Raw genomic sequence first — 115343 nt, forward strand, 5'->3', positions numbered from 1 at the left:
TGACCGAAGACCGCTTCCTGTTCCTCTCCGAAACGGGCGCGAAGAGCGTGCCGGCCTGGGCGCTGCCGGACAACTTCAAGAATCATGGCAACTACGTGATCAGCCTCGCGAACGTGACGCGCTGGCTGGGTCAGCAGGCCGAAGCGCTCGGCGTGGAGATTTTCCCGGGTTTCCCGGCCGCCGAAGTGCTGTACAACGACGACGGCTCGGTCAAGGGCGTCGCGACCGGCAACCTCGGCATCGGCAAGGACGGCGAGCCGACCGAAAACTTCCAGCTCGGCATGGAGTTGCACGCGAAGTACACGCTGTTCTGCGAAGGCGCGCGCGGCCACCTCGGCCGTCAACTGAACGACAAATTCAAACTGCGCGACGGCGTCGATCCGCAGGTCTACGGCATCGGCATCAAGGAGCTGTGGGAAATCGATCCCGCGAAGCACAAGCCCGGTCTGGTGATGCACACGGCCGGCTGGCCGCTCGAGAACGACACCTACGGCGGTTCGTTCCTCTATCACATGGACAACAACCAGGTCGTGGTGGGCTTCGTGGTCGGCCTCGGCTATTCGAATCCGTACCTGTCGCCGTTCGAGGAATTCCAGCGCTACAAGACGCATCCGGCGATCCGCGCGATTCTCGAAGGCGGCAAGCGCGTGTCGTATGGCGCGCGCGCGATCACCGCGGGCGGGCTGATGTCGCTGCCGAAGCTGGTGTTCCCGGGCGGCGCGCTGGTGGGCGACGACGCGGGCTTCCTCAACGCGTCGCGCATCAAGGGTTCGCATGCCGCGATCAAGACCGGCATGCTCGCCGCCGACGCGGCGTTCGACGCGGTGCAGGGCGGCCGCCAGGCGGACGAGCTGACCGCCTACCCGGAAGCGTTCAAAACCTCGTGGCTTTACACCGAGCTGTATCGCGCGCGCAATTTCAAGCAGTGGATGAGCAAGGGGCTGTACCTCGGCACGCTGATGGTCGGCATCGAGCAGAAGCTGCTGGGCGGTAACGTGCCGTGGACGCTGCATCACCAGCATTGGGATCACGAGATGCTGAAGCCTGCGTCGCAGTGCAAACCGATCACGTATCCGAAGCCGGATGGCAAGCTGACGTTCGATCGTCTCTCATCGGTGTTCATCTCCAACACGAATCACGAGGAGAATCAGCCGGCGCACCTGACGCTGAAAGACCCGTCGGTGCCGGTCAACGTGAACTGGCAGACCTATGCGGGTCCGGAGTCGCGCTACTGTCCCGCTGCCGTCTACGAGTTCGTGAAGAACGACGACGGCAGTGAGCGGCTCGTGATCAACGCGCAGAACTGCGTGCATTGCAAGACCTGCGACATCAAGGATCCGACGCAGAACATCGTGTGGGTCACGCCGGAAGGCGGTGGTGGGCCGAACTATCCGAATATGTAAGCGGTGTTCTGTTTGCCTTTGCGGCACCTGACGAAAGCCGGGTGTCGCGAAGGCAAATTTCGATGGCGCGTTCGTGCCGTCGTCTGTGTTTTCCTCTATTTCTCGGCGCTGAAATGCGCCACCAATCGCACCCGCCGTGTCAGCGTTACGGTGCGCTTGCCGCGATTTTCGGCGTGCTGACTTCGACATCGCCGCATTGCGCGCGATGGCGCAGCGCATGATCGATCAGCACCAGCGCGAGCATTGCCTCGGCGATCGGCGTCGCGCGAATGCCGACGCACGGGTCATGCCGACCGAAAGTTTCGACGACCGCCGGCTGCCCTGCCTTGTCGATCGAACGGCGCGGCGTGCGGATACTCGAGGTCGGCTTGATCGCGATCGACACCGTGATGTCCTGCCCGGTCGAAATACCGCCGAGCACGCCGCCCGCGTGATTGCCGACGAAGCCTTCCGGCGTCAGCTCGTCGCCATGCACCGAGCCGCGTTGCGCGACGCTCGCGAAGCCCGCGCCGATTTCGACGCCCTTCACCGCGTTGATGCCCATCATCGCGTGCGCGATGTCCGCGTCGAGGCGGTCGAACAGCGGCTCGCCGAGGCCGACCGGTACACCGGAGGCGACGACGTTGATGCGCGCGCCGATCGAATCGCCGTCCTTGCGCAGCGCGTCCATGTACGCTTCGAGTTGCGGCACGATCTCCGCATTCGGCACGAAGAACGGGTTCTCGCGCACCTGCGCCCAGTCGACGAACGGCACGTCGATCTCGCCGAGCGCCGCCATATAGCCGCGAATTTCGGTGCCGAACTTCTCGCGCAGCCACTTCTTCGCGACCGCGCCCGCCGCGACCGTCGGCGCTGTCAGCCGCGCCGACGAACGGCCACCGCCACGGTAGTCGCGAATGCCGTATTTCTGCCAGTAGGTATAGTCGGCGTGGCCGGGACGGAACGTCTCGGCGATGTTGCCGTAATCCTTGCTGCGCTGGTCCGTGTTGCGGATCAGCAGCGCGATCGGTGCGCCGGTGGTCTGGCCTTCGAACACGCCCGACAGGATCTCGACCTTGTCTTCTTCCTGGCGCTGCGTGACGTGGCGCGACGTGCCGGGCTTGCGGCGATCGAGTTCGAGCTGGATATCGGCTTCGTTGAGCGCCATGCCCGGCGGGCAGCCGTCGATCACGCAGCCGATAGCGGGACCGTGCGATTCGCCGAAGGTCGTGACAGTGAAAAGCGTACCGAGCGTGTTGCCGGACATGGGCGTCGTCCAAAGAAATGCGGGGAGGACGTTATTATGCCAGCCCGCCAGCATTGGAGCCGGTCCGCGCACCCCTCACCGCCCCGCTATTTCCGCGCGCCGCGCAGTTCGCTCACGATCTCCTGCAACTTCTCCGGCGTCGCCTGCGCCGGCTCGAGCGGCTCGCCGACCACGAGGCTCAGCCGGCTCATCACGCCTTTGCGGATCGGCCGCGGCCAATGCGCGTCGACGTCGCGTGAAAACACGCTGCCCCACAGGCCGCGCAGCGCCATCGGAATAACCGGCGCCGGCGTGCGCCTGACGATCTCGGCCACGCCATGGCGAAACGGACTCATCTCGCCGGTGCGCGTGAGCTTGCCTTCGGGGAAGATGCACACGAGCTCGCCGTCGGCGAGCGCCTGCGCGCACTGATCGTACGCGCGCGTGAGCAGCGCCGCGTCCTGATGCGCCGGAGCGATCGGAATCGCCTTCGCATGGCGGAACAGCCAGCCGACGAACGGCGTGCTGAAAATCTGATGATCCATCACGAAGCGGATCGGCCGCGGGCTCTCGGCCATGATGACGATCGCATCGACGAAACTCACGTGGTTGCACACGAGCACCGCCGCGCCCTCCTCCGGAATCCGCCCGGCATGCACGAGCCGGATCCGGTAGAACGTATGCACGAGCAGCCACGCGATAAAGCGCAGCAGAAACTCGGGCACGAGCGAATAGATGTAGCCCGCGACGGCCACGTTCAGCAGCGCGGTCACGAGGAAAATCGCCGGAATGCTGAAGCCCGCGGCGGTCAGGCCCATCGCCATCAGCGCCGACACGATCATGAACAGCGAGTTCAGGATATTGTTCGCGGCGATGATGCGCGCGCGATGGCTCGGCCGGCTGCGGCTCTGGATCAGCGCATACAGCGGCACGCTGTAGAAGCCGCCGAACATCGCGAGCAGAAACAGATCGGCGAGCACGCGCCAATGCGCGAGCCGGCCGAGAAACTCGCCGACGCTCAGCAGATGCCCGGCCGACGGCAGCGCGTGACTGGCGAAAAAGAGATCGATCGCGAATACGCTCATGCCGATCGAGCCGAGCGGCACGAGGCCGATTTCGATACGCCGCTTCGACAGTTTTTCGCACAGCAGCGAGCCGATCCCGATGCCGATCGAGAACGTCGCGAGCAGTACGGTCACGACATCGGGATCGGCGGACAGCACGTCTTTCGCGAAATTGAAGAACGAGGCGAGGAAGGTCGCGCCGACGAACCACAGCCAGGAAATGCCGAGCAGGCTCAGGAACACGGTGCGGTTTTCGTGCGCGAGCCTGAGATTGCGCCAAGTCTCGCTGACCGGATTCCAGTTGATGCGCAGATCGGGCTGCGGCGCGGGCGTGGCCGGCACGAAGCCCGACACGGCGCGCCCGATCAGCGCGATCGCAATGCACGCGCAAGCCAGCACCGCCGCGCCATGTATGGCGAACCCCGCGCCCGCGCCCGCGCCGCCGACGATCGTGCCAATCAGAATCGCGACGAAGGTGCCCATCTCGACCATGCCGTTGCCGCCGACCAGCTCCGCCTTCGACAGATGCTGCGGCAGATACGAATACTTGACGGGGCCGAATACGGTCGAATGGACGCCCATCAGGAACGTGCACAGATACAGCAGTGGCGCGCTATGCAGCCAGAAACCGGCGCCCCCGACCAGCATCACGCCGATCTCGAAAGTCTTGACGAGGCGCGTGAGTGTCGCCTTGTCGTACTTGTCGGCGATCTGACCCGAGGTGGCCGACAGCAGCACGAACGGCAGAATGAAAATCGCCGAGATCAAAAACGCGGCGGTCTTCGGATCGACACCGGAAAAACGCGCCGCCTGATACGTGACGAGCGACGTGAAGCCGATCTTGAACACGTTGTCGTTCATCGCGCCGAGGAACTGCGTCCAGAAAAACGGCGCGAAACGGCGCTGGCCGAGCAGGCGAAACTGGGATTCGTGTGCTTCGTGCGCGCGAGCGGCGCGGCGGGCGGCAGGCAAGGGACGATCGCTCATGAAGTTCGGGGGACGGCGCACGGGAATGGCGACGCGGCAGGCGGCGCGGCGGCCGGGAAGACAGGCGCGGCGAGCGCGCGGGCGGCTGCGGGGAACAAGCTGCCGTGCAGGTTGCCCCCACGCGTGTACCCGTGCGCTCGCGTTCGGGCCGCCCCGCGGCCGGACATACAGCCGGACACAAAAAAAGCGCACGCTTTCGCGCACGCCCTTTCAGCGGATTCGCGCTCCGGACAACCGCCCGAGCGCGACGTCCGGGCCACGCGCATTAGCGCGTCGGCTGCTGTTCCTGTCCTTCCTGCTCTTCCGGCCAATCGCGGATATAGGCCTTCAGCATGCGGTTTTCGAAACCCTGCTCCTCGACCACCGCCTTCGCCACGTCGTAAAACGAGATGACGCCCATCAGCGTGCGGCTCTCCATGACCGGCAGATAACGCACGTGATGCTCGAGCATCATGCGGCGCACTTCGTTGACGTCGGTTTCCGGCGTGCAGGTGAGCGGATGGTCGTCCATCACCTTGCGGATCGTCGAAGTGCCGACGCTGCCGCCGTTCTTGCTCAGCGTCAGAATGATTTCGCGAAACGTCAGCATGCCGACGAGGTCGCCGTACTCCATCACGACGAGCGAGCCGATATCGTGTTCGGCCATGGTATTGACGGCGTCATGCAGCGTGGTATCCGGCGTGACCGTAAAAAGGGTGTTGCCCTTGACTTTAAGAATGTCGCTGACTCGCATGATCTATCTCCTGATACCGCCAATTCTGCAATGCATGAAATGTTTTTTCGATCCTAGCGGAAAGGCCCATAAAAGGAAAGCGGGCCGCCCGGCAAGGCGCGGCGGGCGTTCGTCATCTTGAATTCACACGGTTTTGCTCACCTGCCCCGGCGCGTTTCCCGAAAAAGCGGGGAAAACCGCGCTTGAAGCGGCGCGCACCGGTGATAGGATGGCCGCGACTCTCACCTTCGCGAGGCCGTTCGCGGCCCGCCGCCCACGATGTCCGCCAACCGCTTCGATACGCTTGCGCTGCACGCCGGCGCCGCCCCCGACCCCACCACCGGCGCGCGCGCCACGCCGATCTATCAGACTACGTCGTTCTCGTTCCGCGATTCGGACCACGCGGCGGCGCTCTTCAACATGGAGCGCGCCGGCCACGTTTATTCGCGCATCTCGAATCCGACCGTCGCCGTGTTCGAGGAACGCGTCGCCGCGCTCGAGAACGGCGCGGGCGCGATCGGCACCGCGAGCGGCCAGGCGGCGCTGCATCTGGCGATCGCGACGCTGATGGGCGCGGGCTCGCATATCGTCGCCTCGAGCGCGCTGTACGGCGGCTCGCATAACCTGCTGCACTACACGCTGCGGCGCTTCGGCATCGAGACGAGCTTCGTCAAGCCCGGCGACCTCGACGCATGGCGCGCCGCGCTGCGCCCCAATACGCGTCTGCTGTTCGGCGAAACGCTCGGCAACCCGGGGCTCGACGTGCTCGACATCGCCGCGGTTGCGCAGATCGCGCACGAACATCGCGTGCCGCTGCTGGTTGACTCCACCTTCACGACGCCCTGGCTGCTCAAACCCTTCGAGCATGGCGCCGACTTCGTCTACCACTCGGCGACCAAGTTTCTCGGCGGCCACGGCACGACGATCGGCGGCGTGCTGGTGGACGGCGGCACGTTCGATTTCGACGCGTCCGGCCTCTTTCCCGAATTCACCGAGCCTTACGACGGCTTTCACGGCATGGTGTTCGCCGAGGAAAGCACGGTCGCGCCGTTCCTGCTGCGCGCCCGCCGCGAGGGGTTGCGCGACTTCGGCGCGTGCCTGCATCCGCAGGCCGCGTGGCAACTGCTGCAAGGCATCGAGACGCTACCGCTGCGCATGGAGCGGCACGTCGCCAATACGCGGCGCGTGGTCGACTTCCTCGCCGGCGAGGCGGCGGTCGAAACGGTCGCTTATCCCGAGTTGCCGACGCATCCGGACCACGCGCTCGCGCAGCGGCTGCTGCCGCGCGGCGCCGGCGCGGTGTTCAGCTTCAATCTGCGCGGCGACCGCGCGGCCGGGCGCCGCTTCATCGAGGCGCTCACGCTGTTCTCGCACCTCGCGAACGTCGGCGACGCGCGCTCGCTCGTGATCCATCCGGCCTCGACGACGCACTTCCGCATGGACGCCGCCGCGCTCGCCGCGGCCGGCATCACGGAAGGCACGATCCGTCTGTCGATCGGCCTGGAAGACCCCGACGACCTGATCGACGATCTCAAGCGCGCGCTGAAGGCCGCGCAGAAAACCACGCAAACGGCGGGCGGCGGTACCGCGACGCCGCGCGGCAATGCCTCGCCGGAACGCGCCGGCACCGCGAACGCCGCGCCCTCCCGCCCGGAGTCCGCATGATCCTCACCGTTCAAGGCAAACCCGCCTACGCCTACACCGGCGGCAAATCCTTCGACGCGAGCCTGCCGACGGCGGTGTTCATCCACGGCGCCGAGCACGATCACAGCGTGTGGGGGCTGCAAAGCCGCTACTTCGCGCATCATGGCTTCGGCGTGCTCGCGGTCGATCTGCCCGGCCACCGCCGCAGTGCCGGCCCCGCGCTCACCACGGTCGCCGCGCTGGCCGACTGGCTCGCCGCGCTGCTCGACGCGGCGGGCGTCGCGCGCGCGTTCGTGGCGGGCCACAGCATGGGTTCGCTGATCGCGCTCGACTTCGCCGGCCGCTACCCGGAGCGCGCGACGCATCTCGCGCTGCTCGCAACCGCGATGCCGATGACCGTGTCCCCGTCGTTGCTCGACGCCGCGCTCAACCGCGAGCCGGAAGCGATCGGCATGGTCAACCAGTGGTCGCACTCGACGCTCGCGGCCAAGCCGTCCTGCCCTGGCCCCGGCTTCTGGTTGCGCGGCATGAACCAGCGGCTCATGGAACGCGTCTGCGCGAGCGGCGAACCGCATCTGTTCCACACCGACTTCACCGCGTGCCACGCCTACGCGGACGGCCTTGCCCGCGCGGCCCAGGTGCGCTGCGCGACGCGCCTGATCGTCGGCCGGCGCGATGCGATGACGCCGCCGCGCGCGGCGCGAGCGATTGCCGATGCGCTCGCGCAGGCCGGCACCCCAGTCGACACCGTCACGCTCGAAGCAGGCCACGCGCTGATGACCGAGCAGCCCGACGCGACGCTCGATGCGCTATTCAGTCTCGCGTCGAAGACACCCCGCGAAGCGCGATAAAAGCGCGTGGAAAGTCGCCGGAAAGCGTTGCAGATGAGCGTCGCGAATGGTCAAGATACCCGCGCAAAAACCGCCGCGCCATCTGCCGAATGGCCAGGTTGCACTCGGCTGGCGATCGCCGGACAATGATTGAAGCCGGTCTTTTTCGGCCCGCGTCCACATCCGGAGGCCATCATGGCTCATACAGCGCATACCGATCACTTCGCGAGCTTCGCGGAGTTTTATCCGTACTACCTGAGCGAGCATCGGAACCTCGTCTCGCGGCGCCTGCATTTCGTCGGATCGCTCGGCGTGATCGGCTGTCTCGCGATGGCGCTCGCCACCGGCAACTGGCTCTGGCTGCCGGCGGCCGTGATCTGCGGCTACGGCTTCGCGTGGGTCGGCCATTTTTTCTTCGAGAAGAACAAGCCGGCCACCTTCCGCCATCCGTTTTACAGCCTGATGGGTGACTGGGTGATGTTCAAGGACATCTGCGTAGGGAAAATTTCGCTGTAGGTTCGCCGGGGTTGGCGCCACGCGTAGACAAGCTGCAAACAGGACGCGGGCCGAGCCGCCATCGATGCATCGTTACCAGCCGCGGCGGCCGGCCTATTACGTGAACGCGAGCCGCCGCATCAAATCACCGCATCCCATGCAACGTCACGCCGCCTGGTGCGGCATCGAAGCCGCCGCGCGCTCGCTCTCGCCGGCCCGCGCGGCGCGAGCAGCCGCCCGCGCCGCCAGTAGCGCGGCAAGCGTCACCTTCAGCTTGTCGTTATCGAGCGCGGCCAGCAGCATGTCGCCATCCACGCGCGTCGAATCGAGTTCAAGCTGATACGTCAGCTCCGCGCGGTCGATCACGAACAGGTCGTAAAGCCGCTGCACCATGACCTGCGCCGGGTTCGCGAGCAGCACGAAATGCGGACCGGTACGGTCCTCCTCCAGACGCGCGATCCACTCGATCTCCTCGAGCCGCTGCAACAGCATCAACGTCGTGTCCATGTCGCGGCGAAGCATCCGCGCGAGCTCCGGCATCGTATAACCGCGCTTGCCGGCCTCGCGTGCTTCCGAGAGCCGCGCGAGCAGTTCGAGCGAATCGAACAGATTGCTGCCGTTGAACACGGGCCGGTGAAACTGGCCGATGCGAATGGCCGGCAACGCCGACGCGATCATCGCCCCAGTGAGCGTGATGAACCAGCACAGATACATCCACAGCAGGAACAGCGGCACTGCGGCGAACGCGCCATACACCGCGGTGTACGTCGGAATGCGGCGCACGTAATAGCCGAAACCGCGCTTGGAGAGCTCGAAAGCGACCGCCGCGATCACGCCGCCGACCACCGCGTCGCGCCATTCGACGCGGCAGTTCGGCAAATAAACGTAAAGAATCGTGAACGCGAGCGCCGTCAGCGGCAGCGTGGCGCCCGCGAGCGCCCATTCGATCAGCGGGGTGATGCGCTGCGCGGCCGAGAACGACATCGATTGCGTGAACAGATACGACGAGATCGACAGGCTCACGCCGATCAGGATCGGACCGAGCGTGATGATCGCCCAGTAGACCAGAACGCGCTGCGCGACGGGCCGCGCCTTACGCACGCGCCAGATCACGTTGAACGCGGATTCGACGGTCATCATCGTCATCACCGCGGTGACGAACAGGATGATCATGCCGATCGTGGTCAGCCCCTTGGCCTTCGACGCGAACTGGTTCAGATACTTGAAAATCTGGTCGTTCAATTGCGCGGGCATCAGGTGGTCGGCGAGAAAAAACTGCAGCGACGCCTGGAACGAACTGAAGATCGGAAACGCGGTGAACAGCGCGAACGCGACCGTGGCGAGCGGCACGAGCGAGAGCATCGTCGTGAACGTCAGACTGCCCGCCACCTGTGGAATCCGGTCCTCACCGATGCGTTGCGCGGCGAACTGCGCGAGCCGTTTGAGCGTGTCGAGATCGAAACGCATCCTGGACAACAAACCTGCCTCCTTGCTTCCTGAACCGCTAAAACCGGGGCTGCGGGAACCGCGCGCGGCGGCCGGCCGAAGCACCCTGGCCGAACGGCCATGAGTGGCCTGTGCGACGGACCGAGCCCCTATAATACCCGTTCACCGATGAGGCCTATGAAAGACATTCTCGTGCTTTATTACAGCCGTCACGGCGCCACCCGCGAGCTCGCGCTGGCGATCGCGCACGGCGTCGACAGCGTCCCCGGCATGCAGGCGCGGGTGCGCACCGTGCCGGCGGTTTCCACGGTCTGCGAGGCGGCCGAGCTGGACATTCCCGCCGAAGGACCGCCGTACGTCGAACTGCGCGATCTCGAGGAATGCGCGGGCCTCGCGCTCGGCTCGCCGACCCGCTTCGGCAACATGGCCGCCGCGCTCAAATACTTTCTCGACGGCACCACGCCGCAGTGGCTAGCCGGCGCGCTGTCCGGCAAACCGGCCTGCGTGTTCACGTCGACCGGCAGCCTGCACGGCGGCCAGGAATCCACGCTGCTGTCGATGATGCTGCCGCTGCTCCATCACGGCATGCTGATCGTCGGCATTCCGTACACCGAGAGCGCGCTCTCCACCACGCAAACCGGCGGCACACCCTACGGCGCGTCGCATTTCGCGCGCGCCGGCACGGCCGGGCAACGCATCTCCGCCGACGAGCGCACGCTCGCCGTCGCGCTTGGCGCACGCGTCGCGCGCACGGCGGCGTCGATGAGCGAAAGACCGTGAGCGCACCGGATCCGCGGCCGGCTGAAAACGGCGCCGCCCGTCGGGACGCGCATCGCGCCGAAGCCACGGTCGCTGACGACCTTACGGACACCGCGCCGGCGGCAACTGCAAAAGACGCCGCGCACGCGAACCTCACTGCAAACGCATCGTTGCGCGCCACCGCCGTGCCCGTGCACCCCCGAGCCGCCGCGGCGTTGATCGCCGCTTTTACGCTGGTCGCGATGATCGCGCTCGCCGTCGCATGGGAATGGTGGCTCGCGCCGCTGCGGCCCGGCGGCTCGCTGCTCGTGCTCAAGGCATTGCCGCTGCTCTGCGCGCTGCCGGGCGTGTGGCGACGCCGGCTCTACACGCTGCAATGGGCGTCGATGCTGATCCTGCTGTATTTCGCCGAGGGCGTCGTGCGCGGCTGGAGCGATCATGGACTGAGCGCGCGGCTCGGCTGGCTGCAAGCGGCGCTGGCGGTAATCTTTTTCGCCGGTGCGCTCGCTTATGTCGGACCGTTCAAGCGCGCGGCAAAGCGGGCGGCAACGCAGTCCGCCGCGGATGCCGCCCGCGACGAGGCCCGGCATGAGTGATTCGACCCACGCAGCCGCCTGACATCCGCGCCCGAAGCACACCCAGGCCCGCGCCCCAAGCCCGCTCCCACCCGACTCCAACACCGCCGACCGACCCACATGACCCACACCGCCTTCCTCGCCGCCTGCCGCGACGCCATCGGCGCGGCCCACGTGCTCACCGACCCGCACGACACCGCCCCCTATCTCACCGACTGGCGCCGCCGTTACACCGGCGCGGCCTGCGCGGTGCTGTGTCCGGCCACGTCCGCCGAGGCCGCGGCGCTCGTGAAACTCGCCGTCGAGCATCGCGTCGCGCTGGTGCCGCAGGGCGGCAACACCGGTCTCGCGGGCGGCGCGACGCCCGACGCGAGCGGCGCGCAGGCGGTCATCAGTCTGCGGCGGGTGAATCGCGTGCGCGATATCGATCCGCACAACAACACGATCACGGTCGAAGCCGGCGTGATCCTCGCCGACGTGCAGAAGCACGCCGAAGCGGCCGGCCGTCTGTTTCCGCTGAGCCTCGCCGCCGAAGGCAGTTGCACGATCGGCGGCAATCTTTCGACCAACGCGGGCGGCACCGGCGTGCTGCGCTACGGCAACACGCGCGAGCTGTGCCTCGGCCTCGAAGTCGTGACGCCGCAAGGCGAGCTGTGGGACGGCCTGCGCGGGCTGCGCAAGGACAACACCGGCTACGATCTGCGCGACCTGTTCATCGGCGCGGAAGGCACGCTCGGCATCATCACCGCGGCGGTGCTCAAGCTGCATCCGCAGCCGGCCGCGCGCGTCACCGCGCTCGCCGCGCTCGCGTCGCCGCACGCGGCGCTCGATTTTCTCGCGCTCACGCAAAGCGTCGCCGGACCGCTTCTGACCGGCTTCGAACTGATGTCGGATTTCTGCCTGCGCCTCGTCGGCCGGCATTTCGCGCAGATGCGCTATCCGTTCGCCGAGCCGCATGCGCAGGTCGTGCTGCTCGAACTGTCGGACAGCGAGAGCGAGGAACACGCGCGCACGCTGTTCGAGAGCCTGATGGAAACGGCGCTGGAACAAGGTCTCGTCGAAGATGCCGTGGTCGCGGAAAACCTCGCGCAGTCGCGCGCGTTCTGGAATCTGCGTGAGCACATTCCGCTCGCGCAGGCGGAAGAAGGACTGAATATCAAGCACGATATCGCGGTGCCGATCTCGCGCATCGGCCACTTCATCGAGGCGACCGACGCCGCCATCGGCGAGGCCGCGCCGGGCGCGCGCATGGTGACGTTCGGCCATCTCGGCGACGGCAATCTGCACTACAACGTGCAGGCGCCCGAGGGCGTCGACGCGAAGACGTTTCTGAAGCAGTACCAGAGCCCGATCAACCGGATCGTCTACGACAGCGTGCACGCGCATCGCGGCAGCATCAGCGCCGAGCACGGGCTCGGTCAGTTGAAGATCGACGAGGCCGCGCGCTACAAGCAGGACGTCGAAGTGCAAATGATGCGCGCGATCAAGCAGGCGCTCGATCCGCTGAATCTGATGAATCCGGGCAAGGTGCTACGCTAGTATCTGAAGCCTTCGCGGTCCGGCGCGGAGGCGTTTTCTCGGGAGTCGCGTCCGTGAAGATTCGCGTGCTGTCCGATCTGCATCTGGAAAACGACGAACCTGAACTGATTGCCCATGCGTCAGCGGATCTGGTCGTGCTGGCCGGCGACATCCACAATCATGCGGCGGGTCCGCGCTGGGCCGCGCAGGCATTCGACGGCTCGGTGCCGGTCGTCTACGTGCCGGGCAATCACGAGTACTACGACGGCGAATTCGGCGCGCTCGAGAGCGCGATGCTCGACGCGGCCGCGCAGCTCGACAACGTGCACGTGCTGAACAACGCCGCGCTCGTCGACAGCCAGGGCCGCTGGCGCGTGCTCGGCACGACGTTGTGGACCGACTTCGCGCTATACGGCGCGTCGCCGGCGGAAATCGACGAAGCGATCGACGCCGCGCGCCGGGTCATGCTCGATTATCGCGGGCGGATCCAGATGAACTGGCCGCACGACACCCATGACGCCGCGCGCGATTTCACGCCCGCCGATTCGCTCGCGCTGCACCGGCACGCGCGCGCATGGCTCGAAGCCGAGCTCGCGAAGCCGTTTGCCGGCAAGACGATCGTGGTCACGCATCACGCGCCGCATCGGCTCAGTCTCGCCGAACGCTACGCGCAGGACCGCGTGTCGGCGGGCTTCGTCAGTCATCTGCCGGAACTCGTGCGCGCGCCCGTTGCACTATGGATTCACGGCCACACGCATACGTCGTTCGACTATGCGGTGAACGGCACGCGCGTCGTGTGCAATCCGCGCGGCTATTTCGACCGGCGTACGGCTCTGTGGGAAAACGCGCTGTTTGCGTGGGATAAGGTTGTCGAGATCTAGCGGGCGGCTCGATATCGACGTGGGGCAAGCGCGAACATGACGCTCGAAGGCGAACCGCGCCGGATGATCGAAGCGCCCCGCCCACAACCGCGAATGGCAGCGGCAACGCGGCGCTCGGGAAGAAGAAAAAGCCTGTTAGAACCGTGGGCTCCGCAAGCCCTTCAAGAATGTCCGCAAAGACTCCGAGCGGACCGCCGCGGCCACCCATGCACCAACCTCAGTGCTCGCGCCGCTGCGTATCCGGCTGCTCGACCTTGACCGGCACGAGTTGCGGCTGCTGTTCGCGCATGCGGCGCAGCAGATCGCGCGACGCCGCGACGCCGATCAGTCCAAACATGACGGCCACGCCGATCACCAGGTGCGTATCCATGAATTTGTCGTCCTTCAGTGGTTGCGATGCGCCGAATGGCGGCGAATTCAGCGCGTCCGCAAAGAACGGCAGCGCGTGAACGACACGTTAGCAAATCGGCCGCGCGCTAAAAGTAAAGAAATGTTGCGGTGCGGCGCTTATGTAACAGGTTGTCGTCGGCGGCCCCGTCACACCGCGCGCCGCTCGAACGTCGAGCATTACAAGGACATGGACATGCGCGCGGCACGCCACTGGGAGGCGCGCCAAGGGTATGCACGTAGAAATGCGTTCTAAAACACGCTGAAGCGCACGGTCACGATCGGGCGAACTGCCGCAGCTCCGCCTGATCCACGGCAAGCGTCGACGGCAGCTCGTCGCGCAGAAACTCGACCCACGTGCGGATCTTCGCATCCAGATACTGCCGCGACGGATACAGCGCATACAGGTTCATTTCCTGCGACGTGTACTCGGGCAGCAGCCACACGAGCTCGCCGCTGCGCAAACCGCTGATCGCCGAATAGATCGGAATCAGCGCGATGCCCATGCCCTCGCTCACGGCCACCGCCATCGCCTCGGCCACGTTCACCTGGAACGTGCTCGCGCCGAGCGAAACGGTTTCCTCGCCGTTCGGGCCGTCGAAGGTCCATTTGTCCGGCGGATACACCGGCGAGACCATCTGCAGGCAGGTGTGCTGCGCGAGGTCCGACGGCGTCTGCGGCACACCGCGCCGCTCGATATAGTCCGGCGACGCGCACGCAATGCTGAACGCGCTGCCGAGACGCTGCGACACGAGCCCCGAATCCGGCAAGCCGGTCGCGAGAGTCAGCGAAACGTCGAAGCCTTCGTCGAGCAGATCGGGCATGCGCTGCGCGAGCGTGAGCTCGATATGCACGTCCGGATAACGCGCCTGATAGCGGCCCACCGCCGGCACGACATAGTGCTGGCCGAAGCTCGTCATCGCGTGAACCTTGAGCTTGCCGGACGGGCGGGCGTGCGCGTCGCTCGCCTCGGCTTCCGCCTGATCCACATACGCAAGAATCTGTTCGCAGCGTTGCAGATAGCGCTCGCCGGCCTCGGTCAGCGCGATGCGGCGCGTGGTGCGGTTCAGCAGCCGCGTGCGCAGATGTGCTTCCAGATCGGAGACCGCGCGCGACGCATACGCGGTCGTCGTATTGAGATGCTGCGCGGCGCCCGTGAAGCTGCCTGCTTCGACGACGCGAACGAAAACGCGCATGTTTTGAAGCGTGTCCATACCCTTACTCCGGCCCCATGCAACCGTGACGATTGAATGGCGGCGATTGTTACACGATTCGCAAAGGCAATTATCTCATGTTTCGTAAGAATGCCTTGCATCTTTACCGGTTATTCCCCAATCGATCGAAAAATATAATTACGCCCAAGCATCTATAGTCATTTCTGGAGGAAATCGTGCAGTCTCCGGTACCGAAAGGGATCGCCGCGGCAGTGGTTCTTACGATCCTATTAACAATCGCCGGATGCGCAAGTACCGGAGGCGTCGCACCGCAAACGCGCGCGATCGCGCCTGCGTCGCTCGACGCGGGCAACGCGATCCGCGCCGCCAACGCCGATGCGCAGTGGCCCGCCGCCGACTGGTGGCGCGCCTATGACGATCCGCAACTGAACCAGTGGATCGAGACCGCGCTCGCCGGCAATCCGAGTCTCGCGCTCGCGCAGGCGCGCGTGCGCGAGGCGGCATCGATGGCCGGCGTCGCGCGTTCGGCGCTCGCGCCGCAAATCAACGGCGAGCTGTCGATCCAGCGTCAGAAATGGGCCGACAACCTGTACTACGGTCCGGGGTCGCTCGCGGGCGAGCAGTCGTGGAACAACACCGGCACGCTCGGCCTGTCGTATCACCTCGATCTGTGGGGCAAGGACAGGAACGCCGCCAAGCGCGCGCTCGACCTCGCGCACGCGAGCGCCGCCGACGCGCGCGCCGCGCAGCTCGAACTGCAAAGCAACGTGGTGCGCACCTATATCGAGATCTCGTTGAACTACGCGCTGCTCGACATCGCGAAGGCCACGCTGCGGCAACAGCAGCAGATCGTCGAGCTGGCAAGCCGGCGTCTGAAGGGCGGCATCGGCACGCAGCTCGAAGTAAGCCAGGCCGAAACACCACTGCCCGAGTACGAGCGCCAGATCGACGCGATCGACGAAAAGATCGCGCTCGGCCGCAACCAGCTCGCCGCGCTCGCGGGCAAAGGCCCCGGCGCCGGCGATACGATCCAGCGCCCGGCGCTGTCGCTCGACACATCCGCCGCGCTCGCCGACCTGCCGGCCGCGCTGCCCGCCGATCTGATCGGCCACCGGCCGGACGTGGTCGCGGCGCGCTGGACCGTCGCCGCGCAGGCACGCGGCATCGACGTCGCGAAGGCCGACTTCTATCCGGACATCAACCTGCTCGCGTCGATCGGCGGCTATGCGGCGATGGGGCCGCTGCTCCAGTTTCTGAAGAATCCGTCGCATAGCTGGAGCGCGGGTCCCGCGCTGTCGCTGCCGATCTTCGACGGCGGCCGGCTGCGCTCGCAGCTCGGCGCGGCGTCGGCGGGCTACGACGAGGCGGTCGAGCACTACAACCAGTCGATCATCGGCGCACTGAAGGACATCTCCGACCAGGTGATCCGCATCCGCTCGCTCGCGACGCAGGCCGACGACGCGGACCGCTCGGTCGCCGCGGCCCGCAAGAACTACGATCTGGCGCGCGAGGGCTACCGGCGCGGCTTGACCGACTATCTGAACGTGCTGGTCGCGCAAAGCCAGTTGCTGCGCGCGCAGGAAGGCGTCGCGCAGGTCCGGGCCGAACGGCTCGGCGTACATGCATCGTTGATGACGGCGCTCGGCGGCGGGCTCGACGAGCCGGCCAACGGTCCGCGGGACAACGAAACGCTGCCGGCGCACGGCAACGGCAGGAGCGGCGCGACGAACGCCGAAGCGAATGCAGCGGTCGCGCCGGAAAACGCGAGCGAGAGTGCGGGCGCAGCAGGCGCGAACGCAAAGGCAAACACGACCCCACCCGCCGCCTCCATCGCCGCGCGCGCCCCCCACGCGTCCGCGTCCGAGTAAGGAAGCCGGTCATGTCCACCCCTTCCACCACCCCGCACCCGGCCTCGCTTGCCACGCTCCACGAAGCCGCCGCCGAATGGGCGCGCACCGACGGCCTCACGTGGCTCTACCTGTTCAAGGCGCTCGCCGCATGCTTTCTCGCGCTCGGCATCGCGATGAAGCTCGACCTGCCGCAGCCGCGCACGGCGATGACGACCGTATTCATCGTGATGCAGCCGCAAAGCGGCGCGGTATTCGCGAAGAGCTTCTACCGGATCTGCGGCACGCTGGTCGGGCTCGTCGTGATGCTCGCGCTGCTCGGTCTGTTCGCGCAGCAGCCGGAGCTGTTCATCATCTCGACCGCGATCTGGGTCGGCATCTGCACCGCGGGCGCCGCGCGCAACCGCAACTTCCGCTCGTACGGCTTCGTGCTGGCCGGCTACACGGCCGCGCTGATCGGCATCCCCGCCTCGCAGCATCCGGACGGCGCGTTTCTGAGCGCGCTCACGCGGGTCGCGGAAGTCGTGATCGGCATCGTCTGCGCGGGCGCGGTGAGCGGGCTCGTGTTTCCGCAATTCGCCGGCATGCAGATGCGCGGCACCGTGCGCGCGCGCTTCTCGGCGTTCGTCGAATACGTGTCGGCGTCGCTCGCCGGGCGCAACGACCGCGCGCGGATCGAGGCGACCAACGCGCGCTTCGTCGCCGATATCGTCGGCTTCGAGGCGGCGCGCAGCGTCGCCGTGTTCGAGGGCCCCGCTTCACGCATGCGCGGCGGCCGCCTCGCGCGGCTGAACAGCGAGTTCATGACCGCGTCGACGCGCTTTCACGCGCTGCATCAGTTGATGAACCGTCTGCGCGCGAATAGCGCGAACGGCACCCAAGGCGCGGCCATCGCGATCGCCGCGCTCGAACCGTACTTCCGCGAGATCGCGCCGCTGCTCGCGAAGTCGGGCGAACCGGTACTCTCCGCGGCCGACGCCGCGCACGCCGCCGCCCAGCTCGACGCGTACAAGGCCGAACTGCCCAGGCGCGTGCGCGCGACCCGCGGCGAGCTCGAAACCCATCCCGACGCGCCGCTGCTCGATTTCGACACGGCCGCCGAGCTGCTATACCGCTTCATCGACGATCTGCACGCGTACGCGGCGACCTATGCTTCGCTCGCGGTCGACACGCACGCGCGCGAGCGCTGGATCGAGCGCTACGAGCCGAAAACCAACGCGATCGCGGCGGGCGTCGCGGGCGTGCGCGCGGCCATCGTGATGATGGTGCTCGGCGCATTCTGGATCGCGACCGCGTGGCCGAGCGGCTCGACGCTGACGCTGAACGCGGCGGCCGTGTGCGCGCTCGCGTCGTCGGCGCCGGATCCGAAGCGCACCGCGTTCCAGATGGCCGGCGGCACCGTGCTGGCGACGCTGATGGGCATGATCGCGGTATTCGGCGTGTTTCCGCACATCGACGGCTTCGCGATGCTGTGCGTCGCGCTCACGCCGTTCCTGCTGCTCGGCGTGTTCATGACCACGCGCCCGAAGCTCGCCGGCTACGGCGTCGGCTACTGCATCTTCTTCTGCTTTCTCGCCGGCCCGGACAACGTGATGCACTACGACCCGAGCGCGTTCATGAACGACGCGCTCGCGCTCGTGCTGTCGATGCTGGTGTCGTCGATCGCGTTCGCGGTGCTGCTGCCGCCGTCGACGCCGTGGCTGCGCAACCGCCTGCTCGTCGATCTGCGCCGCCAGGTCGTGCTCGCCGGCCGCGCGGGCCTCGCCCGCGTGCGCTCGCGCTTCGAAAGCGGCGCGCGCGATCTGATGTTCCAGATCAACGCGCTGTCGCCGAACGAACCCGGCATGAAGCGCGACACGCTGCGCTGGCTGTTCTCGGTGCTCGAAGTCGGCAATGCGGTGATCGACCTGCGCCGCGAAGTGGCCGCGCTGCCGTCGCACGCGCGCTACGAGAAAACGACGCCGTGGCGCGTCGCGCTGCGCGCCCTGCTCGAGGCGCTCGCCGCGCTGTTCGAGCGGCCCCGCGCAGACCGCTTCGCGCACGCGCTCACCGCGACCGCCGACGCGATCGCCGAAGTGCAGCAGATGATGGCCCGCTTCACGCCGTCGCGCGAAGAACGGCATCAACTGCTGCGCATCCTTAGTCAACTGCATTTCATCCGTACCGCGCTGCTCGATCCGCAGTCGCCGCTCGCCTCGGCGATGGGCGAACCCGGCGGACGCGGCGCATCAGAAGAAGAAGGAGTTCCCCATGCCACGTGATGTCGCCGTGCTCGACGCCTACGTGCCCGCCATCGTGCTGCTGTTTATCGCGGGCGCCGCGCTCACCTGGCTGCTCGATCGCGTGATCGCCTATACGGGCCTGTATCGCGTGGTGTGGCATCCCTCCCTGTTCCGGGCCAGCTTGCTCGTGTCCGTGTGCGGCCTTCTCGGCCTCGCCGTTTATCGTTGATCAGAGTCGAAACATGACCATCCGAAATCTCGTGGGCTTCATCGCGACAGCCATCATTTTTATCGTCGCGATACTGATCGGCCGCGTGCTGTGGGTTCATTACATGGATGAACCGTGGACCCGCGACGGGCGCGTGCGCGCCGAGATCGTCAACGTCGCGCCGGACGTATCGGGCGCGATCGTCGATCTGCCGGTCAAGGACAACCAGTTCGTGAAGCAGGGCGACCTGCTGATGCAGATCGATCCGTCGCACTATCAGATCGCGGTCGAGCAGGCGCAGGCGGCGGTGGCCGCGCGCCGTGCCGAGCTGCAGATGAAGCGCGACGACGCGCAGCGCCGCGCCGACATGGATTCGCTGGTGGTGTCGAAGGAAAGCCGCGAAAACGCGACGCATGCCGCGTCCGCCGCCGAGGCCTCGTACCAGCAGGCGCTCGCCGCGCTCGACGCCGCGAAGCTGAACCTCGAACGCACGCGCGTCGTGTCGCCGGTCGACGGCTACGTGACGAATCTCTCCGTGTTCCGCGGCGACTACGCGAGCGCGGGCGCGGCGAAGCTCGCGATCGTCGACAGCCACTCGTTCTGGGTCTACGGCTACTTCGAGGAAACCAAGCTGCCGCGCGTGCGCATCGGCGACAAGGCCGAGGTGAAGCTGATGAGCGGCGGCACGCTGCAAGGCCACGTGGAAAGCATCTCGCGCGGCATCTACGACCGCGACAATCCGCAAAGCCACGAACTGCTCGCCGACGTGAACCCGACCTTCAACTGGGTGCGCCTCGCGCAACGCGTGCCGGTGCGCGTGAAGATCGATTCGGTGCCGGACGACGTGGTGCTCGCGGCGGGCACGACCTGCACGGTGGTCGTGCGGCCGGGGTCGGCCAAGGCGGGCTGAGGTTCGCGAAATGCGGCGCGCGTGGAATCGCGAATGGCCGCGAAATCATCAAAGCCTGAACTTCCCGACCATCGCCTTCAACCCGCGCGCCTGATCGTCGAGCGAGCGGGCCGCGGCGGTGGCTTCCTCCACCAGCGCGGCGTTCTGCTGCGTGCCCGCATCCATCTGCGTGACCGCGAGGTTGATCGCCTCGATGCCGGCGCTCTGTTCCGATGACGCCGCCGAGATCTCGCCGATGATGTCGGTCACGCGCTTCACGGCCTTCACGACTTCGTCCATCGTCTGACCGGCGTCCGCGGCCAGCGCCGAGCCGTTGCCGACACGCTCGACCGAGGTCTGGATCAACGCCTTGATCTCCTTCGCGGCCGCCGCGCTGCGCTGCGCGAGATTGCGCACTTCCGCCGCGACCACCGAAAAGCCGCGCCCTTCCTCGCCCGCGCGCGCCGCCTCGACCGCCGCGTTCAGCGCAAGGATGTTGGTCTGGAACGCGATCCCTTCGATCACGCCGATGATGTCGCCGATGCTGCGCGCGCTGTCGTTGATGTCGTTCATCGTCGCGACCACGCGGCCGACCACCGCGCCGCCCTGCTCGGCGATCTCCGACGCGTTGTTCGCGAGCGTGCTCGCCTGCTTCGCGTTGTCGGCGTTCTGACGGACCGTCGACGTCAGTTGCTCCATGCTGGTCGCGGTGCGCTCGAGCGCCAGCGCCTGCTGCTCCGTGCGTTGCGACAGGTCCAGATTGCCCATCGAGATCTGCCCCGACGCGGTCGCGATCGCATCGGCGCTCGACGCGATGTCCGCGACCGTCGTCGCGAGTCCGCCTTGCATGTCGGCGAGCGCGAAGAGCATGCTCGAACGGTCCTTGCCGGTAAGCGTAATACGGCTGGACAGATCGCCCGACGCGATGCGGCTCGCGATTTCCTTCGCGTACGCGGGCTCGCCGCCCAACTGCGTGGTGAGCCGCCGCACCACCCATGCGGCGATACCGAACGCGAGCGCGATCAGCGCAAGCGTCATCACCGCGATCATCACGAACGACGAGTGGTAGATAAAGCCGGACGCGGCGATCGTCGCCTTTGCGGCGGTGCCGCGCTGCGCGACCAGTTCGTCGACGAGCTTTTCGAGCTTGCCGGTTTCCACCAGCAGCGACACGTCCTGCGTGCCGACCTGCCAGTTCATCTGCGACAGATCGAGCGGCTGGGCTTTCACGAGCGTCACGAAGTCGCGCAGATGCGCGCTCCATGTCGCGACGGCGGCGGCAAACGCCTTCTGTGCGCCGAACGCCTTCGGGTCCGATGGATCGACGTACTGCTGCAGCGTGCGCAGTTGTTCACCGAGACCGGCGATGCCGCGCTCGATGTCGACGCCGAGTTCGTCGCGCTCCTTCGCGGTGGTCGCGGTGAGCAGCGTTTTTTGCGCGCGGCTCGCGCGCAGCAGGTAGCCGCGCGCTTCCTCGGCGGCGCGGCTCGCAACGTGGCCCTGGTCGTAGATCGATTGCGCGGATGCGTTCAGGCGGCTGATCTGCGCGAGCGAAAACACGCCGATCAGCAGCGTGCCGAACAGCAGCACCGCGAACGCAATACGCAGCGTCGCCTTGACCGACAGACCGTCGAGCTTCGCCGCTGTGCCGCTTGCCCGTGAATTGCCCCGTGAATTGCCTCGCGGATTACCCCGTGAATTTGCGCGCGGATTCGTCGGACCGCCAGGCGGCCCATTGCCCAGCAAACCCGCGCCGTCCCGGCCGCCTCGCGCCACTGCTTTCATATACCCCGTCCCTACCTGTATAGACGCGCCGGAAAGGTCGGTTCCGGCATGACCGCTTATCTCTCCAGGTCTACGGCAGCAATGGCGTGTTCTTGAGTGTCGTTTGCGGAGTGACGCAAAAGCCGCGCCCGAATTGATCGGAAGATTCGCCGGCACGGGAGGGCACACGCATATCAGCCGCCGCTGTCCGATTCGCGACAAAACTTGTCCTTACAGTTTGCTCAAGCCACATTAAACTTCGATTAATTGCTTACAGGCGCCGCGACGAAATGCCGCGGCAGCTTGCCTGCGACGCCCGCCAGACGCCCAGCGCGCGGGCCCGCCGCCGGTTTTTCATTGTCACTTCTGCCCTGATCTTTCTAGCGTATGGAAACGAGCCTCGATAAAAGCGCCCTCGCCGGCGCATCCGCCCCGGGCGCCGGCGCGCCCACCCCGTCCGCGGCCGCGCCGGCGGCCGCCAAGGTCCAGCGCACGGTCTACTCGGTGCTCGGTGCGATCAGCTTCTCGCACCTGCTCAACGACATGATCCAGTCGCTGATTCTGGCGATCTACCCGATGTTCAAGGACAACTTCTCGCTGTCGTTTGGGCAGATCGGCCTCATCACGCTGACCTACCAGATCACCGCGTCGCTGCTGCAGCCGCTCGTCGGCAGCTATACCGACAAGCATCCGAAGCCGTACTCGCTGCCGGTCGGCATGGGCTTCACGCTCACCGGCCTGCTGCTGATGTCGGTCGCGCCGAATTTCGGCGTGCTGCTGATTGCCGCCGCGCTGGTGGGTTGCGGTTCGTCGGTGTTCCATCCGGAGTCGTCGCGGGTCGCGCGGATGGCCTCGGGCGGCCGTCACGGGCTTGCGCAGTCGCTGTTCCAGGTCGGCGGCAACGCCGGTTCATCGCTCGGACCGCTGCTCGCCGCGCTGATCGTGATTCCGCATGGCCAGCGCAGCATCGCGTGGTTTTCGGCGGCGGCGCTCGTCGCGATCGTCGTGCTCACGCAGATCGGCCGCTGGTACAAGCGCCATCCGTCGGTGAAGAAGGCGCGCGGCCAGGCCACGCATGCGACGCTGCCGCGCAACAGGATCATCATGGCGATGGGCGTGCTCGTGCTGCTGGTGTTCTCGAAGTACTTCTATCTCGCGAGCATCAACAGCTACTTCACGTTCTATCTGATCGACAAGTTCCATCTGTCGGTGCAGGCCGCGCAGATCCATCTGTTCGTGTTTCTCGCGGCGGTCGCGGCGGGCACGGTGATCGGCGGCCCGATCGGCGACAAGATCGGCCGCAAGTACGTGATCTGGGTATCGATCCTCGGCGTCGCGCCGTTCACGCTGCTGCTGCCGTACGCGAACCTGTTCTGGACCGGCGTGCTGACGGTCGTGATCGGCGTCGTGCTGGCCTCGGCGTTCTCGGCGATCCTCGTCTATGCGCAGGAGCTGATTCCGGGCAAGGTCGGCATGGTCGCGGGGTTGTTCTTCGGTTTTGCGTTCGGCCTTGGCGGCGTCGGCGCGGCGGTGCTCGGGCAACTCGCTGACGCGACCAGCATTACGTTTGTGTACAAGGTTTGCTCGTTCCTGCCGTTGATCGGTGTGCTGACGGTGTTGTTGCCGGATGTGGAGGGTAAGCGCGTGAAGGCTTGATAGGGTGTTGGGCGCTGCGCGCGGTTAGGAGGGGGAGGCGCCATATGGCGCCTTTCTTTTTTGCGGGTGCTGTGTGGATAGGTGGTTTTTTCGGGTGTGTTCTTGTGTCTGCGAATTTTTACGATGGCCTGAGCTTCGGTGTGCGCCGCCATACAAGAAAACCGGTAGCGGTGAGGAGTACCGCGATGCCATCGGCGGTAGCCAGGACGGGGAATGGATCGGTCCATTTGTCCATGTTCGTCGTGCGCGGGTAGTGAGGTTTCCCGCCGCCATATGCTTTGTTCACGTTGATGATGTTGAATGCTATTGGCGATGTCGTTGTTCCTGGGGTGTTGGCCTTTCCTTGCATTCATGTCGGTGTATTGGCGTTGCCCCTGTGCGGGGCGGCACCTACTTTCTTTGCTGCTGCAAAGAAAGTAGGCAAAGAAAACAGCTTTACACCGCCAGTTCTTAAGTGGGTCCCCTGGCCTGGAAAGGGTAGTGGTGCATCTGGAATCCGTGCCCTCGCACACTCCGCTTTCGTGACAAGGCCATCATTCTTCCGGCGACGCTGCGCGCACCGAAGCCCCGCTCAAAAACCATCGGTCGTTTTCCGGCGCCTCGCCGAGGCGCAGCCGACGGCTCCCGCTGCGCGGGCCATCTCGCAGGTTTCCCTAGCAGACCCGTCCGCGACGCACGCAGTGCGAAGTGGGAGCGGATGAGCGCTTTGTCACTGAAGCGGAATGTGCGAGGGCACGGATTCCAGATGCACCACGACCGGCAGAGGACCGGGGTGCCCACTTATGAGCTGGCGGTGTAAAGCTGCTTTCTTTGCCTACTTTCTTTGCAGCAGCAAAGAAAGTAGGTGCCGCCCCGCACAGGGGCAACGCCAATGCACCGACATGAACTCAAGGAAAGGCCAACACCCCAAAAACACAGACAAAATTTCCGGCGCAAAATCACACCAAGCCACCCTCATGGTGAACCCGCGTTGCCCGCACCACCACCCATGTCTATGCTTGTGCGGACACCCACACCACCCCGCGCACAAAATTTGCACGACTGTTCGAGTTTGACCTGCCCCTTCCACTCACGTCGCAGAAGGATCGCCGCCGATGACCCGCTACCGCGATTTCCACCGCCGTTCGATCGACAACCCCGAAGCCTTCTGGCGCGAAGAGGCACGGCGGATTCACTGGCACACCCCATTCGGCACCGTGCTCGACCGCTCGAAACCGCCGTTCGCGCGCTGGTTCGTCGGCGGCCGCACGAACCTCTGCCACAACGCGGTGGACCGCCATCTCGCCGAGCGCGCGCAGCAGAATGCGCTCGTCTACGTATCGACCGAAACCGGCATCGAGCGGCGCTACACGTACGCCGAGCTGTACGCGGAAATCAACCGGATGGCCGCGGTGATGCGCTCGCTCGGCGTGAAGCGCGGCGACGTCGTGCTGCTCTATCTGCCGATGATCCCCGAGGCGATGTTCGCGATGCTCGCCTGCGCGCGGCTCGGCGCGATCCACTCGGTCGTGTTCGGCGGCTTCGCGGCGCCCAATCTCGCAGCCCGCATCGACGACGCGAAGCCGGTGCTGATCGTGACCGCCGACGCCGGCGCGCGCGCCGGCAAGGTGATCGACTACACGCCGCTCGTCGACGAAGCGCTCTCGCGCGCGACGCACAAGACCCCGCACGTGCTGCTGATCGACCGGCAGCTCGCGCCCGCGCGCCTGAGCGCGCCCTACCTCGTCGCCTACGAGCCGCTGCGCGAACAGTTCTTCGATGCGCACGTGCAATGCGAATGGCTCGAATCGAACGAGCCTTCGTACGTGCTGTACACGTCGGGCACGACCGGCAAGCCGAAGGGCGTGCAGCGCGACGTCGGCGGCTATGCGGTCGCGCTCGCCGCATCGATGGAATACATTTTCGAGGGCAAGCCCGGCGACACGATGTTCACCGCCTCGGACGTCGGCTGGGTGGTCGGCCACAGCTACATCGTCTACGCGCCGCTGATCGCGGGCCTGACCACCGTGATGTACGAAGGCACGCCGATCCGCCCGGACGGCGGCATCTGGTGGCGGCTCGTCGAGCAGCACAGGATCAACCTGATGTTCACCGCGCCGACCGCGCTGCGCGTGCTGAAAAAGCAGGACCCGGCGCTGCTCGAGGCAGCCGATCTGTCGAGTCTGCGCACGCTCTTTCTGGCCGGCGAACCGCTCGACGAACCGACCGCCACGTGGATCGCCGGGGCGCTCGGCAAACCGGTGATCGACAACTACTGGCAGACCGAAACCGGCTGGCCGATGCTCGCGATTCCGCGCGGCATCGAAGCGCTGCCGACCAAGCCCGGTTCGCCGGGCGTGCCGTCGATCGGCTACAGCCTGACGCTGCGCAACGAGTTGACCGGCAAGCCATGCGCGGTCGGCGAAAAAGGCGTGCTGACGCTCGACTATCCGCTGCCGCCGGGCTGCATGTCGACGGTCTGGCGCGACGACAAGCGCTTCGTGAAAACCTACTGGTCGAGCGTGCCGAACCAGCAGGTCTATTCGACATTCGACTGGGGCGTGCAGGACAAGGACGGCTACGTGACGATCCTCGGCCGCACCGACGACGTGATCAACGTCGCGGGCCATCGCCTGGGCACGCGCGAGATCGAGGAAGCGCTGTCGAGCCACGCGGCGGTCGCGGAAGTGGCGGTGGTCGGCGTGACCGATCCGGTAAAGGGTCAGGTGGCGATGGCGTTCGTCGTGCTGCGCGGCGCGCAAGCCGATGGGGACCCCAGCGAGCGCGCGCGGCTGGGCGCCGAACTGGCGGCGACGGTCGATCGTCAGTTGGGCTCGATTGCGCGGCCCGCGCGCGTGGTGGTGGTGTCGATGCTGCCGAAGACGCGCTCCGGCAAGCTGCTGCGCCGCGCGATCGCGGCGCTCGCCGAGGGCCGCGAGCCGGGCGATCTGCCGACGATCGAGGACCCGGCGGCGTTGCTGCAGGTACGCGACGCGCTCGGCAGCGGGAAAGAATGAGTTGCGCGGGACGAGGGCGCGTCGTCAACCCGCCGCGCCGCGTCCTTCGAGAAATCGCGCCAGAATCGCATTCGAATACGTGCCCGCGATTTCCGTCAGGAACGACACGAACGACGCCGGCGCGTGATCGTCGGCGGTGTCGGAGATCGTGCGCACGACCGCGCACGGCACCCCGTACTCGTAACAGACCTGCGCGAGCGCCGCGCCTTCCATCTCGACCGCGAGCGCATCGGGCAGCGCAGCGCGCAGTGCGTTGACGGCCGCCGCGCTCGCGACGAACTGATCGCCGCTGACGATCAGCCCGCGATGCACGCGCGGCTCATGCGTGCCGAAGCGCGCCGCGCAGGCCGCGCCCTCTTCCGCGACGAAACGCTCGCACGCGGCGGCGAGCCGGTCGGCGAGCGCCGCATCGGCGGCAAAACGCGACCTGCCGAGCAGCGGCACCTCGAAGCGCGGAAAGAGCGGCGACGCATCGAGATCGTGCTGCAGCAGCGTGCTCGCGACGACGATATCGCCGACCCGCACGTCGCTGCCCACGCCACCGGCAACACCGGTAAACACGATCGCCTCGACGTCGAACGCATGGATCAGCGCGCTGACCGTCGCGGCCGCCGCAACCTTGCCGACGCGCGCGAGCGTGACGACGCACGGCGTGCCGTGCACGGTGCCGACGTGATAGTCGCGCTGGCCATGCGTGAGCGTGCGCACGCCGGACCCGGCGCGCATCGCTTTGATCAGGTCGCCGAGTTCCTGCGGCAATGCGGCCAGAATGCCGAGCGGGCGCGGCGCACCGTGAGGGACGTTCAAGGACGCGCTCATTCGACCGTCTGCAGTTTCGCAACGGCCAGCGCGAGCCATTTCTCGCCGTGCCGCTTGAAGCGGACCTGCGCCTTCGCATCGGTGCCGGAGCCTTCGAGCGCGGTGATCGTGCCTTCGCCGAACTTCGTGTGGAACACCTGCTGGCCGACCCGGAAACCCGTGTCCGCGGCGCGTTGCTCGTTCGCGAAGGCCGGCGCCGGCGCGGACGCGACCGATACCGTCGATGCCGAACCGCCCCCATGACCCGGCCGCGCGAACCAGTCGCGCCCATAACCGGCGTTGTCCGAACGGCCGCCCCAGCGCGAACCGGCCTCGACCTTCGGCGTGAGCCACTTGAGCGTTTCGTGCGGCAGTTCGTCGAAGAAGCGCGAGCGGATGTTGTAGCGCGTCTGGCCATGCAGCATCCGGCTCTGCGCAAACGACAGATAAAGCCGCTCCTTCGCGCGCGTGATCGCCACGTACATCAGACGCCGCTCTTCCTCGAGGCCGTCCGCCTCCATCGCACTGTTCTCGTGCGGAAACAGCCCCTCTTCGAGCCCGGTGATGAACACCGCGGTGAATTCGAGCCCCTTCGCCGCGTGCACGGTCATCAGTTGCACCGCTTCCTGGCCGGCCTGCGCCTGGTTGTCGCCGGCCTCGAGCGATGCATGCGACAGGAAGCCTGCGAGCGGCGTCATCGTGTCGGGGTTCTGCGCCGGATCGGCGACGCCCGGCGCGTCGAGCACGACGGTATTCGGATCGTCGGTCGCGACAGCCAGTTCGGGCGCCGTGCTCGCGCCCGGGCGCAGCGGAATCGAGCGCGCGGGGGTGTCGAGCCCGTAGCCCTCTTCACTGACGAACGCGGCGGCCGCGTTGACGAGTTCCTGCAGGTTCTCGAGTCGTTCCTGACCTTCACGCTCGTTCTGATAAAACTCGGCGAGGCCGCTCGCGCGGATCACGTGCTCGACGGTCTCCGGCAGGCTCATCTGCTGCGTTTCCGCGCGCATCCTGCCGATCAGGTTCGCGAACGCGGCGAGGCTCGAGCCCGCCTTGCCCGCGACATACGGAATCGCAGCGGCCATCGAGCAGTTGTACAGACGCGCCGAATCGGCGAGCTGTTCGAGCGAACGGGCGCCGATGCCGCGCGTCGGGAAATTGACGACGCGGGCGAACGCGGTGTCGTCGTTCGGGTTGTCGATCAGGCGCAGATACGCGAGTGCGTGCTTGACTTCCTGGCGCTCGAAAAAGCGCAGGCCGCCATATACGCGATATGCGATGCCCGCGTTCACGAGCGTGTGCTCGATCGTGCGCGACTGCGCGTTGCTGCGGTAGAGCACCGCGATTTCGCTGCGCGACAAGCCGGTGTTGATCAGCGCGCGAATCTCTTCGACGATCCAGCCGGCCTCCTGCGAATCGGTCGCCGACTCATACACGCGCACCGGTTCGCCGTGCCCGGCGTCGGTGCGCAGATTCTTGCCGAGGCGCCGCGAGTTGTTCGCGATAAGCTGATTCGCGGCATCGAGAATATGGCCGTGCGAACGATAGTTCTGTTCGAGCTTGATCAGATTGCGCACATTGAATTCGTGCTCGAAGTCGCGCATGTTGCCGACGTTCGCGCCGCGAAACGCGTAGATCGACTGGTCGTCGTCGCCGACCGCGAAGATCGCGTTGTGCTGGCCCGCGAGCAGCTTGAGCCACGCGTACTGCAGCTTGTTGGTATCCTGAAACTCGTCGACGAGGATGTGTTTGAAGCGCGCCTGATAGTGCGCGCGCAGCGGCGGATTGTGCGCGAGCAGCTCGTGGCAGCGCAGCAGCAGCTCGGGGAAGTCGACCACGCCTTCGCGCTGGCATTGCTGATCGTAGGCTTCGTAGAGTTCGACGAACTTGCGGTTGAAGTTGTCGGTGGCGTCGACGTCTTTCGGACGCAGCCCCTGCTCTTTCGCGTTGTTGATGAAGTACTGGAGATTTTTCGGCGGGTACTTTTCGTCGTCGATGTTGAGGCCTTTCATCAGGCGCTTGATCGCCGACAACTGGTCCGCGCTGTCGAGAATCTGGAACGTGGCGGGCAGCCCGGCGTCGCGGTGATGCGCGCGCAGCATGCGGTTGCACAGGCCGTGGAAGGTGCCGATCCACATGCCGCGGGTATCGATTGGCAGGAGCGCCGAGAGGCGCGCCATCATTTCGCGGGCGGCCTTGTTGGTGAAGGTGACCGCGAGGATGGTCGCGGGGGATGCGAAGCCATGCTGGATGAGCCACGCGATGCGGGTGATGAGGACGCGGGTTTTGCCGCTGCCGGCGCCCGCGAGGATCAGCGCGGGCTCGTTCGGGAGCGTGACGGCGGCGTGTTGTTCGGGGTTCAGGTTGGCGAGGAGGTCAGGCATTTTCTCGTGAGGACGGCAGGTCAGATGGCATTATATGCCCCGGCGGGGGTGGGGGCTTTTGCTTGGCGGAGCCTGTTTTTTTCGTTGTTCCTGGGGTGTTGGCCTTTCCTTGTATTCATGTCGGTGTATTGGCGTTGCCCCTGTGCGGGGCGGCACCTACTTTCTTTGCTGCTGCAAAGAAAGTAGGCAAAGAAAGCAGCTTTACACCGCCAATGCTTAAGTGGGTCCCCTGGCCTGGAAGGGGTCGTGGTGCATCTGGAATCCGTGCCCTCGCACACTCCGCTTCAGTGACACAGCGCTCATCCGCTCCCACTCCGCACTGCGTGCGTCGTGGACGGGTCTGCCTGGGAAACCAGTGAGATTCGCCCGCGCAGCGGGGGCCGTCGGCTGCACCCCGGCGAGGCGTGGGAAACGGCCGTTGGTTTTTGAGCGGGGCTACGGCGCGCGCAGCGCCGCCGGAAGAATGATGGCCTTGTCACGAAAGCGGAATGTGCGAGGGCACGGATTCCAGATGCACCACTACCCCTTCCAGGCCAGGGGACCCACTTAAGCATTGGCGGTGTAAAGCTGCTTTCTTTGCCTACTTTCTTTGCAGCAGCAAAGAAAGTAGGTGCCGCCCCGCACAGGGGCAACGCCAATACACCGACATGAATGCAAGGAAAGGCCAACACCACAAGAACAACGAAAAAACAGGCCCCGCCACTCGCCGCTTATAATCAGAGATTCTCCGCATCCACCAGCCCGCCTTCAACCAGAAACATGAGCGACACCCAGAGCTCCCCCACCTCGACGCTTGCCAAAAGCTTCGAACCCCACACCATCGAAGCCCACTGGGGCCCGGAATGGGAAAAGCGCGCATACGCCGCGCCCTCCTTCGACGCGAACCGCAAGGATTTCTCGATCCAGTTGCCGCCGCCGAACGTCACGGGCACGCTGCACATGGGCCACGCGTTCAACCAGACCATCATGGACGGCCTCACCCGCTATCACCGCATGCTCGGCGAAAACACCCTGTGGGTGCCGGGCACGGATCACGCGGGCATCGCCACGCAGATCGTCGTCGAACGGCAGCTCGACGCGCAGGGCGTGTCGCGCCACGACCTCGGCCGCGAAAAATTCGTCGAGCGCGTGTGGGAGTGGAAGCAGCAGTCCGGCTCGACCATCACGAACCAGGTGCGCCGCCTCGGCGCGTCGATCGACTGGTCGCGCGAATACTTCACGATGGACGACAAGATGTCCGCCGCCGTGCGCGACGTGTTCGTCCGCCTGTATGAACAGGGCCTGATCTATCGCGGCAAGCGCCTCGTGAACTGGGACCCGGTGCTGCTCACCGCCGTGTCCGACCTCGAAGTGGTCAGCGAGGAAGAAAACGGCCACCTGTGGCACATCCGGTACCCGCTCACCGACGGCTCCGGCCATCTGACCGTCGCCACCACCCGTCCGGAAACCATGCTCGGCGACACCGCCGTGATGGTCCACCCCGAAGACGAGCGCTACGCGCACCTGATCGGCAAGACCATCACGCTGCCATTGTCGAATCGCGAAGTGCCGATCATCGCCGACGACTACGTCGACCGCGAATTCGGCACCGGCGTCGTCAAGGTCACGCCCGCGCACGATTTCAACGACTATCAGGTCGGCCTGCGCCACAAGCTGCCGCAGATCGAAATCCTCACGCTCGACGCGAAGATCAACGACAACGCCCCGGAAAAATACCGCGGCCTCGACCGTTTCGAAGCCCGCAAGCAGGTCGTCGCCGACCTCGAAGCGCTCGGCGCGCTCGAATCGGTGAAGCCGCACAAGCTGATGGTGCCGCGCGGCGACCGCACCGGCGTCGTGATCGAGCCGATGCTGACCGACCAGTGGTTCGTCGCGATGAGCAAGCCGGCGCCCGAAGGCACGTTCAATCCGGGCAAGTCGATCGCCGAAACCGCGCTCGACGTCGTGCGCAACGGCCAGATCAGATTCGTGCCGGAAAACTGGACCACCACGTACTACCAGTGGCTCGAAAACATCCAGGACTGGTGCATCTCGCGCCAGTTGTGGTGGGGCCATCAGATTCCGGCGTGGTACGGCGAAAACGGCGAGGTGTTCGTCGCGAAGACCGAGGAAGACGCGCGCGCGAAGGCCGCCGCGGCCGGCTACACGGGGGCATTGAAGCGCGACGAAGACGTGCTCGACACGTGGTTCTCGTCGGCGCTCGTGCCGTTCTCGTCGCTCGGCTGGCCCAACGAAACGGAAGAACTGAAGCACTTCATGCCGTCGTCGGTGCTCGTCACCGGCTTCGACATCATCTTCTTCTGGGTCGCGCGCATGGTCATGATGACCACGCACTTCACCGGCAAGGTGCCGTTCGACACGGTCTACGTGCACGGTCTCGTGCGCGACGCCGAAGGCCAGAAGATGTCGAAGAGCAAGGGCAACACGCTCGACCCGATCGATATCGTCGACGGCATCGGCCTCGATGCGCTGGTCGCGAAACGCATCACCGGCCTGATGAATCCGAAGCAGGCCGCGTCGATCGAAAAGAAAACCCGCAGGGAGTTTCCGGACGGCATCCCGGCGTTCGGCACCGACGCGTTGCGCTTCACGATGGCGTCGATGGCGACGCTCGGGCGCAACGTGAACTTCGACCTCGCGCGCTGCGAGGGCTACCGCAACTTCTGCAACAAGCTGTGGAACGCGACGCGCTTCGTGCTGATGAACTGCGAAGGCCACGACTGCGGCTTCGGCCAGCCGGGCCCGTGCGGCACCTGCGGTCCGGACGGCCATCTGCATTTCTCGCCGGCCGACCGCTGGATCGTGTCGCAGTTGCAGCGCGTCGAAGCCGAAATAGCCAAGGGTTTTTCCGACTATCGTTTTGACAATGTGGCCAACGCCCTATACAAGTTCGTATGGGACGAATACTGTGACTGGTACCTCGAACTCGCCAAGGTGCAGATCCAGACCGGCCAGCCGAACCAGCAGCGCGCCACGCGCCGCACGCTGTTGCGCGTGCTCGAAACGGTGCTGCGCCTCGCGCATCCGGTGATTCCGTTCATCACCGAGGCGCTGTGGCAAAAGGTGGCGCCGCTCGCCGGACGCTATCCCGAGGGCAAGGCCGAGGGCGAAGCGTCCATCATGGTGCAGCCGTACCCCATCGCGGAGCCGTCGAAGCTCGACGAGGATGCCGAGCGCTGGGCGGCCGATCTCAAAGCGGTCATCGACGCGTGCCGGAATCTGCGCGGCGAAATGAACCTGTCGCCGGCAGTCAGGGTGCCGCTGCTCGCCACCGGCAACGCGGAGCGCCTTCGCACTTTCGCGCCTTACGCCCAGGCGCTGGCGCGTCTGTCCGAAGTGCAGATCATCGCCGACGAAGCAACGCTCGACGCGCAGGCAGATGGCGCGCCGATTGCTATCGTAGGCAGTGACAAGCTCGTGCTGAAGGTCGAAATCGACGTGGCGGTCGAACGCGAACGTCTGTCGAAAGAGATCGCGCGGCTGAGCGGCGAAATCGCCAGATGCAACGGCAAGCTGCGGAATGAAAGCTTCGTTGCGAAGGCGCCGCCGGCAGTCGTTGAACAGGAACAAAAGCGGCTTGCCGAATTCGAAGCCACTGTTGGCAAGCTGAAAGCACAACTGGCTCGCTTGCCGGTCTGATCGACGCGCCCTGGCCGCCGCCGCAATGGCGGGCAGGGCCTTAAACCAGAGGACTCAGGGTATTCACATGCTTAAAGTTACGAAGGCGGTATTTCCGGTAGCAGGTCTTGGCACCCGGTTCCTCCCCGCCACGAAGGCGAGCCCCAAAGAGATGCTGCCGATCGTCGACAAGCCGCTGATTCAGTACGCGGTCGAGGAGGCGATGGCGGCGGGTATCACCGAAATGATCTTCGTCACCGGGCGCAGCAAGCGCGCGATCGAGGACCATTTCGACAAGTCCTATGAAATCGAGGCCGAACTCGAGGCGCGCGGCAAGGCCAAGCTGCTCGAACTCGTGCGCAGCATCAAGCCGAGCCACGTCGACTGCTTTTACGTACGCCAGGCCGAAGCGCTGGGCCTCGGCCATGCGGTGCTGTGCGCGGAAAAGCTGGTGGGCGACAACCCGTTCGCCGTGATTCTCGCGGACGATCTGCTGTACGGCACGCCGCCCGTGATGACGCAGATGATCGAGGTATTCGATCACTATCACAGCTCGGTGATCGGCGTCGAGGAAATCCCGCCGCAGGACACGAAATCGTACGGGATCGTCGACGGCAAGGAATGGGAAGACTCGATCATCAAGATGTCGGGCATCGTCGAAAAGCCGGAGCCGAACGTGGCGCCGTCGAACCTCGGCGTAGTGGGCCGCTATGTGCTGAAGCCGCGCATTTTCGAGCATCTTCGCTCGATCAAGCCGGGCGCGGGCGGCGAATTGCAGTTGACGGACGCGATCCAGTCGCTGCTCGCCGACGAACAGGTGCTCGCGTACAAATATCACGGCACGCGTTTCGACTGCGGCAGCAAACTCGGCTATCTGAAGGCGACGGTCGAGTTCGCGCTGCGTCATCCGGAAGTGGCCGCCGATTTCGACGAATATCTGCGCACCCGTTCGCCGGTTCTCGAAGGCTGACGCTCAGGCAGCACACGCTGCCTACCGAAACGAAAAAGGCGCTGTGCCCCCAATTGGGGGCACAGCGCCTTTTTTTACATCGGCGTGCAGTTTCTGGATAACGCTTAACGGCGCCGCATCAGAAACGTAAACACCTTGTCCTGCGCCGAGCTTTCGACGATCTCGTTGCCGGTCTGCTTCGCGAACGCGGCGAAATCGCGCTGCGAGCCGGGATCGGTGGCGAGCACCTTGAGAATCTGGCCGCTTTCCATGTCGGCGAGCGCCTTCTTGGCGCGCAGGATGGGCAGCGGGCACATGAGCCCGCGCGCATCGACTTCCTTGTGAATCTGAATTTGCATCGACGATGACCTTCGGGACGAGGCGTCGCTCACGACGCCGGACAGAGGGTCAAATTCTACAGCAGGCGCCGTCTTGCCGCCGGGCGTTGCATGCCGATTCACACGCCCACGCGCAGTGCACCCGGCTACAGCGTCACCGCCTGCCCGCCATGCAGCGACTGCCGCAGCGCGACGCCGATGCGCGTCGCTTCGAGCGCATCGGCGAGCGTCGCGCCCGCCTGCTCCGCCCCGCCCTGCACCGCCGCGACGAACGCGCGCGCCTCGTGCAGAAACGCGTCCTCGAAACGGTCGAAAAAGCTCGGCGTGCATTCGTTGCGAATGCCCGTCGCGTCGTAGATCTCGACGCGATTCGCGCGGGGATTGCGGCCGATCGAAAGCGCGCCGGCCGTGCCGATCACTTCGCTGTGAGTATCGTTGCCATGCGCCTGGGTGCGCGACGCGTAGAACATCGCAAGGCCGCCGCCTTCGAATTCGCAGATCGCGACACCGTTGTCGACGTCGCCGAATTGGCGCAGTCCGTCGTGCAGCGCGACCGCGCCCGCCGCGAACACGCGCGTCGCGCGTGGCTTGCCGAGCAGCCAGCGGGCCACGTCGATGTCGTGCACCGTGCAATCGAGAAAGATGCCGCCCGAGGTCGCCGCGAAGCGCACGAAAAAGCCGTCGTCGTCGTTTTTATCGGTGGTCTGCGAGCGCACCAGAAACGGCCGGCCGATCTGTCCCGCCGCGATCCTGTCGAATGCGTCGCGATAGCTCGGATCGAAACGCCGCATGAAGCCGATCGTCGCCTGCAGATGCGGATAACGCGCGGCCTCGGCGAGCACGCGCTCGCATTCGGCGACCTCGAGCGACAGCGGCTTCTCGCAAAACACATGCTTGCCGGCACGCAACGCATCGACGATCTGCTGCGCGTGCAGCGACGACGGCGTAACGAGCCACACCGCGTCCACATTAGGATCGGCGAGCAGGTCCGTGTAATCGTCGTAAAGACGCGGCTCGGGCAACGCAGCGCGCGCCCATGCCAACTCGTCCGCGAGCGGACTGCACGCGGCCACGAGCGCCGCGCCCGGCACGCGATACGCGAGGTTGTCCGCATGCCGCTTGCCGAGCCGCCCAAGCCCGACCACGCCGATTCGCAGCCGCTCCGTGGCCGGCTTCATCACGATGCCTCGCCGAGCTTGAGCGCGCCGCCCTCGCGCCACGAACGCGTGGCGGCTTCGGCAAGTTCGAGCGCCTTCAGACCATCGGCGACCGTCGTGCGCACCGGCTTGCCGTGCGTGACCGCGTCGAAGAAATGCGCGATTTCGAGCGCGTACGCCGCGCGATACCGTTCGAGAAAAAACGCCTCGGGCACGTCGGTCGACACCTGGGTCTTCGAGTACGCGGTGACTTCGGTGGGCCTGACGTTGCCTGCCTGCAGCATCCCGCTGCTGCCGAGCACCTCGAAGCGCTGGTCGTAGCCGTACGCGGCGCGCCGCGCGGTGTTGATCTGGCACAGGCGCCCGCGCTTCGTGCGGATCGTCACGGCGGTCGAATCGATGTCGCCCGCTTCCGCGATCGCCGGGTCGCTCAGGCAACTGCCGGTCGCATGCAGCGTGTCGGCTTCATCGTCGAGAATCCAGCGGAAGATGTCGAAATCGTGAATCAGCATGTCCTTGAAGATGCCGCCCGAGTGCCGGATGTAGTCGACCGGCGGCGCGCCCGGATCGCGGCTCGTCACGACGAGCATTTCCGGCGTGCCGATCTCGCCCGCGTCGATGCGCGCCTTCAGCGCCGAGAACGTCGGATCGAAGCGGCGCTGAAAACCGATCATGCAGACGACGCCGGCGCGCTCCACGGCCTCGGCGCACAGGCGCGCGCGCTCCAGGGTCAGATCGACCGGCTTCTCGCAGAACACGTGCTTCTTCTGCTCGGCCGATTTCACGATCAGCTCCGCGTGCGTGTCGGTGCTCGAACAGATCACGGTCGCGCCGATCGATGCATCGCCGATCGCGCCGTCGATATCCGCGACCTTCGCGCCATGCTGCGCGGCCAGGGCGGCGGCGGCCTCGCGATTGACGTCGACCACGTACTTGAGCCGCACGCCCGGCTGCCGCGCGAGATTCGCCGCATGGATCCTGCCGATGCGCCCCGCGCCGAATACCGCGACGTCGATCGTGTTTACCGCGTCAGTCATCGTAGCCTCCGGTGTCGTTGGATTCCTCAACGTTCAGTTCGAGCTTGTACGCGAGCGCGATAAACAGCGCCTGGCACAGGCAGATCGTGCTGGTCAGCGAGCGGAACGCGAACGCGCTGCCCTCTTTCACATACAGTTGCGTGCTCGCGTAGCGCGCGAGCGGCGATAGCTGGCTGTCCGTGATGACGAGCGTCTTCGCCTGATGATGATGCGCGACGCGCAGGCAGTACTGCGTCTCCTTGCCGTACGGCGCGAAACTGATCGCGATCACGACGTCGCCCTTCTTCACGCTGCGAATCTGCTCGCGATACATGCCGCCGAAACCGGACACCAGATGCACGCGCCTGGGCGTATGCTGCAATGCATAGACGATATAGCTCGCCACCGGAAACGAACGTCGCACGCCGATCACGTAGATGTTGTCGGCCTGTTGCAGCATCTTCACGGCAGCATCGAACTGGCGGTCGTCGAGCCCCGCTTCGAGTTCCTCGAGCCCGCCGCGCGACGCCGCGATGAATTCGCGCGCGACCGCGCCGCCGGAAAGCGTGCCGGGCTTCTCGTCGATCAGCTTGCGGATGCGCTGCTGATAGCTCGGCGACGACACGTGCTGCCCGGTGTACGCCTGACGGAACACCGCCTGCAGATCGGAGAAGCCGGAAAAGCCGAAGCGCTGCGCAAAGCGCACCACCGCCGACGGATGCACGCCGCAGCTCGCGGCGATATCGCTCGTGCGGTCCATCATCACGCTCGAACGATGCTGCTCGATATAGGTCGCGACGTTCTTCAACTGACGCGGCAGCGACTCGTAGTTATCCGCGATGCGCTGCATCAATTCGTCGACGCCCGGCAACGCTTCTTCGGTGCCTGATTCCGCCATGACTGTCTCCCGGGTGCCCGTGCAATGCGGCAGACGCGCCCGCGGCCCGCCGCACGCGCTTCCAACGCTGCCGATTATAGGCAGCCGCCATGCCAAATGGAATGCATTTTCCATTTTTATTTTTCATGAAATTTTCTTTGCAAGGCCTCGGAAGATGACCTAATCTTGGTCGTGAGCGATGGTGCCGCGGCGATTTCGCGCCGCGCGAAATGCGCACGCCAGACGCTCCCTCAATAACGAACGACAGACCGAGAAAGGTGGAGACAATGAGACTTTGCACAGGCAAGGCGACGCTCAGGATTCTGGTGACGGCGTTGACGTTGGCGACGGGATTCGGCGCGGCCTCGGCGGCCCGCGCGGCCGACGCCCACTTCGTGCTGATCAGCCACGCGCCGGATTCGGATTCGTGGTGGAACACGATCAAGAACGCGATCAAGCAGGCCGACGAAGACTTCAATGTCGAGACCGACTACCGCAATCCGCCGAACGGCGACATCGCCGACATGGCGCGTCTCGTCGAACAGGCGGCCGCGCGCAACTACGACGGCGTAATCGTCTCGATCGCCGACTTCGACGTGCTGAAGAGCTCGATCGCGAAGGTCACCGAAAAGCACATTCCGCTCGTCACGATCAATTCGGGCACCGAAGAGCAAAGCGCGAAGCTCGGCGCGATCATGCACGTCGGCCAGCCCGAATACGCGGCGGGCAAGGCGGCGGGCGAAAAGGCGAAAGCGGCCGGCATCAAGTCGTTCCTGTGCGTGAACCACTACGCGACCAATCCGGCTTCGTTCGAGCGTTGCCGGGGCTTCGCCGATGCGATCGGCGTCGACTTCAAGACGTCGACGCTCGACGCGGGCACGGACCCGACCGGCGTGCAGTCGAAGGTCAGCGCGTTCCTGCGCAATCACCCGAATACCCAGGCGGTGCTCACGCTCGGGCCGCTGTCGGCCGATCCGACGTTGAAGGCGTTGCAGCAGATGGGCCTCGCGGGCAAGGTCTGGTTCGCGACGTTCGACTTCGACAGCGACATCGCGAAGGGCATCCAGGACGGCACGATCCAGTTCGCGATCGACCAGCAGCCGTATCTGCAAGGCTATATCCCGGTCGCGGTGCTGGCGATCGCGAAGAAGAACCACACCACCGACCCCGTGAAAATCCGCGAGATCCTGCAAGCCAATCCGAAGTTCAAGGAACGGCTCGCGACCTATGGGCTCTCACCGTCCTATGGGCCGCGCAATATCGGCTCGGGCCCCGGCTTCATCACGAAAGCCAACGTCGACAAGGTGCTCAAGTACGCAGGCCAGTATCGATAAACGCGCGGCCATGCGCCGCCTGACGGGCCGCTTTGCCGGCCTGCCTTTATAGGCCGCTTTCGTGGGCCGCCTTCGTGGGCCGTTCTGATGGCCCACCTCGCATGCCGCTTTTACAGGGCATATCGCGTGTCTCATTGGCGCGCCATTTTTTACGTGCCGCCTTTACGTGCATCGAACGCCCCGCGGCACTGCGTCGACCCGCCGCGCGCGGGCGTATCAAGGAGAGCTTCAATGGGTGTCGCCGACCTGTTCCATTCCCATCACCGCAAGCCGACCCCGCCCGATCCGCGGGACCCGTCGAAGCAGCCCGCGGCGTCGCTCGCGGCGGACGAGCGCGTGCGCCGGGAATCGTGGTTCCGGCATCTGCTCGGGCGCCCGGAATTCGCGGCGCTGGCCGGCACCGTCATGGTGTTCATCGTATTCGGCGTGGCCGCCGGCAACTCGGGGATGTTCAATCTCGACGGCATCATGAACTGGTCGCAGGTCGCGGCCTATCTCGGCCTGATCTCGGTCGGCGCCTGCCTGCTGATGATCGCCGGCGAATTCGATCTGTCGATCGGCTCGATGATCGGCTTCGCCGGCATGATGGTCGCGCTGCCGAGCATGTATTTCCACTGGCCGATCTGGCTCGCGATCGTGTTCGCGTTCGTCGGCTCGATGCTGCTCGGCGCGCTCAACGGCTATCTGGTGATGCGCACGCGGCTGCCGTCGTTCATCGTCACGCTGGCTTTTCTGTTCATCCTGCGCGGTCTCACGCTGGCGCTGTCGGTGAAGTTCGCGGATCGCACGATCATCTCCGGTGTCGGCGACGTCGCGCGCCAGGACTGGTTCGCGCACACGTTCTTCCAGGGCGTCGCGTTCAAGGGTCTGTTCGTCTGGCTCGGCCATATCGGCGTCGTGAAAATGCTCGACAACGGCATGCCGCTCGTGCCGGGCATTCCCAAAGTGCTGCTGTGGTGGCTCGTGCTGGCGGTGGTCTGCGCGTTCACGCTCGCAAAAACGCGCTTCGGCAACTGGATCTTCGCGGCCGGCGGCGACGCCAACGCGGCCAAGAACGTCGGCGTGCCGGTGCGGCGCGTAAAAATCTCGCTGTTCGTGCTGACCGCGTTCTGCTCGTGCCTGTATGCGGTGCTGCAGGTCTGCGATATCGGCTCGGCCGCGGCCGACCGCGGTTTGCAGGCGGAATTCGAGGCGATCATCGCGGCTGTGATCGGCGGCACGCTGCTCACGGGCGGCTACGGCTCGGTGGTGGGCGCGAGTTTCGGTGCGCTGATCTTCGGTGTCGTGCAGATCGGCATCACCTACACCAATGTCGATTCGGACTGGTTCCGCGTGTTCCTTGGCGTGATGCTGCTCGTCGCCGTGCTGTTCAACCACTACGTGCGCGGCCGCGTCGCGGCATCGCGCTAGAAGGAGGTTCATGATGACCGCCATCGAACAGAACGCGAACGCGGACGACATCATCCTCGCGCTCGAAAACGTCAGCCGCTATTTCGGCAACATCATTGCACTGAACGACATCACGCTGCGGCTCAGGCGCGGCGAGGTGCATTGCCTGCTCGGCGACAACGGCGCCGGCAAGTCGACGCTGATCAAGACGCTCGCGGGCGTCTATCAGCCGAGCGCGGGCGTCTACAAGGTGGACGGCAAGCCGGTGCGCTTCACGTCGCCGAAGGAAGCACTCGATCTCGGCATCGCGACCGTCTATCAGGATCTCGCCCTGGTGCCGCTGCTGTCCGTCGCGCGCAATTTCTTCATGGGACGCGAACCGCAAAAAAAACTGTTCGGCTTTCTGAACGTGATGGACCTCGACACCTGCGCGAGCACCGCGCGCGACAAGCTCGCCGAAATGGGCATCAACGTGCGCGACCCGCATCAGCCGATCGGCACGATGTCGGGCGGCGAGCGGCAGTGTCTCGCGATCGCGCGCGCGATTCACTTCGGCGCGCGCGTGCTGATTCTCGACGAGCCGACCGCCGCGCTCGGCGTGAAGCAGAGCTTCAACGTGCTGAAGCTGATCCACACCGCGCGCGCGAAGGGCATCTCGGTGATCTTCATCACGCACAACGTGCACCACGCGTATCCGATCGGCGATTCGTTCACGCTGCTCAATCGCGGCCGCTCGCTCGGCACGTTCACGAAAGCGACGATCAGCAAGGACGAAGTGCTCGACATGATGGCCGGCGGCGCCGAGATGCAGAAGATGATCGGCGAACTCGACGGCGCGACGATCTGACCGATTCGCGCGGCTCGACCGGCACCTGCAGCGCCGGCAACCGCGCCTAGCTATCCAGGACTATTCATGGCTCACTCCAGCACCTCCAGCAGCAGCGCGAGCGGCAGCCGTTTCGCGCCGGGACGCAGCCGCGACATCGTCTGCCTCGGCCGGCTCGCGGTCGACCTGTACGCGCAGCAGGTCGGCGCGCGGCTCGAAGACGTGTCGAGCTTCGCGAAGTATCTCGGCGGTTCGTCGGCGAATATCGCGTTCGGCTGCGCGCGGCTCGGGCTCGACGCGGCGATGCTCGCGCGCGTCGGCAACGATCACATGGGCCGCTTTCTGACCGAAACGCTCGTGAAGGAAGGCTGCGACGTGAGCCACGTGCGGATCGATCACGAACGGCTGACCGCGCTCGTGCTGCTCGGTCTGAAGGATCGCGACACGTTCCCGCTGATTTTCTATCGCGAGAACTGCGCGGACATGGCCGTCGACGAAGCCGACTTCGACGAGGCGTTCATCGCGTCGTCGAAAGCGCTGCTGATTACCGGCACGCACTTCTCGACCGAGCAGGTCAACCGCGCGAGCCGTCGCGCGCTCGAGTACGCGCGCCGCAACGACGTGCGCACCGTGCTCGACATCGACTATCGGCCGGTGCTGTGGGGCCTCACCGGCAAGGCCGACGGCGAGACCCGCTTTATCGCGAGCGAAGGCGTGAGCGCGCATTTACAGCGCATTCTGCCGCTGTTCGATCTCGTGATCGGCACCGAGGAGGAATTCCGCATTGCCGGCGGCAAGACCGAACTGATCGATGCACTCGCGATGGTGCGCGCGGTCACGCCGGCCACGCTGGTATTGAAGCGCGGACCGCTCGGCTGTCAGATCATCGACGGCAACGTGCCCGCGGCGCTCGACGACGTGCCCATTCAGGGCGGCGTCGAAGTCGAAGTGCTGAATGTGCTCGGCGCGGGCGATGCGTTCGCGTCGGGCTTCCTGTCCGGCTGGCTGCGCGACCAGCCGCTCGACGCATGCGCGCGCGCCGCGAATGCGAGCGGCGCGCTGGTCGTGTCGCGGCACGGCTGCGCACCGGCGATGCCGACACCGGCCGAACTCGACTACTTCCTGCGCGAAGCAAAAACCGATCCGCAGCGGATGCGCCGCCCGGATCGCGATGCGACGCTCGCGCGTCTGCATCGGGTGTCGCCGGCGCGCAAGCCGTGGCACGAAGTGCTCGGCTTCGCGTTCGATCATCGCAACCCGTTCTTCGAACTCGCGCAGCAGACCGGCGCCGACGAAGCGCGTATCGCGTATCTGAAGCACCTGTTCGTCGAAGCAGTCGCGCAGACCGAACACGAGTTGAATCTGCAAGGCCGCATCGGCGTGCTGATCGACGACCGTTACGGTCAGGACGCATTGAACGCCGCCACCGGACGCGGCTGGTGGATCGGCCGACCGGTCGAATTGCCGGGCTCCGTGCCGCTCGTGTTCGATCATGGCCGCTCGATCGGCACCACGTTGATCGCGTGGCCGCAAGAACACGTCGTCAAATGCCTCGTGCAGTTCCATCCGGATGAGCCGATCGAGCAGCGTCTCGAACAGGAAGCGCAATTGCGCGCGCTGTACGACGCGACGCAGGCAAGCGGCCACGAATTGCTGCTCGAAGTGATTCCGCCGAAGCATGCATCGTTGCCGCAGGGGCCGGACATCGTGTATCGCGCGCTCAAGCGTCTGTACAACCTCGGCATCTACCCCGAGTGGTGGAAGCTCGAACCGATGGACGCCGCGCAATGGCAGGCCGTCGACGCGCTGATTGCCGAGCGCGATCCATACTGCCGCGGCGTCGTGCTGCTCGGCTTGTCGGCGGCCGTCGAGCAATTGTCCGAGGGCTTTCGCGCGGCCGCGCAAGCCACCACGTGCCGCGGCTTTACGGTCGGCCGCACGATCTTTCACGAACCGAGCCAGGCGTGGCTGGCCGGCGAAATCGACGACGACGAGCTGATCAGGCGCGTGCGTCAGCGGTTCGAAACGCTGATCGCCGCATGGCGCGCCGCGCGCGGCACGGCGAGGCCAGGCACACCCGGCACGCCGCATCATGTTCATCAGGAGCAGGCCGCATGAACGAGCGCATCATGCATGACGACACCCTGTCCCCGAGAACCGTCCCCACGCGCACGAGTACGGGCGGCACGGTCCGCCTGACGATGGCCCAGGCGCTGGTGCGCTATCTCGCCGCGCAGCGCGTGGCCACCGAAGACGGCAACGGCGTCGAGCCGCTGTTCGGCGGCGTGTTCGCGATCTTCGGCCACGGCAATGTCGCGGGCATCGGCGAAGCGCTGTATCAGCATCGCGACGCACTGCCGACGCTGCGCGCGCACAACGAACAGGCGATGGCGCACAGCGCGATCGCGTTTGCGAAAGCGCATTTCCGCCGCCGCATGATGGCGGTCACGACTTCGATCGGGCCGGGCGCCACCAACCTGCTGACCGCCGCCGCGCTCGCGCACGTGAACCGTTTGCCGGTGCTGCTGTTGCCCGGCGATATCTTCGTGTCGCGCGCGCCCGATCCGGTGTTGCAGCAACTCGAAGACTTCGGCGACGGCGGCGTCTCCGCGAACGATGCGTTCAAGCCGCTGTCGCGCTACTTCGACCGCATCGTGCATCCGGCGCAATTGCTGAGCGCGCTGCCGCGCGCGCTGCGCGTGCTGACCGACGCCGCGTTGTGCGGACCGGTCACGCTCGCGTTACCGCAGGACGTGCAGGCGCAGGCGTGGGATTTTCCGGAGGATTTCTTTGCGCCGCGCGTCGTGCGCTTGCATGCGCCCGCGCCGCGCATCGACGATATCGACGCCGCGTGCGCGCGTCTGCGGCAGGCGAAGCGGCCGCTGATCGTCGCCGGCGGCGGTGTGCTGTACAGCCGCGCGGCCGAGGCGTTGCACCGCTTCGCGCACGCGCATGGCGTGCCGGTCGCGGAAACGCAGGCCGGCAAGAGTTCGCTCGCATGGAGCGATCCGCTGAACGCCGGCGCGCTCGGCGTGACGGGTTCGCCCGCGGCGAACGCGCTCGCGCACGATGCCGACTGCGTGCTGGCAATCGGCACCCGTCTGCAAGACTTCACGACCGGCTCGAACACGCTGTTCACGCAGGCCGACGTGATCGCGATCAACGCGAATGCGCTCGACGGCCTCAAGCATCGCGCGTTCGTCGTCGAAGCCGATGCGCGGCTCGCGCTCGATGCGCTCGCCGATGCGCTGCAAGGCTGGCACGCGCAACGCACGTGGACCGCGCGCGCGCACAAGCTCGCGTCGGGCTGGCGCGATACCGTCGGCTCGCTCACGCATGCGCCGCAACGCGACGCGGTGCTGCCCTACGAGGGCGACGTGATCGGCGCGGTGCAGCGTTCGAGCGCGCATTCGGCCACCGACGACATCGTCGTGTGCGCGGCCGGCACCCTCCCCGCCGATCTGCACAAGCTGTGGCGCGCGGGCCGGCCCGGCGCGTATCACGTCGAATACGGCTATTCGTGCATGGGTTACGAGATCGCGGGCGGGCTCGGCGTGAAGCTCGCGCGGCCCGATCGCGAAGTGATCGTGATTCTCGGCGATGGCAGCTATCTGATGATGAACAGCGAAATCGCGAGCTCGGTGATGCTCGGCGCGAAGCTGATCGTAATCGTGCTCGACAACCGTGGCTTCGGTTGCATCAATCGTCTGCAACAGGCCTGCGGCGGCGCGCCATTCAATAATCTGCTCGATAACTGCGTGCACGGACCGGCCGGCGTGCCGCGCATCGACTTCGCCGCGCATGCGCGCGCGCTCGGCGCCGAGGCCGAGCATGCGGGCAATATCGCGGAACTCGAAGCGGCGCTGCAACGCGCGCGCGCCGCGAATCGCACGTACGTGATCAGCATCGACACCGACCCGGCCCGCACCACCGAAGACGGCGGCTGGTGGTGGGAAGTCGCGGTGCCCGAAGTGTCGACACGCGATGCGGTGCGCGACGCGCGCGCGAAATACGACGCGCAGCTCGCGGCGCGCACGGCGCCACCCGCGCGCTCACACGGCGACGATCACGGCGATCACGAATGAGGACATCCGCATGACTGCTTTCGACGTACGCATCGGCATCAATCCGCTCTCGTGGATGAACGACGACCTGCCGTCGCTCGGCGGTGAAACACCCCTCGACGTCGCGCTAAGCGAGGGCCGCCAGATCGGCTACCAGGGGTTCGAGCTCGGCAACAAGTTTCCGCGCGAGCCGCAGGCGCTGAAGACGTTGCTCGCGCAATACGACCTCGCGCTCGTGTCCGGCTGGTATTCCGGGCGGCTTGCGAAACGCGGCGTCGCCGACGAAATCGCCGCGGTCGGCCCGCATCTCGACCTGCTCGCGCAAAACGGCGCGACGGTGATGGTGTATGGCGAAGTCGCCGATTCGATTCAGGGCGCGCCACGGCCGCTGTATCAACGGCCGCGTTTTTTCAGCGACGCGCAATGGGATGCGTACGCGGCGCGGGTCGACGAATTCGCGCGTTATACGCTGTCCCGCGGCGTGCGGCTTGCGTACCATCATCATATGGGCGCGTACGTCGAAACGCCGGCCGACGTCGATCAGTTGATGGCGCGCACGAGCGACGCGGTCGGCCTGCTGTTCGACGCCGGCCACATCACGTTCGCGGGCGGCGATGCGCTCGCGGTGCTCGACAAACACATCACGCGCGTGTGCCACGTGCATTGCAAGGACGTGCGCCCCGCCGTCGCGAAGCTCGCGCGCAATCGCAACTGGAGCTTTCTCGACGCGGTGATCGCCGGTGCATTCACGGTGCCGGGCGACGGCGCGGTGAATTTTCCGGGCATCATCGGCCGGCTGAAGCGGCACGGTTATTGCGGCTGGCTGGTCGTCGAAGCGGAACAGGACCCGGTGGTCGCGCCGTCGTTCGAGTACGCGCGGAAAGGCTTCAGGACATTACGGGCGCTCGTCGATGCACCGCTCGACGGCGGCGCCGAGGAGGCAGCATGAGTTTATTGGTGAAGGCCCAGCGCGACGGCCAGACGATCGCGCGCGTCACGCCGCAGTCGGCCTGCTGGCGCTATGTCGGATTCGCCGCGTACCGGCTCGGCACGAACGAAGTCGTGCACGTGTTCGAGACATCGCGCGAAGTGTGCATCGTCGTGCTGACGGGCGCGGTGGATATCGAAACACCCAACGCGACATGGACCTCGCTCGGTTCGCGCGACAGCGTGTTCGAGGACGCGGCACCCTATGCGGTGTATCTGCCGCCGAAGGTGCGCGCGACGGTGCGTGCGTGCCGCGATGCCGAGATTGGCGTGGCGAGCGCACCGGCCAGAGGTGAGTACCCGGCGCGGCTGATCGAGCCCGCGTCGATGAAGCGCTCGACGCGCGGCAAATCGCTGAATACGCGCTACGTCTGCGATATTCTTCCGCAGACCGAGCCCGCGGAAGCGCTGCTCGTCGTCGAGGTAAGAACGCCGGGCGGTCATGCGTCGAGCTATCCGCCGCACAAGCACGATACCGACAACGTTCCACACGAGAGCTCGCTCGAGGAAACCTACTATCACCGGCTCGATCCGCCGCAGGGTTTCGCGTTCCAGCGCGTGTACACCGATGCGCGCGATATCGACGAATCGATGGCCGTCGAGGATCACGACGTCGTGATGGTGCCGCGCGGCTATCATCCGGTCATCGTGCCGTATGGCTACGACTCGTACTATCTGAACGTGATGGCGGGCAGCCAGCGGGTCTGGCATTTTCACAACGACCCGGCGCACGAGTGGATCATCAACAAGGAGGCTTGAGCGGTCACGCTGCGCGTCAGTCTTCGCCGCCCTGCTTTCTCGCGGCCAGATCGACGCGCAGCGTGCCGTCTTCGCTCATGCGCACCGTGCCCTTCGATACGTCGCGGCGATACCCGTATAGATCGAATTTCATTGCACCGGGGTTCGAACTGTCTTCGATATACGTGCGCGTATTCGTGACGAGCGAATTGAACATCTTCACGTCGCCTGACTCGATCCACACGAAGCTGCGGCCCGCGCCGACGGGCGGCGTCGCGACGCTCGCGCCGTCGTCGTGCCTGAATTTCAGCACGAGGCCCGCGCCGGTCACGGTCGCGCTCGCCAGGCGCGCGACCAGCATCGGCGGCGGAAATACCGTGTTCTGATCGAACACGAGCTCGTTGCCGTTTAGCACGACGCCCTTGCGCGCGAACGGCGTCAACGACGCCAGCGGAATGTCGAGCGCGCGCAGCAGTCCCGCTTGCGGCACGCCCAGCACCTTCACCGCGGTCGGCCGATACACCAGATGCCGTTCGTCGCGCGCGGCGATCGTGCCGCTCATCGTGGTCGGCAGCCATACGCCCGGAAAGTGATTCCACAGCTTGATGCCGCCCGTCACTTCGAGCTTGCCGTCGACGGATTTCAGTTGCAGATCGTTCAGCGAGCGCGGCGCGTAGTCGAGCAGATAATCGTTGAAGAGCGCCGCCATCGCGGGCCACGGCTCGACGACTTCACCGCCGATGATATGGATGTCGTACTGATCGGGATCGTCGAAATCGACGGGCTCTCCGGGCCTTTTCGGCACCATTTGCGCATCGAGCGAACGCACGTGAAAACCGATGCGTCCCGCCACGTAGAAGTCGACGTTCCGCACGTGAATCAGCGGCGCGGCGCCTCGCGAATGACGCTCGTCATCCGGAGCCGAAGTCAATGCCGCGCGCGTGCCGACTGGAACCGCATGCGCCGCCGATGTGCCGCGCAGGTCCGGCGGCACGTATTGCCATACCGCGCGCGCCTGCGCGAGCGAGGCCTGCTGCGCGCGCAGCAGGCTGTCGTTATAGCGCGCGCTCGCGCTGCCGGTTTGCGGCGGCGACGCGTCGGCCGCGCTCGCGAGCGTCGGATACGACGGCAGATGCACGTCGAGCGCGCCCGTTTCGTCGAACGTCAGATAGCCGGCCGCCATCTGCTCGCGATAGTGGTACAGGTCTAGCACGAACGGCGCTTTCGCATCGACCGATGCATCCGACGCATCCGACGCGAGCGGCACGATCGCCATGTCGATGTTCATCGGCATCGAGCGCATGAACTTCACGTCGCCGCCTTCGACGAGCAAACCGCGCGCGGGCATCGTCGCGGGCCAGTCGATGTTCGGCACCGTGCCGTCGTCGAGCGTGAAGCGCACCCCCGCCGCGCTCGTTTCGATCCGCGTGATCGTCATGCGCAGCGCGGGCGGCGGCGTCAGTTTCGCGACCTGCATCACGACGTCGTCGCCATCGAGCCGCGCGATCGGCGTATCGACCTTCAGCAGATCGGCCATGCGCACGTGCGCGGCCTGCATCAGCCTGTCCGCGCCGACGCCGGCCACCTCGACGTGATCGGGATGGAATACGAGTTCGCCGGCGTTGCGCATCGACAGCGTACCGGTCAGCGAGATCGGCACCCATGTGTCGCGATGCATCTCGCCGGTGATGCGCAGCGTGCCATCGTCCCGCGGCACGACGCGCATATTGCGCAGCGGCGAGCCCCGGTACCGGAACAGATAGCGATCGAAGATCGCGGTGAGCTTCCCGCTGTCGAGCGTCACGGTGCCGCGATGGACATGGATCGTCGTGCTGGCCGGATCGTCGAACACGATCGGCTGGCCGGGGTGCGTCGGCGTCAGCGTCGCGGCCATGTCGTGAATCATGAAGCCGATGTCGCCGGTCACGCGAAAGTCGACATCGCGCGCGAACATCAGCGAGCCGTCGATGCCGGAATCGCGCAACGTCAGTGGGCGGCTGCGTTTTTCGCTCATGCCGCTTGCCGCGGGAAGGCGCGCGGCGATGCGTTGTTCGGCCGCGAGTTGCGCGGCTTTGGCGCGTTCGAGGGTCGGACGGGGTGAGGAAGCAGGTTCGGTGTCGTTAGCCGAGGCGGTGTCGTATGACGGAGCAGCCGAAGCGTTGGCGTTTGCGTTTGTCTGGCTACTCCCATTGCCGGATGCGCTCGCCACATTTTGCGCTTTCGATGATGCATCGCCCGAAGTGGAACTCGCGTCCGCGCACGCGCACATCAGCAACGCGGCGGCCAGCAGCGCCGTGCCGACGCCCCACCGCGGGCGCCTTGCATGCTCGACGAGCTGCCGGCGCCGTTGGGCCTGCCATTCGACTTTCGCTACAACGCGCCCTTCGTCCAGCGCCGCTCGCTGTTTCATCACGTCTCCTCCTGAAGCCGCGGCGCGTCTTTCGCGCGTCGGACGCGGCAGGGTTCGTCGCGCATCCGGCACGATACGTGGGCCATCGGTGAGCCGTACGCGGGCTTGTTGAAATGCCACGCCGCCGTTGCGCGTCTTTGACCTGATTGTCTTTATTTATCCGTGCGCTGCCGACAAGATTTCTGGAGGACGCTCACCAAACGATCGGGCGTTTGAATCGGCCTGTCGAATTGGCGGAAAGCACTGTGTGGCGGGCGCGAGCGGCGGTGTCGAAGAAGCGGTTCAAACGCCACGACGGCCCGCGTGTCGGCGGTCCGGAGCGTGCCAGCGCCGCGGGCGGCGATATTCATGCGCGTGCAACGTCTGGCGGGCTATATGCGGCAGCGAGTCGGGCAGAATCGGGCAACCCGCGCCGCGTCCGTCAGCCCACCCCCAGCCACTCGCGCATCACATCCGCACGCGCGAGAAACGACGCGAGCGCGCCGTCGAACACGATCTCGCCGTGCCCCATCACGGCGACGCGGCTTGCGATTTCCCGCGCGATCACGAGACGCTGTTCGATCAGCAGCATCGCGACGCCGCGCTCGCGCAATACCCGCAGACAATCAGCGACCTGCTCCATCACCCGACTCGCGAGACCTTCGCCGGGCTCGTCGATCAGCAGCAGATCGGGGTCGCCGAGCAGCGCCCGCGCGAGCGCGAGCATCTGCTGCTCGCCACCGGACAGCGCCCCGGCGCGCGTGCGCTCGCGCTCGGCGAGCACGGGAAACAACGCATAGGCATCGTCGAGCGTGAAGCGCGGCGTGCGGCGGCGCGCGCGCGGCGCGCTGCCGAGCAGCAGGTTTTCGTGAACGCTCAGCCCAGCGAACACGTCGCGATGCTCAGCCACGTAGCCGAGGCCGAGACGCGCAATTTCGAACGTGCGCAAACCCGCGAGCGAACGGCCCGCGAAACGCAGCTCGCCGTCGCTGCGCACGAGGCCCATGATCGCGCGCGAGAGCGTCGAGCGGCCCGAGCCGTTGCGCCCGACGAGCGCGAGCACTTCACCGGGCTCGATGCTCAGCGTGACGCCGTGCAGGACCTGGCTCGCGCCATACCACGCGTTCAGGTCGCGGATGTCGAGCAGGGGTGTCATTCGGCGGCACCTTTGCCGGCTTCGCTCGCCGCCCTGCCCATTTCCTCGCCTGCGCGTTCGCCGAGATACGCCGCCCGCACCGCCGCATCCGCGCGAATCGCCGCCGGCGGACCGCTCGCGATGACGCGCCCCTGCACGAGCACCGAAATGCGATCGGCGATCGCGAACACCGCGTCCATGTCGTGCTCGACCATCAGCAACGTGCGGCCTGCGGTGGTCTCGCGGATCAGCTCGATCGCGCGCGCCGCCTCCGCGCGGTTCATACCCGCGGTCGGCTCGTCGAGCAGCAGCGTGTGCGCGCCGCCCGCGAGCGCGATGCCGAGATCGAGCGCGCGCTGCTCCGCGTAACTGAGCGTGCCGGCCGCGACGTCGCGGCGCGCGCCGAGGCCGACCGCATCGAGCACCTCGGCGGCGCGCGCATCGACCGCTGACGAACCCGTCAGGCGCTGCCACCAGCGCGTGCGGTCGCGCTCGGCCAGCATCGCCGCGCAGCGCAGGTTGTCGAACACACTGAGCCGCGCGAACACGCTCGTGCTCTGGAAGCTGCGCGCGAGGCCGCGCCGCGCGATCGCGGCCGGCGCGAGCCGCGTGATGTCCGCGCCGAACAGATGGATGCGCCCCGCGCTCGGCCGCGCGCCGCCCGCGATCAGATTGAACAGCGTCGACTTGCCCGCGCCGTTCGGGCCGATCAGCGCATGCCGCTCGCCAGGCTCGATCTCGAGATCGACGCCGCGCAGAATCCGTGTCGAGCCGAAGCGCTTTTCGATGCCGTAGAGCGCGAGCGCGGGGATCATCGCGCGTCTCCGGGGAGTCGTGCGGGGCATGTTGCGTGAGCGGCGAGGGACGAGTGCGCGCGGATGGCGCGGCGCATCGTCAATCCAGCCAATATGGCGAGCGCGCCGAGCAGGAGCGCTAGCCGTGGCGGCGAAGCGGCCAGCGTCGACAGCAGCGGCACGGCGGCGCTCGCACCAAAGAGCGCGCCGAGCGCCGCGCCCTCGTCCGCGCCGAACTGGGCCGCGTAAGCCCATTGCACCGCGAGCACGATTGCCGCGAGCCCCAGCAGCGCCGCCGCCGCGCTCCACAGATACGCCGCCCGGCAACGCCGCCAGCCGTGCGCCGCGATACGCGCCGCGTGCCGCGTGCCGAAACCCGCGAGCCCATCGGGCGCCGCCATCACGACGGCGACAAAGAACAGCCCGAGATAAAACAGCCACGCCCGCGTGACGCTCGCGACGATCACGCTGAAGAACGTCAGCACGACCGCGCCCGCGACCGGTCCGAAAAACGCGGCGGTCCCGCCGGTCACCGTCGCGATCAGCACCGCGCCCGAGCGCATCATGCCGACGCTTTCGGTCGACACCAGCTCCATATTGATCAGCCCCAGCGTCCCCGCGACGCCCGCGAAAAACGCCGACAGCACGACCACGCCATAGCGCACGCGCGGCGGATAGCAGCCAATTGCCGCGGCGCGCGCCGGGTTGTCGCGCACCGCGTTCGCGAGACGCATGAACGGCGTGCGCGACAGCGCGAACATCGCGACACTCGCGACGACACACCACACTGCGATCAGCGCATAGGCCTCGCGCGCCGGGCCGAAACTCCAGCCGGCGAGCGGGCCGGTAAGACGGGCGCCGCTCGCGCGATCGATCGCGACACCCGCCTCGCCGCCGAACCAGTCCGGCAACGCCCACGCGGCCGCGACGACGAGTTCGCCGAGGCCGAGCGTGATCATCGCGAACGCGGTGCCGGCGCGCCGCGTCGCGATAAAGCCGAGCAGCACACCGCACAACGCGCCGCCGAGACCACCGACGAGCGGCAACAGCACGAGCGGCATGCCGCTCGCGTTGAACACATGCGCGGCGATCAGCGCGCCGAGTCCCGCATACGCGGCGTGACCGAACGACAGCAGCCCGGTCTCGCCGAGCAGCAGGTTGTACGACAGCGCGAACACGATCATCGTCGCGCTTTGCGCGAGGTACGCGAGCAGCCAGCTATGCGGCCACACGAACGGCGGCACGGCAAGGAACGCGACCAGCGCGAGCCAGGGCGCGAGCGAGCGCCGCCTACGCATGATCGTCACGCCGTCCGAAAAGCCCGCGCGGCCTGAACGCCAGCATCGCGACGAGCAGCAGATAAGGCAATAGCGGCGCGAGTTGCGCGAGCGTCAGCGCGTCCCACTCGGGCGGCAGCACCGCGCCGGCGAGCGCCATCACGTCGCCCAACGACACGTCGCTCGCGACCGCCAACGTCTGCACGCAGCCGACCAGCAGCGACGCAAGCAGCGCCCCGCTCAACGAACCGAGCCCGCCGATCACGACGACGACGAACACGATCGAGCCGAGCGATTCGGCCATCGCCGGTTCGATCACGAAGAGCGGCGCGCCGATCACGCCCGCCAGCGCCGCGAGCGCGGTGCCGGCCGCGAACACGCCGGTGAACACGCGCGGCACGTTGTGGCCGAGCGCTTCGACGGCCCGCGGATGCGTGAGCGCCGCGCGCACGATCAACCCCGTCTTCGATACGCGCAGCACCGCGACGAGCACCGCGAGCATCGCCAGCGACACCGCCATCATGAACGCGCGATAACGCGCGAAGGTCGCGCCGTACAGCGAAAACAGCGGACCGTCGAGCACAGCCGGGATCGGCGCGGACAACGGACCGAGCCCCCAACCGAGCTTGACGAGCTCGCCGAGCAGATACGCGGCGCCGAACGTCAGCAGCAGCTCGGGCAGATGACCGTGCACGCGCACGCGCCGCAGCAGCCAGCGCTCGAGCGCCGCGCCGAGCAGACCGACGACGAGCGGCGCGACCACCAGCGCGCTCCAGAACCCCGCGCGCGCCGCCACCGAAAAGCCGACATACGCACCGAGCATGTAGAAGCTCGCATGCGCGAAATTGAGCACGCCGAGCATGCTGAAAATCAGCGTCAGCCCGGCCGACAGCATGAACAGCAACAGCCCGTAGCTGAGGCCGTTGAGCAGATTGATGACGAACGACTGCACGCGTCTGGTCTACCTGTGTTTTTTGCTGCGTTTGCGTTTGCGTCTGCGTTTCGCCCGGGTTGCCCGCTAGTCCGCCCTCTGGTCCGCCCGCGCGGCCGCGCACAGCGGCTCGAGTGCCGCGCGCAGTTCGGCGGGCAGGCTCACCGGGCGGCGCGTCACGCGATCGACGTAGACGTGCACGAAATGCCCCTGCGCGGCGGCCTCGGCGTCGCCCTGCCTGAAGAGCCCCACCTCGTAGCGCACGCTCGACGTGCCGAGCCGCGCAACCCGCAAGCCCGCATCGACGCGATCCGGAAACACGAGCGGCGCGAAGTAGTTGCACTGCGTTTCGACGACGAGCCCGATCGTCGCGCCGTGCTCGAAATCGAGCACCCCCGAGCGGATCAGATACTCGTTCACGACGGTGTCGAAATAGCTGTAGTAGACGACGTTGTTCACGTGCCCGTAGACGTCGTTGTCCATCCAGCGTGTCGGGATCGGCAGGAAATGCGCATAGGCGGCGCGCGAGGCCGGGGCGGGTTTGTTCATCGGACGTGGCGGCTTGTCGATTGTCGAGTTTGTCGGGTGTGTCGATACGAACGTCAAAGAGACTCGGTCAGCATGCGGCGATAGTCGTCGGCGCTCGCTTCGCGTGGATTCGTGCGATGGCAATGGTCCAGCAGCGCGCCCTGCACGACCTTGTCGAACATGCTCTCGTCGACCCCCATCTGCTTGAGGCCGGTCGGCAAACCGAGCCTCGCCGTCATGTCGAACAGCGCCTGCGCGAGATCCGCGTGATCCGGCAAACCCATCACGCGACGCATCCGCGCATAGCGGCGCTCGGCCACCACGCTCGGCGCGCGCTCGTTAAAGCGCAGCACCGCGGGCAGCACGACCGCGTTCAGCGTGCCGTGATGCAGCGACGTGCGGCCGTTCACCTTCAACCCGCCCAACGGATGCGACAGCGAGTGCACGCAGCCGAGCCCCTTCTGGAACGCCATCGCGCCCTGCATCGACGCGCTCATCATGTTCAGACGCGCTTCGCGATCGGCGCCGTCCGCGCACGCGCGCTCGATGCTGTGCCATGCGCGCTCGAGCCCGTCGAGCGCGATGCCGTCGGCGGGCGGATTGAAGGCCGGCGCGAGGAAAGTTTCGATGCAATGCGCGATCGCATCCATGCCGGTCGCGGCCGTCAGGCCCGGCGGCAAGCCGAGCGTGAGCCCGGGATCGCACAGCGCCGATTTCGGCAGCAGATTCCACGAGTGAAAGCCGAGCTTGCGGCCGTCGTTCAGGATCACGATCGCGCCGCGCGCCACCTCGCTGCCGGTGCCGGCGGTGGTCGGAATCGCGATCAGCGGCGCGACCGCGTCGGTGATCTTCGCGCTGCCGCCCTCGATCGTCGCGTACTGCGTGAGCGGCCCCGGATGCGTGGCCGCGATCGCGACGCCCTTCGCGAGATCGATCGACGAGCCGCCGCCGACCGCGATCAGCCCGTCGCAGCCCTCGTCGCGATACATCCGCGCGGCGGCCAGCACCCTCTCCTCGGTCGGGTTCGACGGCGTGTCGTCGAAGAGCGGCACGTCGCCGAGCTGCAGCGCGTCGAGCGCGCGCCGCGCGATGCCGGCCGCGACCACGCCCTTGTCGCTGATCACGAGGGGACGCCCGATGCCGATGCGCGCGCATTCGGACGACAGTTGCGACAGTGCGTCGTAGCCCAGATGAATGTGGGTCAGGTAGTAAATGTAGGCCATGTCGTTGCTTCTCCCTGAGCGTGCGCTCATTGACCGCTGATTGACGTGGATGAACCGTTCGCTGGTTCGGTTGGCGTGCCGTCCGGTGCGGGTTGCGCCGCCCATCCATCGCGCGATGCGTTCAGCCGTGCCGCGTCGCGCATGTCATTGCCCCGGCCGCTCGACGAACTCGAACGGCAGACCGCGCCGCCGCATCCATTCGCCGAGCGCCTGGCCCGTGCCGGCGCGCCACGGCCGCAGCTTCGCCGGCTCGACCAGCCGGTATTCGAGCAACTCCGGCGACAGCGAGACCGTCCCGTGCGCCTTCACGTGATACGCGATGATCAGCTCGTTCTTGCGGATGAATTCGTAGACGCCGATCAGCTCGACCGATTCCGCGTGCAGCGACGTCTCTTCGAGCACTTCGCGCGCGATGCCCTGCTCCGGCGTCTCGCCGTTTTCGAGGAAACCGGTGATCAGCGCGAACATGCCCTCCGGCCACGCGGCATTGCGCGCGAGCAGGACCTTGCCCTCGTACTCGACGATCGCGGCGACGACCGGCAGCGGGTTGTTCCAGTGGACATAGCCGCACTCGATATCGGGACAGCTCTGGCGGATGCGGCCGCCCTCGTGTTCGGGGTCGGCGCGTTCGGTCAGCGGCTTCGCGCAGCGGGGACAGAATCGGTACTCGGTCATGGCGGGGGACGTCTCTTTGTTTCGTGTCTGTGGCTGATGGTGGGGGTGCGGTTTGGCGGTGTGCGCTGGCGACGGGACGGGTGAGTGAAAGCGTCGAAGGTCATGCCTGTTCGTCGACGCGGGGCCGAGGCCGGTCGCGCTTCATTCGTGCTTCATTCGCGCTTCATCACGCGGCGCACAGCTCGCGCACCTCGGCGGCGAAACGCTCGACCGTTTCGGGCTGCGTGTCCCACGCGCACATCAGCCGGCAGCCGCCCGCGCCGATGAACTCGTAGAACTTCCAGCCGCGCGCGCGCATCGCTTTGGCGGCGCGCGGCGGCAACTGCGCGAAGACCGCGTTCGATTCGCTCGCAAACATGATGCTCACACCCGGAATTTCCTGCAACCGCGTTTGCAGCAGACGCGCCATCGCGTTCGCGTGACGCGCATTGCGCAGCCACACGTCGTTGTCGAGCAGGCCGAGCCACGGCGCGGAGATGAAGCGCATCTTCGACGCGAGTTGCCCCGCCTGCTTCAGGCGATAGGCGAAATCGTCGGCGAGCGCGCGATCGAAGAACACCACGGCCTCGCCGACCGGCAAGCCGTTCTTCGTGCCGCCGAAGCACAGCACGTCGACGCCGGCGCGCCACGTGATCTCCGACGGATGCACGTCGAGCGCGGCGACCGCGTTCGCGAAACGCGCGCCGTCCATATGCACCTTCAGATGACGGCGCTTCGCAATCGCGGCGATCGCGCGCACTTCCTCGACGCTGTAGACGGTGCCGACTTCAGTCGACTGCGTCAGCGTGACGACTTTCGGCTTCGGATAGTGGATATCGGCGCGCCGCGTGACGACGGCTTCGATCGCATCGGGCGTGAGCTTGCCGCCGCTGCCCGGCGCCGTCAGCAACTTCGAGCCGCCCGAGAAGAATTCGGGGCCGCCGCATTCGTCGGTTTCGATGTGCGCGAGTTCGTGGCAGATCACCGAGTGATACGACTGGCACAGCGACGCGAGCGCGAGCGAATTGGCCGCGGTGCCGTTGAACACGAAGAACACTTCGCAATCGGTCTGGAACAGGTCGCGCAGACGGTCGCACACCTGGTTGGTCCAGGAATCGTCGCCATAGGCCGGCTCGTGGCCGCTGTTGTTGGCGGCGATCAGCGCGTCGAGCGCTTCGGGACAGATGCCGGCGTAGTTGTCGGACGCGAAATGTTGCATGGTGGCACGACGCACCCGGCGACAGGCGCATGGGGATGACGGAAAGCGGTCATTTTAGTGCGAGCGTGCGAGATTTGTTTCATGGGTGACGGTTTGGGCGGTGCGCCGGGGCGGTGGCGGGGTTTCGGGGTCAATCCGGCATGCCGTCAGGGCCGCGCGGCACGCGCGCCACCACGACGAGCCCGGCCGCGCCCGCCAGCAGCGCGCCCGCCGCCAGCCACAACGCCGGCGAGAACGATCCCGTGTGCGCGGCAATCGGCGCGGCCACCAGCGGACCGGCGATCTGGCCGATGCCGTAAGCCGCCGTCGCATAGCCCATCAGCCCGGCCGCGTCGTCGCCGCGCAGACGCCGCGCCTCGCGCATCGCAAACAACGTGATCGCGGTGAACGGCAGACCGATCAGGATGCTGCCGAGCGAAAAACCGCCCGCCGTCGGCCAGACGATGCCGAGTGCGATACCGATCGCCTGCAGCACGTAACTGCCGGCGAGCAGCGCGCGGTTATCCCAATGCACGGGCAGACGCGCGGCCAGCAATGCGCCGACGATCAGTGCCGCGCCGAACATCGGCCAGAACAGGTCCGGCCACGATGAGCCCGGCAGCGCATGGCGCGCGATGACCGGCAGGAACGTCGCCGTAATGATGTAGCCGAAGCCGGGGATGCCGTAAAGCAGGACCAGCCAGAACGCGTCGGCGCGATGGACCACGGGGCCCGGGTGAGCGCGGGCCGCGCGCGGCGGGTTCGTGGCGGCATTGGATCGTGTCGCGGAACCTGCGGCGGCGCTGGACTTCGCAACGCCTGCCGCCGCGCGCGGCGCATCGCCAAATACCGGCCAGACCAGCGCCGACAGCACCGCGCCGATCACCGCGAAGCCGATCCACCCGACCGTGGCGCCATAGCCGCCCGCGGCGCTGACCAGCAAACCCGTCCCGACGATGCCCACGCCCGGCCCCGTATAGATCACGCCGCCCCATGCGTTGGCCCCGAGTTCGGCAAGCCGCCGCAAGCCCCACTGGGACGCGAACACGAAAGTCCACGCGCTGACCGCGCCGGCGATGAAGCGCGCCAGCGACCACACCCAGAACTGGCCGGTGACGCCCATCACGAACGTCAGCAGCACGGTCGCGACGAGCCCCACGCGCACTATGCGCGCCGGCTCGACCCGCAGCGCCGCGCACGTCACCGCGCCGACGAAATAGCCGGCGTAATTGAAGGATGCGAGCCAGCCGCCGTGCTGGATGTCGATCTGCGGCTGGCCGAGCACGGCGCCGTGGAGCATCAGCGGCAGCAGCGGCGTGAACGCGAAGCGCCCGATGCCGAGCGCGACCGCCAAGGTCGCCATGCAGGCAAGCGCCGCGCGCCGGGCGGCGTGAGGTTCGTGCCGGCGTTCGGACGCGCGGGAGGCGAGGTTGTTCATGATTGGACGATAAGGCAACGGTGAATTGAAGCCATGTTAACTTGACCGAGTTATCTCTAAAAATGAATAATTCGGATATCAACCATCGCCAGGAGAGAATGATGGATCTGGCCGCCCTGACCATCTTTCGCGCCGTCGTGCGGGAAAACGGCGTGACGCGCGCCGCCGCCAAGCTCAATCGCGTGCAATCGAACGTGACGACGCGCATCAAGCAGCTCGAGGAGCAGCTCGGCACCGACCTGTTCATTCGCGACGGCCGCCGTCTCGTGCTGACGCCGGCCGGCGAAACGCTGCTGCCCTACGCGGAGCGCCTGCTCGCGCTCGCCGACGAAGCGCGTCACGCGGTGCGCGAGGATCGCCCGAGCGGGCGGCTGCGGCTCGGCACGATGGAAAGCGTCGCGGCCACGCGTCTGCCGGCCCTGCTCGCGCAATATCACCAGCAGTGGCCGGCCGTCGCGCTGGAACTGGAGACGGGCACGACCGGCAAGCTGATCGAGCGGGTGCGCGAATTCGAAGTGGATGCCGCGCTGGTCGCGACGCCACTCGAACCGGCCACCCTCGGCGACCTGTTCGAGACCGTGCCGATCTTTCGCGAGGAACTGGTGATGCTGACGCCGCGCGGACATCGGGCGATCCGGGAAGTGAGCGACATCGCGCTGTCGACGCTGATCGCATTCGAGCGCGGCTGTGCGTACCGGGCGTATATCGAGAAGTGGTATCTGGAACACGGCGTGCGGCCGGCGCGCGTGCTGGAGCTGGGCTCCTATCATGCGATCGTCGCGTGCGTGGCGGCGGGCGCCGGCGTCGCGGTCGCGCCGCGCTCGGTGCTCGATCTGCAGACCGATGCGAGCAATATCGCGGTGCATGCGCTGCCCGATATCGGGGTGATCGATACGCTGCTGGTCTGGCGGCGCGGACATTTTTCGTCGGCGCTCAATGCGTTGCGGCGGACGCTGGTGGAGGCGCGGAAAGAAACAGAAACGGCAGACTCGCCCGCGGACGGTATGAACGTTGCGAATTATTTCAATCGGGCTTGATGAGGACAGTCAATATTCCCTGCTGGAGTTGCTGCGCGTAACGCGCCGGCAGATGCCCCCGCGCGAAGCCACCATTGATGACGCCCGGGTAGCGGCAAATCAGCGTGGTATGCGCGTCGGACGTCGCCACCAGTTCCCAATGGATCGGCGTGCCATCGGCCAGATCGGTCTCGATGTTGAAGAACGGCGTCCCTTCTCCATACCCGACGTGGAAGCCGCTCGGCGCAGGGCCGCCCGGAAATGGCCGCGCGTCCATAAAGCCGAACATGGAATCGTGCTGTAGCAGACTTTGGCGCGCGTACGGCCAGACATGCTCGCGCAAGAAAAACTGATCGGCGAAGTGCAACGACTCGAGCGGCCGCGACAATGCGCGTTCGACCAGTTTCTGCATCGGTGGCAACGCTCCCGCGCAGACACCCCACAACCCGGCCAGCAATAATTCGGTATGCGTTGCGGCATCGCGCATGTGATGGAAATGGCGATCGCTCGCGATCCATTCCGCAACGGCTTCGGCTTCCCGCTCACTGATGACTGAATCGGCATCGCGAAACAGCACGCGATGCAGACCCGGCGTATCGTACGCCGCGAAACGCCACATCGGGCCGGGCCAGCGCTTCAGTCCGGCATCCACCGGCACGACTTCGGCGCCCGCCTGAAGCAGGCGTTCGACGACATGATCGGGCACCGTCCCGTCGATATAGAAGCGACAGCGCCAATACGGATAGATGCGCGCCTGTTCGGTCGCATTGAGCACTGCTGTTTCGCAGTATTTCGAACTGGCGCCAAACAGCGAGAACGCAATCAGGTTATGTTCGCGCGTCGCCTCGCTGGGCGCGGGTGGGAGCGGCGCGGCCAGCGTGTCGTGCCCGAACGCGGGCGGGAGGTCGAACTTCGCGGCGCGCAATGTCAATGCCTCATTGCCCCAGCGGCGTACCTCCTCGGGCACACCCTTGCTGCCCCATGCATGCGACAGCGCGTCGAACAGTGCAAGCGTAGCGCCTTTGCGCGCGAGCGCATTGTTCGCGCAGGCGATGACGTCGTCCCAGCGGTTGTATTTGACATGACAGGCGGCCGCGTCGATCCAGGGCTGTGCAAGATTGGGCGCGATTCGCGCCGCCTGCATGCTGGCTTTCAGCGCTTCGTCATACCGTCCCGCGGCATAAGCCTGCTTGAAGCGCTTATTGTGCGAGTCCAGCAATAGCTGGACTTTCTTCTGACTGGCGCCGGCCGGATGTTTAGGTTTCATTGCCTGCCTGATCGACGTTACACGTTCATCGAACCGGGAAGACCATCGAACGCTCGCGACGCCAGCCGGCGGGCGCTGCGATGACCCGGTCCGCGATCCGTCAAAGCTGCCCTTCGACCCATGCCTTGACGCCCGCGAGCGCCGCAGGCAGCCTGGCCGGTTCGGTACCGCCGGCCTGGGCCATGTCCGGACGGCCGCCGCCCTTGCCGCCGACCTGCTGGGCGACGAAGTTGACCAGTTCGCCAGCCTTGATCTTCCTGCTTGCGTCGGCCGTTACGCCGGCGATCAGGCTCACCTTGCCGCCATCGACCGACGCCAGCACGATGGCCGCGCTCTTCAGCTTGTCCTTGAGCTTGTCGACCGTTTCGCGCAGTGTCTTCACGTCCGCGCCGTCGAGCGTCGCCGCGAGCACGTGCACGCCGCCGACTTCGATTGCCTGGCCCGCGAGTTCGTCGCCCTGGCTCGACGCCATCTTCGACTTCAGCGCGCCCAGTTCCTTCTCGAGCGCCTTCACCTGGTCCTGCACCTGGCTGATCCGCTGGGTCAGTTCCGACGGCTGCGCCTTCAACACCGCGGCGGCCGCGTTGACGCGCCCTTCGAGGTCCTGCACGTAACGCACCGCGTTGTCGCCGGTGATCGCTTCCACCCGGCGGATACCCGCCGCCACGCCACCTTCCATCACGATCTTGAAGAGACCGATGTCGCCCGAGCGGTTCACGTGCGTGCCGCCGCACAATTCTCGCGAAAAGCCGAGGTCGAGCACGCGCACTTCGTCGCCGTACTTCTCGCCGAACAGCGCCATCGCGCCGCCCTTCACCGCTTCGTCGTAGGGCATCACGCGCACGATACCGGGCGCGTTGGCCAGCACTTCGGCGTTGACGATTTCCTCGACGCGGCGAATCTGCTCGTCCGTCATCGGCGCGTTGTGCGCGAAGTCGAAGCGGGTCTTCTCAGCATCGACGAGCGAGCCTTTCTGCTGCACGTGCGAACCGAGCACCTCGCGTAGCGCCTTGTGCATCAGATGCGTGGCCGAGTGGTTGCGGGCCGTGCGGGCACGGCGCACCGCGTCGATTTCGGCCTTGACGACGTCGCCGACCTTCAGCGTGCCCTGCTCGAGCGTGCCGTGATGGCCGACCACGTCGGCCTGCACCTTCAGCGTGTCGACGACGGCAAAGCGCGTGCTGGCGTTGGCGAGCACGCCCTGGTCGCCGACCTGCCCGCCCGACTCCGCATAGAACGGCGTGTGATCGAGCACGACGACCGCCTGCTGGCCGGCGTGCGCCTGCTGCACCGAGGCGCCGTCCACGTACAGCGCGACCACCTTCGCGTCGTCGAAGACGATTTCCTCGTAGCCGTGGAACGTGGTTTTCGCGCCCGAGTATTCGAGGCCCTGCGCCATCTTGAACTTGCCCGCCGCACGCGCCTGTTCGCGCTGACGCGCCATCGCTTCGTCGAACGCGGGTTCGTCGACCGTCACGCCGCGCTCGCGGCACACGTCAGCGGTCAGGTCCAGCGGGAAACCGTAGGTGTCGTGCAGCTTGAATGCGAGTTCGCCGTCGAGCGTCTTGCCGCCGCTTTTGCTACCCGCGGCTTCGAGATCGGCCAGTGCCGCGTCCAGAATCGACATGCCGTGCTCGATGGTCTCGAAGAAGCGCTCTTCTTCCTGACGCAGCACGTCGGTCACGCGCTGCTCGGCCTGCTTCAGTTCCGGGTAAGCGTCGCCCATCTGCGCGACGAGGTCGGCGACGAGCCGATGGAAGAACGAACCCTTCTTGCCGAGCTTGTAGCCGTGGCGGATCGCGCGGCGCACGATACGGCGCAGCACGTAGCCGCGGCCCTCGTTGCCCGGAATCACGCCGTCGACGATCAGGAACGAGCACGCGCGGATGTGATCGGCGATCACCTTCAGCGAGTTGTTGCTCAGATCGGTCACGCCGGTTTCACGGCCGGCCGCCTGAATGAGCGCCTGGAACAGGTCGATCTCGTAATTGCTGTGCACGTGCTGCAGCACCGCGGCGATACGCTCGAGGCCCATGCCGGTATCGACGCACTGCTTGGGCAGCGGCGTCATGTTGCCTTGCGCGTCGCGGTTGAACTGCATGAACACGAGATTCCAGATCTCGATATAGCGGTCGCCGTCTTCCTCGGCAGACCCCGGCGGCCCGCCCCACACGTCCGGGCCGTGGTCGTAGAAGATTTCCGAGCACGGGCCGCACGGGCCGGTGTCGGCCATCTGCCAGAAGTTGTCCGACGCGTAGCGCGCGCCCTTGTTGTCGCCGATGCGGATGATGCGCTCGACCGGCACGCCCACTTCCTTCGCCCAGATGTCGTGCGCTTCGTCGTCTTCCTGATATACGGTGACCCAGAGCTTCTCCTTGGGCAGCTTGTAGACTTCGGTCAGCAGTTCCCACGCGTAGTGGATCGCGTCGCGCTTGAAGTAGTCGCCGAACGAGAAGTTGCCGAGCATTTCGAAGAACGTGTGATGGCGCGCGGTGTAGCCGACGTTCTCGAGGTCGTTGTGCTTGCCGCCGGCGCGCACGCTGCGCTGCGCGGTGGTAGCGCGCGAATACGGACGCGACTCCGCGCCGAGGAACACATCTTTGAACTGCACCATCCCCGAATTGGTGAAGAGCAGCGTCGGGTCGTTGCCGGGCACGAGGCTCGACGAACGGACGATCGTGTGGCCCTTCGATTCGAAGAACTTGAGGAATTTCTCGCGGATTTCAGCGGCTTTCATAGCGGGCGGGGGACGGTCCTGACGGTTCCTGACTGTAACTGGCGGTCTGTGGGATGCGCCAACTGTCTGTTTCTTAAACGACTGATTATACGGGATCGGCAAGCGTGCGCGGCACTGCGCGGGGCAGTGCAACAGCGCGCCTGGCCATCCGGCCAGGGCCGGGCGCGCCCGATGAGACAGCGCCGCGCGATGTCCTCCCGTCCGATGCGCGCTATGACGTTTGGCCGACTGCGCCCGAGCGCGGGAATCGCTTAAGATGGCTTTCCACGAAACTTCGCACGAAACATCGCACGGCGCCTCGCGCGCCGTCTGCGTACACCAGGAGACATTCAGGAATATGGGCGCTCTCAGTCACATCCGCGTGCTCGATCTCACCCGCGTGCTCGCCGGCCCGTGGTGCGCGCAGACGCTTGCCGATTTCGGCGCCGACGTCATCAAGATCGAACGCCCCGAAGCCGGCGACGACACCCGCCACTGGGGGCCTCCCTATCTGAAAACGCCGGAAGGCACCGATACGCGCGAAGCCGCCTACTACCTCGCGGCGAACCGCAACAAGCGCTCGGTCACGGTCGATATCGCGTCGCCCGAGGGCCAGCGGATCATCCGCGAACTCGCCGCGCAAAGCGACGTGGTGCTTGAGAACTACAAGGTCGGGCAACTGAAAAAGTACGGGCTCGACTACGAATCGCTGAAGCAGGTGAAGCCCGATCTGATCTACTGCTCGGTCACGGGCTTCGGGCAGACCGGTCCGTACGCGCAGCGCGCGGGCTACGACTTCATCGTGCAGGGCATCGGCGGCTTCATGAGCATCACCGGCGAGCGCGACGGCCAGCCGGGCGGCGGCCCGCAGAAGGCCGGCGTCGCGATCGCCGATCTGATGACCGGCATGTATTCGACGATTGCCGTGCTCACCGCGCTCACGCACCGCGACCGCACGGGCGAAGGGCAATACATCGACATGGCGCTGCTCGACGTGCAGGTCGCGATGCTCGCCAACATGAACTCGAACTACCTCGCGAGCGGCCGGCCGCCGGTGCGCTGGGGCAATGCGCATCCAAACATCGTGCCCTACCAGACCTTCCAGACGAGCGACGGCTGGATCATCGTCGCGGTCGGCAACGACGGCCAGTTCCGCAAATTCGTCGAAGTGGGCGGCCGCCCGGAACTCGCCGACGACGACCGTTTCGCGACCAACCCGGCGCGCGTGCGCAACCGCGACATCCTCGTGCCGATTCTCGCTGACATGGTCCGCCTGCGGGGCAAGCAGCAATGGATCGCCGCGCTCGAAGCGGCGGGCGTGCCGTGCGGGCCGATCAATGATCTCAATGAAGTATTCGAGAACGAGCAGGTAGTCGCGCGCGGACTGCAGGTCGATCTGCCGCATCCGTCGGGCGGCACGGTCAAGCTCGTGCGCAACCCGATCAATATGACCGGCACGCCGCCGCAGGCGTCGAGCCATCCGCCGCTGCTCGGCGAGCACACCGAACGTGTGCTGCGCGACGTGCTTGGGTATGACGCGCGGAAGATCGCGGAGCTGAGGGGGAAGTCGGTGATTTGAGGATAGGCATGGGCTGGGATGCGGAAACGCGACGTCCGCCTCACGGCAAGCTCAACGCGCCGTTCCCAACGAAGCCAGCCAGCGCCGCCCTTCGTCCCAGTCGCCGAGACCGCTGTCCGCATTGATATGGCCGCGCGCGCCGAGGTCGATCCAGCGGCTGCCCCATGCGTTCGCACAGGTTTGCGAAAACGGCACGCCGCCATACGGATCATCGCTGCTCGCCACGACGATGGTCGCGAACGGCAGCCGCGTGAGCGGCACCGGCGCGAAGCCGGTCGCCTCCGGTGGGAAATGCGGCCCGGCGGGATCGGGCACCGCGACCAGCAGCGCGCCGGCCACCTTCGCGAGTTGCGCCGCGCTCGCGTATTGCAACGCCCAGAACGCCGTGGTCAGGCAGCCGAGACTATGAGCGGCGAACACGACCGGCGCATCGGCGGCGGCGACCGCGGCATCGAGCGCGCGGCACCATGCGTCGCGCGACGCATGGTGCCAGTCCGGCATCCGCACGCGGACGAACGCCGGATCGAGCGCTTCCCAGCGGGTTTGCCAGTGACCGGCGCCGGAGTTCAGGTATCCCGGCAGCACGAGGGCGTTCAGTTTGCGTTCGGTCATCGTGTTCCCCGCCCTTCGTCTATCGTCCGCCTGTTTGTAGCGGGGTCCGTCTTCTACCATCGCCGTCCATCCGCGCTCTACCGTACCACCCGCGCCACCCCGGCGCCGCGCGGATCGCTCGCCGGCTCGGGCATCGTGCCGTCGACGCGGATCATCTGCACGTCGCCGTTGAACGACTGCTGCTCGAGCGTGTAGCCGAGCGCCTTCAACTGCGCGGCCAGTTCGTCCGGCACAGGATGATACGGCTCGAAGTAGATCGTCTTGCGCGGCAGCAACTGATGATGGAAACGCATCGCGGCAAGCGCGTCCGTCGGCGTCATGCCGAAGTCGTACAGGTTCGTCATCACCTGGAAAAGCGTCGTCAGGATGCGCGAGCCGCCGGGCGTACCGATCGCGAGCACCACCTTGCCGTCCTTCAGCAGGAGCGTCGGCGTCATCGATGAAAGCGGCCGGCGCCCCGGCGCTATCGTGTTGAGATCGGCATCGGCCGCGCCCGGCGTGGCAGCCGTGCCAGCCGGTTTGACGACGAAATCGTCCATCGCGTCGTTCAGCAGGAAACCGCCGCCGTCCACCACGACGCCCGAGCCGAAATCGCCGTTCAGCGTGTAGGTGTTCGACACCGCGTTGCCCCATTTGTCGACCACCGAGAAATGCGTGGTCTGCGCCTTCTCCGCCGCCGCGTCGCCGAGACCGGGATTGACCGGCGCCGCGCCCGGCACTTCGTCGGCTTTGACCTCGCCCGCGCGTTGCGCGAGGTACGCGTCGTCGATCAGCTTCGCGGCCGGCACCGGGTTCGCGTCCGGATCGCCGAGATAGCGCTGCCGGTCCGCGAACACGCGGTCCTCGATCTGCGCAATCAGGTGGATGTACTGCGCCGAATTCAGCGCGAGGCCGTCGAACGCAGGCTGCAGATCGGCGCGCATCTTCAGCATCTGGATCAATCCGATGCCGCCCGAGCTCGGCGGCGGCGCGGTAATCACGCGGTAGCCGTTCCAGTCGGCGGCGAGCGGTTCGCGCCACACCGCCTTGTACTCGCTCAGGTCCTGCTTCGTGATGAGGCCGTGACCGTACATCTGCGTGGCGATCAGCTCCGCGCTGCGGCCTTCGTAAAACTCGCGGCCGCCGTCGCTGGCGATCCGCGACAGCGTCTGCGCGAGTTCCGGCTGACGCAGCGTCGCGCCCGCTTTCAGGTGCCCGAAATACGCATCGAAATTGGTGCGGCCGGCGAAGTTTTTCGCCGCGGCATCGCGGCGCTGCTGCAGCCGCGCGTCAACCTGGAAGCCGTCGGTCGCGTAATGGATCGCGGGTGCGAGCACCTGCTTCCATTTGAGCTTGCCGAAACGCCGCTGCGCTTCCCACATGCCGTCGACGGTGCCCGGCACCGCCACCGCGCGATGCCCGACCGTGCTCATGCCCGGTACGACATTGCCCTTGTCGTCGACGTACATGTCGCGGGTCGCCTGCTGCGGCGCGCGCTCGCGATAGTCGAGGAAATACGGCTTGCCGTCGACGAGCAGCGTCATGAACCCGCCTCCGCCGATATTGCCCGCATCCGGCCGCGTGACGGCGAGCGTGAAGGCGATCGCGACGGCGGCATCCACGGCGTTGCCGCCCGCGGCGAAGATCTGCTGTGCGGCATCGGCGCTGTAGCTATCGGGCACGGCGAGCGCCGACGCATCGAGCGCCGGCTTCGGCGGCGGCGTTTTCGCGACGGCGGGAAGCGGCGCGGCAAGGCTTGCGGCAAGCGCGGCGAACCACGCCGAAGCCAGCGCGATGCGGGTTCGGGAAGAAAAACGGGCGCTAGCTTTAGCGCAAGCGAAAGGCGCGCGAAACGCGCCGTGCGTCGGGACAGGCATCCGAGAAAACTCCGGCAACGAGGCGAGCATGGTGCACGCGCGGCGGCGGTTCGCGCAAGGCGGCAAGCCTACGTGACCCCGCCGAATGGTGCGTGTCGAACGGTCCGCGAGGACCAGAGACAACCGGTCCCGAGACAGTGGGCGCACGATGCAGCCGTAAAGGCCCACGCGCTCGCGATGCGGACATGCGGACATATAGACATGCGATTCATGCGCAAGCCGGCATCCACCCGGGCGTGCGCCTCGCCCCATACGCCGGGGCAAGCCATGCCCGCGCCGCAGGCATCCTAAGCCGCCGCCGCAAAGCCCGCCAACCCGTTTTACCTCCTGTTACAGCGCGGGTTCGAGCACCGCCGGGCAACTCCTTGCCGCCCGCGCCTCCGATCGGACGAGCAGCCCCCCCGCGTCGAACCCGCCCCACCGTTGGCTGCGCGCCGCAACCACCTGCCGCGAGCGAATGCGTCAGGTAGAATTGAATGCTTAGCGGGCGCATTGCGCGCTCCCACGGACTCTCATCTTCTCGCATGAATACCGAACGCAACGACGCGCCAGCGGCATCCAATTTCATCCGCAACATCATCGACGACGACAACCGCACCGGCAAATGGAGCCAGCGCGTCGAAACGCGCTTCCCGCCCGAGCCGAACGGCTATCTGCATATCGGTCACGCGAAGGCCATCTGCCTGAACTTCGGCGTCGCGCGCAGCTACGGCGGCGTGTGCCATCTGCGCTTCGACGACACCAATCCGGAAAAGGAAAGCGTCGAATACGTCGACTCGATCATCGACGCGGTGACCTGGCTCGGCTTCGAATGGAAGAAGGGCAACCACGAGCATCTGTATTACGCGAGCGACTACTACGACAAGCTCTACGAATTCGCCGAACTGCTGATCCAGCGCGGCAAGGCGTACGTGGATAGCCAGTCGGCCGAGGAAATCCGCGCGAACCGCGGCTCGGCCACCGAGCCCGGCACGCCGTCGCGCTTCCGCGAGCGCCCGGTCGAGGAAAACCTCGACCTGTTCCGCCGCATGAAGGCGGGCGAGTTCAAGGAAGGCGAGCACGTGCTGCGCGCGAAGATCGACATGTCCTCGCCGAACTTCAACATGCGCGACCCGGTGATCTACCGGATCCGCTTCGCGCATCACTACCGCACCGGCGACGCCTGGTGCGTGTATCCGATGTACGACTACACCCACTGCATCTCGGACGCGCTCGAAAACATCACGCATTCGCTGTGCACGCTCGAGTTCGAGGACCATCGGCCGCTCTACGACTGGATTCTGAACGAGCTCGCCGAGGCCGGCGTCTTCACGCGTCCGCTGCCGCAGCAAATCGAATTCTCGCGCCTGAACCTGACCTACGCGATCACCAGCAAGCGCAAGCTGCTGCAACTGGTCAACGAAGGTTACGTGGACGGCTGGGACGACCCGCGCATGCCGACCATCGTCGGCGTGCGGCGGCGCGGCTTCACGCCCGAGTCGATCCAGTTGTTCTGCGAGCGCATCGGCGTAACCAAGGTCGATTCGTGGATCGACATGAGCGTGTTCGAAGGCGCGCTGCGCGACGATCTCGACGACAAGGCGCCGCGCATCGCCGCCGTGCTCGATCCGGTCAGGCTGATCATCGACAACTTCCCCGAAGGCCTCACGGAGCCGTGCCAAGCACCGGTGCATCCGCATCACCCGGAACAGGGGGTGCGCGAGTTCCCGATTTCGCGCGAACTGTGGATCGAGCGCGAGGACTTCACCGAGACGCCGCCGAAGGGCTACTTCCGCCTGTTCCCGGGCAACAAGGTGCGTCTGCGCTACGGCTACGTGATCGAATGCACGCACGCGGACAAGGACGAAAACGGCAACGTGGTCGCCGTGCACTGCAATTACTTTCCGGACAGCAAGTCGGGCACCGAAGGCGCGAACAACTACAAGGTCAAGGGCAATATCCACTGGGTCAGCACAGAGGCCGCCTGCCCGGCCGAGGTGCGCATCTACGACCGGCTGTTCAGGGAACCGCAACCGGACGCCGGCGGCCGCGACTTTCTCGAGGCGCTGAATCCGGATTCGAAGCGCGTGGTCCAGGCCTACCTCGAAACGGGCGCGCACCATGCGTTGCCGGAGCAGCGCTACCAGTTCGAACGCCACGGCTACTTCGTCGCCGACCGCGTCGATTCGCAGCCGGGTAAGCCCGTATTCAATCGCATCGTCAGTCTGCGCGACAGTTGGGGTAAGCCGGCGTAAGGTGATGGTAATGACATCCATCGCGTTCTGGCCGATCCTGTCTGAATGCGCCGGGTTGAATACGGCGTGCATTTCGTTCACGAGATGCACGCCGTTTCGTTACATGATGGTTGCATGAGGTTCGATCGACACTCACTGCGCGCTCGCCCGAGCGCGCCGGTCCGGGAGGTCCGATGAAAGTTGCGGCCCGCTGCGGGGCAGGTACCGGGGGCATGGTTCGAATCGCACGCGGCATGCGCGGCATGCTCGTGGCGCTCGCCGCATGTGGCACGGTCGCGCTCGCCGGCGCGGCGCGCGCGGACGAACTGACCGGCACGCTGAGAAAGATCCACGACGACGGCGTGGTCGTGCTCGGCGTGCGCGAAGCGTCGATTCCATTCTCGTATTTCGACGGCAAGCGCACGGTCGGCTACTCGCAGACGATCGCGCTGCAGATCGTCGACGAAATCAGAAAAACGCTCAATATGCCGCAACTGCGGATTCACGAAGTAACGGTGACGTCGTCGAATCGCACGCCGATGCTGATGAACAACCAGATCGATCTGGAGTGCGGCTCGACCACGCACACGGTCGAGCGCGAAAACGTCGCCGCGTTCTCGAACAGCTTCTTCCAGTACGCGGTGCGTATGATCGCGCGCAGGAACAGCGGCATCACCGATTTCGCCGATCTGGCCGGCAAGCCGGTCGTGACGACCGCGGGCACGTCCGACGAACGGCTGCTGCGCCGCCTCAATACCGACAAGCAGTTGAACATGCGCATCACCAGCGTGCGCGATCACCAGGAAGCGTTTAGCGCGCTCAAGGAAGGCCGCGCGGCGGCCTTCGTGATGGACGAGCCGATCGTCTACGGCTTCAAGGCGACCGACCCGCATCCGGACGATTTCATCGTCACGGGCACGCCGCTCGGCTACGAGGTCTACGCGTGCATGTTCCGCAAGGGCGACGAGCCGTTCCGCGATCTCGTGAACCGCGTGATCGCGCGCCTGCAAACCTCCGGCGACGCCGAACGCCTGTACAGGCAATGGTTCACGCAGCCAATCCCGCCACTCGGCATCAACCTCAATTTCCCGCTGTCGGATGCCAACCGCGCGCTGTTCGCGCATCCGAACGACCGCGCGCTCGACTAGGCGGAGCGCCCACGCATCGGATCACAGCGACCGATGCAGGTCCGCGAGCGACAGCGTCGTCTCGAAGAGCCGCGTGAGACTGCGGCTCGCATAGTGCGGGATTTCGTCGATCGACGCCCAGCGGTAAGCGTCCATCTCGGGGATCAGCGTGCCGTCCGAGCGGCGCGGAAACAGCGACGTGCAGGTGCAGCCGCTCAGATCGAGCTCGCCGGCGCTCGCGCGCGCGGCGAACAGATGCAGATCCTTGTCGCGCCGGTAGACGAACAGGCCCAGATCCTTCAGACGTTCGGGCTCGAGCGCGATGCCGGTCTCCTCGACCATCTCGCGCAGCGCCGTCACGTGCGGCGCCTCGCCGTCCTCGCCCTGTCCTTTCGGGATGTCCCAGTGCGTCGTTTCCGTAGCGTGCGCAAGCAGCACGCGCCCGTTCGGGTCGAGCAGCACGATCCCGCACGAGACGGTCCGTGGGCTCATCGCCGCGCCCTGCCGCAACGGCGCACGGCGCGAAGCCGCGCCGCCATCGTCTTGCGCATCGTCATTTTTTCTGCAGTTGCCAGACGCTGCCGCCCGCCTTGCAGAAGGTCGGTTTCAGGTGCACCGATTGCCCCTTCGCGTTGAGCACCACGGCGACGTCGCGGCAGGTGCGCGCGCCCTCGTTGGCGGTATTGCCCATCGTGATGGTCGCGTCGATCTTCACGCTGTTGCCGGTGCCGTCGTTGACCCAGGTCAGGCTCTCGCCATCCTTTTTGTCGTTGAGCGCGCTGAAGATCGTGTGCTTGATCGAGTCGACGTCGCGCTGTTTCATGTAGGTGATCGGCGTGTCGTTCAGAAAACCGAGGTTCGCCGCTTGCGCGCCGAGTGCGGCGCCAAGCAGCAGGCTCGCGGTACTCAGGCGGAACAGCACACGGGTTCGCATCGACATGAAGGGTTCTCCTCGAAAGTGAGCGCGGCGCGCGCATGCGAAGGCTTTTGATCCAGACCTCAAAAGCATAGCATGCACGGTTCGGGAGCCCGGGCGCGAGTGGCGACGTAGCGGGTGAGCCGCCCGCCGCCGGAACCGTGCCGTCAATGCACGGCAGTGGCAGTGGCGGTGGTCATCGCCGTCGCGGAGCCGGCCGCCTGATACCCATCGGTCAGCGTCTTCAGAAACGCGACCACGTCGGCGATCTCGGCTTCGTCGAGCGCGGGCCGGTCGCCCAGCTTGCGATCGAACGGCGGGTCGGTATTCAGGTTGGCCCAGTAGCGCCGCGGCAGATCGTCGAACTTGCGCACCTTGCCGTGCACGACCGGATAGAACTTCTCCGGGTTCGTGTCGCGCTCGGCGTAAAACCGCACCACCTGCTCGAGCGAATGGTAGATGCCGTTGTGGAAGAAGCTCTGCTTCAGCGCGACGTTGCGCAGCGTCGGCGTGCGGAAGATGCCGCAGAATTCGTCGCGTCCCTTCAGGTCGGTGCGCTCCGGTCCGCACGCGCCGAGATCGTAGAAATGCGGATCGCGATTCGCCGGCAACGCGCGGTTGCGCGGCACGCCGATCGCGATCAGGCCGAAGTCGCTGAATTGCGGCGGCGCGCCGTCCTTCGTACGCTGGCTGATGTGGCAGCTCGCGCAGTTGCCCTTGCGCTCGTCGTTGAAAAGCTGGAGACCGCGCAGCTCGGCGGCGGTGAGCCGCGCGTTGCCGGCCAGGTACGCGTCGTACTTGCTCGTGTACGGATAGAACAGCTCGGGCGTCTGCTCGAACGTGCCGAGCGCCTGCAGCACGGCTTTGAAGGTTGCGTCGTCGCTGTCGAAAATGTGTTCGCCAAACGCCTTGCGAAACGCGTCGGCATACGGCGCGGCCTTGACCGCCGCGCTCACGCGCGCGGGCGAGCTGCCCATCTCGAACGGCGACAGCAGCGGAATGCGCGCCTGTTCGCTGCCGCGATCGACGCGGCCGTCCCACGTCAGGCCGCCGGTCGGGCCGGCATCGACGCTTTCGTCGCCTTCGTCGTCGGACTCGTGATAGTGCTCGGCGAACGCCGGCACCGATTGCAGATACTTGAGCGTCGGCGCCGCGCGCAGGCCGGCGCGCCGCATGTCGTGGCCGCCCAGTTGCACGGACAGCGCATTGGCCGGCGCAAAGCCATGCTCCGGACTATGGCACGACGCGCAGGCGAGCTTGCCCGAGCCGGATAGCGTGGGATCGAAGAAGATCCGTTTGCCGAGCGCCGTCATTTGCCGCACCGATTCGTAAACCTGCGCGCGAGTCTGACCGGCGCCGGCCGTCTTCGCGTCGGCGCCAGCGCTCGTATCCACGCTCGGGCCCGCACTCGCATCCGCCCCGGACACGCGGCTATCGCAAGCCGCCAGCATCGCCGTCAAACCCGCCGTGGCCAACGCCAGGACCATCGCCCGACGCACGCTCGCCGCCATCCCGCGCGCCGGCCACGCCCCTTCGCCCCACTCTCCCGCCAGATCCAGCCGCATATGCCCACTATGAATCCACGATATCGAAGCCAACCAGCGTATTTCGTTTGCATGTCTATTACATGACATTAGCCATACGAAAAACTACGGATCCGAATAGATCTGTAATTAATTACATCTCCCTGTCAAATTCTGACGCCAAACTTTCGCCGGCACGCCGCTGCTATCAGCCAGCGCGCGGCCCGTCCCCAACGCGAGAGTGAGAACCTATTCGATGAACAAGAAACTGATCCGCGCGACGCCCATTGTGATCGCGGCGGCGTTGAGCCTGTATGCATGCGGCGGCAGCGAAGTCACGCAACCAGACATCACATCGATCAGGACGGTCGTCGTGATCTACGCGGAGAACCGCAGCTTCGACAATCTGTACGGCAACTTCCCCGGCGCGAACGGCCTGCAGAACGTGAACGCGGCGAATTCGACGCAGGTCGACCGCAACGGCACGCCGCTCGCGACGCTGCCGCTCGTCTGGAACGGCCTCACGCAGACCGGCGTGACGCCCGTCGTCACCGAGGCGATGACGGCCAGTCTGCCGAACAGCCCGTTTGCGATCGACGATCCGAACGGCTTCAACACGCCGATCACCGCGACGACGCGCGACCTGTATCACCGCTTCTACGAGAACCAGATGCAGATCAACGGCGGCAGGAACGACAAGTTCGCCGCGTGGGCGGACTCGGGCGGCCTCGTGATGGGCCACTACTCGCTGAACGCCGACAAGCTGCCGCTGTGGAAGACCGCGCAGCAATACACGCTCGCCGACAATTTCTTCATGGGCGCGTTCGGCGGTTCGTTCCTCAATCACCAGTGGCTCGTCTGCGCGTGCACGCCGCTCTATCCGAACGCGGACAGGAGCCCGGCGGCCGGCTCGGTGTCGGCGGTCGAAAGCGATGGCGTGACGCTGAAGGTCGCGTCGAACTCGCCGGCCTCGGCGCTCGACGGCCCGCCGAAGTACGTGCTGTCGGGCAACCTGACGCCGGACTTCTACGCGATCAACACGATGCAGCCGCCGTACCAGCCGAGCGGCAACAAGGCGGCCTCGGGCGGCGACGCGAATCTCGCCGATCCGTCGCAGGCCACCACGTTGCCGCCGCAGACGCAGCGCCACATCGGCGATCTGCTGAACGACGCGAAAGTGTCGTGGGCATGGTACGGCGGCGCGTGGGGCGCGGCGGTGTCGGCCGCGCAGAACGGCACGTCGAACGTGATCTACGGCGCGAATCTGAGCGCGCCGAACTTCCAGCCGCATCATCAGCCGTTCAATTACTTCGCGGATCTGGCGCCCGGCACCGCGAACCGCGCGCAGCATCTGCTCGACGGCGGTCTCGGCGGCTCGGAGTTCATCAAGGCGATCGACGCGGGCACGCTGCCGCAGGTGTCGTTCTACAAGCCGCAGGGCAATCTGAACGAGCACGCGGGTTATACCGATGTTGCGTCGGGCGACCAGCACATCGCGGACGTGATCGCGCATCTGCAGAAGAGCCCGCAGTGGAACAACATGCTGGTCGTCGTGACCTACGACGAAAACGGCGGCTTCTGGGATCACGTCGCGCCGCCGAAGGCCGACCGCTGGGGACCGGGCACGCGCATTCCGGCGCTGATCGTGTCGCCGTACGCGAAGAAGGGTTACGTCGATCACACGCAGTACGACACGACGTCGATCCTGCGCTTCATCACGCGCCGCTTCTCGCTGCCGACGCTGCCCGGCATCGCCGCGCGCGACGCGGCGCTCGCGAGCAACGGCGGCAAACCGATGGGCGATCTGACGGCGGCGTTGAACATCAAACAGTAACGAGCGGGAAATCGCGCGTAGCGGAGCACGCTGCCGCTAACAGGACTGACCGGTTCCGCATGGCGGGACCTTTGACGGGCAGCTTCGGCTGCCCACTTTTTTTGGGCGGCGCATCGACGGCGTACGGCATCCCGCGCGATCAGCCGCTCAGACCGCGGTTCCCTGCAACCTGAACCTGTTGACGACGTCGCGCAGCATCTGCGCCTGCTCCTGCATCGATTGCGCGGCGGCCGCGGCCTGCTCGACCATCGCCGCGTTCTGCTGCGTGGTCTCGTCCATTTGCGCGATCGCCAGATTGACCTGCTCGATGCCGCGGCTCTGCTCCTCGGAGGCGGCCGAAATCTCGCTGATGATGTCGGTCACGCGCTTGACCGCGTCGACGAGCGAATCCATCGTGCCGCCCGCCTTCTCGACGAGCGCCTTGCCGCTGCCGACGCGTTCGACCGAATCCTCGATCAGGCTCTTGATCTCCTTCGCCGCGTCGGCGCTGCGGCGCGCGAGATTGCGCACCTCGCCCGCGACCACCGCGAAACCGCGCCCTTCCTCGCCGGCGCGCGCCGCTTCGACAGCCGCATTCAGCGCGAGGATATTGGTCTGAAACGCGATGCTCTCGATCACGCCGATGATGTCGACGACGCGCGCCGAGCTCGCCGCGATGCTCTGCATGTTCGCGACTACGTGCTGCACGGCTTCGCCGCCCTCGCCCGCGAGCTGCGAGGCCGACAGCGCCATCCGGTTTGCCTGCAACGCGTTGTCGGCGTTCTGCTTGACCGTCGCGGTGAGCTGCTCCATGCTCGCCGCCGTTTGACCGAGCGACGACGCCTGCTGCTCGGTACGCGCCGACAGATCGAGATTGCCCGCCGCGATTTCCTCGGCCGCGACCGTGATCGTTTCGGTGCCGCCGCGAATGCGCCGGATCGCGTCGGCGAGGCGCCCCTGCATGCGCTGCATCGCGAACAGCATGCTCTGCTGATCGTCGCCGGCCAGCGCGACGGGATTCGACAGATCGCCGTCGGCGATCGTTTCCGCGACGCTCGCCGCATAGGCTGGCTCGCCGCCGAGGCTGCGCTTCACGTTGCGGATGATCAGCACGAGCGCGACGGTGCTGACGCTGCCGATCACGAGAATCGTCAGCAGGTAGCGCAGCAGATCGGCGCGGAACGCCGCGTTGATGTCGTTCACGTACACGCCCGAAATCAGATACCAGTCCCACGCGGGAAAGCGCTTGACGAAGCTGATCTTCGGCACGCGCCCGTTGTTGCCGGGCAGGCGTCCCATATAGTCGACGAAACCCTGGCCTTGCGCCTGCGCGACTTTGACCATCTCGACGAACAGCAGCTTGCCGTCGGTATCGGCGTAATGCGACACGTCCTTGTTGCGCAGATCCGCGAGCACCGGATGCATGATGACGACCGGCGTCGCGGTCGTCACGATCATGTAGCCGCTGCCGGGATAGCGCATCGCCGCGAGCCGCGCCATCGCCTGCTGCCGCGCCTGCTCCAGTGTCAATTCGTGCTGGTCGACGCGCTTCGCGTAGTCGGCCACGATCCCGTACGCGCTTTCCACGACGTTTTGCACCGCCGACTTGCGCTCGGCGAGCATCGTCGCGCGCGACTGCCACGCGGCCCAGCCGCCGAGACCGAGCAGGCCGAGCCACGTAATCAGTAACGCGAGCCAGAGTTTGGTGTTGAGGCTGAGTCGGTTCACGCGGGTTCCTCCGTCGCCGGATCGCGGGGCCGGCTGAATGGCGCGGCGTCAAGGCCACGCTTAAGGGGCTGGCCTCGCGGCCTGGCTTATGGTGTTGGGTCTTGGGGCGGGGTCCCGGCTCGTGCCTCGCGTGTTGCCCGACGGCCAGGTCCGCTGTTCGACCGCTGTCGCGGCGCGCACGAAGGCGCGGCGCATCAGCGAGTTCTCGTGAGATAACGGCGCGGCGCGCGATTTCCTGAGTCGGGAATCACCCGAACCGGATGCGGCGACGATGCGGCCACCGGCAGCCAACTACGCGTGTGCTAGTACGAAGCCGCCGACGTGCTGACAATGGCCACGAGCACCAACGCGGAACTGCTCGCGATGGCCGGGCCACGCAACCCCTACCCCGGCAAAAATACGTTGGGGGTCGCGTTCAATTGATCCATGTGGGGGGCGGAAAAGAGAAAAGGGTTACAGGCGCGACGCCTGTAACCCTTTTTCGATGATTCTGGCACGGCAGGAGGGGCTCGAACCCCCGACCCTCGGCTTAGAAGGCCGATGCTCTATCCAGCTGAGCTACTGCCGTATTGATCGATATCCGCATGAAACCGCGCTCTTGCCAAAGCCGCCGGATTCCCTACAGACTGAAATTCTAACCGACCGGGCAGCAGACGGCGAATTCCGCAGGCTACTCCGGCCACCGCGCCGGGCCCGGATTATAGCCGATCGCTCTTTTATCACCGATCGCTTTCAGAGCGGCGGCACGCCGCGGATGCAATCAAACCGGCTGCGGATGCAGCATGAACCAGCCGAGGAACAGAATCCCCGCGATCGCGCAGTACGCGCCAAACGACGCGAGACGTCCGCGGCCTTCGAAATAGCGCATCAGGAAACGCACGCTCAGATACGCGGCGATCGCGGTCAGCACGCCGCCGAGCACGGCATCGGCAAGCTGGCCCGGTGCATGAAACAGCTTCGGCAATTCGAGCACGCCGGCCGCGAAGATGATCGGCGTGCCGAGCAGGAACGAAAACTCGGCGGCCTTCTCGGCGGTGAGGCCGGCCGCGTTGCCGGCGATCATCGTCAGACCGCTGCGCGAGAAGCCGGGAATCAACGCGCCGATCTGCGCGAGGCCGACGAAGAACGCCTGGCGGAACGTCAGCTTCTCCGGCGCCTGATGCGCGCGCGTGCGTTGCAGGCGATCGCCGAACCACAGCAGCACGCCGTTGACGATCAACGCGATCGCGACGATGCGCAGGTCGTGAAAAATCCGCTCGAGACGCTTTTCCAGCACGAGGCCGACGAGACCCGCCGGAATCGTGCCGATGATGAGCGCCCACATCATGTGGCCGTCATCGTTGCGGCGGCCGCCCAGCGACGCGAAGAAGCCGCGCACGAGCGAGCACCAGCGCTTGCGGAAGTACCACAGCAACGCGAACGCGGTGCCGAGATGGAGCGCGACGAGAAATGGCAGCAGCTGCGGCGCATGCTTGTCGATATGCATGCCGAACAGCGCGGGCACGAGCAGCGTGTGGCCGAGGCTGCTCACCGGAAACAGTTCGGTGACGCCTTGCAGCACGCTCAGGAAAATCAGAAACGACAGGTTCACGCGGCGGTCCTTGTAAGGAAAGTGTCGGGGAACTGCGCGCCGCACAAACGAAAGGAGCGGCACGTCAAAGGCGCACCGATTATGCCTGGCTGCAAAGTCAGCGCCAAGCGGTTAGGCCACATTCGGAAAAATATTGACGCGCTGCGTCACAACTCGAAACCGTTGTTACGCGAGAGCAAGGACTGCGCTACCCGGCGACGAGCGATGACGCTCGGTCAATCAGCGGGAAAGTGATTGGAGAGTTGTTGCGCGAAACCCGCGCTGACGGAACTGGGCCGCCGGATCGATTCGGATTCGGCGGCTATCGCGCGGGTTTCGGCGGAAGGCGGGAGCGCGCGGGAATCAGCGTTTGAGCGAGTGGAAGAAGTAATACGTGCTTGCCATAAACATACCGAACAAGGCCACGCCCATTGCCATTGCGATATCCATCACGCCCTCCTGAGCCGATCGCGCCCGGATTGGATTACCGGACGATCTGGCAGATTATCGGTAAGGTGCGCCTTTTTCGGACACCCGCAATTTCCCGAGAAGGGTTTCCCCGTAGCGCAAAGCAGCGCAAAATCGCTGTTTTGCCGCGCGCGGCGTCTGCCGGCACCCCCTCTTCAACTTCTATCCAGAGCTACTCAGCCACCATGCCTCTCTCCCCGGAACAGGACATTCTCGAGATCGACCTGGACAACTCCGTGCTCCGCTTTTCGCCGCAAGCCGGCGGCCGTCTGCTGTCGTGGACGATCGACGGCGAAGAGGTGATCCATTGGCCCGAGCACGCCGACTGGAGCGTGCCCGCGCGGATTCGCGGCGGCAATCCGCTGCTCTTTCCGTTTCTCGGCCGCCATCGCGTCGACGGCAAGATCGGCTACTGGCGCGACGCGCAAGGCACGGTGCGCGAGTTGCCGATGCACGGCTTCGCGCGCGATCTGCCGTTCGACGCGCACGCCGACGTACACGGCGCGGGCCTCCGGATGGTGCTGACGGATACTGAAGCGACCCGCGCGGCCTATCCGTTCGGCTTCCGTTTCGAGGCCGCGTACAGCCTCGTCGACGCACGCACGCTCGACGTGACGCTCACCACCACGAATACCGGCGACGCGCCGCTGCCTTATTACGCCGGCCATCATTTCTACTTCACGCTGCCGCATACGCAGCGCGCCGGGACCACGATCGAACTGCCGCGCACCGAGCGATGTCATCAGCAGGATGACGGCTCGATCAGCGCCGCCGAGCCGGGTGAGCCGAGCTATACGCTCGACGAAGCGCGCATCCACGACCGCTTCCATTGCCTGAGCGGGACGCCCGACCAGCCGGTGCGACTGGTCGCGCCGGGCCTGAAGCGCGTGATCACGATCGACCTGCGGCGGCCGGACTCGGTGCCCTGGTACGCGGTAACGACGTGGACCGAAAAGCCGCAATCGGACTTCTACTGCGTCGAGCCGTGGCTCGGGCTGCCGGACGCGATTCATAACGGCAGGGGTTTGCGCTGGCTGGAGCCGGGCAAAACCGAGACGGCGGCACTGCGGATTACCGTCGGGAAGACGGATTGAGGTTGGATCGCTGCTCGCGACGCGACCGGCCAGCGTTTGCATGTGGAGCTCGCGCATCGACGGATCGCGGCAGCCCCAACACAACACCGCCGCTTCCCCTTTCGCGTACTGCAACGCAAAACCGTTAGAATCGAACGCTTTGTTCTCTCTGCCACGTGATCGGGATCGGCGCGCGGCAGCGCTTTGCGAGGTCCAATGCTGGAAACAACAAGAATCAGACGACTCGGCTGCGCCGCGTTGCTCGCGCTGCTCGCCGCGTGCGGGTCGGCGCCGGTGGCGCCGGGCTACTACCGGGTCGAACGGGGCGATACGCTTTCGAAGATCGCGCGCAAGAACCGGCAGTCGGTGCAGAGCATCACGCGCTGGAACAGCCTGACCAATCCCGACAGCATCGAGATCGGTCAGGTGCTGCGCGTCGCGCCTCCCGCCGGCGCGGCATCGGCGAGCGGCACAATACGTAGCGGCGGCGGTAGCGACGCGAGCGCGTCGGCCACGCCGCGCGCGGCGCCCGCCGACAACGCTCCGGCCACCGCGCCCGCGTCGATCTCGCTGGTGTGGCCGGCCGACGGCACCGTAATCCGGCGCTTCGACGGCGCCAATTCGAAGGGCATCGACATTTCCGCGGCCGCCGGCACGCCGGTCGTCGCGGCGGCGCCGGGCACCGTCGTGTATGCGGGCAACGGTCTGCGCGGTTATGGCAATCTGCTGATCCTCAAGCACAACGCCGATTATCTGACCGCTTATGCGCACAACCGCATGCTGCTCGTGAAGGAAGGCGAATCGGTCAAGCGCGGCCAGAAAATCGCCGAAATGGGCGACACCGATACCGATCGCGTGATGCTGCATTTCGAGTTGCGCTATCAGGGCCGTTCAATCGATCCGTCGAAGGCGCTGCCGCCGCGTTAGGCGCGCGCGGTGGCACACGTGCCGCGTATGCGCCCGTACGCGGCCAAGCATCAGGTCCCGCGGGTGCTACATCCAGGCACGGCAAACCGGGCTCGGGAACCCGGCGTGCTATAAACGCTCAATTCGAGGCGGCGTGGCTGCGCGCCACGTCCCTCCCGTTATTTGCAAGGAATCTGAAATGAAGAGCGCATTGGCGAGCATCGCGACGGCCGCGACGATCGGTCTTGGCCTGTTGACGCTCGGCGGCCTCGGCGGCTGCTCGAGCACCACCACGATGACCTATCTGCCGAGCGGCGACACCGGCTTCGCGATCAACTGCAGCGGCAGCGACGCGAGCACGAGCTGGGCCGAATGCTACAAGCGCGCGGGCGAAGTCTGCGGCAATTACGGATATGACGTGGTGTCGAAAGACGTCGACAACGGCGCGACCTCGGGCGGCTCGATCGGCGGCATTTTCGGCGCAAACGTGAAGAACCGGTCGATGGTGGTGCGCTGCAAGCAGTAACGGCCACACTGCTGCCAGACGTCGCGCCAGACCAGATTCGCCGCCTGGCGGCAGCGCCAGCGCCCGGAACTCGGATCGATACGCGCGGCGAAGCGCAGCAGCAACGCAAGCGCGATCGGCCACATACCGAGAAAGAGGATCAACCAGCTCATAAGCCGCGCGACGAAAAATAATCCGCCATGATCCGTCGCACGTGTGAATCCGTGGTGAACCCTTCGAAAAACCGGCTAGAAATCCGGTGCCAATCTACTCGAAAAAAAGCCCGGCGCAAGGCCGGGCTAACGGGGGTTCGGCGCATATCGGCAAAGGACCGGTTCACCATGCGCCAGAACGAAATCTAACAATCCGCATTTACAACTGCAATCCATTAATTTTGCAGTCAATGTTACATGCCGTACGGATTACGCAATTCGTGAATCGGAAATGTCGGAATGGAACCGTCTAAATGCGCCGCGCGGCCGATAACGGATCCAGCTAAAAGATGCGAACCGGATTGCGCGAATGGCACGCCAGCAAACGCGCTGCCCATGTTCGCGGAAAGCGGTTGCAAAACACCTGAGGAAAAGCTTCTGGCCGATTTTCACTAATATGCGAGACTTAAACGCGCATTCCTGTCGCTCATATAAACTTGGTGCGCCAACGCACGTAACAGATCGATTAGTCTTCTCGCCGCCTCCGAATAAACATTCTTATTTCATCACAACAAAATTCGCGAATAGCGAAATAATAATACGGCAAATCAACCGACAAATCATCAACCGATATTGATACGGATTTACCGTTGGTTTAATCCGATGATAAATATCTGTCCTTGCATCACGCGGTACATCCCACTATCTGGCCCATTGAATCCGCTGACATGCAGGTTCAGAATCCGACTCAGCCATGGCGACTCGCACCGATGGTTTATAGTTACGGCCCCGTCCGACCCCGCTTACGATGACTTCCAACGACGCCCCCCAGAGCCCCCTGTACACGAAGCTGCTTGGCGAAACCGCCAGGATCGGCTGGAGCGAACTCGAACGTTTCTTTGCGCGCGGCATGTTGCTGCGCGTCGCGCGCGACCTCGATCTGGTGAGCGTGGCCGAAGCGATCGCCAACGACGACACCACCCAGGTCACGCAATGGCTGTCCGCTGGCCTCGTCGAGCGCGTGCAGTCGGAGACTGCCGCCGATTTCGCCACGCGCGACCCCGATCTGTGGGCGGTGGTCGTGTCGCCGTGGGTCTGCGTGCAGGAGCGCTCTTGAGCGACGCCGTACCCGAGGCCCGGGTACCCGAAGTCGACGGTGGGAGAGCAACCAGCGCGGCCGCGCTGCCGGTGCGCTGGCATCGGCGGGTGCTGGCGCTCGCATTTCCGATCGTCCTCGCCAATCTGACACAGCCGATCCTCGGCGCGGTCGATACCGCCGTCGCTGGCCATCTCGACGACGCGTCGTATCTCGGCGGCGTCGCGCTCGGCGGGCTCTTTTTCAGCTTCGTGTACTGGGGCTTCAGCTTCCTGCGCATGGGTACGACCGGCCTCGTCGCGCAGGCGCACGGCGCGGGCAACGACGACGAGCTGCGCGACACCGTCGTGCGCGCGCTGCTGATGGCGGCCGCGATCGGCGCATTAGTATTGCTGGTGCAGCAGCCGTTGATCGGCTACGCGTTGCGTCTGATCGGCGGCAGCGACGCCGTGCAGCGGCATGCGCAAATCTACTGCCATGCGCGCATCTGGGCCGCGCCGCTCGCGCTCGGCAACTATGTCGTGCTCGGCTGGCTGATCGGCACGCAGCGGGTACGGCTCGCGCTGCTGTCGCAGGTGTTCATCAACAGCGTGAACATCGTCGCCGTGCTGCTGTATGTGTACGCGTTCGATTGGGGCGTGGCCGGCATCGGCACGGCCGCCGCGACGGCCGACGCGCTCGGCTTCGTGCTCGGCCTGGCTCTGTTGTGGCGCGGCCGGCCGCGCGGTCTGCCCGCGCTGAACCGCGCGGCATTGTTCGATGCCGCGGCGCTGAAGCGGCTCGTCGTGCTCAATCGCGACATCTTCATGCGCACGCTGTGCCTGCTGGCGTCGTTCGGCTGGTTCGCGCATCTCGGCGCGCGGCAAGGCGACGCGACGCTTGCGGCGAACGCGCTGCTGCTCAATTTCCAGACTTTCATGGCATACGGACTCGACGGCTTCGCGCATGCGGCCGAAGCGCTCGTCGGCGCGGCGATCGGCGCGCGCGACCGGCATGCGTTCGCGCAGGCGGTCAAGGTAACGGCGCTGTGGTCGGCGCTCGGCGCGCTCGGGTTCTCGTTCGTGTATTGGGGCGCGGGCACGTGGATCGTCGGGAAGCTCACCGATCAGGCCGCCGTGCGCGCCGCGGCCGAAACGTATCTGCCGTGGGCGGCGTTGTCGCCGGTGATCTCGGTGTGGAGTTTTCTGCTCGACGGCGTGTTTATCGGCGCGACGCGCACGCGCGAGCTGATGGTGTCGATGGTGATGTCGCTTGCGGTGTTCGTCGCGGCGTCGTCGCCGCTGCTCGCGCTGCATGGCAATCACGGACTATGGATCGCGCTGCTGCTCTTCATGGCCGCGCGCGGCATTACGCTGGCGCGTTATCTGCCGGGCGTCGCACGGGGGATCGCGGCGGCGTAGCAGGCCGCGGCGCGTTGCCTTGCCGGTGGCGCTTGCGAAGCACCATTGGCGATGCATGGCGCACGCGTTCCGGTGCCCATCCCGCGGTATCCGTTTGTGTCGAATATCTCTTTATCGCGGCAACGTCGGCTCGCGCCGCTGGCGCTGCAATCAGCACGCGCCGCGTTTCGTCGGCTCTTTGTATGGCGACAGCCGGTTACGGCTTGAAACAAGCGCATACATATCACCTATCGGACGCGTCCTAGAATGATTTCAGCCCGTGCTCTCCGCGCGAACAGTCGGCACGGGTCAGAAGTGCCGGCGTGCCCGCGCCGGTGCTTCGCCTTCATTTCCCTTCGCTTCGTCGCCGTCCTCTCGCCGCATCCACATCCATTCACGTTGCAGTTGCCCAGCCGACTTCACGTGCCGCCGAACGCGACGCCGCGTGCGAGGATCGCTTATTCCGCAGCGGGCGCGGGGAGCATCGAAGGCGGCCGATCGTCGGTCGGCACGCCGTGATAATCGGCGGGATCCTGCGGCGGCGCCCCGTGATGGGCGGACGGATTGCCAGCACAGCCGGCAGCGCCCGCCGACAGCAGCAGGGCAATGGTCAAAACACGGATCATCAGCAGTCGTCTCCGGGATAAAAGATGGGAAAGAAGGTGGATGGGCAGCCATCCGCCGGCGCGCCGAGAGTCTACCCGCAAAATGCGCTCCGCGATGCCGCCGCGCGCCACCCCGCCCATTTCGTGAGATTTCGCCAGACGTGGCCTACTATAAGATCATGGTCGCATGTTTCAGGAGGCTGCCATGGACGCTGAATCGATCGCGGGTCTGATCGGGCTCGCAGTGGGTCTGCTCGTGCTGGTCGCGTTGTCGGTTTTCGAATCGCGCACCTACAAACGCGAACACGATGGCGAGGGCATGCTGCATCACTGGCTGACGCATCAGCATCTGCATATGCCGCATTGGAGACGTCCGCGGCATTGAGGGTGGTGTGGGTCGAATGCCGCGTTTCGCGGTGCGTGCCGAGGCATTGAGCTTCGGCGGCTCATAACGGCGCGGCACCGCCATGCCGCAGTGCCCGAATTTCGTTTCCAATGAACGATGCGGCGATCGGCGCCTCGACAGGTGCGCCGGTTGCCGCCCGCCGACTGCCGTGCACTGATCGCATGGCGCCTGCATCTACTTCGCGGTGTGCATCGCGCCAACGGGCAGCGATACGCATACGACGTACGCCACGTTTTCCTTCCCCTTCAACGGCGACGTATCACCTCGTCACCCCCGCGCGCTCCCGAACGGGCCCGGTATCCATCGTCATTGTCATTCTTCATGGGCACACACGTTGCTGTTCCACAGCCAGCGACCTCATGGACCCACAAACAAGGAGAACGGCGATGACCCTCGGAACCATCCTGCTTATCGTGCTCATCCTGCTGCTGATCGGCGCGCTGCCCAGTTGGCCGTATAGCAGCGGCTGGGGCTACCGGCCAACCGGTCTCGTCGGTGTCGTGCTGATCATCGTCATCATTCTGCTGTTGATGGGACGCATATAGACCGAGGGATTGACGCTCTTATCCAATACCCCGTACAATCTCTGATTCGTCGGAGCGTAGCGCAGCCTGGTAGCGCATCTGATTTGGGATCAGAGGGTCGTAGGTTCGAATCCTATCGCTCCGACCACGAAAAACGAGGGGTTACAAGCCATTGGCTTGTAACCCCTTTCTCATTTCTGGTGCCGTGCAACCATCATGTCGCCACACGGGAGCGAAGCCAGGCACCCGGCTTGCAGATCACCGGGTACACGTGCCACAGTGCTCGCGCACATTCAGCAACGGGCCACGAACCCGCCGCCCTATAAGGAGACACGCATGGATCTGATCCTCTGGCGTCACGCCGAAGCCGAAGATGTCGCCTCCAGCGATCTCGCCCGCGCGCTCACCACGCGCGGCCGCAAGCAGGCGCAAAGCGCCGCCCGATGGCTGCGCGCCCGTCTGCCCGACGACGCGCTCGTGCTCGCGAGCCCCGCGGTGCGCACGATCCAGACCGCCGAGACACTGACCGACCAGTATCGCGTCGTGCGTGAAATCGCGCCGAACGCAAGCGCGAACGATGTGCTCGAAGCAGCCGGCTGGCCCAACGGCATCGCGCAGACCGTGGTGATCGTCGGACATCAACCGACACTCGGTCACGTGGCCGCGCAGTTGATCGGCGACAGCCGCGCGAGCTGGCCGCTGAAAAAAGCCGGCATCTGGTGGATCGCGAGCCGTGAGCGCGACGGCGAGCAACAGGCTGTGTTGCGTGCGGCCATCAGTCCCGATCTGATCTGAATACACGCCCTGGGCGACGCGTCCGACATTACAACACTCGCGCACGCGGCTTACGGGCAGTCATCCAATCGTCACGGCTTTGCCATGCAAGCGTCACCACGCATTACTACATTGGCGAAAAAAGAAATCCCCCTTTTTTCGATCAGGACCGCCAATGCGAGAACTGCCGACGCCTACCCTGCCCTTCGCCTCGCTGCTCGAATCGCGCCGTTTGCCTCGCGCCGAGGAAACGGTCACCGCGCAGCATCGCCTGCAAGTGTCGTGGGCGCGCACCGATGAGGAACTGCGCGAGGCGCAGCGTCTGCGTTACCGCGTGTTCGCCGACGAAATGGGCGCGCGCCTGACCGGCCCGAAGGGCCTCGACGTCGATGCATTCGATTCGTATTGCGACCATCTGCTGGTGCGCGATCTCGACACGCTGCAGGTGGTCGGCACCTATCGCGCGCTGCCGCCGCACCAGGCGGCGCGCATCGGGCGTCTGTATGCGGAAAGCGAGTTCGACGTGTCGCGTCTCACGCATCTGCGCGCGAAGATGGTCGAGGTCGGCCGCTCGTGCGTGCATGCCGATTATCGCAGCGGCTCGGTCATCATGTCGCTGTGGGCGGGGCTCGCCGCGTATATGAAGCACAACGGCTACGAAACGATGCTCGGCTGCGCGAGCGTCGCGATGGTCGACGGCGGCCACTATGCAGCGAACCTCTATTGCTCGCTGCGCGAGAGCGCGCTGACGGCGCCGGAATATCGCGCGTTTGCGCATACGCCGTTGCCGGTCGACGATTTACAGACGAGCGCCGCGGTCGCTCCGCCGCCGCTCGTGAAGGGTTATCTGCGCCTCGGCGCGAAGATTTGCGGCGCGCCCGCATGGGATCCCGATTTCAACACCGCGGATTTTCTGACGCTGTTTCGCCTGTCCGAGATCAATGCGCGCTACGCGCGTCACTTCCTCGGCGACGCGTTGTCGCGTTGAGCGTGACCGGTCGCGATTGCCGAGCGGCGCGGCAAAATGAAAAAGCCCGGCATTTTTGCCGGGCTTTTTCTCGTTGAGGCGCCTCACGCACGCGCCGAAGCACATACCGGGGACCGTGCATCAATCGTCGGTATAAACGACGCGATACGGAATCCCGACCTTCTCCCATTCCGCCGCCTCCTGGATCAGGCTGTAGTCGGTCAGCGGATTGTTGACGACCCAACCGTTCGGCAGACGCACCTCGTAGCCGCCGTTCACCTGCGCGACCGAGATCCACGGCAGGCCGACATCCGAGCGTCGGCGGCACAGGAGCGCCGCGAGCCGCAGGCAGAACAGCAGCGGCCATTCGACGTCGCGCGTTTGCGAGAGCTTGCCGAGCTTGCCCGCATGGCCGAGCACGAGCGCGGCGACGCGCGCCTGGTCGGTGCGCGAAAAGCCCGGCATGTCGGCGTTGCTCGCGATATAGGCCGAATGCTTGTGGTACGCGCTGTGCGAGATCGACAAACCGATCTCATGCAGCGCCGCCGCCCAGCCGATGAACATGCGGTTTTCCGCGCGGCGATCGTCGTCCGATGCGTCGCCCGATGCGCCGTCCGGCTCGCTGAGCTGGTCGTAGAAGCTCATCGACAGTTCGCTGATACGCCCCGCCTGCGCGCGATCGACGCCGTAGCGGCGCATGAAGCCCTCGACCGTCACCGTGCGCATGTCTTCATGCTGCGAGCGGCCGAGCAGGTCGTACATGACGCCGAGGCGCAGCGCGCCGTCGGTGGTGTCGACGTAATCGACGCCGAGTTCATCGAACACCGCGATCATGATCGACAGACCGCCCGCCAGCACCGGCACGCGGTCGCTTTTCAGCGCCACCAGCTTCAGCCGGTTCACGTTCTCGGCCTTGATCAGCGCGCGCTTGAGCCGTTGGAGGCCGCCGCGCGAAATGCCGTGCGTGATACCCGCGTCATTGAAGCCGTTCGCCTCGACCAGTTCGGCGAGCGCGCGCGCGGTGCCCGACGAGCCGATCGCCTGCTCCCAGCCGGTTTTTTTGTACTCGGCGGAAATGATCTGGATTTCGCGGCGCGCCGCGAGTTCGGCCTGGCGCATCGTGTATTCGTCGACGTTGCCGGCCGGGAAAAACGCGCGGCTATGGCTCACACAGCCGATGTACAGGCTCTCCATCTGGATCGGCGTGTAATGCGAACCGATGATGAATTCCGTCGAACCGCCGCCGATATCGACGACGAGCCGCTTGCCCGCGCTCGCCGGCACCGAGTGCGCGGCGCCCGCGTAAATCAGGCGCGCTTCCTCGCGCCCGGCGATCACTTCGATCGGAAAACCGAGCGCGGCCTGCGCCTCGCCGAGAAATTCGCCCGCGTTCTTCGCGATGCGCAGCGTATTGGTCGCGACCGCGCGCACGTGGTCGGGATGAAAGTCGCGCAGGCGCTCGCCGAAGCGCTTGAGCGCGTCCCAGCCACGCACCTGCGACGCGCGGTCGAGCATCTTGTCGCGCGACAGACCGGCGGCGAGGCGCACCGGCTCGCGCAATGCGTCGACCTGATAGATCTGGCTGCCCGCGTCGGTTTCCTCGACCCGGCCCACGATCAGCCGGAAGCTGTTCGAACCGAGATCGACGGCGGCGAGGAGTTGGGGGGTATTGACCATCGGGTAAGCGGACTCCATGCGCGCGAGCGCGGCGGCAGCAACCGCGGGCGTGGCTGCGGACGCGGGAAGCGCCGCTCGCCGGCCCGGCGACCTCGACGCGGGATGCGCGTCGCGGCCGGCCGCGCTGTTCAAAGACGCCATTTTAAGCGTAGCGGACCTCACGGTGTCACCTCGCTGCGATGGGAGACCCGCTATGGTCGCATACGTCGTGCGTCATATTGACGACAGGCGACGATTGCGGCATAAAATCTTGAAATAGCTCGAGTGTCATAACGGCGTCATCAAACTGTGAGAATTTCTGAAGGTTTTTCCGTCTCCATTCCAGACATTCCAATCTCGCTGCCGATGTCCGTCCGCTATCCCTTATTGAACCGCGAGCTGGGCATTCTGGGTTTCAACGAGCGCGTGTTGGCGCAAGCCGCCGACCCAGCCGTTCCCCTGCTCGAACGCCTCCGCTTTATCTGTATCACCAGCAGCAATCTCGACGAATTCTTCGAAGTCCGCATGGCCGGCCTTCAGGAACAGATGCGCGACAACCCCGGCGCGCTGTCGCCCGACGGGATGTCGCTGCAGCACGTGTACGACCTCGTCGTCGAGCGCGCGCAGAAACTCGTGCATCGCCAGTACACGATGCTGCACGACACCGTGCTCACCGCGCTCGAACAGGAAGGCATCTATTTCCACGGCACCGAAGCGTGGAGCGACGCGCAGACCGAATGGGCGCGCAACTACTTCTTCGACGAACTGCTGCCGGTGCTCACGCCGATCGGGCTCGACCCCGCGCATCCGTTTCCGCGCGTGCTCAACAAGAGCCTGAACTTCGTGGTCGAGCTCGAAGGCAAGGACGCGTTCGGCCGTCAGGCGATGATGGGCATCGTGCAGGCACCGCGCGCGCTGCCGCGGCTCGTGCGCATGCCGCAGGAGCTGTCGGGCTATCCGCATGGCTTCGTGCTGCTGAGCTCGCTGTTGCAGCGCTTCGTCGGCGAGCTGTTTCCGAATCTCGTCGTGCGCAGCTGCAACCAGTTTCGCATCACGCGCAACAGCGAACTGTTCGTCGACGAGGACGAAATCACCAATCTGCGCGTCGCGCTGCAGGGCGAACTGCCGGCGCGGCATCTGGGCAACGCGGTGCGGCTCGAAGTGTCGGCGGAAACGCCCGCGCACGTCGTGCGGCGTCTGCTCGACGAAAGCGGCCTGTCGAACAAGGACTGCTACTACGTGAACGGCCCCGTCAACCTCGTGCGGCTGATGCAGTTGCCCGAGATGGTCGACCGGCCCGATCTGAAGTTCGTCCCGCATATTCCGTCGACGCCGCCGCAGATCGCCAACGCGGCGAGCATGTTCGACGTGATCGATCAGGGCGACGTGCTGCTGCATCATCCGTACGAGAGCTTCCAGCCGGTGCTGGAGCTGCTGCTGCAGGCGGCCAAGGACCCCAACGTGGTCGCGATCAAGCAGACCATCTACCGCACCGGCACCGACTCGCCGCTGATGGACGCGCTGATGCAGGCCGCGCGCAACGGCAAGGAAGTCACGGTGGTGGTCGAGCTGCTCGCGCGCTTCGACGAGGAAACCAATATCAACTGGGCCGCGCAGCTCGAAGCGGTCGGCGCGCACGTCGTCTATGGCGTGGTGGGCCACAAGTGCCACGCGAAGATGATGCTGATCGTGCGGCGCGTATCGGCGGGCGGCAAGACGACGCTCAAGCGCTACGTGCACCTCGGCACCGGCAACTATCATCCGCGCACCGCGCGCCTCTATACCGACTTCGGCCTGATGACCGCCGATCAGAAGATCTGCGAGGACGTGCACCACGTATTCCAGCAACTGACCGGCATCGGCGGCGAGCTGAAGCTGCACGAGCTGTGGCAATCGCCGTTCACGCTGCATCCGAAGCTCGTCGAGGCGATCCGCAAGGAAGCCGAGCATGCGCGCGCCGGCAAGAAGGCGCGCATCGTCGCGAAGATGAACGCGCTGCTTGAGCCGACTGTGATCGCCGAGCTCTACGAGGCGTCGCAGGCCGGCGTGAAGATCGATCTGATCGTGCGCGGCGTGTGCTCGCTGCAACCGGGCGTGGCGGGGCTCTCCGAGAACATCACGGTGCGCTCGATCGTCGGGCGCTTCCTCGAACACCACCGCATCTACTACTTCTACGACGGCGGCAAGGAGCAGGTCTATCTGTCGAGCGCCGACTGGATGGACCGCAACCTGTTCCGGCGCGTCGAAGTCGCGTTCCCGGTCAACAACCGGCGCCTGAAGCGGCGCGTGATCGCGGAAGGTCTGTCGGCGTTTCTCGGCGACAACCAGTCCGCGTGGCTGATGCAAAGCGATGGGCACTACCGGCGGCGGCGGCCGGGTAAATCGTCGCGCAACGCACAGATGAGTCTGCTCGCGAAGTTCTGTTCGTAGTTAAGCCGCCGCGGTCAAACCGCGGCGCTCAAGCTGGCGCCGCCTGGCAGCGCGCGGTGCGGTACACCGGAAAGCGCACGGTGAACGTGCTGCCGCGCCCTTCCTCGCTCTTCACGTCGAGCTGCGCATCGTGCCGCTGCAGCACGTGCTTGACGATCGCGAGACCGAGACCGGTGCCGCCGGTGTCGCGCGAACGGCTGCGGTCGACGCGATAGAAGCGTTCGGTGAGCCGCGGAATATCGGCGGCCGGAATGCCGAGGCCACTGTCCGTGACCGTGAACACCGCGTGGTTGCCCTGCGCATGCCAGCCTACCTTGATCGAGCCGCCATCCGGTGTATAGCGGATCGCGTTCGTCACGAGATTGCCGAATGCGCTGAAAATTTCGGTTTCGACGCCGGTGACGGTGAGCCCCTCGTCGGTATCGAAAACGATCCGGTGATGATCGCCGGAAAGACTCTGCGCGTCATCGCGCAGATGCCGCAGCACCGCGCGCATGTCGATCATCTGATCGCTCGGCGGCTTGTTGTCGCCTTCGAGCTTCGCGAGCACCAGCAGATCGCTGACGATATGGCGCATGCGCGCCGCCTGCTGCTCCATCAGCTCCAGATAGCGCGCGCGTTCGGTCTCGCTCAACGGCAGCTCGCGCATCGTCTCGAGAAAGCCGGACAGCACGGTGAGCGGCGTCTTCAGTTCATGCGACACGTTGGCGACGAAGTCGCGCCGCATCGCGTCGGTGCGTTCGAGCTCGGTGATGTCCTGCGACAGCACCAGCTTGCGATTGTCGCCGTAAGGAAACACCTGCACCGACAGCACGTTCTGGCGCTTCTCGCCCATACCGCGCATGATCAGCATTTCCTCGTAACGATGCGAATTCAGATAACGCACGAAGTCGGGGTGACGCACCAGATGCGTGATGTGCTGACGCAGATCGCGCTTCGCGTCGAGCCCGAAGTGGCTCTCCGAAATCGCGTTGCACCATTCGATCTGATCGTGATCGTCGAGCATCGCGACACCGTTCGGCGATGCCTGGATCGCCTGGATGAAACGCGAATGCTGCTGCTCGACCTGGCGCACCTGCGCGTGCCAGCGCTTCGCGAGCTTGTGCAGACGGTAGTAGATTTCGCCCCAGATGCCGGGGGCGCTCGGCACTTCGCCGTACACCGGCGCGTCGAGCAGACGCCACAGGCGCTGCTTGTGAAACGTGCTGAAGATGCTCTGCGCGAGCAGCATGACGATCGCGAGGACGAGTCCCGCCTTCACGTTCACCAGTGCGCCGACCACCACGCACAGAACAGCAAGCAGCACGACCGACACGATGGAGCGCGCCCAGATGATGTTCATGGTCTAGCGATCGAAGAGAAAACAGCGCTGGAAAGAGGTGACGGCGCGGGTACGCCGCCGCGGCTATCAGGCGCTCTTCGCCAGCCGGTAGCCGCTGCCGCGAACCGTTTCAATCATAGCATCGCACCCCGCGGGCTTGAGCGCCGCGCGCAGGCGCTTGATGTGCACGTCGACGGTACGCTCCTCGACGAACACGTGATCGCCCCATACCTGGTCGAGCAGCTGCGTGCGGCTGTGCACGCGCTCCGGGTGGGTCATGAAGAAATGCAGCAGGCGGAATTCGGTCGGACCGAGATCGAGCTTGATCTCGCTGCCTTCCGCATGCGCGGCGACGCGATGCGTGGCCGGATCGAGCTTCAGGCCGTTGATCGCCACCACGTCTTCGGTCAACTGCGGCGCGCGGCGGCGCAGCACCGCCTTGATGCGCGCCATCAGCTCCTTCGGCGAGAACGGCTTCGTCACGTAGTCGTCGGCGCCGATCTCGAGGCCGAGCACCTTGTCCTGCTCGTCGCCGCGCGCGGTCAGCATGATGATCGGAATATGCTTCGTGCGCTCGTTGTTGCGCAGATCGCGCGCGAACGAAATGCCCGATTTTCCCGGCAACATCCAGTCGAGCAGCACGAGGTCGGGCAGTACGTCGCTGATCAGGTTGTGCGCCTGCTCCGCGTTGTACGCCCGAATCGGGCAGTGTCCGGCGTGTTGAAGATTGACCGAAATCAGTTCGGAAATGGCGGGCTCATCTTCAATGACGAGAATGCTGCTGGGCATCGGCACCTCTGTTCCTTTTCTCTGGATTAGCTGAGTGCTTCGCGTTCGAGCGCGTCGCGCGACTGGTGCCGCACGTCGGTGCCCTTCACGATGTAGATGATGAATTCGGCGATGTTCTTCGCGTGGTCGCCGATCCGCTCGATCGCCTTCGCGATGAACAGGAAGTCGAGGCCTACCGAGATCGAACGCGGATCTTCGGTCATATACGAAATCAGCTTGCGCACGAACGCGCGGAATTCGTCGTCGATCGCCTTGTCGTCGCGCACGATCTGCGCGGCGGCCACCGTATCGAGACGCGCGAACGCGTCGAGCGCGCGGCGCAGGATCGACACCGCCAGTTCGCCGGACAGCTTGATCTCGGCGATGTTGATGGTGCGCGATGCGCCGTCTTCCATGAGACGCTTGGTGCGCTTCGCGATCTTCTCGGCTTCGTCGCCGGCGCGCTCGAGGTTCGTGATGGTCTTCGAAATCGCGATCAGCAGACGCAGGTCGCGCGCGGCCGGCTGACGGCGCGCGATGATGTTGCTGCACTCCTCGTCGATCTCGACTTCCATCCTGTTCAGACGCTCTTCGGCCGCGATGACCTGCTCGGCGATGTTGAGGTCGAATTCGTTGAGCGCCTGCATCGCGCCGACGATCTGCGATTCGACGAGGCCGCCCATTTCGAGCACCTTCGACGAAACAAGGTTCAGGTCGGCGTCGAACTGGCTGGACAGATGTTTATCGGACATGTCGTACTCCGTTGTATTGCCCGGCTGATTAGCCGAAGCGGCCAGTGATGTAGTCCTCGGTTTCCTTGCGGACCGGCTTGATGAAGATCTTTTCGGTGTCGCCGAATTCGATCAGTTCGCCGAGGTACATATAGGCAGTGTAGTCCGAACAGCGGGCCGCCTGCTGCATGTTGTGCGTGACGATCACGACCGTGTAGTCGCTCTTCAACTCGGCGATCAGTTCTTCGATACGGCCCGTCGAAATCGGGTCGAGCGCCGAGCACGGCTCGTCGAGCAGCAGCACTTCGGGACGGATCGCGATGCCGCGCGCGATGCACAGACGCTGCTGCTGACCACCGGACAGACCATAACCGCTCTGGCCGAGCTTGTCCTTTACTTCGTTCCACAGCGCCGCCTTCGTGAGCGCCCATTCGACGCGGTCGTCCATTTCCGAGCGCGACAGCGTTTCGAACATCTTCACGCCGAACGCGATGTTGTCGTAGATCGACATCGGGAACGGCGTCGGCTTCTGGAACACCATGCCGATACGCGCGCGCAGCAGCGAGATGTCCTGGCGCGTCGTCAGCAGGTTTTCGCCGTCCATCAGGATTTCGCCTTCGGCGCGCTGCTCCGGATAGAGCGCGTACATCTTGTTGAAGGTGCGCAGCAGCGTGGACTTGCCGCAGCCCGACGGACCGATGAACGCGGTCACCTTGCCTTCGGGAATCTGCAGGTTGATGTTCTTCAGCGCGTGATATTTGCCGTAGAAGAAGTTCAGGTCGTTGACCTCGATCTTCGGACGCGCCGGCGCATGCGGAAAGCCGCTTTGCTCGGGTTCGGAACCCGCGGGCGAGGTTGCGTGCCCGATCGGATTGAGTTGGGTTTCTGCCATGTTCATCGGATTACACTCCGCCCTTACTTGTTCGAGAAGATCGTGCGCGCGAGGATGTTCAATCCCAGCACCGCGAGCGTGATCAGGAAGACGCCGGCCCACGCGAGCGATTGCCACTGCGCGAACGGACTCATCGCAAACTTGTAGATCGTGACCGGCAGGTTCGCGACCGGCTGGCCCATATCGACCGAGAAGAACTGGTTCGACAGCGCGGTGAAGAGCAGCGGCGCGGTTTCGCCGGCAATGCGCGCGACGCCGAGCAGCACGCCGGTGACGATGCCCGCGATCGACGCCTTCAGCGTGATCGACAGCACCATCTTCCACTTCGGCGTGCCGAGCGCGAAGGCGGCTTCACGCATCGCGTTCGGCACGAGTTTGAGCATGTTCTCGGTGGTGCGGATCACGATCGGAATCTGCAGCAGCGCCAACGAGAGCACGCCGGCCCAGCCGCTGAAATGCCCCATCCTCGCGACGACGAGCGCGTAGACGAACAGACCGATCACGATCGACGGCGCGGACAGCAGGATGTCGTTGATGAAGCGCGTGAGGTTCGCGAGCCAGCCCTTCTGGCCGTATTCGGCGAGATAGACGCCCGCCATGATGCCGATCGGCGTGCCGATGAAGGTCGCGAGCCCGACCAGCATCAGGCTGCCGACGATCGCGTTGGCGAGACCGCCGCCGTCGGTGTTCGGCGGCGGCGTCGACTGCGTGAACAGCTCGACCGACAGACCGCCGATACCGAGGCGCAGCGTCGTATAGAGAATCCACACGAGCCACAGCAGACCGAAACCCATCGCGACGAGCGACAGCGTCAGCGCGATCGCATTGGTGAAGCGGCGGCGCCCTTGCAGGCGCGTGCGCATCGCCTCGAGCGTCGCCGCGTCCTTCAGACCCGGCATGTTCAGGGAAGACCCGCTCATTTCGCGCCCTCCCCTTTCTCGAGACGAAGCAGCATGATTTTCGAAATCGACAGCACGATGAAAGTAATCACGAACAGGATCAGGCCGAGCTCCATCAGCGCCGACGTATGCAGGCCCGGGTCCGCTTCCGCGAACTCGTTGGCGAGCGCCGACGTGATGCTGTTGCCCGGCGAAAACAGCGAGATGTTGTCGAGCAGGTTGGTGTTGCCGATCACGAACGTGACCGCCATCGTCTCGCCGAGCGCGCGGCCGAGGCCGAGCATGATGCCGCCGATGACGCCGGTCTTGGTGAACGGCAGCACGATCTTCCACATCACTTCCCACGTCGTGCAGCCGATGCCGTACGCCGATTCCTTCAGCAGCACCGGCGTAACTTCGAACACGTCGCGCATCACCGACGCGATGTACGGGATGATCATGATCGCCAGAATCACGCCCGCGCACAGGATGCCGATGCCGATCGGCGGACCGGCGAACAGCGCGCCGACGAACGGAATGCCGCCGAGCACCGCGCCGAGCGGTTTCTGGAACCACGTCGCGAAAATGGGCGCGAACACGAGCAGACCCCACATGCCGTACACGATCGACGGAATCGCGGCGAGCAGCTCGATCGCGATGCCGAGCGGCCGGCGCAGCCAAGCGGGCGAAAGTTCGGTCAGAAAGAGCGCGATGCCGAAGCTGACCGGCACCGCGATGATGAGAGCAATGATCGACGTGGCGATGGTGCCGTAGATCGGCACGAGCGCGCCGAACTGCTTGCTGGGCGGATCCCAGACGGCGGTCCACAGGAACGGCAGACCAAACTCCCGGATCGACGGCATCGAGGAGATGATCAGCGAGACGATGATGCCGCCGAGCAGCAGCAGCGTAATGATGGCGGAAAGGCGTGCGAGGCCACCGAAGATCACGTCGCCGGAGCGGCCGGGTGCTTTCTGTTGCGAGGCGCTGCCAGGCGGAGTGGCCCGGCTCGCGCCGGACGCTAAATGAATATCGGACATGAGAGCCTGAGGGACCTGTTTCCAGTTGCCGGACGACACACGTCGGGCGGCGGATGATGCTGCGGCGAATGCCGGGCCAATGTCATTGGCCGTCCTCGCGGGAGGACGGCCAGGATGCTACGAAACGCGGCGCCCGAATCCGTTCGAACGCGCCGCGCGATGCGCGCCTTACTCGGCGATCGGCTTGCCAGCCGAATCCTTCACCTTCTGCTTCCACTGCGTGCGGATTTCCGACACGACCGATTCCGGCAGCGAGATGTAATCGAGATCGCTCGCAGCCTGGCCCCCGTTCTTGAATGCCCAGTCGAAGAACTTCAGCGTCTCGGTGCCTTGCGGCGCCTTGTCCTGCGTCGTGTGCAGCAGCACGAACGTCGCGCCGACGATCGGCCATGCGTTCTTGCCCGGCTCGTCCGTCAGGATCTGGTAGAACGACTTCGACCAGTCAGCACCGGCGGCCGCTGCCTTGAACGTCTCGGTCTTCGGTTCGACGACCGCGCCCGACTGGTTCTTCATCGCAGCATAGGTCATGTGGTTCTGCTTCGCATACGCCCATTCGACATAGCCGATCGCGCCCGGCAGACGCTGCACGAATGCCGCGACGCCGTCGTTACCCTTGCCGCCCGTGCCGACCGGCCAGTTGACCGTCGTGCCTTCGCCGACCTTGGCCTTCCATTCCGGATTGACCTTCGACAGGTAGTTCGTCCAGATGAAGCTGGTGCCCGAACCATCGGCGCGGCGCACCACGGCGATGTCCAGATCCGGCAGCTTCAGCTTCGGGTTCAATGCGACGATCGCCGGATCGTTCCACTTCTTGATCTTGCCGAGATAGATGTCGCCGAGCACTTCGCCCGACAGCGTCAGTTCCGACGGCTTCACGCCAGGAATGTTGACTGCCGGCACCACGCCGCCGACCACCGTCGGGAACTGGAACAGGCCGTCCTTCGCGAGCTCGTCGTCCTTCAGCGGAGCGTCCGAACCGGCGAAATCGACGGTCTTCGCGACGATCTGCTTCACGCCGCCCGCCGAGCCGATGCCCTGGTAGTTAACCTTGCCGCCGCCGGACTTCTGATAAGCGTCGGCCCACTTCGTGTAGATCGGTGCTGCGAAGGTGCTGCCCGCGCCGGTGATGTCTGCTGCTTGCGCTGTAATCGCGAAAAGCGCGCCAGCGACGCCAGCGAACACGGTGTGCATCAATTTCATGAGACCTCCAGGGGTGTAAGCGTGTGGTATGAGCGTGTAGGACGAACACCGCGAAGCTTAGGGTCTCTTTATGACAAAACCGTGACTGACCGTGAAACAGATGTGACAGTAATATTACCGTGTGAAAGGTGCTGCGGCGGAGGAATTGGCGCTGTGGCGATGCGGTCGGCATCGCTTGTTAGCTTAGGCGGAAAAGATGGTGGAGGCGAACGTTTGCGCGAGGGGAATCAGCAACCCCGCTCCGCCGCCTGCCGATGAATCGATTAAGCGGTCGCTTCCCTCACGGCTTCCGCGATCGCTTCCGAATGCCGCACCGCATCGGCGACGTTCCGTGCCTCGACCATCACGCGCAGCACCGGCTCCGTGCCCGACGCGCGGATCAGCACGCGGCCACGGCCGTCCAGCGCGCTTTCCGCCGCGCTGATCGCGCGGCGGATCGCGTCGCTGCCCTTCCAGTCCGACTCCGGCTTCATGCGCACGTTGATGAGCTTCTGCGGGAACAGCGTGACGCCCTCGAGCAGATCCGCGAGCGATTTGCCGCTGCGCTGCATCGCCGCGAGCACGAGCAGCGCGGATACGATGCCGTCGCCAGTCGAATGGCGATCGAGCGACAGAATATGGCCAGAGCCTTCCGCGCCGAGCTGCCAGCCGTGCTCGCGCAATTGTTCGAGCACATAGCGGTCGCCGACCGCGGCGCGCACGAACTTCACGCCAGCATCCCGCAGCGCGACTTCGACGGCCATGTTGGTCATCAGCGTGCCGACCGCGCCTTCGACATGGCCCGTGGTCGCGATGCGGTCCTTGACCAGCACGTACAACAGCTCGTCGCCGTTATAGAGACGGCCAGCCGCGTCGACGATCTGCACACGGTCGGCGTCGCCATCGAGCGCAATGCCGAGATCCGCATGATTCGCACGCACCGCGCGCACCAGCGCGTCCGGCGCGGTCGCGCCGACGCCGTCGTTGATGTTGAAGCCGTTCGGCGCGACACCGATCGGGATCACTTCCGCGCCGAGTTCGTGGAACACGTGCGGCGCGACGTCATACGCGGCGCCATGCGCGCAATCGACGACGAGCTTCATGCCACGCAGGTCGTACGCGGCGGGGAACGTGCTCTTGCAGAACTCGATATAGCGGCCGGCGGCGTCGTCGAGACGCCTCGCCTTGCCCAGCCGTTCGGAGGCCGCGCACGCGAGCGGCAGTTCGAGTTGCTCCTCGATCTGCGCCTCGACATCGTCCGGCAGCTTGTTGCCGTCGGCCGAGAAGAATTTGATGCCGTTGTCGTAATAAGGATTGTGCGACGCGCTGATGACGACGCCCGCGGCCAACCGCAGCGCGCGCGTCAGGTATGCGATTCCGGGCGTCGGCATCGGGCCGGCCAGCATGACGTCGACGCCGGCCGCCGAAAAGCCCGATTCGAGCGCCGCTTCGAGCATGTAGCCCGACACCCGCGTGTCCTTGCCGATCAGCACCGTCGGCCGGGTGCCGGTTTTGGCCCAATGGTCGGCGCCCGCGAGCACTTTGCCGGCCGCGTAGCCGAGCCGCAACACGAATTCCGGCGTAATGGGCCCTTCGCCGACCTTGCCCCGAATCCCGTCCGTTCCGAAGTAACGACGTGCCATGTTTTATCTCCCTCTATGTGGCTGCGGGTTCAACCGTGCGCGCGGCTCGCATTCGCCGCGTCGCGCAGGGTTGCCCATACTTTCAATGCATCGACTGTTTGCGCGACGTCGTGTACGCGCAGAATCGCGGCGCCTCGTTCGGCCGCGCACACCGCCGCGGCGATACTGCCGGCGACGCGCTCGGGCGCCGGCCGCCCGATCACCGCGCCGATCATCGACTTGCGCGACATGCCCGCGAGAATCGGATACGGCGGCACGGCCTGCGGAGCCGTGTCCCGCAGTTGCGCGAGCAACGCGTAGTTGTGCTCGACCACCGCCTTGCCGAAGCCGAACCCCGGATCGACGCTGATGCGCGCACGCGCAATTCCCGCCTGCCGCAACGTCGCCACCCGCTCCTCGAGGAAGCGGCGCACGTCGCCGGCCACATCGTCATAGCGAGGCTCGCCGAGTTGCATAGTCTGCGGCTCACCGAGCATATGCATCACGCAAAGGCCGCAATCGCTGTCGCGCACCGCGTCGATCGCGCCGGCCATGCGGAAGCCCCAGATGTCGTTGATCATGTCCGCGCCCGCGCTCAATGCGTGACGCATCACCTCCGGCTTGTACGTATCGACCGACAACGGCACGTTCGCGCCGCGCAAGCGTTCGACGAGCGGGATCACGCGCTCCAGCTCTTCATCGAGCGGCACCGGTGGCGCACCGGGGCGCGTCGATTCGCCGCCGATATCGATGATGTCCGCGCCGTCGAGCAGCATGCGCTCGGCCTGGTGCAATGCATCGTCACGCATTGCGTATTGACCGCCGTCGGAGAAGGAATCGGGCGTGACGTTCAGGATGCCCATGACCAGCGGGCGTTCAAATGTCAGCTTGAAGCGACCGCATTGCAGCGGCTCTGGAAGAGGAACGGAAAAAGAATCGACTTTCGACACGCAGCAGTGCTTCACTCAGAACGGATAAATGCAAAACGGGCCGGTGTGCTACACACCGGCCCGCACTTTCTACTGGCTGCCGATCAGGCCGGCGCAGTCGCGCTACCCGGCTTGACCTCGGTACCCGGGCTGCCGCCCGACGAGGCGTCGCTTGCCGACGGCGGCGAGCTCTTCGGCGAGCGCGGCGGACGGCCTGCCATGATGTCGTTGATCTGATCGGCGTCGATCGTTTCCCACTCCATCAGCGCGGCCGTCATCGCTTCGACCTTGTCGCGGTTCTCTTCGAGCAGACGCCGCGCGAGGTTGTACTGCTCGTCCAGCACGCGGCGGATTTCCGCATCGACCTTCTGCTGTGTCGCTTCCGAAATGGTCCGCGTGAAACCGCGGCCAAACGGCGAGGCGTCGTTTTCGTCGTCGACGTAGACCATCGGGCCCAGCGCGTCGGTCATACCGAAGCGCGCGACCATTGCGCGAGCCGTCTGCGTCGCCTTGTTGAAGTCGTCCGACGCGCCCGTGCTGATCAGGTTCAGGAACAGCTCTTCCGCGACACGGCCACCGAACAGGATCGCGAGACGATCGAGCAGATAGTCCTTCGAATACGTTTCGTTGTCGTGCTCAGGCAACTGCCACGTGACGCCCAGCGCGCGACCACGCGGAATGATCGTGACCTTGTGCACCGGATCGGCTTTCGGCAACAGCTTCGCGATCACCGCGTGACCCGATTCGTGATACGCGGTAGCACGCTTCGACTCTTCGCGGATCACGGCCGACTTGCGCTCAGGCCCCATGAAGATCTTGTCCTTCGCGTCCTCGAAGTCCGTCATTTCGACGATGCGCTTGCCACGGCGTGCCGCGAACAGCGCTGCTTCGTTCACGAGATTCGCGAGATCGGCGCCCGAGAAGCCCGGTGTACCGCGCGCGATCACCGCAGCGTCGACGTCGTTCGAAATCGGCACCTTGCGCAGATGCACCTTCATGATGTGTTCGCGACCGCGGATATCCGGCAGACCGACGTACACCTGGCGGTCGAAACGGCCCGGACGCAGCAGCGCCTTGTCGAGCACGTCGGAGCGGTTCGTCGCCGCGATCACGATAACGCCCGAATTCGCCTCGAAGCCGTCCATTTCGACAAGCATCTGGTTCAGCGTCTGTTCGCGCTCGTCGTTGCCGCCGCCCATGCCCGCACCGCGATGACGGCCGACCGCGTCGATTTCGTCGATGAACACGATGCACGGCGCGTGCTTCTTGGCCTGCTCGAACATGTCGCGCACGCGAGCCGCGCCGACACCGACGAACATTTCAACGAAGTCCGAGCCCGAAATGCTGAAGAACGGCACCTTCGCCTCGCCGGCAATCGCGCGTGCAAGCAGTGTCTTACCGGTTCCCGGCGGGCCGACGAGCAGCACGCCGCGCGGAATGCGACCACCGAGCTTCTGGAATTTCTGCGGATCGCGCAGGAAATCGACCAGCTCCGACACTTCTTCCTTGGCTTCGTCGCAACCGGCGACGTCGGTGAAATTGATAGCGTTGTTGTTCTCGTCGATCAGACGCGCGCGGGATTTGCCGAACGAAAAGGCGCCGCCCTTCCCGCCCCCCTGCATCTGTCGCATCATGTAGAACCAGAAACCGATGATCAGGATCGTCGGCCCGAGGTAATACAGCACGGACATCAGTGCATTGGGTTCGTCGTCAGCCTTGCCGCTCACCTGTACGCCATACTTCATCAGATCGCCGACCATCCAGATGTCGCCGGGCGACACGATCTGGTACTTCTGGCCGTCTGCTGGAGTGACCGTGAGGTTCCGCCCCTGGACAATGACGTTCTTGACTTTGCCGTTCTTCGCGTCGTCCATGAACTGCGAATAGGAAACGCCTTCCTGGACACGGGGCTTGTCGAACTGCTTGAACACCGTAAACAGCACCAGTGCGATTACCAGCCACACTGCTGCCTTCGAAAACATATTGTTGTTCAAAGCACCACTCCTTCACTTAGACGGGCGCCTACATTTGCCTTGCGACACCACGAAAGCATTCTAATCCAGTCCGCAGACCCCTGCCATAACGTTTCGCTACCGTGGAAATAGCGTAGGGAGCCGTTTTACGCCGCTTTGCCGCGCATCCAGCCCTTATTGGCAGAGACGGACCGTTCAGCAACGCCCTAGACGGGACGTTTCAGATGCTTACCCAAAATAAATGTTTCTGACGATTTATCCCGCGACGCTTTCGGTTTGCGGGCCGCCACCACCTTAAACTGCCGTTTGAACTTTTCGACAATCTGACTATAGCCGCTGCCGTGAAAGCATTTGACTAAAAGTGCGCCATCCGGTTTAAGGTGATTTTGCGCGAATTCCAGCGCGAGATCGCACAGGTGCTCGATCCGCGCGGCGTCCGCGACCGCCACGCCAGACAGGTTGGGCGCCATATCCGAAATTACAAGGTCTACCTGGCGCTGTCCGACCAATTCTTCGAGCTGGGCCAGCACCGAGTCTTCGCGGAAATCGCCCTGAATGAAGTGGACGTCGGCCACCGGCTCCATCGGCAGGATGTCGAGCGCGATGATCGTGCCGTCGATGCCGCCTTCCCGCTCGGCGTTGCGCTGCGTGCCGCGCGCCAGCTTATTGCGCGCATACTGGCTCCAGCTGCCCGGCGAGGAGCCGAGATCGACGATCACCTGCCCCGGACGCATCAGCTTGTCCTGCTCGTCGATTTCCTTGAGCTTGTAGGCCGCGCGGGCGCGATAACCTTCCCGCTGCGCCATTTTGACGTACGGGTCGTTGATGTGGTCGTGCAGCCACGCCGTATTGAACTTGTTTTTTGCCATTAAAGATTGAACTATTGCTGCGTCGTGTCGCGCTTTAGGGGATAATACGCGGTTAATTCGCGCGGCCACCGCCAGACTGGCGGCCATCCGCGATTCTGTTGTTCTGACACGCGCCCTGTCGAATCAAGCTGTCCGATTCAGTCAAACCCATCGGACGAAAACGCAGGAGCCGCCATTTTAGTCGAGTCGTCCACTTTCCATGCCAGCCCTCAAAGTCTCTTCCGACCAACGCGCCGAGTTGCGCTCCCAGGCACATGCGCTCAAACCGGTCGTGCTCGTCGGCGCCGAAGGCTTGACCGACGCTGTGCTCACCGAAATCAAGGTGCACCTCGCCGCGCACCAGCTCATCAAGATCCGTGTGTTCGGCGATGAGCGTGAGGAGCGCCTCGCCATCTACGAGGAAATCTGCGACACGCTGAACGCCGCGCCGATTCAGCATATCGGCAAGCTGCTCGTGATCTGGAAGCCCGAAGCGGCGCAACCGGCCGTGAAAGCAAAACGCGGCGTGTTGCCGAGCGCCCGCGAAGCGGCGATCGAAACGAAGCCGGCCAAGGGTCGCGCCCCACGCATCGTCAAGGTCGTGAAGCCGACCGACGTGCCAATGCGCAAGCCGAGAGCGAAAGCGGTACTCGTGCGCGGCAACGAACGCGTCACGCAGGGCGGCAACATCAAGCGCGCGAAGAAGCGTCAAACCAGCGCGAAGCGCTCGCATCAGTCATCGAAATAAGCGGGAACGTGACAGGTGCGGACAGCGTCCGCACCGCGCATGAATGACTCGAACGACAGGCCTGATGCTTCGCGCAAACCCCGCCCACGCTCCTCAACCCGCCATCTTTCTCGCGACACCGCGGGCGCCCTCTTCCTCGGCCGCCGCGCCCACGCGCGCCGGCAACAACCATACGAGCGCAAGACCCAGCAGGCTCTCGATCAGATAGAACAGGCTCGACACACCGTGCAGGATGCCAAAGCGCGTCGCATAGACCGAATGGCCGACGTCGCTGCCCGCCTCTAGCGCGGCCACGCGCATCGCGTTCATGAATGGCTGCAACGCAAAATAACCAATCAGCACGCATACGAGCATACCGGCAATCAGCCAGCGCAAGCGGCGATACGCGCCGCTGCCGCGCCGAACCAGCAAATTGGCGAGACCGAGCAGCAGAATGCCGCAGACCACGCCAATCACACCCTGAATGCGAAACAGATGCGCGGCCACCTCACCGGCGGTCATCCGGTCAAGGGTCGCAAACAGCACGGGCGCCACGGCATAGCCGATAGTCAGCAGACTACCGACCCACACCACCGTCAACAGACGGAAAAACCGATGCGGCATCAGGGACACCGGCGCCATCCTCAGATGTAGCTCACCGCGATGATTTCGTATTCGCGGATGCCGCCCGGCGCCTGCACCGATGCGACGTCGCCTTCCGACTTGCCGATCAGCGCACGCGCGATCGGCGAGCTGATCGAGATCAGACCGTGGTCGATGTCCGCTTCGTCGTCGCCGACGATCTGGTACTTGACCGACGCGCCCGACTCGAGGTCCTCGAGCTCCAGCGTTGCGCCGAACACCACGCGGCCGTCCGCTTCCACCTGGGACGGATCGATCACCTGCGCGCCCGCGAGCTTCGATTCGATTTCGGCAATGCGGCCTTCGATGAAGCCCTGCTTTTCCTTCGCCGCGTCGTATTCCGCGTTTTCCGACAGATCGCCCTGCGCGCGTGCTTCCGCGATCGAGTTGATGACCGCCGGACGTTCAACCGATTTCAGACGCTGCAATTCGTCGCGCAGCATGTCTGCGCCGCGCTTAGTCAATGGAATAGTGCTCATAAACAACTCTGGAGGCAAAAAACATCCATAAAAAAAATCACCGCGGTTAAGTGCATTCCGCGAAAGCCGCCGCCCCGGGCCAAACCCGGGCCGCAGCACCTGCGGAACGCCGCTTAACCGCGGCACGTACATCTTGGACTGGTAGTCGAAACCTTAGTTTAGGCGAGCGTGGAGTCCTTGTAAATCATAGACTTCCAGGTCCTTCAGATAACGAAGACCCTCCACCGCCGCCCGCGCGCCGGACATCGTCGTGTAGTAGGTGACCTTGTTCGCCTGCGCGCTCATGCGAATCGAACGCGAGTCGGCGATCGCGGCGCGCGTTTCGTCGACCGTCGTGAAGACGAGTGCAATCTCGCCATTCTTGATCATGTCGACGATGTGCGGACGACCGTCCTTCACCTTGTTGACGACCTTGACCGGCACGCCGACCGCTTCGATCGCGGCAGCCGTACCCTTGGTCGCGACGATCGGATAGCCGAGTTCGTGCAGCATGCGCGCCACTTCGACCGCCTTCGGCTTGTCCGCGTCCATCACGGTCAGCAACACCGTGCCCGACTCCGGCAGACGCGAACCCGCCGCGAGCTGCGACTTGAAGAGCGCTTCGCCAAAGGTCTGGCCCACGCCCATCACTTCGCCGGTGGAACGCATTTCCGGTCCGAGCACCGGGTCGACCGCCGGGAACTTGACGAACGGGAACACCGCTTCCTTCACGCTGAAGTACGGCGGCTCGACTTCTTCCGTCACGCCTTGCGCGGCGAGCTTCTGGCCGACCATCGCGCGCGCCGCGATCTTCGCGAGCGGCAGGCTGGTCGCCTTCGACACGTACGGCACCGTGCGCGATGCGCGCGGATTCACTTCGAGCACGTAGATGACGTCGTCCTTCGAACCGTCGGCCGCATTTGTCCTGGAAGGCACCTGCTGGATCGCGAACTGCACGTTCATCAGGCCGACCACGTTCAACGCCTTCGCCATCGCGGCGGTCTGGCGCTTCAGTTCGGCAACGGTCGCCTTCGACAGCGAATACGGCGGCAGCGAGCAGGCCGAGTCGCCCGAGTGAACGCCCGCCTGCTCGATGTGCTCCATCACGCCGCCGATGAACACGGCCTCGCCGTCCGAGATGCAATCCACGTCGCATTCGATCGCATCGTTCAGGAAGCGGTCGAGCAGCACCGGCGAATCGTTCGACACTTTCACGGCCTCGCGCATGTAGCGCTCGAGGTCGCGCGGCTCATGGACGATTTCCATCGCCCGGCCGCCCAGCACGTACGACGGACGCACGACGAGCGGATAGCCGATTTCGCCGGCGAGCTTCAACGCTTCCTCTTCGGTGCGCGCGGTGCGGTTAGGCGGCTGGCGCAGCCCGAGGTCCTGCAGCAGTTTCTGGAAACGTTCGCGGTCTTCGGCCGCGTCGATCATGTCCGGCGAGGTGCCGATGATCGGCACGCCGTTCGCCTCGAGGTCGAGCGCGAGCTTCAGCGGCGTCTGGCCGCCGTACTGCACGATCACGCCGACCGGCTTTTCCTTGTCGACGATTTCGAGCACGTCTTCGAGCGTCAGCGATTCGAAGTACAGGCGGTCGGACGTGTCGTAGTCGGTCGATACGGTCTCCGGGTTGCAGTTGACCATGATCGTTTCATAGCCGTCCTCGCGCATCGCGAGCGCGGCATGCACGCAGCAGTAGTCGAACTCGATACCCTGGCCGATCCGGTTCGGGCCGCCGCCCAGCACCATGATCTTTTTGTTGCCCGTCGGGTTCGCCTCGCACTCTTCCTCGTAGGTCGAGTACATATACGCGGTCTTCGTCGCAAACTCGGCCGCGCAGGTATCGACGCGCTTGTACACCGGACGCACGTTCAGCTCGATACGGCGCGCGCGCACGTCCGCCGGTTTCGCGCCGAGCAGCTTCGCAAGACGCCGGTCCGAGAAGCCGCTCTGCTTCAGGTACTTGAGCTCTTCCTTCGACAGGCTCGCGAGCGTACGGCCCGCCAGCGCCTTTTCCTTCAGGATGATCTGTTCGATCTGCGCGAGGAACCACGGGTCGATCGCGGTTTCTTCGAAAATTTCCTGCGCCGTCATGCCGACGCGGAACGCGTCGCCGACGTACCAGATGCGATCCGGACCGGCTTCGCCGATCTGACGGATGATCTCGTCGCGGTTATCGGTCTTTTCGTCCAGACCGTCGACGCCGACTTCGAGACCGCGCAGCGCCTTCTGGAACGACTCCTGGAACGTGCGGCCGATCGCCATCACTTCGCCGACCGACTTCATCTGCGTGGTCAGACGCGAATCGGCTTCGCGGAATTTCTCGAACGCGAAACGTGGGATCTTCGTGACGACGTAGTCGATCGTCGGTTCGAACGACGCCGGGGTCTGGCCGCCGGTGATTTCGTTCCTGAGCTCATCCAGCGTGTAACCGACTGCCAGCTTCGCCGCGACCTTCGCGATCGGGAAGCCGGTCGCCTTCGACGCCAGTGCCGACGAGCGGGACACACGCGGGTTCATCTCGATCACGATCATCCGGCCATCTTTCGGATTGATCGAGAACTGCACGTTCGAGCCGCCCGTGTCGACGCCGATCTCGCGCAGCACCGCGAGCGACGCGTTACGCAGAATCTGGAATTCCTTGTCGGTGAGCGTCTGCGCCGGCGCGACGGTGATCGAGTCGCCGGTGTGGATGCCCATCGGGTCGAGGTTTTCGATCGAGCAGACGATGATGCAATTATCCGCCTTGTCGCGGACCACTTCCATCTCGTACTCTTTCCAGCCGAGCAGCGACTCTTCGATCAGCAGCTCGCGCGTCGGCGACAGGTCGAGACCGCGCTTGCAGATTTCCTCGAACTCGTCGCGGTTGTACGCGATACCGCCACCTGAGCCGCCCAGCGTGAACGACGGCCGGATCACGACCGGATAGCCGCCGCTGCCGGTTTCCGCGGCGATGCGCGCCTGCACCTGTAGCGCCTCTTCCATCGAATGCGCGGTGCCCGACTTGGCCGAACCGAGGCCGATCTTCGTCATCGCGTCCTTGAACTTCTGGCGGTCTTCCGCCTTGTCGATCGCTTCCGGCGACGCGCCGATCAGCTCGACGCCGTATTTCGCCAGCACGCCGTGTGCGTGCAGATCCAGCGCGCAGTTCAGCGCGGTCTGGCCGCCCATCGTCGGCAGGATCGCGTCCGGGCGCTCCTTCGCGATGATGCGCTCGACCACTTCCCACGTGATCGGCTCGATATAGGTCACGTCGGCCGTGTTCGGGTCGGTCATGATCGTCGCCGGATTGCTGTTGACGAGAATGACCTTGTAGCCTTCCTCACGCAGCGCCTTGCATGCCTGCGCGCCCGAGTAATCGAACTCGCACGCCTGGCCGATGATGATCGGACCCGCGCCGATGATGAGGATGCTCTTGATGTCTGTCCGCTTGGGCATAACGCTCTCGCTAATGTATTCCTGAATTCTTTTCCGTCGGCGCGCGCCGTTTTCACGTTGCGCGCGCTGTTGCGCGGCGAGCCCGCCGCGCCATGCCGCGGGGGCGCCGCGGCCGCCGCTGCCGCTTCTGGCTTGCTTCCGGCCCGTTTCCGGCTTTAAGCCGCCGCGCTCCTGCCGCCCTTGTGCGCGTCCATCAGCGCGGTGAAGCGGTCGAACAGATACGCGATGTCGTGCGGGCCCGGCGACGCTTCCGGGTGGCCCTGGAAGCAGAACGCCGGCTTGTCGGTCAACGCGAAGCCTTGCAGCGTGCCGTCGAACAGCGACACATGCGTGGCGCGGGCATTAGCGGGCAGCGTATCGGCGTCGACCGCGAAACCGTGGTTCTGCGACGTGATCACCACGCGGCCGTCTTCGAGATCCTTGACCGGATGGTTCGCGCCGTGATGGCCCGTCTTCATCTTCATCGTCTTCGCGCCGACCGCGAGACCCATGATCTGGTGGCCGAGGCAGATGCCGAAGGTCGGAATGCCGCGCTCGATGAATTCCTTCGTCGCCGCGATCGCGTAGTCACACGGTTCCGGATCGCCGGGGCCGTTCGACAGGAAGACGCCGTCCGGATTGAGCGCGAGCGCGTCAGCGGCACTCGCCTGCGCCGGCAGCACGGTCACGTGGCAGCCACGCTCGGCGAGCATGCGCAGGATGTTCTGCTTGACGCCGTAGTCGAACGCGACGACGCGGTACTTCGGCGCCTTCTGCTCGCCGTAGCCGCTACCCAGACGCCATTCGGTGCGGGTCCACTCATAGGTTTCCTTCGTCGACACGACCTTCGCGAGATCCATGCCCGCGAGGCCCGGGAACGAGCGCGCGAGTTCGATGGCCCTGGCTTCGTCGTCCGAACCGGCGAGGATCGCGCCGTTCTGCGCGCCCTTGTCGCGCAGAATACGGGTCAGCTTGCGGGTATCGATGCCGGCGATGGCGACCACGCCTTCGTCCAGCAGATATTGCGGGAGCGTGCGCTCCATGCGGAAGTTCGACGCGAGAACCGGCAGATCGCGAATGATCAGGCCGGCGGCATGGACTTTCGTCGCTTCGACGTCTTCGGCGTTGACGCCGACGTTGCCGATATGCGGATACGTGAGGGTGACGATCTGGCGCGCGTAGCTCGGGTCGGTCAGGATTTCCTGATAGCCCGTGATAGCGGTGTTGAACACGACTTCGCCAATGGTATGCCCGGGGGCACCGATCGAATAACCACGAAAGACCGTGCCGTCGGCGAGCGCGAGAAGAGCGGGGGAAAATGACGGCAACACGGGAGACTCCTTGGGGAACACCCTGTTGCCGACCTGTCTATCCGATTGCGAGCCGCAGCGAAACACATCCTGGATGCGCGCGCAGACTCGCTCGCGTGCTGCCGGTGACGCTGCAAGGGGCGCGATGGGTCCATTGTGTGGACGGCTCGGCTGGGTCTGGGGCCCTTCTTGCGACGCCAATGGCGCGCGGCGGATGAACGGTATGGGAGAGGTAGGCGCTAGGGTGCGGGTTGATAAGCTCAAACCTTGAAATTATAGCCTGAATCCGCCCCTCTCTTCAAATCCGAGATAAGACGGGAGCCCCGCCCCGCAGCTTCAATTGGGAGTCAAAGCCTTGCCAGGCGGCGCCTGGCTCGGGCCCAAGCATGAAATGCACCCAGCTCGAAGCGAGGCAGTACCAAGGGAGCGGAACGTCGAATGCGCCAACGCGCGTGACCTGCGCGCGGGCCGCGCTCAGGCTTCCTGCTCGGCGCGCATTTCGGCCGGCCGCGCGAGCTGGCGGCCCGGCAATACATACCAGATCGCGCTCAACACCTGCAGCGCGACCAGAATCTCCCATGCGGTCAGATGCGCGACCGCCGGATAATGCCCATCACTCGCCGGCCAACGCGACAGCACCGCGCCGACGCCGATCTGGAAGCCGAAAATCAGCAGAAAGAGAATCAGCGTCAGCGTCGTATTCACGCGGCCGATCATCTGCGCCGGGAAGTGCCGCGCCATCACCGCGTAGCTGAGAATGCCGGTCCCGCCGAAAATCCCGTATGCCGCCCACAGCAGGCTCGCGGGCAGCGGCGCCTTGAACATGATCAGCAGTTGCGTGAGCACGTAAAGCGCCATGCCGATGCCACAGAACATATACAGCGAGATACCGAGTCGCTCGAGGCTGCGCGCCGCCGCGCCGAAGCCGACGCAGCCGGCCATCATCGCAACGCCGAGAATCGACACGAGCGCCGCGGCTTCATGCGGCTCGAAGCCCTGCACGTCGCGCAGCCACGCACCGACCCACAGCGACTGCATCGCGTAGAAAACACCCTGCGTGACGACCGAAAACGACGCGATTTTCCAGAACGCCGCGCTGCGCAGGATGTGCCACGTGCCTTTGAACTGCGCGCCGAGGCTGGCCTGACGGTGCGTTTCGCGCGCGTCCGGCGCGAGCGTCCACTGCGCGAGCGCCACCATCACCGTCAGCAGACCAAGTCCGACGCAGACCGCGCGCCAGCTCGCGAAACCGAGCACCCATGTGAGCGGCGAGCCGACCATCACGCCACCGAAGCCGCCGATCGCCATCACGAGCCCGTTCATCAGCGGCAGGCGAGCGGCCGGGAAATGCTGGGCGAGCGCCTTGAACGCGGCGCCGAGACACACCGACACGCCGACGCCGATCAGCAGCCGTCCGACCATCATCATGCCGAGGCTCTGCGCGGCGCCGAACACCCAGATGCCGAGCGCGGCAAAGAACAGCGTAGCGGCCGTCACGCGCCGTGTGCCGAAGTGGTCGAGCAGCACGCCGGCTGGGATCTGCGCGCCCGCGAAGCCGAGGAAATAGAGGCTCGTCAGCACGCCCAGATCGGCAGCGGACAGGCCGAGATCGCGCGTGATGAACGGCGCGAAGCCGAGGTTGACGCCGCGAAACACGTAGGACACGAAATAGCCGGCGGAGAAAAGCAGAAAGACGCGCAGTTGGGTCGACGACATAAGCGAATAAACAGGCTTGAAGCCCGGACGAATCAGCACAAGTGAGCACGGGATGCACCACACCAACCCGGCCCAACCACGAACAATAAAGGAAATGCGTCAAACGCGTCGGAATCGTCCGCACAATGAAAAACGCCGTCACCTCAGGTGACGGCGTTGGAAGAACACGGTGCGTGATCGGAGCGCAATCCATGCGCTGCCCCCGCAACGCATGTGGTCACTACCGTGGGAGCCGCTATTGGTCTATTTACCCTTCTTCTTCGCGTTGGCCGCGGTCTTCGGGCGGCTCTCTGCCGCGGCCTTCGACGCCTTGCCGGACGCGGACGCCGACACTTTCGTCACCTTGCCCTTGCTGGCGGCAGGCGCCGGCTTGCTTGCACCGGCGGCCTTGCCGGCCGGCTCGGACACCTTGACGATCGCCGAACGGCCACGCCCTTTCTTTTTATCGTAGCGCGATTCGTTGCGCGTGTCCGCGACGTGGGTACCGATCCTCTGGACGCCGCCGCCCCGCACGTCGGTAGCGATTTTCTCCGGACCCGGCTCGCTCGGCACCGGCTTGCCGACCGGCACGTGCAGCACGATCACCTGGCCTCGCGACACCTGATCGCGACGCGTCTTGTTCCACGCCTTGAGCTGACCGACCGACACGCCGTAGCGCACCGCGATAGCGGCCATCGACTGATTGCGACGCACGCGGATCAGCATCTTGCGCGTGTCGGGGACGTCGGGCTCCATCGCGAGCACCGCGCTTTCGGCCACGTCTGCGCTGATGTCCTCGTCGTCGTCCGAGCCGCGCGGCACGACGATCGTCGAGCCCGGCTTCAGGCGCATGCCGACCGGAATCTTGTTCACTTCCATCAGCGTGTCGGCGTCGACACCGATCTTTTGTGCGATCGCCGCCGGCGTCGCGCGCTGGTCGACCGTGTAGGTAGTCCAAGACGACAGCGAGCCCGAGTACGCCTTCAGATTGCGCTCGAACGCGGACGCGTTGTCGAACGGCAACAGGATCTGCGGCTGCGTCGCGCCGAGAATCACCGGTTTCCTGAACGACGGGTTGAGCGAACGGAATTCATCCGTCGACATATTGGCGAGCCGCGCGGCGACGTCGACATCGATGTCGTGCGACGTGGTCACCGTCACGAAGTATGGGTGGTTCGGAATCGGGGGCAGCGTGAGCCCATACATTTGCGGGTTCATCACGATGTTCTTGACCGCCTGCAGCTTCGGCACGTAGTTGCGCGTTTCGCTCGGCATGCGCAGGCTCAGGTAGTCGGTGGGCAGACCCGCCGCCTCGTTGCGCGCGATCGCGCGCTGCACGTTGCCCTCACCCCAGTTGTACGCGGCGAGCGCGAGCTGCCAGTCGCCGAACATGTCGTGCAGGTTCGACAGATAGTCGAGCGCGGCGCTGGTCGACGCGAGCACGTCGCGGCGCTCGTCCTGCCACATGTTCTGCTTGAGGTTGTAGGTGCGGCCGGTGCCCGGCATGAACTGCCACATGCCGGCGGCCTTCGCGACCGACAGCGCCTGCGGGCTATACGCGGATTCGATGAACGGCAGCAGCGCGAGCTCGGTCGGCATGTGACGCGCCTCGAGTTCCTCGACGATGTGATACAGGTATTTCTGCGAACGCTCGGTCATGCGCTGCACGTAATCGGGACGTTGCAGGTACCAGTTGAGCTGCATGTCGACGAGGTCGGTCTGCAGGTCCGGCATCTGGAAACCGCGGCGAATGCGGCCCCACAGATCGGCGTCCTGGCTCGTCAACTGATTGACGGAACCCTGATCGACATTGATGGTTTCTTTAGCGGTGGCGTTCTTGCGAAGGGCGTCGGCTACGGCTTGCTGGCTGGCGGGGGTGGTGGCGGTACTCGTTGTCGGTCCCTGACTCGCGCAGGCGGCGAGTGTCAGAACCAATAACGCACTTAAGATAAATCGCATGAACGTCTCGGCTTCCACAAGGGCTGGAATTTGCAGCCGATAGTACGAAACGGCAACGTTTCCGTCAATTGGAAAATCGAGAAAAAAATCAAGCAAATCTTGGGCTTGGCGAATTTTTTCGATTCATCGCGTGAAGAACCGCCGAATGCGCCCACTTCAACGGAAGCGGTTCTTCCATTCGCGCATCAGCGCAAAGGCCGTCAGACGATCGGGCACCGTTTCGTGCAACTGTTCGCGCAGCCTCGCCTGGACCGCCGGTTCGCCGGCGCGCAGGAACGGATTCACCGCGCGTTCGTGCGCGATCGTGGTCGGCAGCGTCGGCACGTGGCGCGCGCGCAGTTCGCTCGCCTTGTCGCGCCAGGCTTGCAGTTCGGCGTTGTGCGGCTCGCAGGCGAGCGCGAAGCGGATGTTCGACAGCGTGTACTCGTGCGCGCAATGCACCTGGGTCGCGCCGGGCAGCGCGGCGAGCGCATCGAGCGACGCGAGCATCTGCTCCGGTGTGCCTTCGAACAGCCGGCCGCAGCCGCAGGCGAACAGCGTATCGCCGCAAAACACGTGCGGCGTGCCGCGCGGATCCGCCGCCTGGAAATAGGCGATGTGCCCGCTCGTGTGGCCGGGCACGTCGAGCACGCTGAATTCGAGCGCGGGCGCCGCGATCGTCACGCGATCGCCGTTTTCAAGACGATGCGTGACGTGTTCGATCGCTTCACCGGCGGGGCCATAGACGGGCACATCCTGGCCATTCAGCAGATCGGCCAATCCACCGACATGGTCTTGGTGATGGTGCGTGAGTAAAATAGCGCTCAGCCGCCATCCTCGTTGGGCCAGACAGGCGCGCACAGGGGCGGCATCGCCCGGATCGACGACGACAGCATGGTGTCCGTCGGCAATGACCCAGATGTAATTGTCTTCAAACGCCGGGACCGGTACGTACTCGAGCGCATTCATAGGCGACGCATTTTTTGATATGACTGACCGAGCGATTATAGACTGGCCCGCCTGGACCGATTCGCCGCCTGGCCGCTACGTGCTCGACTGGGAGCAGACCCAGCTCGACCGCGTGGTGTCGGACGTGTTCGGCTATCACGCGTTGCAACTCGGCCTGCCGCAACTCGACGCGCTGCGCGAAAACCGCATGCCGTGCCGCGGCCTCGTGCTCGATGCCGCCAGCGGCGCGAGTGCGCCGTACACGTATCCGCGCGCCGCGCGCCAGGCTGGCACCGGCGACACCACGCAAGGCGCCCCGGACTTGCACGCGCCGGCCGCACGCAGCGCGGTCTGGTGCGACCTGCTCGACCTGCCGTTCGAAGCGCAGAGCGTCGACCTGATCGTAATGCCGCATACACTGGAAT

General features: G+C 65.4%; 92 protein-coding genes and 2 tRNA genes (2 of these 94 only partly in view). 41 read left to right on the forward strand and 53 right to left on the reverse strand.

Annotation, left to right across the window (positions count from 1 at the left end):
* Window positions 1-1403 carry the 3' portion of an electron transfer flavoprotein-ubiquinone oxidoreductase gene (locus QM685_RS05165; protein ID WP_415113403.1) on the forward strand. Its footprint begins 271 nt before the window's first position, so 1403 of the gene's 1674 nt are visible here — the last part of the coding sequence; its start codon lies beyond the left edge, outside the window; it ends in the stop codon at window positions 1401-1403.
* Between the two features lie 145 nt (window positions 1404-1548).
* On the opposite strand, the gene aroC is transcribed toward QM685_RS05165, so the two are convergent.
* The 3 genes from aroC to QM685_RS05180 form a co-directional block, all read right to left on the reverse strand.
* The gene (gene aroC, locus QM685_RS05170; RefSeq protein ID WP_415113405.1) at window positions 1549-2649 is read right to left on the reverse strand and encodes a chorismate synthase; all 1101 of its coding nucleotides are present in this window, start codon (window positions 2647-2649) and stop codon (window positions 1549-1551) included.
* An 86-nt stretch (window positions 2650-2735) separates the two neighbouring features.
* Entirely contained in the window at window positions 2736-4679 is a 1944-nt protein-coding gene (locus QM685_RS05175; protein ID WP_415113407.1) for an MFS transporter, read from the reverse strand.
* Between the two features lie 265 nt (window positions 4680-4944).
* Entirely contained in the window at window positions 4945-5412 is a 468-nt protein-coding gene (locus tag QM685_RS05180; RefSeq protein ID WP_415113409.1) for a CBS domain-containing protein, read from the reverse strand.
* Window positions 5413-5670: 258 nt separating this feature from the next.
* On the opposite strand from QM685_RS05180, the gene QM685_RS05185 reads away from it, so the two are divergent.
* From QM685_RS05185 to QM685_RS05195, 3 genes are all read left to right on the forward strand, one after another.
* Complete coding sequence (locus QM685_RS05185) at window positions 5671-7056, forward strand: O-acetylhomoserine aminocarboxypropyltransferase (protein ID WP_415113411.1); 1386 nt, start codon at window positions 5671-5673, stop codon at window positions 7054-7056.
* A complete protein-coding gene (locus tag QM685_RS05190) occupies window positions 7053-7886 on the forward strand; it encodes an alpha/beta fold hydrolase (protein ID WP_415113413.1) in 834 nt (277 codons plus the stop codon). The genes QM685_RS05185 and QM685_RS05190 overlap by 4 nt, the downstream gene beginning before the upstream one ends.
* Window positions 7887-8060: 174 nt before the next feature.
* On the forward strand, window positions 8061-8381 hold the full coding sequence (locus QM685_RS05195; RefSeq protein ID WP_233831180.1) for an Mpo1-like protein: 321 nt from the start codon (window positions 8061-8063) through the stop codon (window positions 8379-8381).
* Between the two features lie 144 nt (window positions 8382-8525).
* On the opposite strand, the gene QM685_RS05200 is transcribed toward QM685_RS05195, so the two are convergent.
* Complete coding sequence (locus tag QM685_RS05200) at window positions 8526-9827, reverse strand: YihY family inner membrane protein (RefSeq protein ID WP_415113984.1); 1302 nt, start codon at window positions 9825-9827, stop codon at window positions 8526-8528.
* A 156-nt stretch (window positions 9828-9983) separates the two neighbouring features.
* Here QM685_RS05200 and wrbA point away from each other — a divergent pair, with 156 nt between their 5' ends.
* From wrbA to QM685_RS05220, 4 genes are all read left to right on the forward strand, one after another.
* The gene (gene wrbA, locus QM685_RS05205) at window positions 9984-10586 is read left to right on the forward strand and encodes an NAD(P)H:quinone oxidoreductase (RefSeq protein WP_415113415.1); all 603 of its coding nucleotides are present in this window, start codon (window positions 9984-9986) and stop codon (window positions 10584-10586) included.
* On the forward strand, window positions 10583-11161 hold the full coding sequence (locus QM685_RS05210) for a DUF2069 domain-containing protein (RefSeq protein ID WP_415113417.1): 579 nt from the start codon (window positions 10583-10585) through the stop codon (window positions 11159-11161). The genes wrbA and QM685_RS05210 overlap by 4 nt, the downstream gene beginning before the upstream one ends.
* 99 nt (window positions 11162-11260) lie before the next feature.
* Window positions 11261-12679 (forward strand): FAD-binding oxidoreductase, encoded by a 1419-nt coding sequence (locus QM685_RS05215; RefSeq protein ID WP_415113419.1) that lies wholly within the window; start codon window positions 11261-11263, stop codon window positions 12677-12679.
* A gap of 53 nt (window positions 12680-12732) precedes the next feature.
* Entirely contained in the window at window positions 12733-13539 is an 807-nt protein-coding gene (locus QM685_RS05220) for a metallophosphoesterase (protein WP_415113420.1), read from the forward strand.
* A 217-nt stretch (window positions 13540-13756) separates the two neighbouring features.
* On the opposite strand, the gene QM685_RS05225 is transcribed toward QM685_RS05220, so the two are convergent.
* Window positions 13757-13909 carry a hypothetical protein gene (locus tag QM685_RS05225; protein ID WP_415113422.1) on the reverse strand — a complete coding sequence of 51 codons (153 nt, stop codon included), beginning with the start codon at window positions 13907-13909 and terminating at the stop codon, window positions 13757-13759.
* Window positions 13910-14201: 292 nt separating this feature from the next.
* On the reverse strand, window positions 14202-15140 hold the full coding sequence (locus QM685_RS05230; RefSeq protein WP_415113424.1) for a LysR family transcriptional regulator: 939 nt from the start codon (window positions 15138-15140) through the stop codon (window positions 14202-14204).
* Window positions 15141-15316: 176 nt separating this feature from the next.
* On the opposite strand from QM685_RS05230, the gene QM685_RS05235 reads away from it, so the two are divergent.
* Genes QM685_RS05235 through QM685_RS05250 form a run of 4 tightly spaced genes read left to right on the forward strand, consistent with a single transcriptional unit; the run spans window position 15317 to window position 20288 of the window.
* A complete protein-coding gene (locus tag QM685_RS05235) occupies window positions 15317-16969 on the forward strand; it encodes an efflux transporter outer membrane subunit (protein WP_415113426.1) in 1653 nt (550 codons plus the stop codon).
* A gap of 11 nt (window positions 16970-16980) precedes the next feature.
* The gene (locus QM685_RS05240; protein WP_415113428.1) at window positions 16981-19209 is read left to right on the forward strand and encodes an FUSC family protein; all 2229 of its coding nucleotides are present in this window, start codon (window positions 16981-16983) and stop codon (window positions 19207-19209) included.
* Window positions 19199-19399, forward strand: a complete 201-nt coding sequence (locus QM685_RS05245; RefSeq protein WP_415113430.1) for a DUF1656 domain-containing protein — start codon at window positions 19199-19201, stop codon at window positions 19397-19399. The genes QM685_RS05240 and QM685_RS05245 overlap by 11 nt, the downstream gene beginning before the upstream one ends.
* A 13-nt stretch (window positions 19400-19412) precedes the next feature.
* A complete protein-coding gene (locus QM685_RS05250; protein WP_415113432.1) occupies window positions 19413-20288 on the forward strand; it encodes an efflux RND transporter periplasmic adaptor subunit in 876 nt (291 codons plus the stop codon).
* Between the two features lie 48 nt (window positions 20289-20336).
* Here the strand turns inward: QM685_RS05250 and QM685_RS05255 are convergent, their stop codons facing one another.
* On the reverse strand, window positions 20337-22052 hold the full coding sequence (locus QM685_RS05255) for a methyl-accepting chemotaxis protein (protein ID WP_415113434.1): 1716 nt from the start codon (window positions 22050-22052) through the stop codon (window positions 20337-20339).
* Window positions 22053-22418: 366 nt separating this feature from the next.
* Here QM685_RS05255 and QM685_RS05260 point away from each other — a divergent pair, with 366 nt between their 5' ends.
* A complete protein-coding gene (locus QM685_RS05260) occupies window positions 22419-23687 on the forward strand; it encodes an MFS transporter (RefSeq protein ID WP_415113436.1) in 1269 nt (422 codons plus the stop codon).
* Between the two features lie 1094 nt (window positions 23688-24781).
* Complete coding sequence (locus tag QM685_RS05265) at window positions 24782-26683, forward strand: propionate--CoA ligase (RefSeq protein WP_415113438.1); 1902 nt, start codon at window positions 24782-24784, stop codon at window positions 26681-26683.
* Between the two features lie 24 nt (window positions 26684-26707).
* Here the strand turns inward: QM685_RS05265 and QM685_RS05270 are convergent, their stop codons facing one another.
* Both QM685_RS05270 and QM685_RS05275 read right to left on the reverse strand, forming a co-directional pair.
* Complete coding sequence (locus tag QM685_RS05270) at window positions 26708-27502, reverse strand: 5'-methylthioadenosine/adenosylhomocysteine nucleosidase (protein WP_415113440.1); 795 nt, start codon at window positions 27500-27502, stop codon at window positions 26708-26710.
* On the reverse strand, window positions 27499-29862 hold the full coding sequence (locus QM685_RS05275; RefSeq protein ID WP_415113442.1) for a UvrD-helicase domain-containing protein: 2364 nt from the start codon (window positions 29860-29862) through the stop codon (window positions 27499-27501). Before QM685_RS05275 ends, QM685_RS05270 begins: the two co-directional genes overlap by 4 nt.
* 759 nt (window positions 29863-30621) lie before the next feature.
* On the opposite strand from QM685_RS05275, the gene QM685_RS05280 reads away from it, so the two are divergent.
* Together QM685_RS05280 and galU are read left to right on the forward strand one after the other, a co-directional pair.
* Complete coding sequence (locus tag QM685_RS05280; protein ID WP_415113444.1) at window positions 30622-33501, forward strand: valine--tRNA ligase; 2880 nt, start codon at window positions 30622-30624, stop codon at window positions 33499-33501.
* A 67-nt stretch (window positions 33502-33568) separates the two neighbouring features.
* On the forward strand, window positions 33569-34450 hold the full coding sequence (galU, locus tag QM685_RS05285) for a UTP--glucose-1-phosphate uridylyltransferase GalU (protein ID WP_415113446.1): 882 nt from the start codon (window positions 33569-33571) through the stop codon (window positions 34448-34450).
* Between the two features lie 104 nt (window positions 34451-34554).
* Here galU and QM685_RS05290 read toward each other — a convergent pair whose 3' ends face one another.
* The 4 genes from QM685_RS05290 to QM685_RS05305 all read right to left on the reverse strand — a co-directional run bounded on the left by QM685_RS05290 (window position 34555) and on the right by QM685_RS05305 (window position 37838).
* Window positions 34555-34782, reverse strand: a complete 228-nt coding sequence (locus QM685_RS05290) for a sulfurtransferase TusA family protein (protein ID WP_075301700.1) — start codon at window positions 34780-34782, stop codon at window positions 34555-34557.
* A 131-nt stretch (window positions 34783-34913) separates the two neighbouring features.
* Complete coding sequence (locus tag QM685_RS05295; protein ID WP_415113987.1) at window positions 34914-35945, reverse strand: Gfo/Idh/MocA family oxidoreductase; 1032 nt, start codon at window positions 35943-35945, stop codon at window positions 34914-34916.
* Window positions 35945-36961: an inositol 2-dehydrogenase gene (gene iolG / locus QM685_RS05300; protein ID WP_415113448.1), complete on the reverse strand. Its 1017-nt coding sequence runs from the start codon at window positions 36959-36961 to the stop codon at window positions 35945-35947. The genes QM685_RS05295 and iolG overlap by 1 nt, the downstream gene beginning before the upstream one ends.
* Window positions 36954-37838, reverse strand: a complete 885-nt coding sequence (locus tag QM685_RS05305) for a MurR/RpiR family transcriptional regulator (protein WP_415113450.1) — start codon at window positions 37836-37838, stop codon at window positions 36954-36956. Before QM685_RS05305 ends, iolG begins: the two co-directional genes overlap by 8 nt.
* 266 nt (window positions 37839-38104) lie before the next feature.
* On the opposite strand from QM685_RS05305, the gene QM685_RS05310 reads away from it, so the two are divergent.
* From QM685_RS05310 to iolB, 7 genes are all read left to right on the forward strand, one after another.
* Window positions 38105-39151 (forward strand): sugar ABC transporter substrate-binding protein, encoded by a 1047-nt coding sequence (locus tag QM685_RS05310; protein WP_415113452.1) that lies wholly within the window; start codon window positions 38105-38107, stop codon window positions 39149-39151.
* Window positions 39152-39382: 231 nt separating this feature from the next.
* Window positions 39383-40561, forward strand: a complete 1179-nt coding sequence (locus tag QM685_RS05315) for an ABC transporter permease (RefSeq protein ID WP_415113454.1) — start codon at window positions 39383-39385, stop codon at window positions 40559-40561.
* Between the two features lie 10 nt (window positions 40562-40571).
* Entirely contained in the window at window positions 40572-41387 is an 816-nt protein-coding gene (locus QM685_RS05320; protein ID WP_415113456.1) for an ATP-binding cassette domain-containing protein, read from the forward strand.
* A gap of 66 nt (window positions 41388-41453) precedes the next feature.
* Window positions 41454-43484, forward strand: a complete 2031-nt coding sequence (locus tag QM685_RS05325) for a bifunctional 5-dehydro-2-deoxygluconokinase/5-dehydro-2-deoxyphosphogluconate aldolase (protein WP_415113458.1) — start codon at window positions 41454-41456, stop codon at window positions 43482-43484.
* A complete protein-coding gene (iolD, locus tag QM685_RS05330) occupies window positions 43481-45451 on the forward strand; it encodes a 3D-(3,5/4)-trihydroxycyclohexane-1,2-dione acylhydrolase (decyclizing) (RefSeq protein WP_415113460.1) in 1971 nt (656 codons plus the stop codon). Before QM685_RS05325 ends, iolD begins: the two co-directional genes overlap by 4 nt.
* A 10-nt stretch (window positions 45452-45461) precedes the next feature.
* Window positions 45462-46379, forward strand: coding sequence for a myo-inosose-2 dehydratase (gene iolE, locus QM685_RS05335; protein ID WP_415113462.1), 918 nt, complete (start codon window positions 45462-45464; stop codon window positions 46377-46379).
* Window positions 46376-47176 (forward strand): 5-deoxy-glucuronate isomerase, encoded by an 801-nt coding sequence (gene iolB / locus QM685_RS05340; RefSeq protein ID WP_415113464.1) that lies wholly within the window; start codon window positions 46376-46378, stop codon window positions 47174-47176. The genes iolE and iolB overlap by 4 nt, the downstream gene beginning before the upstream one ends.
* 16 nt (window positions 47177-47192) lie before the next feature.
* Here the strand turns inward: iolB and QM685_RS05345 are convergent, their stop codons facing one another.
* From QM685_RS05345 to QM685_RS05390, 10 genes are all read right to left on the reverse strand, one after another.
* Window positions 47193-49565 (reverse strand): hypothetical protein, encoded by a 2373-nt coding sequence (locus tag QM685_RS05345; RefSeq protein WP_415113466.1) that lies wholly within the window; start codon window positions 49563-49565, stop codon window positions 47193-47195.
* 421 nt (window positions 49566-49986) lie between these two features.
* Window positions 49987-50700, reverse strand: coding sequence for an ABC transporter ATP-binding protein (locus QM685_RS05350; protein ID WP_415113468.1), 714 nt, complete (start codon window positions 50698-50700; stop codon window positions 49987-49989).
* The gene (locus QM685_RS05355; protein WP_415113470.1) at window positions 50697-51494 is read right to left on the reverse strand and encodes an ABC transporter ATP-binding protein; all 798 of its coding nucleotides are present in this window, start codon (window positions 51492-51494) and stop codon (window positions 50697-50699) included. Before QM685_RS05355 ends, QM685_RS05350 begins: the two co-directional genes overlap by 4 nt.
* Window positions 51491-52771 (reverse strand): branched-chain amino acid ABC transporter permease, encoded by a 1281-nt coding sequence (locus QM685_RS05360; RefSeq protein WP_415113472.1) that lies wholly within the window; start codon window positions 52769-52771, stop codon window positions 51491-51493. Before QM685_RS05360 ends, QM685_RS05355 begins: the two co-directional genes overlap by 4 nt.
* A complete protein-coding gene (locus QM685_RS05365; RefSeq protein WP_415113474.1) occupies window positions 52764-53702 on the reverse strand; it encodes a branched-chain amino acid ABC transporter permease in 939 nt (312 codons plus the stop codon). Before QM685_RS05365 ends, QM685_RS05360 begins: the two co-directional genes overlap by 8 nt.
* A 66-nt stretch (window positions 53703-53768) precedes the next feature.
* On the reverse strand, window positions 53769-54230 hold the full coding sequence (locus tag QM685_RS05370) for an acyl-CoA thioesterase (protein WP_415113476.1): 462 nt from the start codon (window positions 54228-54230) through the stop codon (window positions 53769-53771).
* Between the two features lie 53 nt (window positions 54231-54283).
* Complete coding sequence (locus QM685_RS05375; RefSeq protein ID WP_415113478.1) at window positions 54284-55432, reverse strand: iron-containing alcohol dehydrogenase; 1149 nt, start codon at window positions 55430-55432, stop codon at window positions 54284-54286.
* A 144-nt stretch (window positions 55433-55576) separates the two neighbouring features.
* Complete coding sequence (locus tag QM685_RS05380; RefSeq protein WP_415113480.1) at window positions 55577-56107, reverse strand: NUDIX domain-containing protein; 531 nt, start codon at window positions 56105-56107, stop codon at window positions 55577-55579.
* Between the two features lie 166 nt (window positions 56108-56273).
* On the reverse strand, window positions 56274-57305 hold the full coding sequence (locus tag QM685_RS05385) for a threonine aldolase family protein (protein ID WP_415113482.1): 1032 nt from the start codon (window positions 57303-57305) through the stop codon (window positions 56274-56276).
* A gap of 130 nt (window positions 57306-57435) precedes the next feature.
* Window positions 57436-58722 (reverse strand): YbfB/YjiJ family MFS transporter, encoded by a 1287-nt coding sequence (locus tag QM685_RS05390; protein WP_415113484.1) that lies wholly within the window; start codon window positions 58720-58722, stop codon window positions 57436-57438.
* A gap of 101 nt (window positions 58723-58823) precedes the next feature.
* Here QM685_RS05390 and QM685_RS05395 point away from each other — a divergent pair, with 101 nt between their 5' ends.
* Window positions 58824-59759: a LysR family transcriptional regulator gene (locus QM685_RS05395; RefSeq protein WP_415113989.1), complete on the forward strand. Its 936-nt coding sequence runs from the start codon at window positions 58824-58826 to the stop codon at window positions 59757-59759.
* On the opposite strand, the gene QM685_RS05400 is transcribed toward QM685_RS05395, so the two are convergent.
* A complete protein-coding gene (locus QM685_RS05400; protein WP_415113486.1) occupies window positions 59746-61005 on the reverse strand; it encodes a hypothetical protein in 1260 nt (419 codons plus the stop codon). The two genes, QM685_RS05395 and QM685_RS05400, sit on opposite strands and share 14 nt — an antisense overlap.
* Window positions 61006-61105: 100 nt before the next feature.
* Window positions 61106-63742: an alanine--tRNA ligase gene (gene alaS / locus QM685_RS05405; protein ID WP_415113488.1), complete on the reverse strand. Its 2637-nt coding sequence runs from the start codon at window positions 63740-63742 to the stop codon at window positions 61106-61108.
* 337 nt (window positions 63743-64079) lie between these two features.
* On the opposite strand from alaS, the gene QM685_RS05410 reads away from it, so the two are divergent.
* A complete protein-coding gene (locus QM685_RS05410; RefSeq protein WP_415113490.1) occupies window positions 64080-65300 on the forward strand; it encodes a CaiB/BaiF CoA transferase family protein in 1221 nt (406 codons plus the stop codon).
* Between the two features lie 51 nt (window positions 65301-65351).
* On the opposite strand, the gene QM685_RS05415 is transcribed toward QM685_RS05410, so the two are convergent.
* A complete protein-coding gene (locus tag QM685_RS05415; RefSeq protein ID WP_415113492.1) occupies window positions 65352-65912 on the reverse strand; it encodes an RBBP9/YdeN family alpha/beta hydrolase in 561 nt (186 codons plus the stop codon).
* Between the two features lie 77 nt (window positions 65913-65989).
* Window positions 65990-67768, reverse strand: a complete 1779-nt coding sequence (gene ggt / locus QM685_RS05420; protein ID WP_415113494.1) for a gamma-glutamyltransferase — start codon at window positions 67766-67768, stop codon at window positions 65990-65992.
* Window positions 67769-68292: 524 nt separating this feature from the next.
* On the opposite strand from ggt, the gene QM685_RS05425 reads away from it, so the two are divergent.
* Together QM685_RS05425 and QM685_RS05430 are read left to right on the forward strand one after the other, a co-directional pair.
* Window positions 68293-70002 carry a glutamine--tRNA ligase/YqeY domain fusion protein gene (locus tag QM685_RS05425; RefSeq protein ID WP_415113496.1) on the forward strand — a complete coding sequence of 570 codons (1710 nt, stop codon included), beginning with the start codon at window positions 68293-68295 and terminating at the stop codon, window positions 70000-70002.
* A 212-nt stretch (window positions 70003-70214) separates the two neighbouring features.
* The gene (locus QM685_RS05430) at window positions 70215-71129 is read left to right on the forward strand and encodes a transporter substrate-binding domain-containing protein (RefSeq protein WP_415113498.1); all 915 of its coding nucleotides are present in this window, start codon (window positions 70215-70217) and stop codon (window positions 71127-71129) included.
* A 21-nt stretch (window positions 71130-71150) separates the two neighbouring features.
* Here QM685_RS05430 and QM685_RS05435 read toward each other — a convergent pair whose 3' ends face one another.
* The 3 genes from QM685_RS05435 to QM685_RS05445 all read right to left on the reverse strand — a co-directional run bounded on the left by QM685_RS05435 (window position 71151) and on the right by QM685_RS05445 (window position 73535).
* The gene (locus tag QM685_RS05435) at window positions 71151-71600 is read right to left on the reverse strand and encodes an NUDIX hydrolase (RefSeq protein ID WP_415113500.1); all 450 of its coding nucleotides are present in this window, start codon (window positions 71598-71600) and stop codon (window positions 71151-71153) included.
* A 61-nt stretch (window positions 71601-71661) separates the two neighbouring features.
* The gene (locus QM685_RS05440) at window positions 71662-72048 is read right to left on the reverse strand and encodes a hypothetical protein (RefSeq protein WP_415113502.1); all 387 of its coding nucleotides are present in this window, start codon (window positions 72046-72048) and stop codon (window positions 71662-71664) included.
* 143 nt (window positions 72049-72191) lie between these two features.
* A complete protein-coding gene (locus QM685_RS05445) occupies window positions 72192-73535 on the reverse strand; it encodes a cytochrome-c peroxidase (protein WP_415113991.1) in 1344 nt (447 codons plus the stop codon).
* A 268-nt stretch (window positions 73536-73803) separates the two neighbouring features.
* On the opposite strand from QM685_RS05445, the gene QM685_RS05450 reads away from it, so the two are divergent.
* Window positions 73804-75381, forward strand: coding sequence for an acid phosphatase (locus tag QM685_RS05450; RefSeq protein ID WP_415113504.1), 1578 nt, complete (start codon window positions 73804-73806; stop codon window positions 75379-75381).
* A gap of 147 nt (window positions 75382-75528) precedes the next feature.
* Here the strand turns inward: QM685_RS05450 and QM685_RS05455 are convergent, their stop codons facing one another.
* From QM685_RS05455 to QM685_RS05465, 3 genes are all read right to left on the reverse strand, one after another.
* Entirely contained in the window at window positions 75529-77088 is a 1560-nt protein-coding gene (locus tag QM685_RS05455; RefSeq protein WP_415113506.1) for a methyl-accepting chemotaxis protein, read from the reverse strand.
* A gap of 491 nt (window positions 77089-77579) precedes the next feature.
* A tRNA-Arg gene (locus tag QM685_RS05460) sits at window positions 77580-77656 on the reverse strand.
* A 192-nt stretch (window positions 77657-77848) separates the two neighbouring features.
* Window positions 77849-78679 carry an undecaprenyl-diphosphate phosphatase gene (locus QM685_RS05465; RefSeq protein ID WP_415113508.1) on the reverse strand — a complete coding sequence of 277 codons (831 nt, stop codon included), beginning with the start codon at window positions 78677-78679 and terminating at the stop codon, window positions 77849-77851.
* A gap of 632 nt (window positions 78680-79311) precedes the next feature.
* Between QM685_RS05465 and QM685_RS05470 the strand changes: the two genes are divergently transcribed.
* The 5 genes from QM685_RS05470 to QM685_RS05490 all read left to right on the forward strand — a co-directional run bounded on the left by QM685_RS05470 (window position 79312) and on the right by QM685_RS05490 (window position 84258).
* Entirely contained in the window at window positions 79312-80220 is a 909-nt protein-coding gene (locus QM685_RS05470) for an aldose epimerase (RefSeq protein ID WP_415113510.1), read from the forward strand.
* 195 nt (window positions 80221-80415) lie between these two features.
* On the forward strand, window positions 80416-81126 hold the full coding sequence (locus tag QM685_RS05475) for a peptidoglycan DD-metalloendopeptidase family protein (protein WP_415113512.1): 711 nt from the start codon (window positions 80416-80418) through the stop codon (window positions 81124-81126).
* A 178-nt stretch (window positions 81127-81304) separates the two neighbouring features.
* Window positions 81305-81631 carry a hypothetical protein gene (locus QM685_RS05480; RefSeq protein ID WP_415113514.1) on the forward strand — a complete coding sequence of 109 codons (327 nt, stop codon included), beginning with the start codon at window positions 81305-81307 and terminating at the stop codon, window positions 81629-81631.
* Window positions 81632-82570: 939 nt separating this feature from the next.
* Window positions 82571-82879, forward strand: coding sequence for a DUF2288 domain-containing protein (locus QM685_RS05485; RefSeq protein ID WP_415113516.1), 309 nt, complete (start codon window positions 82571-82573; stop codon window positions 82877-82879).
* Window positions 82876-84258, forward strand: a complete 1383-nt coding sequence (locus QM685_RS05490) for an MATE family efflux transporter (RefSeq protein WP_415113518.1) — start codon at window positions 82876-82878, stop codon at window positions 84256-84258. The genes QM685_RS05485 and QM685_RS05490 overlap by 4 nt, the downstream gene beginning before the upstream one ends.
* 437 nt (window positions 84259-84695) lie before the next feature.
* Here QM685_RS05490 and QM685_RS05495 read toward each other — a convergent pair whose 3' ends face one another.
* Complete coding sequence (locus QM685_RS05495) at window positions 84696-84863, reverse strand: hypothetical protein (protein ID WP_415113520.1); 168 nt, start codon at window positions 84861-84863, stop codon at window positions 84696-84698.
* A 184-nt stretch (window positions 84864-85047) separates the two neighbouring features.
* On the opposite strand from QM685_RS05495, the gene QM685_RS05500 reads away from it, so the two are divergent.
* From QM685_RS05500 to QM685_RS05520, 5 genes are all read left to right on the forward strand, one after another.
* Window positions 85048-85227, forward strand: coding sequence for a hypothetical protein (locus QM685_RS05500; RefSeq protein WP_415113522.1), 180 nt, complete (start codon window positions 85048-85050; stop codon window positions 85225-85227).
* Window positions 85228-85634: 407 nt separating this feature from the next.
* Complete coding sequence (locus tag QM685_RS05505) at window positions 85635-85793, forward strand: DUF3309 family protein (RefSeq protein WP_415113524.1); 159 nt, start codon at window positions 85635-85637, stop codon at window positions 85791-85793.
* Window positions 85794-85843: 50 nt separating this feature from the next.
* A tRNA-Pro gene (locus tag QM685_RS05510) sits at window positions 85844-85920 on the forward strand.
* Between the two features lie 188 nt (window positions 85921-86108).
* Window positions 86109-86567: a phosphohistidine phosphatase SixA gene (sixA, locus tag QM685_RS05515; RefSeq protein ID WP_415113526.1), complete on the forward strand. Its 459-nt coding sequence runs from the start codon at window positions 86109-86111 to the stop codon at window positions 86565-86567.
* Between the two features lie 154 nt (window positions 86568-86721).
* Window positions 86722-87534 carry a GNAT family N-acetyltransferase gene (locus QM685_RS05520; RefSeq protein WP_415113528.1) on the forward strand — a complete coding sequence of 271 codons (813 nt, stop codon included), beginning with the start codon at window positions 86722-86724 and terminating at the stop codon, window positions 87532-87534.
* 120 nt (window positions 87535-87654) lie between these two features.
* Here QM685_RS05520 and ppx read toward each other — a convergent pair whose 3' ends face one another.
* The gene (ppx, locus tag QM685_RS05525; protein WP_415113530.1) at window positions 87655-89331 is read right to left on the reverse strand and encodes an exopolyphosphatase; all 1677 of its coding nucleotides are present in this window, start codon (window positions 89329-89331) and stop codon (window positions 87655-87657) included.
* 204 nt (window positions 89332-89535) lie between these two features.
* Between ppx and ppk1 the strand changes: the two genes are divergently transcribed.
* Window positions 89536-91599 (forward strand): polyphosphate kinase 1, encoded by a 2064-nt coding sequence (ppk1, locus tag QM685_RS05530; protein WP_415113532.1) that lies wholly within the window; start codon window positions 89536-89538, stop codon window positions 91597-91599.
* 28 nt (window positions 91600-91627) lie between these two features.
* Here ppk1 and phoR read toward each other — a convergent pair whose 3' ends face one another.
* The 11 genes from phoR to QM685_RS05585 form a co-directional block, all read right to left on the reverse strand.
* Window positions 91628-92941, reverse strand: coding sequence for a phosphate regulon sensor histidine kinase PhoR (gene phoR / locus QM685_RS05535; protein ID WP_415113534.1), 1314 nt, complete (start codon window positions 92939-92941; stop codon window positions 91628-91630).
* Between the two features lie 66 nt (window positions 92942-93007).
* Window positions 93008-93709: a phosphate regulon transcriptional regulator PhoB gene (gene phoB, locus QM685_RS05540; protein WP_008922879.1), complete on the reverse strand. Its 702-nt coding sequence runs from the start codon at window positions 93707-93709 to the stop codon at window positions 93008-93010.
* A gap of 26 nt (window positions 93710-93735) precedes the next feature.
* Complete coding sequence (phoU, locus tag QM685_RS05545; protein ID WP_415113537.1) at window positions 93736-94440, reverse strand: phosphate signaling complex protein PhoU; 705 nt, start codon at window positions 94438-94440, stop codon at window positions 93736-93738.
* 28 nt (window positions 94441-94468) lie between these two features.
* Window positions 94469-95317, reverse strand: coding sequence for a phosphate ABC transporter ATP-binding protein PstB (gene pstB, locus QM685_RS05550; RefSeq protein ID WP_415113539.1), 849 nt, complete (start codon window positions 95315-95317; stop codon window positions 94469-94471).
* 17 nt (window positions 95318-95334) lie between these two features.
* Window positions 95335-96231: a phosphate ABC transporter permease PstA gene (pstA, locus tag QM685_RS05555; protein WP_415113541.1), complete on the reverse strand. Its 897-nt coding sequence runs from the start codon at window positions 96229-96231 to the stop codon at window positions 95335-95337.
* Window positions 96228-97229: a phosphate ABC transporter permease PstC gene (gene pstC / locus QM685_RS05560; RefSeq protein WP_415113543.1), complete on the reverse strand. Its 1002-nt coding sequence runs from the start codon at window positions 97227-97229 to the stop codon at window positions 96228-96230. The genes pstA and pstC overlap by 4 nt, the downstream gene beginning before the upstream one ends.
* 168 nt (window positions 97230-97397) lie before the next feature.
* On the reverse strand, window positions 97398-98429 hold the full coding sequence (pstS, locus tag QM685_RS05565) for a phosphate ABC transporter substrate-binding protein PstS (protein WP_415113545.1): 1032 nt from the start codon (window positions 98427-98429) through the stop codon (window positions 97398-97400).
* Window positions 98430-98692: 263 nt separating this feature from the next.
* Window positions 98693-100051, reverse strand: a complete 1359-nt coding sequence (gene glmM, locus QM685_RS05570; RefSeq protein WP_415113547.1) for a phosphoglucosamine mutase — start codon at window positions 100049-100051, stop codon at window positions 98693-98695.
* A gap of 29 nt (window positions 100052-100080) precedes the next feature.
* Complete coding sequence (folP, locus tag QM685_RS05575) at window positions 100081-100980, reverse strand: dihydropteroate synthase (protein ID WP_415113549.1); 900 nt, start codon at window positions 100978-100980, stop codon at window positions 100081-100083.
* Between the two features lie 83 nt (window positions 100981-101063).
* Window positions 101064-102953 carry an ATP-dependent zinc metalloprotease FtsH gene (gene ftsH, locus QM685_RS05580; protein WP_233802500.1) on the reverse strand — a complete coding sequence of 630 codons (1890 nt, stop codon included), beginning with the start codon at window positions 102951-102953 and terminating at the stop codon, window positions 101064-101066.
* Window positions 102954-103138: 185 nt separating this feature from the next.
* Window positions 103139-103801 carry an RlmE family RNA methyltransferase gene (locus QM685_RS05585; RefSeq protein WP_415113993.1) on the reverse strand — a complete coding sequence of 221 codons (663 nt, stop codon included), beginning with the start codon at window positions 103799-103801 and terminating at the stop codon, window positions 103139-103141.
* A 199-nt stretch (window positions 103802-104000) separates the two neighbouring features.
* Between QM685_RS05585 and QM685_RS05590 the strand changes: the two genes are divergently transcribed.
* Complete coding sequence (locus QM685_RS05590) at window positions 104001-104528, forward strand: YhbY family RNA-binding protein (protein WP_415113552.1); 528 nt, start codon at window positions 104001-104003, stop codon at window positions 104526-104528.
* 93 nt (window positions 104529-104621) lie between these two features.
* On the opposite strand, the gene QM685_RS05595 is transcribed toward QM685_RS05590, so the two are convergent.
* The 7 genes from QM685_RS05595 to gloB all read right to left on the reverse strand — a co-directional run bounded on the left by QM685_RS05595 (window position 104622) and on the right by gloB (window position 114939).
* On the reverse strand, window positions 104622-105131 hold the full coding sequence (locus QM685_RS05595; protein ID WP_415113995.1) for a DUF4149 domain-containing protein: 510 nt from the start codon (window positions 105129-105131) through the stop codon (window positions 104622-104624).
* A gap of 20 nt (window positions 105132-105151) precedes the next feature.
* Window positions 105152-105628, reverse strand: a complete 477-nt coding sequence (gene greA, locus QM685_RS05600; protein ID WP_026228283.1) for a transcription elongation factor GreA — start codon at window positions 105626-105628, stop codon at window positions 105152-105154.
* 153 nt (window positions 105629-105781) lie between these two features.
* Window positions 105782-109048 (reverse strand): carbamoyl-phosphate synthase large subunit, encoded by a 3267-nt coding sequence (gene carB, locus QM685_RS05605; RefSeq protein WP_415113554.1) that lies wholly within the window; start codon window positions 109046-109048, stop codon window positions 105782-105784.
* A 155-nt stretch (window positions 109049-109203) separates the two neighbouring features.
* Complete coding sequence (gene carA, locus QM685_RS05610; protein ID WP_415113556.1) at window positions 109204-110358, reverse strand: glutamine-hydrolyzing carbamoyl-phosphate synthase small subunit; 1155 nt, start codon at window positions 110356-110358, stop codon at window positions 109204-109206.
* A 453-nt stretch (window positions 110359-110811) separates the two neighbouring features.
* Window positions 110812-112053: an MFS transporter gene (locus QM685_RS05615; RefSeq protein WP_415113558.1), complete on the reverse strand. Its 1242-nt coding sequence runs from the start codon at window positions 112051-112053 to the stop codon at window positions 110812-110814.
* A gap of 243 nt (window positions 112054-112296) precedes the next feature.
* On the reverse strand, window positions 112297-113991 hold the full coding sequence (locus QM685_RS05620; protein ID WP_415113560.1) for a transglycosylase SLT domain-containing protein: 1695 nt from the start codon (window positions 113989-113991) through the stop codon (window positions 112297-112299).
* Window positions 113992-114147: 156 nt separating this feature from the next.
* The gene (gloB, locus tag QM685_RS05625; protein ID WP_415113562.1) at window positions 114148-114939 is read right to left on the reverse strand and encodes a hydroxyacylglutathione hydrolase; all 792 of its coding nucleotides are present in this window, start codon (window positions 114937-114939) and stop codon (window positions 114148-114150) included.
* Window positions 114940-114958: 19 nt separating this feature from the next.
* On the opposite strand from gloB, the gene QM685_RS05630 reads away from it, so the two are divergent.
* Window positions 114959-115343 carry the beginning of a class I SAM-dependent methyltransferase gene (locus tag QM685_RS05630; RefSeq protein WP_415113564.1) on the forward strand. It continues 455 nt past the right edge of the window, so the window shows 385 of its 840 coding nt (coding positions 1-385); the start codon lies at window positions 114959-114961; its stop codon lies beyond the right edge, outside the window.

Origin of the sequence: Paraburkholderia sp. (assembly GCF_047605525.1) — a bacterium.
Lineage (GTDB): Bacteria > Pseudomonadota > Gammaproteobacteria > Burkholderiales > Burkholderiaceae > Paraburkholderia.

Bases quoted from the DNA above. Each gene is read 5' to 3' on its own strand.
- aroC (WP_415113405.1), bottom strand. From the start codon at position 2,649: ATGTCCGGCAACACGCTCGGTACGCTTTTCACTGTCACGACCTTCGGC.
- QM685_RS05175 (WP_415113407.1), bottom strand. From the start codon at position 4,679: ATGAGCGATCGTCCCTTGCCTGCCGCCCGCCGCGCCGCTCGCGCGCAC.
- QM685_RS05180 (WP_415113409.1), bottom strand. From the start codon at position 5,412: ATGCGAGTCAGCGACATTCTTAAAGTCAAGGGCAACACCCTTTTTACG.
- QM685_RS05185 (WP_415113411.1), top strand. From the start codon at position 5,671: ATGTCCGCCAACCGCTTCGATACGCTTGCGCTGCACGCCGGCGCCGCC.
- QM685_RS05190 (WP_415113413.1), top strand. From the start codon at position 7,053: ATGATCCTCACCGTTCAAGGCAAACCCGCCTACGCCTACACCGGCGGC.
- QM685_RS05195 (WP_233831180.1), top strand. From the start codon at position 8,061: ATGGCTCATACAGCGCATACCGATCACTTCGCGAGCTTCGCGGAGTTT.
- QM685_RS05200 (WP_415113984.1), bottom strand. From the start codon at position 9,827: ATGCGTTTCGATCTCGACACGCTCAAACGGCTCGCGCAGTTCGCCGCG.
- wrbA (WP_415113415.1), top strand. From the start codon at position 9,984: ATGAAAGACATTCTCGTGCTTTATTACAGCCGTCACGGCGCCACCCGC.
- QM685_RS05215 (WP_415113419.1), top strand. From the start codon at position 11,261: ATGACCCACACCGCCTTCCTCGCCGCCTGCCGCGACGCCATCGGCGCG.
- QM685_RS05225 (WP_415113422.1), bottom strand. From the start codon at position 13,909: ATGGATACGCACCTGGTGATCGGCGTGGCCGTCATGTTTGGACTGATC.
- QM685_RS05230 (WP_415113424.1), bottom strand. From the start codon at position 15,140: ATGGACACGCTTCAAAACATGCGCGTTTTCGTTCGCGTCGTCGAAGCA.
- QM685_RS05240 (WP_415113428.1), top strand. From the start codon at position 16,981: ATGTCCACCCCTTCCACCACCCCGCACCCGGCCTCGCTTGCCACGCTC.
- QM685_RS05245 (WP_415113430.1), top strand. From the start codon at position 19,199: ATGCCACGTGATGTCGCCGTGCTCGACGCCTACGTGCCCGCCATCGTG.
- QM685_RS05250 (WP_415113432.1), top strand. From the start codon at position 19,413: ATGACCATCCGAAATCTCGTGGGCTTCATCGCGACAGCCATCATTTTT.
- QM685_RS05255 (WP_415113434.1), bottom strand. From the start codon at position 22,052: ATGAAAGCAGTGGCGCGAGGCGGCCGGGACGGCGCGGGTTTGCTGGGC.
- QM685_RS05260 (WP_415113436.1), top strand. From the start codon at position 22,419: ATGGAAACGAGCCTCGATAAAAGCGCCCTCGCCGGCGCATCCGCCCCG.
- QM685_RS05265 (WP_415113438.1), top strand. From the start codon at position 24,782: ATGACCCGCTACCGCGATTTCCACCGCCGTTCGATCGACAACCCCGAA.
- QM685_RS05270 (WP_415113440.1), bottom strand. From the start codon at position 27,502: ATGAGCGCGTCCTTGAACGTCCCTCACGGTGCGCCGCGCCCGCTCGGC.
- QM685_RS05275 (WP_415113442.1), bottom strand. From the start codon at position 29,862: ATGCCTGACCTCCTCGCCAACCTGAACCCCGAACAACACGCCGCCGTC.
- QM685_RS05280 (WP_415113444.1), top strand. From the start codon at position 30,622: ATGAGCGACACCCAGAGCTCCCCCACCTCGACGCTTGCCAAAAGCTTC.
- galU (WP_415113446.1), top strand. From the start codon at position 33,569: ATGCTTAAAGTTACGAAGGCGGTATTTCCGGTAGCAGGTCTTGGCACC.
- QM685_RS05295 (WP_415113987.1), bottom strand. From the start codon at position 35,945: ATGAAGCCGGCCACGGAGCGGCTGCGAATCGGCGTGGTCGGGCTTGGG.
- iolG (WP_415113448.1), bottom strand. From the start codon at position 36,961: ATGACTGACGCGGTAAACACGATCGACGTCGCGGTATTCGGCGCGGGG.
- QM685_RS05305 (WP_415113450.1), bottom strand. From the start codon at position 37,838: ATGGCGGAATCAGGCACCGAAGAAGCGTTGCCGGGCGTCGACGAATTG.
- QM685_RS05310 (WP_415113452.1), top strand. From the start codon at position 38,105: ATGAGACTTTGCACAGGCAAGGCGACGCTCAGGATTCTGGTGACGGCG.
- QM685_RS05315 (WP_415113454.1), top strand. From the start codon at position 39,383: ATGGGTGTCGCCGACCTGTTCCATTCCCATCACCGCAAGCCGACCCCG.
- QM685_RS05320 (WP_415113456.1), top strand. From the start codon at position 40,572: ATGATGACCGCCATCGAACAGAACGCGAACGCGGACGACATCATCCTC.
- QM685_RS05325 (WP_415113458.1), top strand. From the start codon at position 41,454: ATGGCTCACTCCAGCACCTCCAGCAGCAGCGCGAGCGGCAGCCGTTTC.
- iolD (WP_415113460.1), top strand. From the start codon at position 43,481: ATGAACGAGCGCATCATGCATGACGACACCCTGTCCCCGAGAACCGTC.
- iolE (WP_415113462.1), top strand. From the start codon at position 45,462: ATGACTGCTTTCGACGTACGCATCGGCATCAATCCGCTCTCGTGGATG.
- iolB (WP_415113464.1), top strand. From the start codon at position 46,376: ATGAGTTTATTGGTGAAGGCCCAGCGCGACGGCCAGACGATCGCGCGC.
- QM685_RS05345 (WP_415113466.1), bottom strand. From the start codon at position 49,565: ATGAAACAGCGAGCGGCGCTGGACGAAGGGCGCGTTGTAGCGAAAGTC.
- QM685_RS05350 (WP_415113468.1), bottom strand. From the start codon at position 50,700: ATGACACCCCTGCTCGACATCCGCGACCTGAACGCGTGGTATGGCGCG.
- QM685_RS05355 (WP_415113470.1), bottom strand. From the start codon at position 51,494: ATGATCCCCGCGCTCGCGCTCTACGGCATCGAAAAGCGCTTCGGCTCG.
- QM685_RS05360 (WP_415113472.1), bottom strand. From the start codon at position 52,771: ATGCGTAGGCGGCGCTCGCTCGCGCCCTGGCTCGCGCTGGTCGCGTTC.
- QM685_RS05370 (WP_415113476.1), bottom strand. From the start codon at position 54,230: ATGAACAAACCCGCCCCGGCCTCGCGCGCCGCCTATGCGCATTTCCTG.
- QM685_RS05375 (WP_415113478.1), bottom strand. From the start codon at position 55,432: ATGGCCTACATTTACTACCTGACCCACATTCATCTGGGCTACGACGCA.
- QM685_RS05380 (WP_415113480.1), bottom strand. From the start codon at position 56,107: ATGACCGAGTACCGATTCTGTCCCCGCTGCGCGAAGCCGCTGACCGAA.
- QM685_RS05385 (WP_415113482.1), bottom strand. From the start codon at position 57,305: ATGCAACATTTCGCGTCCGACAACTACGCCGGCATCTGTCCCGAAGCG.
- QM685_RS05390 (WP_415113484.1), bottom strand. From the start codon at position 58,722: ATGAACAACCTCGCCTCCCGCGCGTCCGAACGCCGGCACGAACCTCAC.
- QM685_RS05395 (WP_415113989.1), top strand. From the start codon at position 58,824: ATGGATCTGGCCGCCCTGACCATCTTTCGCGCCGTCGTGCGGGAAAAC.
- QM685_RS05400 (WP_415113486.1), bottom strand. From the start codon at position 61,005: ATGAAACCTAAACATCCGGCCGGCGCCAGTCAGAAGAAAGTCCAGCTA.
- alaS (WP_415113488.1), bottom strand. From the start codon at position 63,742: ATGAAAGCCGCTGAAATCCGCGAGAAATTCCTCAAGTTCTTCGAATCG.
- QM685_RS05410 (WP_415113490.1), top strand. From the start codon at position 64,080: ATGGGCGCTCTCAGTCACATCCGCGTGCTCGATCTCACCCGCGTGCTC.
- QM685_RS05415 (WP_415113492.1), bottom strand. From the start codon at position 65,912: ATGACCGAACGCAAACTGAACGCCCTCGTGCTGCCGGGATACCTGAAC.
- ggt (WP_415113494.1), bottom strand. From the start codon at position 67,768: ATGCCTGTCCCGACGCACGGCGCGTTTCGCGCGCCTTTCGCTTGCGCT.
- QM685_RS05425 (WP_415113496.1), top strand. From the start codon at position 68,293: ATGAATACCGAACGCAACGACGCGCCAGCGGCATCCAATTTCATCCGC.
- QM685_RS05430 (WP_415113498.1), top strand. From the start codon at position 70,215: ATGGTTCGAATCGCACGCGGCATGCGCGGCATGCTCGTGGCGCTCGCC.
- QM685_RS05435 (WP_415113500.1), bottom strand. From the start codon at position 71,600: ATGAGCCCACGGACCGTCTCGTGCGGGATCGTGCTGCTCGACCCGAAC.
- QM685_RS05440 (WP_415113502.1), bottom strand. From the start codon at position 72,048: ATGTCGATGCGAACCCGTGTGCTGTTCCGCCTGAGTACCGCGAGCCTG.
- QM685_RS05445 (WP_415113991.1), bottom strand. From the start codon at position 73,535: ATGGCGGCGAGCGTGCGTCGGGCGATGGTCCTGGCGTTGGCCACGGCG.
- QM685_RS05450 (WP_415113504.1), top strand. From the start codon at position 73,804: ATGAACAAGAAACTGATCCGCGCGACGCCCATTGTGATCGCGGCGGCG.
- QM685_RS05470 (WP_415113510.1), top strand. From the start codon at position 79,312: ATGCCTCTCTCCCCGGAACAGGACATTCTCGAGATCGACCTGGACAAC.
- QM685_RS05475 (WP_415113512.1), top strand. From the start codon at position 80,416: ATGCTGGAAACAACAAGAATCAGACGACTCGGCTGCGCCGCGTTGCTC.
- QM685_RS05480 (WP_415113514.1), top strand. From the start codon at position 81,305: ATGAAGAGCGCATTGGCGAGCATCGCGACGGCCGCGACGATCGGTCTT.
- QM685_RS05485 (WP_415113516.1), top strand. From the start codon at position 82,571: ATGACTTCCAACGACGCCCCCCAGAGCCCCCTGTACACGAAGCTGCTT.
- QM685_RS05495 (WP_415113520.1), bottom strand. From the start codon at position 84,863: ATGATCCGTGTTTTGACCATTGCCCTGCTGCTGTCGGCGGGCGCTGCC.
- QM685_RS05500 (WP_415113522.1), top strand. From the start codon at position 85,048: ATGGACGCTGAATCGATCGCGGGTCTGATCGGGCTCGCAGTGGGTCTG.
- QM685_RS05505 (WP_415113524.1), top strand. From the start codon at position 85,635: ATGACCCTCGGAACCATCCTGCTTATCGTGCTCATCCTGCTGCTGATC.
- sixA (WP_415113526.1), top strand. From the start codon at position 86,109: ATGGATCTGATCCTCTGGCGTCACGCCGAAGCCGAAGATGTCGCCTCC.
- QM685_RS05520 (WP_415113528.1), top strand. From the start codon at position 86,722: ATGCGAGAACTGCCGACGCCTACCCTGCCCTTCGCCTCGCTGCTCGAA.
- ppx (WP_415113530.1), bottom strand. From the start codon at position 89,331: ATGGCGTCTTTGAACAGCGCGGCCGGCCGCGACGCGCATCCCGCGTCG.
- ppk1 (WP_415113532.1), top strand. From the start codon at position 89,536: ATGTCCGTCCGCTATCCCTTATTGAACCGCGAGCTGGGCATTCTGGGT.
- phoR (WP_415113534.1), bottom strand. From the start codon at position 92,941: ATGAACATCATCTGGGCGCGCTCCATCGTGTCGGTCGTGCTGCTTGCT.
- phoB (WP_008922879.1), bottom strand. From the start codon at position 93,709: ATGCCCAGCAGCATTCTCGTCATTGAAGATGAGCCCGCCATTTCCGAA.
- phoU (WP_415113537.1), bottom strand. From the start codon at position 94,440: ATGTCCGATAAACATCTGTCCAGCCAGTTCGACGCCGACCTGAACCTT.
- pstB (WP_415113539.1), bottom strand. From the start codon at position 95,317: ATGAACATGGCAGAAACCCAACTCAATCCGATCGGGCACGCAACCTCG.
- pstA (WP_415113541.1), bottom strand. From the start codon at position 96,231: ATGAGCGGGTCTTCCCTGAACATGCCGGGTCTGAAGGACGCGGCGACG.
- pstC (WP_415113543.1), bottom strand. From the start codon at position 97,229: ATGTCCGATATTCATTTAGCGTCCGGCGCGAGCCGGGCCACTCCGCCT.
- pstS (WP_415113545.1), bottom strand. From the start codon at position 98,429: ATGAAATTGATGCACACCGTGTTCGCTGGCGTCGCTGGCGCGCTTTTC.
- glmM (WP_415113547.1), bottom strand. From the start codon at position 100,051: ATGGCACGTCGTTACTTCGGAACGGACGGGATTCGGGGCAAGGTCGGC.
- QM685_RS05585 (WP_415113993.1), bottom strand. From the start codon at position 103,801: ATGGCAAAAAACAAGTTCAATACGGCGTGGCTGCACGACCACATCAAC.
- QM685_RS05590 (WP_415113552.1), top strand. From the start codon at position 104,001: ATGCCAGCCCTCAAAGTCTCTTCCGACCAACGCGCCGAGTTGCGCTCC.
- QM685_RS05595 (WP_415113995.1), bottom strand. From the start codon at position 105,131: ATGCCGCATCGGTTTTTCCGTCTGTTGACGGTGGTGTGGGTCGGTAGT.
- greA (WP_026228283.1), bottom strand. From the start codon at position 105,628: ATGAGCACTATTCCATTGACTAAGCGCGGCGCAGACATGCTGCGCGAC.
- carB (WP_415113554.1), bottom strand. From the start codon at position 109,048: ATGCCCAAGCGGACAGACATCAAGAGCATCCTCATCATCGGCGCGGGT.
- QM685_RS05615 (WP_415113558.1), bottom strand. From the start codon at position 112,053: ATGTCGTCGACCCAACTGCGCGTCTTTCTGCTTTTCTCCGCCGGCTAT.
- QM685_RS05620 (WP_415113560.1), bottom strand. From the start codon at position 113,991: ATGCGATTTATCTTAAGTGCGTTATTGGTTCTGACACTCGCCGCCTGC.
- gloB (WP_415113562.1), bottom strand. From the start codon at position 114,939: ATGAATGCGCTCGAGTACGTACCGGTCCCGGCGTTTGAAGACAATTAC.